Annotated in this window: 109 protein-coding genes, 2 tRNA genes and 2 pseudogenes (1 of these 113 only partly in view); 57 read left to right on the top strand and 56 right to left on the bottom strand. The window is 69.6% G+C overall.

Annotation, left to right across the window (positions count from 1 at the left end; all coding sequences use genetic code 11):
* Positions 1-13: 13 nt before the first annotated feature.
* Both H036_RS0109835 and H036_RS0109820 read left to right on the top strand, forming a co-directional pair.
* A tRNA-Lys gene (locus H036_RS0109835) sits at positions 14-87 on the top strand.
* 75 nt (positions 88-162) lie between these two features.
* Entirely contained in the window at positions 163-942 is a 780-nt protein-coding gene (locus tag H036_RS0109820) for a hypothetical protein (protein WP_017934617.1), read from the top strand.
* A 53-nt stretch (positions 943-995) separates the two neighbouring features.
* On the opposite strand, the gene H036_RS0109815 is transcribed toward H036_RS0109820, so the two are convergent.
* The gene (locus tag H036_RS0109815; protein ID WP_017934616.1) at positions 996-2,450 is read right to left on the bottom strand and encodes an NAD(P)/FAD-dependent oxidoreductase; all 1,455 of its coding nucleotides are present in this window, start codon (positions 2,448-2,450) and stop codon (positions 996-998) included.
* Positions 2,451-2,644: 194 nt separating this feature from the next.
* On the opposite strand from H036_RS0109815, the gene H036_RS0109810 reads away from it, so the two are divergent.
* The 3 genes from H036_RS0109810 to crcB all read left to right on the top strand — a co-directional run bounded on the left by H036_RS0109810 (position 2,645) and on the right by crcB (position 4,562).
* Positions 2,645-3,583, top strand: a complete 939-nt coding sequence (locus H036_RS0109810) for an ATP-binding protein (protein WP_017934615.1) — start codon at positions 2,645-2,647, stop codon at positions 3,581-3,583.
* A gap of 104 nt (positions 3,584-3,687) precedes the next feature.
* On the top strand, positions 3,688-4,203 hold the full coding sequence (locus H036_RS0109805; RefSeq protein ID WP_017934614.1) for a fluoride efflux transporter FluC: 516 nt from the start codon (positions 3,688-3,690) through the stop codon (positions 4,201-4,203).
* Positions 4,200-4,562, top strand: a complete 363-nt coding sequence (gene crcB / locus H036_RS0109800) for a fluoride efflux transporter CrcB (RefSeq protein ID WP_017934613.1) — start codon at positions 4,200-4,202, stop codon at positions 4,560-4,562. The genes H036_RS0109805 and crcB overlap by 4 nt, the downstream gene beginning before the upstream one ends.
* Before the next feature lie 9 nt (positions 4,563-4,571).
* Here crcB and H036_RS0109795 read toward each other — a convergent pair whose 3' ends face one another.
* Entirely contained in the window at positions 4,572-4,916 is a 345-nt protein-coding gene (locus H036_RS0109795; protein ID WP_017934612.1) for a metallopeptidase family protein, read from the bottom strand.
* A 307-nt stretch (positions 4,917-5,223) separates the two neighbouring features.
* Between H036_RS0109795 and H036_RS0109790 the strand changes: the two genes are divergently transcribed.
* A complete protein-coding gene (locus H036_RS0109790) occupies positions 5,224-6,441 on the top strand; it encodes a tyrosine-type recombinase/integrase (protein WP_017934611.1) in 1,218 nt (405 codons plus the stop codon).
* Between the two features lie 684 nt (positions 6,442-7,125).
* Here the strand turns inward: H036_RS0109790 and dmpG are convergent.
* From dmpG to H036_RS0109770, 3 genes are all read right to left on the bottom strand, one after another.
* A complete protein-coding gene (dmpG, locus tag H036_RS0109780) occupies positions 7,126-8,139 on the bottom strand; it encodes a 4-hydroxy-2-oxovalerate aldolase (protein ID WP_017934609.1) in 1,014 nt (337 codons plus the stop codon).
* Positions 8,136-9,095, bottom strand: a complete 960-nt coding sequence (locus H036_RS0109775; protein WP_017934608.1) for an acetaldehyde dehydrogenase (acetylating) — start codon at positions 9,093-9,095, stop codon at positions 8,136-8,138. The genes dmpG and H036_RS0109775 overlap by 4 nt, the downstream gene beginning before the upstream one ends.
* A 72-nt stretch (positions 9,096-9,167) precedes the next feature.
* The gene (locus H036_RS0109770; RefSeq protein WP_017934607.1) at positions 9,168-9,971 is read right to left on the bottom strand and encodes a 2-keto-4-pentenoate hydratase; all 804 of its coding nucleotides are present in this window, start codon (positions 9,969-9,971) and stop codon (positions 9,168-9,170) included.
* Between the two features lie 147 nt (positions 9,972-10,118).
* On the opposite strand from H036_RS0109770, the gene H036_RS0109765 reads away from it, so the two are divergent.
* The gene (locus H036_RS0109765) at positions 10,119-10,865 is read left to right on the top strand and encodes an IclR family transcriptional regulator (RefSeq protein ID WP_232421839.1); all 747 of its coding nucleotides are present in this window, start codon (positions 10,119-10,121) and stop codon (positions 10,863-10,865) included.
* Between the two features lie 278 nt (positions 10,866-11,143).
* Here the strand turns inward: H036_RS0109765 and H036_RS26160 are convergent, their stop codons facing one another.
* The 7 genes from H036_RS26160 to H036_RS22385 all read right to left on the bottom strand — a co-directional run bounded on the left by H036_RS26160 (position 11,144) and on the right by H036_RS22385 (position 17,205).
* The gene (locus H036_RS26160; protein ID WP_442852440.1) at positions 11,144-11,227 is read right to left on the bottom strand and encodes a hypothetical protein; all 84 of its coding nucleotides are present in this window, start codon (positions 11,225-11,227) and stop codon (positions 11,144-11,146) included.
* 90 nt (positions 11,228-11,317) lie between these two features.
* Positions 11,318-12,799: an aldehyde dehydrogenase family protein gene (locus H036_RS0109755; protein ID WP_036488014.1), complete on the bottom strand. Its 1,482-nt coding sequence runs from the start codon at positions 12,797-12,799 to the stop codon at positions 11,318-11,320.
* Positions 12,800-12,808: 9 nt separating this feature from the next.
* Positions 12,809-13,621 carry an ABC transporter ATP-binding protein gene (locus tag H036_RS0109750; RefSeq protein ID WP_017934604.1) on the bottom strand — a complete coding sequence of 271 codons (813 nt, stop codon included), beginning with the start codon at positions 13,619-13,621 and terminating at the stop codon, positions 12,809-12,811.
* Between the two features lie 8 nt (positions 13,622-13,629).
* A complete protein-coding gene (locus H036_RS0109745) occupies positions 13,630-14,388 on the bottom strand; it encodes an ABC transporter permease (protein WP_026145927.1) in 759 nt (252 codons plus the stop codon).
* A gap of 1 nt (position 14,389) precedes the next feature.
* Positions 14,390-15,208, bottom strand: a complete 819-nt coding sequence (locus H036_RS0109740) for an ABC transporter permease (RefSeq protein WP_017934602.1) — start codon at positions 15,206-15,208, stop codon at positions 14,390-14,392.
* 8 nt (positions 15,209-15,216) lie between these two features.
* The gene (locus H036_RS0109735; protein ID WP_017934601.1) at positions 15,217-16,212 is read right to left on the bottom strand and encodes an ABC transporter substrate-binding protein; all 996 of its coding nucleotides are present in this window, start codon (positions 16,210-16,212) and stop codon (positions 15,217-15,219) included.
* A gap of 183 nt (positions 16,213-16,395) precedes the next feature.
* Positions 16,396-17,205: an IclR family transcriptional regulator gene (locus H036_RS22385; protein WP_017934600.1), complete on the bottom strand. Its 810-nt coding sequence runs from the start codon at positions 17,203-17,205 to the stop codon at positions 16,396-16,398.
* Between the two features lie 167 nt (positions 17,206-17,372).
* On the opposite strand from H036_RS22385, the gene H036_RS24365 reads away from it, so the two are divergent.
* Positions 17,373-18,656 (top strand): TetR/AcrR family transcriptional regulator, encoded by a 1,284-nt coding sequence (locus tag H036_RS24365; protein ID WP_017934599.1) that lies wholly within the window; start codon positions 17,373-17,375, stop codon positions 18,654-18,656.
* Between the two features lie 77 nt (positions 18,657-18,733).
* Here the strand turns inward: H036_RS24365 and H036_RS22375 are convergent, their stop codons facing one another.
* Genes H036_RS22375 through H036_RS0109695 form a run of 6 tightly spaced genes read right to left on the bottom strand, consistent with a single transcriptional unit; the run spans position 18,734 to position 23,880 of the window.
* Positions 18,734-19,282: a carboxymuconolactone decarboxylase family protein gene (locus H036_RS22375; protein WP_017934598.1), complete on the bottom strand. Its 549-nt coding sequence runs from the start codon at positions 19,280-19,282 to the stop codon at positions 18,734-18,736.
* Positions 19,283-19,323: 41 nt separating this feature from the next.
* On the bottom strand, positions 19,324-20,157 hold the full coding sequence (locus H036_RS0109715; RefSeq protein WP_232421838.1) for an HpcH/HpaI aldolase family protein: 834 nt from the start codon (positions 20,155-20,157) through the stop codon (positions 19,324-19,326).
* 16 nt (positions 20,158-20,173) lie between these two features.
* The gene (hpaH, locus tag H036_RS0109710) at positions 20,174-20,995 is read right to left on the bottom strand and encodes a 2-oxo-hept-4-ene-1,7-dioate hydratase (protein ID WP_017934596.1); all 822 of its coding nucleotides are present in this window, start codon (positions 20,993-20,995) and stop codon (positions 20,174-20,176) included.
* Positions 20,992-21,891 (bottom strand): alpha/beta fold hydrolase, encoded by a 900-nt coding sequence (locus tag H036_RS0109705; RefSeq protein ID WP_017934595.1) that lies wholly within the window; start codon positions 21,889-21,891, stop codon positions 20,992-20,994. The genes hpaH and H036_RS0109705 overlap by 4 nt, the downstream gene beginning before the upstream one ends.
* On the bottom strand, positions 21,884-22,462 hold the full coding sequence (locus H036_RS0109700; RefSeq protein ID WP_017934594.1) for a VOC family protein: 579 nt from the start codon (positions 22,460-22,462) through the stop codon (positions 21,884-21,886). The genes H036_RS0109705 and H036_RS0109700 overlap by 8 nt, the downstream gene beginning before the upstream one ends.
* Before the next feature lie 26 nt (positions 22,463-22,488).
* Positions 22,489-23,880 (bottom strand): MmgE/PrpD family protein, encoded by a 1,392-nt coding sequence (locus H036_RS0109695; protein WP_017934593.1) that lies wholly within the window; start codon positions 23,878-23,880, stop codon positions 22,489-22,491.
* A gap of 195 nt (positions 23,881-24,075) precedes the next feature.
* Here H036_RS0109695 and H036_RS0109690 point away from each other — a divergent pair, with 195 nt between their 5' ends.
* The 5 genes from H036_RS0109690 to H036_RS0109670 all read left to right on the top strand — a co-directional run bounded on the left by H036_RS0109690 (position 24,076) and on the right by H036_RS0109670 (position 29,922).
* Positions 24,076-25,332: a hypothetical protein gene (locus tag H036_RS0109690; protein WP_017934592.1), complete on the top strand. Its 1,257-nt coding sequence runs from the start codon at positions 24,076-24,078 to the stop codon at positions 25,330-25,332.
* Positions 25,333-25,354: 22 nt separating this feature from the next.
* Complete coding sequence (locus H036_RS22370; protein WP_081615502.1) at positions 25,355-26,290, top strand: flavin reductase; 936 nt, start codon at positions 25,355-25,357, stop codon at positions 26,288-26,290.
* A 102-nt stretch (positions 26,291-26,392) separates the two neighbouring features.
* On the top strand, positions 26,393-27,253 hold the full coding sequence (locus tag H036_RS0109680) for an alpha/beta fold hydrolase (RefSeq protein ID WP_017934590.1): 861 nt from the start codon (positions 26,393-26,395) through the stop codon (positions 27,251-27,253).
* A 9-nt stretch (positions 27,254-27,262) separates the two neighbouring features.
* Complete coding sequence (gene mhpA / locus H036_RS0109675; RefSeq protein WP_017934589.1) at positions 27,263-28,978, top strand: bifunctional 3-(3-hydroxy-phenyl)propionate/3-hydroxycinnamic acid hydroxylase MhpA; 1,716 nt, start codon at positions 27,263-27,265, stop codon at positions 28,976-28,978.
* Positions 28,975-29,922, top strand: a complete 948-nt coding sequence (locus H036_RS0109670) for a 3-carboxyethylcatechol 2,3-dioxygenase (protein WP_017934588.1) — start codon at positions 28,975-28,977, stop codon at positions 29,920-29,922. Before mhpA ends, H036_RS0109670 begins: the two co-directional genes overlap by 4 nt.
* A 45-nt stretch (positions 29,923-29,967) precedes the next feature.
* On the opposite strand, the gene H036_RS0109665 is transcribed toward H036_RS0109670, so the two are convergent.
* The 6 genes from H036_RS0109665 to H036_RS0109640 are packed head-to-tail and all read right to left on the bottom strand — an operon-like array spanning position 29,968 to position 37,391.
* Positions 29,968-30,744, bottom strand: coding sequence for an enoyl-CoA hydratase/isomerase family protein (locus tag H036_RS0109665; RefSeq protein WP_017934587.1), 777 nt, complete (start codon positions 30,742-30,744; stop codon positions 29,968-29,970).
* Positions 30,741-32,222 (bottom strand): aldehyde dehydrogenase family protein, encoded by a 1,482-nt coding sequence (locus tag H036_RS0109660; RefSeq protein ID WP_017934586.1) that lies wholly within the window; start codon positions 32,220-32,222, stop codon positions 30,741-30,743. Before H036_RS0109660 ends, H036_RS0109665 begins: the two co-directional genes overlap by 4 nt.
* On the bottom strand, positions 32,222-33,466 hold the full coding sequence (locus tag H036_RS0109655) for a CaiB/BaiF CoA transferase family protein (protein WP_017934585.1): 1,245 nt from the start codon (positions 33,464-33,466) through the stop codon (positions 32,222-32,224). Before H036_RS0109655 ends, H036_RS0109660 begins: the two co-directional genes overlap by 1 nt.
* Complete coding sequence (locus H036_RS22365) at positions 33,467-34,600, bottom strand: citramalate synthase (RefSeq protein ID WP_036487843.1); 1,134 nt, start codon at positions 34,598-34,600, stop codon at positions 33,467-33,469.
* 1 nt (position 34,601) lies between these two features.
* Complete coding sequence (locus H036_RS0109645; protein WP_017934583.1) at positions 34,602-35,783, bottom strand: acyl-CoA dehydrogenase family protein; 1,182 nt, start codon at positions 35,781-35,783, stop codon at positions 34,602-34,604.
* Between the two features lie 21 nt (positions 35,784-35,804).
* Positions 35,805-37,391, bottom strand: coding sequence for a thiamine pyrophosphate-dependent enzyme (locus H036_RS0109640; protein ID WP_017934582.1), 1,587 nt, complete (start codon positions 37,389-37,391; stop codon positions 35,805-35,807).
* Positions 37,392-37,490: 99 nt separating this feature from the next.
* On the opposite strand from H036_RS0109640, the gene H036_RS0109635 reads away from it, so the two are divergent.
* Positions 37,491-37,808, top strand: a complete 318-nt coding sequence (locus tag H036_RS0109635; RefSeq protein WP_017934581.1) for a hypothetical protein — start codon at positions 37,491-37,493, stop codon at positions 37,806-37,808.
* A 38-nt stretch (positions 37,809-37,846) separates the two neighbouring features.
* On the opposite strand, the gene H036_RS0109630 is transcribed toward H036_RS0109635, so the two are convergent.
* From H036_RS0109630 to H036_RS22360, 9 genes are all read right to left on the bottom strand, one after another.
* Positions 37,847-38,893 (bottom strand): PDR/VanB family oxidoreductase, encoded by a 1,047-nt coding sequence (locus tag H036_RS0109630; protein WP_017934580.1) that lies wholly within the window; start codon positions 38,891-38,893, stop codon positions 37,847-37,849.
* Complete coding sequence (locus H036_RS0109625; protein WP_017934579.1) at positions 38,890-39,528, bottom strand: 4-carboxy-4-hydroxy-2-oxoadipate aldolase/oxaloacetate decarboxylase; 639 nt, start codon at positions 39,526-39,528, stop codon at positions 38,890-38,892. Before H036_RS0109625 ends, H036_RS0109630 begins: the two co-directional genes overlap by 4 nt.
* Positions 39,528-40,175, bottom strand: a complete 648-nt coding sequence (locus tag H036_RS0109620) for an RraA family protein (protein WP_017934578.1) — start codon at positions 40,173-40,175, stop codon at positions 39,528-39,530. Before H036_RS0109620 ends, H036_RS0109625 begins: the two co-directional genes overlap by 1 nt.
* Before the next feature lie 6 nt (positions 40,176-40,181).
* Entirely contained in the window at positions 40,182-40,835 is a 654-nt protein-coding gene (locus H036_RS0109615; protein ID WP_017934577.1) for an RraA family protein, read from the bottom strand.
* Positions 40,832-42,094, bottom strand: coding sequence for a Rieske 2Fe-2S domain-containing protein (locus H036_RS0109610; protein WP_026145923.1), 1,263 nt, complete (start codon positions 42,092-42,094; stop codon positions 40,832-40,834). Before H036_RS0109610 ends, H036_RS0109615 begins: the two co-directional genes overlap by 4 nt.
* A gap of 1 nt (position 42,095) precedes the next feature.
* A complete protein-coding gene (locus H036_RS0109605; RefSeq protein WP_017934575.1) occupies positions 42,096-43,124 on the bottom strand; it encodes an amidohydrolase family protein in 1,029 nt (342 codons plus the stop codon).
* Positions 43,125-43,130: 6 nt separating this feature from the next.
* Positions 43,131-44,120: a hypothetical protein gene (locus tag H036_RS0109600; RefSeq protein ID WP_017934574.1), complete on the bottom strand. Its 990-nt coding sequence runs from the start codon at positions 44,118-44,120 to the stop codon at positions 43,131-43,133.
* An 88-nt stretch (positions 44,121-44,208) separates the two neighbouring features.
* The gene (locus tag H036_RS0109595) at positions 44,209-44,589 is read right to left on the bottom strand and encodes a RidA family protein (protein WP_026145922.1); all 381 of its coding nucleotides are present in this window, start codon (positions 44,587-44,589) and stop codon (positions 44,209-44,211) included.
* A 10-nt stretch (positions 44,590-44,599) separates the two neighbouring features.
* Positions 44,600-45,370: an IclR family transcriptional regulator gene (locus H036_RS22360; RefSeq protein ID WP_081615501.1), complete on the bottom strand. Its 771-nt coding sequence runs from the start codon at positions 45,368-45,370 to the stop codon at positions 44,600-44,602.
* 143 nt (positions 45,371-45,513) lie between these two features.
* On the opposite strand from H036_RS22360, the gene H036_RS0109585 reads away from it, so the two are divergent.
* The gene (locus H036_RS0109585; protein WP_017934571.1) at positions 45,514-46,428 is read left to right on the top strand and encodes a PaaI family thioesterase; all 915 of its coding nucleotides are present in this window, start codon (positions 45,514-45,516) and stop codon (positions 46,426-46,428) included.
* A 121-nt stretch (positions 46,429-46,549) separates the two neighbouring features.
* On the opposite strand, the gene H036_RS0109580 is transcribed toward H036_RS0109585, so the two are convergent.
* Positions 46,550-47,710 carry a sugar ABC transporter substrate-binding protein gene (locus tag H036_RS0109580; RefSeq protein ID WP_017934570.1) on the bottom strand — a complete coding sequence of 387 codons (1,161 nt, stop codon included), beginning with the start codon at positions 47,708-47,710 and terminating at the stop codon, positions 46,550-46,552.
* Positions 47,711-47,897: 187 nt separating this feature from the next.
* Between H036_RS0109580 and H036_RS24360 the strand changes: the two genes are divergently transcribed.
* The 24 genes and pseudogenes from H036_RS24360 (at position 47,898) to H036_RS22335 (ending at position 70,952) form a co-directional block, all read left to right on the top strand.
* Positions 47,898-48,461 carry a carboxymuconolactone decarboxylase family protein gene (locus tag H036_RS24360; RefSeq protein ID WP_017934569.1) on the top strand — a complete coding sequence of 188 codons (564 nt, stop codon included), beginning with the start codon at positions 47,898-47,900 and terminating at the stop codon, positions 48,459-48,461.
* Between the two features lie 19 nt (positions 48,462-48,480).
* A complete protein-coding gene (locus tag H036_RS0109570; protein WP_017934568.1) occupies positions 48,481-49,365 on the top strand; it encodes a fumarylacetoacetate hydrolase family protein in 885 nt (294 codons plus the stop codon).
* Positions 49,362-50,696 (top strand): MmgE/PrpD family protein, encoded by a 1,335-nt coding sequence (locus tag H036_RS22350; RefSeq protein ID WP_017934567.1) that lies wholly within the window; start codon positions 49,362-49,364, stop codon positions 50,694-50,696. The genes H036_RS0109570 and H036_RS22350 overlap by 4 nt, the downstream gene beginning before the upstream one ends.
* 105 nt (positions 50,697-50,801) lie before the next feature.
* Positions 50,802-51,635 (top strand): alpha/beta fold hydrolase, encoded by an 834-nt coding sequence (locus H036_RS0109560; protein ID WP_017934566.1) that lies wholly within the window; start codon positions 50,802-50,804, stop codon positions 51,633-51,635.
* Between the two features lie 19 nt (positions 51,636-51,654).
* Positions 51,655-52,860: a flavin reductase family protein gene (locus H036_RS22345; protein ID WP_017934565.1), complete on the top strand. Its 1,206-nt coding sequence runs from the start codon at positions 51,655-51,657 to the stop codon at positions 52,858-52,860.
* Positions 52,861-52,971: 111 nt separating this feature from the next.
* On the top strand, positions 52,972-53,808 hold the full coding sequence (locus H036_RS0109550) for an IclR family transcriptional regulator (RefSeq protein ID WP_017934564.1): 837 nt from the start codon (positions 52,972-52,974) through the stop codon (positions 53,806-53,808).
* A 166-nt stretch (positions 53,809-53,974) separates the two neighbouring features.
* A complete protein-coding gene (locus H036_RS0109545; RefSeq protein WP_017934563.1) occupies positions 53,975-55,141 on the top strand; it encodes an acyl-CoA dehydrogenase family protein in 1,167 nt (388 codons plus the stop codon).
* The gene (locus H036_RS0109540; RefSeq protein ID WP_017934562.1) at positions 55,141-55,578 is read left to right on the top strand and encodes a GlcG/HbpS family heme-binding protein; all 438 of its coding nucleotides are present in this window, start codon (positions 55,141-55,143) and stop codon (positions 55,576-55,578) included. Before H036_RS0109545 ends, H036_RS0109540 begins: the two co-directional genes overlap by 1 nt.
* A 180-nt stretch (positions 55,579-55,758) precedes the next feature.
* Positions 55,759-56,943 (top strand): sugar ABC transporter substrate-binding protein, encoded by a 1,185-nt coding sequence (locus H036_RS0109535; protein ID WP_017934561.1) that lies wholly within the window; start codon positions 55,759-55,761, stop codon positions 56,941-56,943.
* On the top strand, positions 56,940-58,481 hold the full coding sequence (locus tag H036_RS0109530; RefSeq protein ID WP_017934560.1) for a sugar ABC transporter ATP-binding protein: 1,542 nt from the start codon (positions 56,940-56,942) through the stop codon (positions 58,479-58,481). The genes H036_RS0109535 and H036_RS0109530 overlap by 4 nt, the downstream gene beginning before the upstream one ends.
* Positions 58,482-58,496: 15 nt before the next feature.
* Positions 58,497-59,603 carry an ABC transporter permease gene (locus tag H036_RS0109525; RefSeq protein WP_017934559.1) on the top strand — a complete coding sequence of 369 codons (1,107 nt, stop codon included), beginning with the start codon at positions 58,497-58,499 and terminating at the stop codon, positions 59,601-59,603.
* A gap of 50 nt (positions 59,604-59,653) precedes the next feature.
* Positions 59,654-60,865, top strand: coding sequence for a flavin reductase (locus H036_RS0109520; RefSeq protein WP_017934558.1), 1,212 nt, complete (start codon positions 59,654-59,656; stop codon positions 60,863-60,865).
* A gap of 97 nt (positions 60,866-60,962) precedes the next feature.
* Positions 60,963-62,408 (top strand): aldehyde dehydrogenase family protein, encoded by a 1,446-nt coding sequence (locus H036_RS0109515; RefSeq protein WP_017934557.1) that lies wholly within the window; start codon positions 60,963-60,965, stop codon positions 62,406-62,408.
* Positions 62,408-63,958, top strand: a complete 1,551-nt coding sequence (locus H036_RS0109510) for a GMC family oxidoreductase (protein ID WP_017934556.1) — start codon at positions 62,408-62,410, stop codon at positions 63,956-63,958. Before H036_RS0109515 ends, H036_RS0109510 begins: the two co-directional genes overlap by 1 nt.
* A 96-nt stretch (positions 63,959-64,054) precedes the next feature.
* On the top strand, positions 64,055-64,930 hold the full coding sequence (locus H036_RS0109505; protein ID WP_017934555.1) for a VOC family protein: 876 nt from the start codon (positions 64,055-64,057) through the stop codon (positions 64,928-64,930).
* 2 nt (positions 64,931-64,932) lie between these two features.
* Positions 64,933-66,141, top strand: a complete 1,209-nt coding sequence (locus tag H036_RS0109500) for a hydroxylase (protein WP_198289933.1) — start codon at positions 64,933-64,935, stop codon at positions 66,139-66,141.
* 19 nt (positions 66,142-66,160) lie between these two features.
* A complete protein-coding gene (locus tag H036_RS0109495) occupies positions 66,161-66,673 on the top strand; it encodes a VOC family protein (RefSeq protein WP_017934553.1) in 513 nt (170 codons plus the stop codon).
* The gene (locus H036_RS0109490; RefSeq protein WP_017934552.1) at positions 66,673-67,494 is read left to right on the top strand and encodes a fumarylacetoacetate hydrolase family protein; all 822 of its coding nucleotides are present in this window, start codon (positions 66,673-66,675) and stop codon (positions 67,492-67,494) included. The genes H036_RS0109495 and H036_RS0109490 overlap by 1 nt, the downstream gene beginning before the upstream one ends.
* Positions 67,487-68,050, top strand: coding sequence for a carboxymuconolactone decarboxylase family protein (locus tag H036_RS0109485; protein ID WP_017934551.1), 564 nt, complete (start codon positions 67,487-67,489; stop codon positions 68,048-68,050). The genes H036_RS0109490 and H036_RS0109485 overlap by 8 nt, the downstream gene beginning before the upstream one ends.
* Positions 68,047-68,874 (top strand): alpha/beta fold hydrolase, encoded by an 828-nt coding sequence (locus H036_RS0109480; RefSeq protein ID WP_036487834.1) that lies wholly within the window; start codon positions 68,047-68,049, stop codon positions 68,872-68,874. Before H036_RS0109485 ends, H036_RS0109480 begins: the two co-directional genes overlap by 4 nt.
* A gap of 266 nt (positions 68,875-69,140) precedes the next feature.
* A pseudogene (locus H036_RS24890) lies at positions 69,141-69,305 on the top strand (hypothetical protein); the annotation flags it as partial.
* Positions 69,302-69,820: a tyrosine-type recombinase/integrase gene (locus tag H036_RS25895; RefSeq protein ID WP_017934548.1), complete on the top strand. Its 519-nt coding sequence runs from the start codon at positions 69,302-69,304 to the stop codon at positions 69,818-69,820. The pseudogene H036_RS24890 and the gene H036_RS25895, both read left to right, overlap by 4 nt.
* A gap of 21 nt (positions 69,821-69,841) precedes the next feature.
* Positions 69,842-70,045, top strand: a pseudogene (locus H036_RS26155) (site-specific integrase); the annotation flags it as partial.
* A gap of 277 nt (positions 70,046-70,322) precedes the next feature.
* The gene (locus H036_RS22335) at positions 70,323-70,952 is read left to right on the top strand and encodes an IclR family transcriptional regulator (protein WP_017934547.1); all 630 of its coding nucleotides are present in this window, start codon (positions 70,323-70,325) and stop codon (positions 70,950-70,952) included.
* A 12-nt stretch (positions 70,953-70,964) separates the two neighbouring features.
* On the opposite strand, the gene H036_RS22330 is transcribed toward H036_RS22335, so the two are convergent.
* The 3 genes from H036_RS22330 to H036_RS0109450 form a co-directional block, all read right to left on the bottom strand.
* The gene (locus H036_RS22330; RefSeq protein WP_017934546.1) at positions 70,965-72,146 is read right to left on the bottom strand and encodes a flavin reductase family protein; all 1,182 of its coding nucleotides are present in this window, start codon (positions 72,144-72,146) and stop codon (positions 70,965-70,967) included.
* An 87-nt stretch (positions 72,147-72,233) separates the two neighbouring features.
* Positions 72,234-72,887 (bottom strand): TetR/AcrR family transcriptional regulator, encoded by a 654-nt coding sequence (locus H036_RS0109455; RefSeq protein WP_017934545.1) that lies wholly within the window; start codon positions 72,885-72,887, stop codon positions 72,234-72,236.
* Positions 72,884-73,636 carry a TetR/AcrR family transcriptional regulator gene (locus H036_RS0109450; protein WP_232421837.1) on the bottom strand — a complete coding sequence of 251 codons (753 nt, stop codon included), beginning with the start codon at positions 73,634-73,636 and terminating at the stop codon, positions 72,884-72,886. The genes H036_RS0109455 and H036_RS0109450 overlap by 4 nt, the downstream gene beginning before the upstream one ends.
* Positions 73,637-73,829: 193 nt before the next feature.
* Here H036_RS0109450 and H036_RS0109445 point away from each other — a divergent pair, with 193 nt between their 5' ends.
* The 3 genes from H036_RS0109445 to H036_RS0109435 are packed head-to-tail and all read left to right on the top strand — an operon-like array spanning position 73,830 to position 77,619.
* On the top strand, positions 73,830-75,011 hold the full coding sequence (locus H036_RS0109445; RefSeq protein ID WP_017934543.1) for a sugar ABC transporter substrate-binding protein: 1,182 nt from the start codon (positions 73,830-73,832) through the stop codon (positions 75,009-75,011).
* Entirely contained in the window at positions 75,008-76,537 is a 1,530-nt protein-coding gene (locus tag H036_RS0109440) for a sugar ABC transporter ATP-binding protein (protein WP_017934542.1), read from the top strand. The genes H036_RS0109445 and H036_RS0109440 overlap by 4 nt, the downstream gene beginning before the upstream one ends.
* A gap of 8 nt (positions 76,538-76,545) precedes the next feature.
* A complete protein-coding gene (locus H036_RS0109435; protein ID WP_017934541.1) occupies positions 76,546-77,619 on the top strand; it encodes an ABC transporter permease in 1,074 nt (357 codons plus the stop codon).
* A 72-nt stretch (positions 77,620-77,691) separates the two neighbouring features.
* Here H036_RS0109435 and H036_RS22325 read toward each other — a convergent pair whose 3' ends face one another.
* The 7 genes from H036_RS22325 to H036_RS0109400 form a co-directional block, all read right to left on the bottom strand.
* Positions 77,692-78,567: a hypothetical protein gene (locus H036_RS22325; protein WP_017934540.1), complete on the bottom strand. Its 876-nt coding sequence runs from the start codon at positions 78,565-78,567 to the stop codon at positions 77,692-77,694.
* A 142-nt stretch (positions 78,568-78,709) separates the two neighbouring features.
* Positions 78,710-79,579, bottom strand: a complete 870-nt coding sequence (locus H036_RS0109425) for a fumarylacetoacetate hydrolase family protein (RefSeq protein ID WP_017934539.1) — start codon at positions 79,577-79,579, stop codon at positions 78,710-78,712.
* An 8-nt stretch (positions 79,580-79,587) separates the two neighbouring features.
* Positions 79,588-80,445: an alpha/beta fold hydrolase gene (locus H036_RS0109420; RefSeq protein ID WP_017934538.1), complete on the bottom strand. Its 858-nt coding sequence runs from the start codon at positions 80,443-80,445 to the stop codon at positions 79,588-79,590.
* Positions 80,442-81,617, bottom strand: coding sequence for a hypothetical protein (locus H036_RS0109415; protein ID WP_017934537.1), 1,176 nt, complete (start codon positions 81,615-81,617; stop codon positions 80,442-80,444). Before H036_RS0109415 ends, H036_RS0109420 begins: the two co-directional genes overlap by 4 nt.
* On the bottom strand, positions 81,614-82,483 hold the full coding sequence (locus H036_RS0109410) for an alpha/beta fold hydrolase (protein ID WP_017934536.1): 870 nt from the start codon (positions 82,481-82,483) through the stop codon (positions 81,614-81,616). The genes H036_RS0109415 and H036_RS0109410 overlap by 4 nt, the downstream gene beginning before the upstream one ends.
* Entirely contained in the window at positions 82,480-83,412 is a 933-nt protein-coding gene (locus tag H036_RS0109405) for a VOC family protein (RefSeq protein WP_017934535.1), read from the bottom strand. Before H036_RS0109405 ends, H036_RS0109410 begins: the two co-directional genes overlap by 4 nt.
* Positions 83,409-84,584, bottom strand: a complete 1,176-nt coding sequence (locus H036_RS0109400; protein ID WP_017934534.1) for an acyl-CoA dehydrogenase family protein — start codon at positions 84,582-84,584, stop codon at positions 83,409-83,411. Before H036_RS0109400 ends, H036_RS0109405 begins: the two co-directional genes overlap by 4 nt.
* Before the next feature lie 210 nt (positions 84,585-84,794).
* On the opposite strand from H036_RS0109400, the gene H036_RS0109395 reads away from it, so the two are divergent.
* The 9 genes from H036_RS0109395 (at position 84,795) to H036_RS0109355 (ending at position 94,375) form a co-directional block, all read left to right on the top strand.
* Positions 84,795-85,760, top strand: a complete 966-nt coding sequence (locus tag H036_RS0109395) for an isocitrate lyase/PEP mutase family protein (RefSeq protein WP_017934533.1) — start codon at positions 84,795-84,797, stop codon at positions 85,758-85,760.
* Positions 85,757-87,190: an FAD-dependent oxidoreductase gene (locus H036_RS0109390; RefSeq protein WP_017934532.1), complete on the top strand. Its 1,434-nt coding sequence runs from the start codon at positions 85,757-85,759 to the stop codon at positions 87,188-87,190. The genes H036_RS0109395 and H036_RS0109390 overlap by 4 nt, the downstream gene beginning before the upstream one ends.
* Positions 87,184-87,984: an SDR family NAD(P)-dependent oxidoreductase gene (locus H036_RS0109385; RefSeq protein ID WP_017934531.1), complete on the top strand. Its 801-nt coding sequence runs from the start codon at positions 87,184-87,186 to the stop codon at positions 87,982-87,984. The genes H036_RS0109390 and H036_RS0109385 overlap by 7 nt, the downstream gene beginning before the upstream one ends.
* 139 nt (positions 87,985-88,123) lie before the next feature.
* A complete protein-coding gene (locus H036_RS0109380) occupies positions 88,124-88,708 on the top strand; it encodes a cysteine hydrolase family protein (protein ID WP_017934530.1) in 585 nt (194 codons plus the stop codon).
* 23 nt (positions 88,709-88,731) lie between these two features.
* Positions 88,732-90,198 carry an FAD-dependent oxidoreductase gene (locus tag H036_RS0109375; RefSeq protein ID WP_017934529.1) on the top strand — a complete coding sequence of 489 codons (1,467 nt, stop codon included), beginning with the start codon at positions 88,732-88,734 and terminating at the stop codon, positions 90,196-90,198.
* Complete coding sequence (locus H036_RS0109370) at positions 90,195-90,998, top strand: aspartate/glutamate racemase family protein (protein WP_017934528.1); 804 nt, start codon at positions 90,195-90,197, stop codon at positions 90,996-90,998. Before H036_RS0109375 ends, H036_RS0109370 begins: the two co-directional genes overlap by 4 nt.
* A complete protein-coding gene (locus H036_RS0109365; protein ID WP_017934527.1) occupies positions 90,995-92,341 on the top strand; it encodes an FAD-dependent oxidoreductase in 1,347 nt (448 codons plus the stop codon). The genes H036_RS0109370 and H036_RS0109365 overlap by 4 nt, the downstream gene beginning before the upstream one ends.
* Positions 92,342-92,447: 106 nt before the next feature.
* A complete protein-coding gene (locus H036_RS0109360) occupies positions 92,448-93,065 on the top strand; it encodes a trimeric intracellular cation channel family protein (protein WP_017934526.1) in 618 nt (205 codons plus the stop codon).
* A 38-nt stretch (positions 93,066-93,103) separates the two neighbouring features.
* Positions 93,104-94,375, top strand: coding sequence for an amidohydrolase (locus tag H036_RS0109355; protein WP_017934525.1), 1,272 nt, complete (start codon positions 93,104-93,106; stop codon positions 94,373-94,375).
* A gap of 64 nt (positions 94,376-94,439) precedes the next feature.
* Here the strand turns inward: H036_RS0109355 and H036_RS0109350 are convergent, their stop codons facing one another.
* The 7 genes from H036_RS0109350 to H036_RS22310 form a co-directional block, all read right to left on the bottom strand.
* On the bottom strand, positions 94,440-96,176 hold the full coding sequence (locus tag H036_RS0109350) for a CocE/NonD family hydrolase (protein ID WP_017934524.1): 1,737 nt from the start codon (positions 96,174-96,176) through the stop codon (positions 94,440-94,442).
* Positions 96,176-97,105, bottom strand: a complete 930-nt coding sequence (locus tag H036_RS0109345) for an MBL fold metallo-hydrolase (protein ID WP_017934523.1) — start codon at positions 97,103-97,105, stop codon at positions 96,176-96,178. Before H036_RS0109345 ends, H036_RS0109350 begins: the two co-directional genes overlap by 1 nt.
* Positions 97,102-98,016, bottom strand: a complete 915-nt coding sequence (locus H036_RS0109340) for an alpha/beta hydrolase (protein ID WP_017934522.1) — start codon at positions 98,014-98,016, stop codon at positions 97,102-97,104. The genes H036_RS0109345 and H036_RS0109340 overlap by 4 nt, the downstream gene beginning before the upstream one ends.
* Positions 98,017-98,019: 3 nt before the next feature.
* Positions 98,020-99,147: an FAD-dependent monooxygenase gene (locus H036_RS22320; protein WP_017934521.1), complete on the bottom strand. Its 1,128-nt coding sequence runs from the start codon at positions 99,145-99,147 to the stop codon at positions 98,020-98,022.
* An 11-nt stretch (positions 99,148-99,158) separates the two neighbouring features.
* Positions 99,159-100,145 carry a phosphotriesterase gene (locus H036_RS0109330; protein WP_017934520.1) on the bottom strand — a complete coding sequence of 329 codons (987 nt, stop codon included), beginning with the start codon at positions 100,143-100,145 and terminating at the stop codon, positions 99,159-99,161.
* 4 nt (positions 100,146-100,149) lie between these two features.
* Complete coding sequence (locus H036_RS22315; protein ID WP_017934519.1) at positions 100,150-101,034, bottom strand: hypothetical protein; 885 nt, start codon at positions 101,032-101,034, stop codon at positions 100,150-100,152.
* A gap of 147 nt (positions 101,035-101,181) precedes the next feature.
* Positions 101,182-102,894 (bottom strand): MFS transporter, encoded by a 1,713-nt coding sequence (locus H036_RS22310; RefSeq protein ID WP_017934518.1) that lies wholly within the window; start codon positions 102,892-102,894, stop codon positions 101,182-101,184.
* 206 nt (positions 102,895-103,100) lie between these two features.
* Here H036_RS22310 and H036_RS0109315 point away from each other — a divergent pair, with 206 nt between their 5' ends.
* Complete coding sequence (locus tag H036_RS0109315; RefSeq protein ID WP_017934517.1) at positions 103,101-103,709, top strand: TetR/AcrR family transcriptional regulator; 609 nt, start codon at positions 103,101-103,103, stop codon at positions 103,707-103,709.
* Between the two features lie 6 nt (positions 103,710-103,715).
* Here the strand turns inward: H036_RS0109315 and H036_RS0109310 are convergent, their stop codons facing one another.
* The 4 genes from H036_RS0109310 to H036_RS0109295 are packed head-to-tail and all read right to left on the bottom strand — an operon-like array spanning position 103,716 to position 107,141.
* Positions 103,716-104,642 carry a LysR family transcriptional regulator gene (locus H036_RS0109310; protein ID WP_051068645.1) on the bottom strand — a complete coding sequence of 309 codons (927 nt, stop codon included), beginning with the start codon at positions 104,640-104,642 and terminating at the stop codon, positions 103,716-103,718.
* Between the two features lie 11 nt (positions 104,643-104,653).
* Positions 104,654-105,745, bottom strand: a complete 1,092-nt coding sequence (locus H036_RS0109305; protein WP_198289932.1) for an NAD(P)/FAD-dependent oxidoreductase — start codon at positions 105,743-105,745, stop codon at positions 104,654-104,656.
* A gap of 35 nt (positions 105,746-105,780) precedes the next feature.
* A complete protein-coding gene (locus H036_RS0109300) occupies positions 105,781-105,969 on the bottom strand; it encodes a ferredoxin (RefSeq protein ID WP_017934514.1) in 189 nt (62 codons plus the stop codon).
* Positions 105,966-107,141 (bottom strand): cytochrome P450, encoded by a 1,176-nt coding sequence (locus tag H036_RS0109295; RefSeq protein ID WP_017934513.1) that lies wholly within the window; start codon positions 107,139-107,141, stop codon positions 105,966-105,968. The genes H036_RS0109300 and H036_RS0109295 overlap by 4 nt, the downstream gene beginning before the upstream one ends.
* A gap of 155 nt (positions 107,142-107,296) precedes the next feature.
* Here H036_RS0109295 and H036_RS0109290 point away from each other — a divergent pair, with 155 nt between their 5' ends.
* From H036_RS0109290 to H036_RS24880, 4 genes are all read left to right on the top strand, one after another.
* Complete coding sequence (locus tag H036_RS0109290; RefSeq protein ID WP_017934512.1) at positions 107,297-109,210, top strand: FAD-dependent monooxygenase; 1,914 nt, start codon at positions 107,297-107,299, stop codon at positions 109,208-109,210.
* A 17-nt stretch (positions 109,211-109,227) separates the two neighbouring features.
* On the top strand, positions 109,228-109,659 hold the full coding sequence (locus H036_RS0109285) for a MarR family winged helix-turn-helix transcriptional regulator (RefSeq protein ID WP_017934511.1): 432 nt from the start codon (positions 109,228-109,230) through the stop codon (positions 109,657-109,659).
* 407 nt (positions 109,660-110,066) lie between these two features.
* Complete coding sequence (gene mobF / locus H036_RS0109275) at positions 110,067-112,754, top strand: MobF family relaxase (protein WP_017934509.1); 2,688 nt, start codon at positions 110,067-110,069, stop codon at positions 112,752-112,754.
* Between the two features lie 372 nt (positions 112,755-113,126).
* Positions 113,127-113,339, top strand: a complete 213-nt coding sequence (locus tag H036_RS24880) for a helix-turn-helix domain-containing protein (RefSeq protein WP_081615499.1) — start codon at positions 113,127-113,129, stop codon at positions 113,337-113,339.
* A 123-nt stretch (positions 113,340-113,462) separates the two neighbouring features.
* Here H036_RS24880 and H036_RS0109270 read toward each other — a convergent pair.
* Positions 113,463-113,539, bottom strand: a tRNA-Asp gene (locus H036_RS0109270).
* A 105-nt stretch (positions 113,540-113,644) separates the two neighbouring features.
* Between H036_RS0109270 and H036_RS0109265 the strand changes: the two genes are divergently transcribed.
* A protein-coding gene (locus H036_RS0109265) for a PfkB family carbohydrate kinase (RefSeq protein ID WP_017934508.1) crosses the window boundary here: on the top strand, positions 113,645-113,940 show its start. It continues 571 nt past the right edge of the window; only the first 296 of its 867 coding nucleotides appear in the window; the start codon lies at positions 113,645-113,647; the stop codon falls past the right edge of the window.

Here is a 113,940-nt window from a genome sequence, read left to right as displayed (position 1 = left end):
ATTGTCTACCCCCGCCCCGTTAGCTCAGTTGGTTAGAGCAGCGGACTTTTAATCCGCGGGTCGTCGGTTCGAGCCCGACACGGGGTACTACCAGGCGCGACAGCCGTGCAGGCGTGCGGGTGTCGTGGCCGATCCGAGGGGGTGCGGCCTACCCTGGTCGGTATGGCTGACCTGGGGGGATCCGAGCCGGCGACCGACCTCTTCGACCAGTGGCTCGCCCACCACGAGGGACGTCCCGTCGAGCCCGCCGAGCCCGAAGAACCCGCGCCGGAGCAGCCGGGGCAGCCTGAGCCGGTGCAACCACCGCTCTCGCCGGAACCTGGCTTCCCGCCACTGCCGACGCCTGGCCAGCACGCTGCCGAAGCGAGCGTGCCGGAGGCGCCGGCCGCCGAGGCGCGGCCGCGGCACCGCCCGACCCACCTCGCAGCGACCCACCTCGCAACCACCCACCTCGCAACCACGACCGCATCACAGCCGCCCGTGTCCCCCGGCGTACGGGAGCGGTCGGCGAGCCTGCCGCACACCGTCTTCTTCCGGCCACGGCGCGGCACCGGGCGGCTGCTCGGCGGGCTGCTGCTGGGGTTCGCGGCGCTGACGATCGCCGCGGCCGTGTGGGCGTGGGCCGACAGGACCTTCCTGAGCTACGGCATCACCGCGGCGGTCGCTGCGGTCACCGCGATCGTGTGGGCGACGCGTGCCAGCGCGAGCCCGACCCGTCTGACGCTGCGTGGCAGCGAGCTGGAGATCGTGCGCGACGGCAGCCGAGCGCTCTTCGACCTGGCGGCCCCGCAGACGTCGATCGAGATGCGCGGCGAGCCCGGTGACCGGCGCTGGAAGGTGCTCGTCGTACGCCGTTCGATGAGCCCCTACGTGATCGACGGCTCGATGGTCGACCCCGGGGAGTTCACCCAGGTGCTGCGCTACTTCCACCCCGAGGTCTAGAGAAGCCGACGCCCCGGCTGCCGAAGGCAACGGGGCGTGGGACATCGCGTGGATCAGCCGGCCGCTACGCCGCGCTCGTGCTCGTCGGTGAGCCGGGACTCCTCCGCGGCCTGGGCCTCCAGCTCGGCACGACGCTGCTCGAGCTGGGCGTCCATCTCGCCGGGGTCGGAGACCAGCCCGCTGGCGCCGCCGTCGACCTGCTCCAGCGCTCTGCGGGCGAAGACCTGCTGCATCGTGGTGGTCCGCTCGCTGCGGTCACGCCCGACGAACGAAGTGAACCAGGCCAGCGTCGTCGTCACGCGGTTGGCGAACCCGGTGAGGTAGGCCAAGTGGACGAAGAGCCACATCATCCAGGCGATGATGCCGGTGAAGTGCAGCTTGCCGACGGTCGCGACCGCCTTGAACCGGCTGATGGTGGCCATCGAGCCCTTGTCGAAGTACTTGAACTCCGGCTTCCGAGGCTGGCCGGCGAGGTCGGCCTTGATCGCCTTGGCGGCGAACTTGCCACCCTGCATCGCGACCTGCGCGACGCCGGGCAGGTGCTTGAGGTTGATCATGTCGCCGAGGACGAAGACCTCCGGGTGTCCCGGAAGCGTCAGGTCGTCGTTGACCGAGATCCTGCCGGCCCGGTCCAGCTCGGCGCCGGTCTGCTCGGAGAGCGTCTTGCCCAGCTCGGAGGCCTGCACGCCCGCGGCCCAGATCTTGGCGACCGCCTCGATCCGCTGGACCGAGCCGTCCTTGAACTTCATCTCGAGCCCGCGCTCGTCGACGGCGGTGACCATGCCACCGAGGACCACCTCGACGCCGGTCTTCTCCAACGCCTTCTCGGTCCAGGCGCCGAGCTTCTCGCCGAACGGCGGCAGCACCTGCGGTGCGGCGTCGACCAGGACGACGCGGGCCTTGCGGCTGTTGATGTAGCGGAAGTCTGACTTGAGCGTACGGCGGGCGAGCTCGGCGATCTGGCCGGCCATCTCGACGCCGGTCGGGCCGGCCCCGACGACCACGAAGGTCAGAAGGTGGTCGACGTTCTCCCCACGAGAAGCGCCGATCTCGGCGAGCTCGAAGGCACCGAAGATGCGACCGCGCAGCTCGAGCGCGTCGTCGATCGACTTCATGCCGGGGGCGAACTCGGCGAAGTGGTCGTTGCCGAAGTAGGACTGACCGGCGCCTGCGGCCACGATCAGCGAGTCGTAGGGGGTGACGGTCCTGCGGCCGAGCACCTCGCTGCTCACCGTCTTGGCCGTCAGGTCGATGTCGGTGACCTCACCGAGGAGGACCGAGGTGTTCTTCTGCCGGTGCAGCACATCGCGCGTCGCCGGTGCGATCTCGCCCTGGGACAGGATGCCGGTGGCGACCTGGTAGAGCAGCGGCTGGAAGAGGTGGTGGGTCGTCTTGGCGATCAGGGTGATCTCGACGTCAGCGTGCTTGAGCGTCTTCGCACTGAAGAGGCCGCCGAAGCCCGAGCCGATGATGACGACCTTGTGCTTGCCTGCCTGGCTGGCGGTCATGCCAATCCTCTCCTCAGAAGATGACCGATTGGATCGTTCAAGCCCTATTCTCGCGCGATCGTCGCTGGGCTTCCACTCGGGGTACCCATCTAGATCCTCACACCCCTTTGTGGAATAAATAACTCGTTTGACCCGCGCGCGGCAGGGGTATGAGGCGGCAAGATCGCTCTTGACCCCCTCCAGGAGAACGAATCGTGCCTCTCACCCGTCCCGCCTTGACGCTGGCCCGCGGGCCACGCGGCGTCCAGGACGCGCGGCGCTGGGTGGTGCAGGCCTGTCTGGACATCGACCGCCCCGACCTCGTCGAGTGCGCCGAGCTCGGCGTCTCCGAGCTGGTCACCAACGCCGTCCTGCACGGTGCGGATCCGATCCAGGTCCGGGTCCGCGGCACCCGCGAGCACCCGCGCGTCGAGGTCCGCGATGCCTCCGTGGAGCGTCCGATCCTGCCCGGTCCGCTCGGCCTGGACCCTGACGACGACCTGTTGCTGACCTTCGGCCGAGGCCTGTCGATCGTCGCTCGCAGCTCGGATGCCTGGGGAGCGGAGATCGAGACGGACGGCAAGGTGGTGTGGTTCGCCCCGGCCGCGGAGCTGGCCGAGGACGACGGTGTCGAAGGTGTGGTCAACGGACCTGCCAACGGCGAGATCGCCCCCGAGATCGAGGATCCGGTCGAGGTGCGCGTCCTCGGCGTGCCCCTCCGGCTCTACGTCGGATTCCAGCAGCACTTCCGCGAGCTGCGCCGCGAGGTCCGGCTGCTGGCGATCGCGCACGAGTCCGACTACCCGTTGGCCAAGAGCCTCTCCGACCTGTTCGGGACGCTCGAGCGTCAGCTGCGCGACGGCATCGGACTCAGTGACCTGGAGGGTGCCCTCGCCCAGCAGGCCGAGATCGCCGACCTCTCCGTGCGGATGCCCCGCGAGGCCGCGACCACGTTGCGCAGCTTCGTGGACCTGCTCGACGTGGCCGACGAGTTCTGCCGGCAGGAGCGGCTGCTCTCGCTGGCACGCACCGACGAGCAGCGCGAGTTCCAGCGCTGGTTCCTCGGCGAGTACATCCGGCAGGCGGCGGGTGCCCTGCCGCAGCCCTGGGTGGAGCCGGATCGGCTCCCAGCCGACCTTCGCGCCGTCCGATAGAGTCGTGCCCCGATGGCGGTGGGGCTCGCCGACAACCGTGACCGACAGGTCGCCAACAGTCCCTACCTGACGATGTTGTCTCCAGGTAGGAGGAACGTGCCCTCATGTCCCCGTCCGAACGTCTCGAGGATCCCGACCGGATCGACCCCGACGTCGACTGCGATGTCGAGCTCACCGAGCGGCCCTCGCCACACCCGTGGCAGGTGCTGAACGAGCACGTCCACCTGGTCCCGGCCATCGCCGTCGGCGGCGCCCTCGGCAGCCTGGCCCGGTTCGGCCTGGCGAAGGCCGCCCCGCACGCCGCCGGCGACTTCGCCTGGGCCACCCTGGCCACCAACCTCAGCGGCGCCTTCCTGCTCGGCCTGCTGATGGCTCTCATGCTCACGATCTGGTCCCACACTCGCTACGTCCGGCCGTTCCTCGGCGTCGGCGTGCTCGGCGGGTACACCACCTTCTCCACCTACGAGCTCGACACGAGGGGACTGCTCGCTGCGGGCCACCCCGCCGAGGCCCTCGCGTACGTCGCAGCCACCGTCGCGCTCGGCCTGGTCGCGGTGCTCGCCGGTCTCGGACTGGGGCGCGTCCTCGTCGGCCGGTCCGGGTCGGGGGCCCGCCGATGACCGTGCTGCTCGTCTTGCTCGGCGGCGCGATCGGCGCCCCTGCCCGCTACCTCACCGACGTGGTGGTGCAGTCCCGCCACGACTCGGTGCTGCCCTGGGGCACGATCAGCATCAACGTGGCCGGCTCGTTCGTGCTCGGCCTGGTCGCCGGGCTGGCCTCCGGCTCGGCCCCGGCCTGGGTGCTGACCCTCATCGGGACTGGCTTCTGCGGCGCGCTGACCACGTTCTCGACGTTCTCCTACGAGACGGTGCGGCTGGCCGAGGCCCGCCGTTGGGCTGCCGCGGTCGCGAATGTCGTCATCTCGCTGGCGCTCGGGCTGGTCGCGGTCGCGCTGGGCTGGGAGCTCGGCACCCTCTGAGCGCTCGACTCACGCCCAGCCGAGCTGGTGGAGCCGTGCGTCGTCCATCCCGAAGTGGTGCCCGAGCTCGTGCACGACCGTCACCCTGACCTCGCGCACCAGCTCCTCCTCGGAGCGGCAGTAGTCCATCAGCGGGCGGCGGTAGAGGAAGATCCGGTCCGGCAGGTGCCCGGCCGCATCGAGGCCGAGGGTGCTGCCGTCGTACAGGCCCAGCAGGTCGACCGGCTCCCCCTCCGGCGGCTCCTCCTCGATCAGCACGACGAGGTTGTGCACCAGCGCGACCAGTTCGTCCGGGATGGCGTCGAGGGCATCGTCGACGAGCTCCTCGAAACGCTCGGGGCTGACGTCGACCACTGTTGAAACCTATCGAAAGGGGCGGCGCGGGTGGGGAAATGCAAGGAGACCGCATCCTGATGGATGCGGTCTCCTTGAGCTGGCGACCCCGACGGGACTTGAACCCGCGGCCGACCGGATCGACCACTGCCCCTTCGACAAGCGCTCCGCCGGTGTAAACATGGCCCTGACCTGCAGAAACCCTCCGCCGACTCGACAACCACGAGGACTCAGACGTACCGTCGAGCGATCCCTGATTGGGCACGTATTGGGCACGATTGGGCACGTATTGGGCACGAAATCGTGCGCCTCGGGACGGGAGAAGCGGATGGCATCTCGGGCCAAGCGCGGGACGGGAAGCGTTCGCAAGCTCCCCTCCGGCAAGTACCAGGTTCGGATCACCGGGCCCGACCTGGCGCGACACACCGCGCCGATCACATTCGCGACCAAGGCCGCCGCCGAAGCCTGGATCGCCGCCGAAGCACGTCGCATGGATCAGCCAGACGAGTGGATACCGCCTCGTGCTCGTCTCGCCATCGCGAACGCTCAGCGATCGCGCGCGGCCGCCGAGCGTGTTCACTTCGGTGACTTCGCGAAGCAGGTCGTTGCCACACGCACGGTGAAGGGGAAGCCGCTCGCTGCCTCAACCAAGTTGCGCTACGAACAACTTCTCGCCAAGTACATCAACCCGACCTTCAGTCAGCTCGCCATCAACGAGGTCACTCCGGCCATCGTCACGAAGTGGTGGGGCGAGCTTCCTGACTCCCCCAAGATCCGCCGCGAGGCATACACCCTTGCCCGGTCGGTCATGCGTGAGGCGACCGCCCTGGGTGGCCCCATCCCCGGAGGCCTGAACCCGTTCCAGATCCGCGGCGCCGGCTCCGGGACCTCCCCGAAGCGCGAGACGATCGTGAACCAACCCGAGCTCGAAGTCATCCGACTCACCATCCGCGAGGAGTGGCGCCCGATGGTCTCGCTAGCCCTGTGGTGCGGAATGAGGCTGGGCGAACTTATCGAACTCCGCCGCTCCGACATTGATCTGCCCAGGAAAGAGATCCATATCCGCCGTTCCTTGGGTCTCGCGGGCGGGTCAGGGCGGCACGTCAAAGGGACCAAGTCAGATGCGGGTGCGAGGGACCAGCGGATCCCTGACTCCGTGATTCCCGAGCTGGCCGCTCATCTCAAGACGCACATGACGGGGCGGCATGGCCTCGTGTTCCCCTCCCGAAACGGCAGCCACCTGAATCCGAGCGTCTTCTACGGCAAACCCAAGTCGGCGCCCGGGGCGCGGCAGCCACCGAAGCCGGTCCCAGGCGGCTGGTTCGCTGCACGCGACGCGGCGGGGCGCTCGGAACTTCGCTTCCACGACCTCCGCGCGACAGGCGCGACGCTGCTTGCGCAGAACGGCGCGACAGTCGCCGAAATCCAGGAGTTCCTCGGCGACTCCACCCCAACGGCGGCACTCAGGTACGTGCGTTTGACGTCGGCAAGAATGGACGCCCTCACCGACCGCCTTTCCAAGCTCGCCAGCGGCGACTCCTGGTAGCGACTCGACGGCTCTTCAGTCCGCTCTTCCCCCGGGTGGCTGACTGCGGCAGCGCCCGCCACGCACACAGCACGGCTACAGGCTTCCGCCCGGCGCGATATACCTCGTGAGACCGGGGTACGGACCTGTGTCCAATTCGCCGAAGCTCCGGCCCGGAGGCCCGACTCGGGCACAATTGGGCACGGTAGCGGATGCCAAGCCTCGCCACGACCGTGGCGAGCCGGAGCGGAGCTACACCGACATCTGCGTCGACGACATCGGCAGCCACGGGGATCTGCGGCTACTAGACCATCGACGCGGTAAAAACCGGACAGCCAGCTCGGCCCGTGATCAACGACGCCCACGGCGCCCTGCCGGATGTTCCTCGTGCTGGACGACGACCTCGCGCCGGCCAGCTTGTCGGCACCCGCGGCACGCCACCGGCCGATCTCGAGGTTGGCCGAAGACTGACGCTGCCGCTCAGCAAGTCGAAAAATTGGGGAACGGGACGATCGTGGTCACCGTCGACAATCGATGAATCCGCAGGTCGCAGGCCAGCTGACAAGATGGCCAGTGTTGGACGGCGATGGCTCCGCGCGGGTGTCGTGTTGCCATTCTGTTGCCACGTCTGGCCAAGACGATGCGGGCAGGAGCGCCTTAAATGTGCCCTCGCCGGACGAGCAAGCTGATGCCGCGGCCTCGCCCTCAGTCCTGCTGTGCCATCAGAGTGAGGGCGATGTCGATGATCATGTCCTCCTGGCCGCCGACGAGTCGGCGGCGGCCGCACTCCATCAGGATGTCGCGGACGTCGACGCCGTAGCGCGCGGAGGCGTTCTCGGCGTGACGCAGGAACGAGGAGTAGACGCCGGCGTAGCCGAGGGTGAGGGTCTCGCGGTCGACGCGCACGGGGCGGTCCTGCAGGGGGCGGACGATGTCGTCGGCGGCGTCCTGCAGCTTGAACAGGTCGCAGCCGTGCTTGAAGTCCATCAGGTCGGCGACAGCGATGAACGGCTCGATCGGGCAGTTGCCGGCACCGGCGCCGTGCCCTGCCAGCGAGGCGTCGACGCGGAAGACGCCGTTCTCGACGGCGACGACCGAGTTGGCCACCGACATCGAGAGGTTCTCGTGGGCGTGGATGCCGATCTCGGTGCTCGGGTCGAGCACGTCGCGGTAGGCACGCACCCGGTCACGCACGTCGTTCATGGTCAGCCGGCCGCCGGAGTCGGTGACGTAGACGCAGTGCGCGCCGTAGGACTCCATCAGCTTGGCCTGGGCCGCCAGATCCTCGGGCGGCGCCATGTGGGAGAGCATCAGGAACCCAGAGACGTCCATCCCGATCTCGCGGGCCGCGGCGATGTGCTGGGCGGAGACGTCGGCCTCGGTGCAGTGCGTGGCCACCCGGACCGAGCGCACCCCGAGGTCGTAGGCGTGCCGCAGCTCGTGGATGGTGCCGACACCGGGAAGCAGCAAGGTGGTCAGGCGGGCGCTCGTGATGACCGAGGCGGCGGCCTCGATCCACTCCCAGTCGGTGTTCGAGCCGGGGCCGTAGTTCACCGAGCCGCCGGCGAGGCCGTCGCCGTGCGCGACCTCGATCGCGTCCACGCCGGCTTCATCGAGCGCGACGACGATGCGCTTGACGTCCTCGGGGGTGATCCGGTGACGCACGGCGTGCATGCCGTCGCGCAGGGTGACGTCCTGGACGAAGATGGGGGTGCTCACTGCACGGCCTCCTTGGCGGCGATCTTCTCGGCCATCTGCACGGCGGCCGAGGTCATGATGTCGAGGTTGCCGGCGTACGCCGGGAGGTACATGCCGGCGCCCTCGACCTTGAGGAAGACGCTGACCTGGTGCGTCGGCCGGGCACTCCGGTCCTCGGCGAGCAGCGTCTCGACCGGTTGGTCGCCGGGGATCTCGGTGATCTGCACGTCCTGGACCATCTCGTAGCCCGGGACGTAAGCCGAGACCTCGCCGACCATCTTCTGGATCGAGTCGATGATCTGCGCCTTCGCGGTCTCCCCGTCGGGGCCATCGGGCAGCGTGACGAGCGCGAAGACGGTGTCGCGCATCATCAGCGGCGGCTCGGCCGGGTTGAGGATGATGATCGCCTTGCCGCGCTCGGCACCGCCCACCTCCACGATGGCAGCCGAGGTGGTCTCGGTGAACTCGTCGATATTGGCGCGGGTGCCAGGACCGGCGGACTTCGACGCGATCGAGGCCACGATCTCGCCGTACGCGACCGGCACGACGCGACTGATCGCCGCCACGATCGGGATCGTGGCCTGGCCGCCACAGGTCACCATGTTCACGTTGGGAGCATCGAGGTGCTCCTCGAGGTTGACCGCCGGGATCACGTAGGGACCGATGGCGGCCGGCGTCAGGTCGATCATCCGGATCCCGCGCGGCCGCAGCGCTGCGTCGTTGCGGGCGTGGGCACCGGCGGAGGTGGCATCGAAGACGATGCCGATCTCGTCAATGTGCGGCGACTTCAGCAGTCCGTCGACGCCCTCGGCGGTGACCTCGAAGCCGAACTTCACCGCGCGGGCCAGTCCGTCGGAGGCGGGGTCGATGCCGACCATGACGCCCATCTCGAGGTGCTGCGCGTTGCGCATGATCTTGATCATCAGGTCGGTGCCGATGTTGCCCGACCCGATGATCGCGACCTTGGTCCTGGTCATCTGTAGGTTCCTTCGTCGAGGGAGGGATCCGGGGAACCGGATCGGAGGTCAGCCTGGGGTGGCATCCCGGGCTCAGCCGGAGAACGTGGCGGAGACGCTGCCCAGCCCGGAAATGGTCACGGTCACGGTGGCGCCCGGACGGACGGCTCGCATCGGGCCGAGGGCACCGGAGAGGATGACTTGCCCAGCGCGGAGAGGGTCGCCGAGCGCGCGGGCCTGTCGAGCAAGCCAGACCACCGCGTTGACCGGGTCGCCGAGGCAGGCGGCACCGTTGCCGGTCGAGACCTCCTCCCCATTGATCGACATCGACATGGTGACCGCGGCGGGGCTGAACTCGGCCAGCGTCTTGCGTTCGGTGCCAAGCACGTAGGCACCGGCGGAGGCGTTGTCGGCGACGGTGTCTGAGAAGCAGATGTCCCAGTCGGCGACGCGGCTGCCGCAGATCTCGATCGCGGCCACGGCGTAGTCGATCGCGGCACGGACCTGCGTGTCGTCGAGGTCGCCCTCGGCCAAGTCATCCTTGAGAACGAAGGCCACCTCGGCCTCCACCCGCGGCTGCAGGACCGAGGTGAACGCGATCACCCCATCGTCCTCGAAGGCCATATCGTCGAGCAGGACGCCGAAGTCCGGCTGGTCCACGCCCAGCTGCGCTTGGACGGCCGGCGAGGTCAGGCCGATCTTGCGGCCCACGACGACCGCGCCAGCGGCGGTTCGAGCCTCGATGTTGATCCGTTGCACCGCATAGGCCGCCTCAAGGTCGTCGCGTCCGATCAGGCCGCGCACCGGCGCACCAGGCGTGCCGCTCACGGTGGCCCGCCGGAGCTGCTGGGCTGCACCGGCGACCGCCGCGGCCGCCGACGTGGAAGGATCAGTCATGCGTCCAGCGTCCAGGAGGACCAAGGCACTCCACCATCGAAACGTTCCAGTCAGTGGAATGAGATGACGTATCTTTGCGACATGCCCCGTCCCGTTGAGGCCTACCGCGAAGACCAGACCGCCCTCGAGACCGTCCTCGGAAAAGCGGTGGCGATCCTGCGGTCGTTCACACCGGAGGACCAGATCCTTTCCCTGGCGGAGATCGTGCGCCGCACGGGCCTGCCGAAGGGATCGGCGCACCGGGTCGCCGGCGACTTGGTCGGCCATGGCCTGCTTGACAAGGCGGCCCGCGGCTACCGGCTGAGCGGTGGGATGTTCGAGCTCGGCATGCGCGCTTCGGTCGAGCGTAGTCTTCTCGAACTCGCGATGCCCTTCCTGCAGGACCTCTATGAGCGCACCCATGAGACGGTTCACCTTGGAGTCACTGACGGTCAGGCGGTCGTCTATGTCGCCAAGATCGGCGGCCATCGCCAGGCGAATGCGCCCTCACGGGTCGGCGGCCGAATGCCGTTGCACTGCACGGCGATCGGCAAGGTCCTGCTCGCGCACGCCGATCCCGTGGATCGCAACACGGTGTTGTCCGCACCGTTGCAGCGGCGCACGGCCCACACGATCGTGGCGCCCGGGCTCCTGCGACGCCAGCTCGAGTCGGTCCTGGACAGCGGCGTGGCCTTCGAGCGAGAGGAGTCCACGCTGGGCCTGTTGTGCGTGGCCTCGCCCGTCATGGGCCTCGACGGTCGCACGGCGGTCGCGGCTGTCAGCGTCACCGGCCCGGTCGGAAGGTTCAGGCCCGAACTGCACGCGACAGCTGTGCGAGCCGCAGCGCAGGGCATCTCGAGTGTCATCGCTCGCCGAGCCGATACGCGCAGCCCTTCGTCCTCCGCCGGTGCCTGAGGGCGGAGCTCGCGCCGCAGAGATCGCCGCCGGCTCGCAGTCCAGCACGTAGACGCCGGCGGAAGCGTTGTCGGCCACGGTGTTGGCGAAGTTGATGTCCCAGCCCTCGATCCGGGAGCCGCAGGTCTCCAGGCGGCCACGCCGTATTCGATGGCGGCACGGACCTGCGCGTCATCGAGGGCCGCCGAGCCAGGACGTCCGTCGCGGTTTCCTCGCACGCCAACGACTCCACAACGTGGGTCGAGGGTGACCGACTCCTTCGAGCGGTTGGCGCACTCCTAGTACGAACTCGCATTGGCGGTCCATGGCGGGCCCCACGATCGAGTGTCGTCACCTTGCGCGGACCGCTCAACCTTGATCACTCGGGCTCCAAGGTCAGCCAAGGCCGCCGTCGTGAACGGGCCGGGCGAGGACGCGGGAGAAGTCGGCGACAAGGATGCCCTCAAGGGGCCTCATCCCACATCGTCGCGCCGTTGCGGCACGCGCCACGGGTTGTCTGCGCGGCCGGCCGGTGGCAGCCAGTGGTCGGGAACACCTTGGTAGGCAACCGGTCGGACCCACCGGTCCAGGGCGGCGGCGCCGACCGAGGTTGCTTCCGGCCGAGAGGTGGCCGGCCACGGACCGCCGTGCTGCTGCGCCCAGGTCCAGGCTACGCCGGTCGGCCACTCGTTCACGGTGACGCGGCCGACTTTCCCCGCGAGAGCCAGCATGAGCCAGGCAGCGTCCGGGTCGGTGTCGGTGCCGTCGGTAAAGACCGTTCCGGTCAGGCTGCCCTGCAGCCCCGCGAGGGCTTCACGCAGGTCCTGCGGGTCGTCGTATTCGACCACCAGCGCGACCGGCCCGAAGCACTCTTGGTGGAGCCTGCCGCCCTGCGCGAGCGCCGCGGTCGAGACACGCAGCACAGCGGCGTCGGCAGACCACCCGGTACCTGGACCCGGTGCGGCCGTGACCAGCTCCGCGCCGGCCGCCATGAGCTCCTTCACGCCCATCTGAACGGCGTCGGCTATGCCCCGGGTCAGCATGGTGCTGTGCGGGGCGAGCGCTGTTAGTGCGCGCCCGACCGCCTCGGGCATGGAGCGACCGGCGGGTGCAAGGAGAAGCCCGGGCTTGGTGCAGAACTGGCCTGAGCCGAGCGTGAAGGACGCGACGAACCCCTCGGCCACCTCGGTCGCGCGCGCGACGGCGCCGCGGGCCGTAAGGACGGCCGGGTTGACGGTGCCCATCTCGGCGTATACCGGGATCACGATTTCGCGCTCATTGGCCAGGCGCCACAGCGCCAGGCCTCCCGGCTGGGAGCCGGTGAACCCCACGGCCGCGACGCCGGCAGCACGGACCAGGTCCGCGCCCGCTTGCAACCCGCGTACCATGCCGAACGCACCGTTCGGGGCACCCGCCTCCCTCAATGCCTGCAGCGCGAGCTCGGCCAGCCGCTCGGAAAGGAGAGCGTGGGCGGGGTGGGCCTTGGCGACCACCGGGCAGCCGGCCGCCAACGCCGAGGCCGTGTCGTTGCCCAACACGCCGAACGCGAACGGGAAGTTGCTGGCGCCGAAGACGGCGACGGGCCCGAGCGGCTGGTTGACGCGCACAAGCGACGGCCCAGTGTCGACGGACACCCCGAGGTACGACCCTTCGGCGGCGACATCCCCGTAGAACCGGAGCTGGGCTGCCATTCGCTCAACCTCGCCGGTCAGCCGGGGCATGCCTAGGGCCGTTTCGGCATCGGCGAGTGCGGCGAGCTCATCGCGGTGGTCGAGGAGCACCGCGGCGAGGTGATCGAGCCATGACCGCCGCTGCGCGGGTGCCGTATCGGCTAGCGGCCGGATCGCGACGCAGGCACGATCGACCGACTCGGCGGTTTGCTCGGGCGAAGAGTCAAGGATCCTGCCGACCATCACGCCGTCACGTGCCCGGTAAGAGGTGGTGACGCCGCTCATCACCGCGGGTCAGCCCTCGACGGCGTCAGCCGCCGTAGGCGCCTCGCCGCGAATGCCGCGGTAAACGCGACTACGCAGAGAGGAGAACTTCGGGTCAGCCTTGGTGGAAATCTGGTCGCGCTGCGCGCCCAGTTCGACCTCAACGATGTCCACGACCTGAGTGGGACGGTTGCCGAGCACGACCACGCGGTCCGCGAGGTAGACGGCCTCGTCGATGTCGTGGGTGACCAACACGACGGTGATACCGAGGTGGTTCTTCAGTGCCAGGGTCAGGTCTTCCAGGTCGGCGCGCGTCTGAGCGTCGACCGAGGCAAACGGCTCGTCCATTAGCACGATCTCCGGCTGGTACGCCAGCGCCCGGGCGATTGCAGCACGCTGCTGCATGCCACCCGACATCTGCCAGGGATAGAGCGCCAGGTGGTCGCCCAGTCCGACCTCGGTCAGCGCGGCGACGGCCCGCTCATGACGAGCTTGCTTGTTCAACTTCGTGGACCGGAGGGCCACAGTCACATTGTCGAGCACCGAGAGCCAGGGCATCAGCGAGCGCGAGTAGTCCTGGAAGACGATTGCCATCTCCGGTGGCGTCTCGTGGATCTCGCGGCCATTTAGCACGACTCGTCCCGCTGTGGGGGCCGAGAGCCCGGACAGGCACTGCAGCAACGTGGTTTTGCCAGCACCGGAGGGACCCACGATGCACACGAACTCGCCGCTTTCGACAATCAGGTCCAACTCGCGCAGGATCTCCCGGTCGCCGTACTTCTTCGACAATCCTTGGACGTTCAGGAGCACACCCGGGTGCCCTGCGTTGACGGAAGGGTTCATGTCTCTCCTTAACCGTTCTTCATGTGGTGCCAAGCGAGGACTCGTGATTCGACGAGCCGCAGAGCGAGGTTGAGTGCGTAGCCGACCAGACCCAGGACGACGATCCCCGACCACATCTGGACGATGTTGAAGCTGCGCTGGGAGTCGAGGATGAACCACCCGATGCCGCCCGGGGAGCCGACCATCTCTGTCACCACCATGACGACGGTGGCGATCGCGAGCGCGAGCCGGCAGCCGGCGAAGACTCCAGGAGCCGCGTTGGGGATGTAGATGAAGCGAATCTTTCCCGCTGTGGAGAACCGGTAGCTCCGTGCCATCTGCAAGAGCACTGGCTCGGCCGAGCGCACACCATCGATGGTGTTGAGCAGGATCGGCCACACCGAGGCGAGGGCGATCAGGAAGATCTTCATCTCGTCGCCGATGCCGAGGAACAGCGTGGCGATGGGAAGCAGCGCGACCCCTGGCGTCGCGCGGAGGAACTCCAGCAGCGGACGGAGGGCTTCCTCCAGGGGACGGAGAAGGCCAAGGAGCACGCCGCCGACAACACCCACGACGACCGCGATGCAAAACCCGACGCCGATACGTCCCAGGCTGGGCAGAAGGTCATCGCGGGTGGCGTCGAAGATCCACAGTTCGCGGACCTCGTGGAGGATGTCCGCTAAAGGCGGGAAGTAGAGCGACCCGCTACCGGCCGAAGCGACGAGCCACACCGTAACCAGCACGATCGGCAGCCAGGCCTCAATAGCGAGGAGCTTGACCCTTTTCAAGTCAGTGTCCTTCCCTGATGCTGGGATGCCAGCACAGCACGCGGCGCTGCAGGCGTCCGATGACGACGTTGATTGCCACACCGAGCAGTCCGGCCGTGACGGCGTACGCGTAGACCTCCGGCCGCTGGAGCGTCGTCTGCATGCGGACGAGCTCAGACCCCAGCCCCGGGGCGCCACCGATGTATTCGGCGCTGATCGCCATGAGCAGCGCCATGGTGGCCGACAGGCGCAGGCCGGTCGACACCATCAGAGCGATGCTGGGCACCCACAGGAACCGCGCCCGGTCCAGCACGCTGAACCGGAACACGCGGACGACCCACTTCAGCAGCGGCTCGATCTGGGAGACGGAGTAGATCGACTGGATGATGATCGGCCAGATGGCCGCCAGCACGATCATGGTGATCTCCATCCGAGCGGTGGCCCCGAACAGCAGAAGCAGCAGGGGCAGCAGGGCCACCGTCGGGATGGTGCGAAAGAAGTCGATGACCCACCGGGTGCTGGCCATGGCGACCCGCGAGCTGCCCAATGCCAGGCCGACGGGGACCCCGACGACGCTGCAGATCAGCAGTCCGATCGCCCACGCGCGCAGGGTGGTCAGCAGCGCTGACCAGTAGGCTGCCGTGCCCCACAGGCCGACGAGCGCGCGGCCCACCGACCACGGGGTCGGCAGTGTGCCCTCACTCGTCAGCGTCGTCGCCACCAGTTGCCAGAGGAGAAGCGCGCCGACGATCGCTACGATCTGCGACACGATGCGGTTGAGGCGCCACCGGCGCCCTCCCCCCTCCGCGCGCACGCCGCGCAGCCCCACCAGGGAGGCCATCGTTCCGCTCACTTCGTGACCAGCAGCGAGTTGATGTCAGGGGCCTTGTCGAGCACGCCGTACTTGACTGCGAGGTCGGCGACCTTGGTGATGTCCGCGGCGGTGAGCGGTTCGCTGGAGAACTGTGGGATGACGGCGTTCTTCAGCTCTTCAGACTTGAAGCCGAGCTCGTCCTGCGCCACCTTGAGCTCAAGCGCGCGGTCAGAGTTCCCCGTCGCTGCCGCATTGTCGATCGCCATTGCGAACTTCTTCACCGCCGCACCGTTCTTGGCGAGGAAGGACGCGCTGGTCACGTACATACTGGCCGAGGAGCCCTTCGCGCCCGGAGCGTCGGCATTGTTCAGCAGACGCGCCTTTCCGGAGGCGATCGCAGCCGAACCAAGGGGCTCGTTAACGTCAACGGCGTCGACCGTTCCCTTGGCGAGCAGATCGAGCATCTGGTCCGGGGGGACCTCGACGAACTGGACCTTGGTGGAGTCGCCGCCAGCAGCGTCCACCAGCGCCGAAATGTTCATCCACGTCTGGGTCTTGATCGCAGGGACCGCAACCTTGCGGCCGACCAGGTCCTTCGGCGTCTTGATGTCGCTGTCGGGCCGTACCAGCAAACTGGCCTGCGTCATCGTGCCCGCCTCTCCGTTCGAGGCCTGCTCTGAGGCGCCGGCAACGATGCGGATCGGCAAGCCCTTAGCGGCCGCGAGAAGCATGGTCAGGGTATCGACCTGGGCGATTTGGATCTGACCATTGAGCAGGGCGGGGATCGCGGCGTTGGCAGTCTGGTTAGGGACCGGATCGACCTTCAGGCCGGCCTTATCGAACTGACCGTTCTCCATGGCCAGACGGAGACCGAGGCCAGACAGCGACGGGGTAGCGCCGACCTTGAGGGTGGTCGTGTTGCCCGTGGCGGCGTCGGACGACGAGCCGCATGCGCTTAGCATCAGAGCACCGGCAGCAAGGGCGGCGACCATCGAGAGATTGGAGCGGCGCCGGGAAGCGGACGAGATCATGAGTTCTCCAGGTGAGTGGTTAAGACGGTCGAGGCAACCGAGACGGGGGCGGCTTCAGGGCCGCCTCGTTGTGGCGAGAACCACAACAGGATCGACGCTAGGTACGCGTTGATCGCCTGACAACGCGGTCTTTCCGCATGCCGCAATACCGCGACGAACGACCGCATTGCTTCCTGCACAAGGTCATGCGGCGGCACTCATGACGCGCTCGATCCGGCCCGCCGTACGCAGAAGTGCGTCGACCGAACTGCGATAATCGACACGCTGGGCGGCATAGGAGACGCTGATCGCCGCACGGGCCTTGCCTCCGATGAAGAGTGGCGTCGCCACGCACACTTGGCCCACCACGGCCTCCTCACGGTCGAAGGCGATACGCGTGCTTCGGATCTGCTCAAGCTGCTTATTGAGCAGGGCGGCGGAGGTAAGCGAGTGGCGGGTCTGTCGCGGCAGCGGGGTGCCTTGCAGCAGCAACTCGACCTGACGGGGGTCGCTGAAGGCGAGCTGGGCCTTCCCCAATGCCGTGCACAGGGCGCTAACCCGACCACCGACCGCCGTGGGCGCCGGTACCGTCTGGGACCCGACGACCTTGTCGACGATGATCACCTCGGATCCGTCGAGGACGCCGAGGCGCGTCGTGGTGCCGCAGATGGAGTACAGGTCGCCCAGATGCGGCGCGACCAGCTCGCGCAGCGCTTGTGTCCGGTGTTCCAGCACGCGTGTGCCGAGCTCGACGAGCTTGTCGCCCGGACGATAACGGGTGCCGTCCTTGTGCACGTAGCCGCCCTCGACGAGGTGGGCGAGCAGTCGGTAGGCGGTGGAAACCGGCATGCCGGCGTGGCGCGCAAGCTCACTCACGCCGAGGCCGGCATTGGCTTCACGAAAGACGTCGAGCAGATGCAGGGCCTTCACTACCGAGGCCGGCCCGTTGTTCTCGGATCCTCGGCGCTCGAAGTTCTCCATGAGCGTGTCGCGCTCTGGGGTGCTTGCGACCATCTGATGCCTCCTGCTTACCTGCGTCGACCGGGCCCCCTCGATTCGGTGGATCGACCGGTGGCGGTACGTGTCCTACGCCACTAATGTAGTGTACGGTACAGGAACTGTAGTGAACGGTCCAGAACGTCAGAAGTGCCGGCTCATGCCGCAGACGCAGGAGTTAGCCGATGACTGAAGTGCGCCGCAACGCGAGGGGCGAGGCGAGTCTGCGCCGGATCATGGAAGCGACAGTGGATCTGTTGGGTCGGTACGGGTACGACAACACGACCATCGCGCGTATTACGAAGGCGACCGGCCGGCCTGCAAGCTCCATCTATTGGCATTTCGACAACAAGGACGAGCTGATCGCCGCTTCGCTCGAGGCGATGTACCGGTCGCCATCCGCGTCGTCCCCCACCCCTCACTGGCCGGCCTACGTCCGCGGGACGGGGCTGCGCGAGCAACTCGAGGACCAGTTGGCGGACGAGCTGCAGAGTTCACCCGGTGAGGCTCCGCTACGGCTCGCCATCATGCTCGCCCTCGAGGGCGCGGCGGCGAAGACACGGATCCAGGAACCCTTCCAAAGCCGCCGTGCGGCGGTGCGGCGCAGTCTCGCGTCCTGGTGGCAGGAAGCCTTCGAAGATTTGGCGGAAAGCCGGTCGACCGTCTCCGCGGAGCAGATGGCCTCACTACTGTTGGTCTTCTTGGATAGCCACTACCTCTCCGACAGTGACACGGATGCCGACCTGGCCCGCCAGCGCGGCACCCTTCTCGCCACGTCGATCGTCGGCCTTGTGCTGCGGGAGGACACGGCGACAGCGCACGGCGGCTCGATGACCGTCGAGGACGTTGACGCCAACGAGCCACCACTCGCGGCCAGCGCACAGGTGGGCGTGGAGTTGCTGCGGGTCACCCGCGACCTCGTGGCCGAGTACGGCTATGAAGGCGCAACCATGGGGCGAATCTGCGAGGCGGCTGGAGTCCGCAAGAGCTCGGTCTACTGGCGGTTCAAGGACAAGGAAGCGCTGGTCGAGGCGGCCGTCTCGCAGCCGTATGTCGATGTGTTCGGCCACTTCGAGAGGTTGCCGTCTCTCGACGCGGCCAGGGGGACCACGTGGACCGACGCGGTCACCGGCGCGGTCACCGTCGCCGTCGCCCGAATCCTCGCGGCGTTCGAGAACGAGCCCGCCCTCGTCAAGGCGGGACTGCTCCTCAAAGCGCACCAGAGGGGCGCGCCGAGCACTGCGATTCTCGAGGGCTCGGCACAGGTGCAGTCCCAGTTGACCGGCTGGCTTGAGCAGGCGCTGGCCGCCGATGGTCGCTCGCCGGCGTTGGCACCTCGCGTCGGGTGGATGGTTTGGCGCCTCACCGAGGGCTCCCTCCTCGGCGCCGCACTAGGCCCGTCCCTACGACCAAACGAGGTCGTGCGGCTCGCACGACCGTTGTTGATCTCGGCGTTGAAGGCGGAGTAGGGCCGGATGTCGGTTCTCGCCCCGGGAGCCCAGAAGCAGGTCCTGGGCCCGGGGCGGCGTTCGCAACGATTTGTTGCTCAGCCGGCGGTCGGTTCGAAGGTGCCGGGATCCCCCGACTCGAGCTCGATCTCGAAGGTGTTCATCACGCGACCGACCATGCCGTAGAAGCCGATGATCAGCACCAGCTCGACGAGCTGGGAGTCGGTGTAGCCGGCCCTGACCGCGTCGAATAGCTCCTGCGGCGCTGTGGTCGTGGTGACGACAGCGTCGGTGAAGTCGAGCAGCGCGACCTGCCGATCGGTCAGTGCCCCGGCGCCGATGTCGGGATAGACCGCGATCGCATCGACGGTCGACGTCGGCAGGCCCACACGGGCTGCCACGGCCTGGTGCTCGTGCCACTGGTACGACGCGCCGAGCAGGTGCGCGACCCGGAGGATGACGACCTCGCGCTCCAGCGGCGGGAGGGTGCTGCCGCGGCTCATCCGGTGGCCGAGCGCGAGCACCTCGGGTGCGCAGTTCTCGGCTTTCGCGATCATCTTGAAAATGTTGATACGCCGCCGCCCGGCGAGCGCGTCGCGCACGCGGTCGGCGACCTCGTCGAACTGCGCGTACGGGATCCGTGGCATGTGGTTCCTCCTGGTGCTCGGGGCATGTTGCGCCGCCGGGGTCAGTAGCCGGCGTCGGTTACGGTGAGGTCGTCCTGGAACTGTGCGAGCAAGGTCTCTGCGGCGGTCACCAGCAGGGAGGAGTCGACCCCCACTCCGGCGAAAGTGATGCCGCGCCCGAGCCAGTCCTTGGCCTGAGCGACGTCACTCAGCATGATGCCCGCAGGCTTGCCGGCGGCGGTGACGGCCGCGATTCCTCGGGTGATTGCCGCGACCACATCCGGGTGGTTCCGCTGCCCGGGGTGCCCGAGGTCAGCGGCGAGGTCGGCCGGCCCGAACAGAACACCGTCTACGCCGTCCACCGCCGTGATCTGGGCCAACGCATCAACGGCCCTACGGGTCTCGGCCTGCACAATCACGCAGACGTCGTCGTCAGCCGCCGCGAGGTAGTCGGTGAGCCGGCCCCACCCGGACGAGCGGGCGAGGCCGCTACCCATACCGCGGACCCCGCGGGGCGGATATCGCACCGCGGCGGCGACGGCTTCGGCTTCCTCGACGGAGTTGACCATCGGGACAAGCAGGTTCCGTACGCCGATCTCGAGGTACTGCTTGATGAGCGTCGCGGAGGCCTCAGGAAGCCGTACGACCGCCTGGGACAACTCGCCGAAGCCGACGCCGAGGAAGCGCTCCCCCGCCGCCAGGGCCCGGACCTGCGCGAGCACGCTGCGCAGGTCATTTGGCCCGTGTTCAGCATCGATCAGCACCCAGTCGTAGCCGCAGCCGGAGAGCAGCTCGGCGACGGTCGCGTCCCCGAGAGTGCTCCACAGGCCTATAAGTCGGTCGCCGGCTTGGAGTCGTTGCTTGAACCGATTCAGCGGGGTCGTTTGCTGCACCACGATCGACAGCTCCTGCCTAGGTGAGGGTGAAGGTGACCGCGCCGCACTGACCGTAGTCGGCATGCACGGTGTCGCCGCGCTCGAGCGGGACGGGCCGCGTGAACGAGCCAGCGAGGACCAGCTGTCCGGCTTCCAGCCCCTCCTCAAAGCGCGATAGCCGCCGGGCCAACCAGGCGATGCCGTTCGCGGGGTGACCCAGGACGGCCCCGGCCAGACCGGACTCCTCCACGACTCCGTTGAGGAACAACAGCGCTCCGGTGCGGCACAGATCGAGGTCGTCCGGCCGCATCGGCCGCCCTCCGACCACGATGCCCGCGTTCGCCGCGTTGTCGGAGATGGTGTCGACCACCTTGCGAGGCGTGCCTTCCGCGCGGTCGTGCTGCTCGATGCGGGCGTCGATGATCTCGAGCGCCGGTACGACGTACTCGGTGGCGCGCAGGACGTCCGCAATGGTCACGTGCGGTCCCTCGAGCGGCGTGCCCAACATGAAGGCGAGCTCCACCTCGATGCGCGGCCTGATGAAGCGCTCGCGCGGGATCGGATGACCGGACTCGTAGAGCATCTCGTCGAAGAGTGTCCCGAAGTCCGGCTCGTCGATCTGGCTGCTCACCTGCATCGCACGGGAGGTGAGGCCGATCTTGTGGCCGATCACCCGCTGGCCCTCGTCGCGTTTGAGCTGCGCCCAGGCCCGTGAGACGCGGTAGCCGTCCTCGAGCGTCATCTGCGGGTAGCGCAGCGAGAACTGCCGCACCTGGGTACGGGAGCGCTCGGCCTCGTGCAGCTCGGCGGCGAGCACGTCGGTGGCGGGCATGTCAGTGGCGCGCATGTCGACGGTCATGCGACCGGCGCTTCGGCCACGGAGCGCAGGAACTCCGAAGCGAGGGCATTGAACGCGTCGGCGCGCTCGAACTGAGCCCAGTGGTCACAGCCCTCGAGCTCCACGACGGTCCCGTTGGGCAGCACCCTGCCCAGTGCCCGGGCGTTGTCCAGGAACATGTTCGAAGCGCTCACGGCGGCAATGACCAGCGTGGGCTGGGCGATCTCTCGCCACTCGTCGTGTGACAGCTCCTGGCCGGCGCCGATGAAGGCCAACAGGTGGCCCATCGCCGCGACCATCTCGGGCTGCTGGTAGATCCGCAACCGCGTCGCGACCAGGTCGTCGATCAGATCGGCGGGGTCCAGCATCAGCCGCCCCATCGCCTCGCTGACCGACTCCCACGTAGGCGTCTGCGCGGCGTTGGTGCGCCGCCTTCGTACGTCGGCCCCGAACTGCTTCTCCGCCTCGGCGTCGACGATGATCCCGGCCGGCGCAATCATGGTGAGGGCCGCCACGCGATCCGGGGCGTCGTGCGCGAGTCGTGCCGCCACCCAGGACCCGAGCGAGACGCCGACCAAGGCTGCCCGGTCGACAGCGAGCACATCCAGCACGTCCAGCACGTGTGCGGCGTAGTCGCCGATCAGGTAGGGGCGGTCGGGCTTGTCGGTATAGCCGCAGCCGAGCATGTCGATCCCGATGACCCGGTGCTCCTCGCCGAGCGGCCCGTAGTTGGCGCAGAAGTTCTCCAAGCTCCCGGCGGTGCCGTGCAGCAGGACCACGACTGGGCCGTCGGGCCGGCCGGACTCCAAGTAGCGGGTGGAGACACCGCCGGCATCGACCCAGCCGACCTTGTGCGGAACCGTGTCGAGGTAACCCCAGATGCTCCGGAACGGCTGCGCCTCGCTGCGCTCAGACATCGAACCGGAAGGAGACCTGGGCGGCTGCCAGCTTCTCCTCCATCTCCTTAATCCACTGCTCCCGCGGACGGGCGGCCGGGTCGGTCTTGGCCAACTCCTCGGTCTGCCGCATGATCTGGTCCTCGTCGAGGGTGAGGTCGAGCGGCTCGCCCAGCGGCTGCTGCACGTACCACGGCGAGTGGGCGTAGACCTCGATCATGTTGCCGTCGGGGTCGTCGATGTAGACACTCCAGGCGTTGCCGTGGTTCTTGACGACCTCGACCGGGATACCGGTCTCCTCGACGTGGCGCCAGAATGCGCGCAACTCCGCCAGGCTCGGAACCCGGAAGGAGATCTGGGCAGTGGTCGGGGGTGTCCCGGGCTCGCGGCCCGAGATCAGCGCGAGCTGGTGGTGCTCGGTGGGGTCGGCCGTGAGGAAGGCACCCGGACGCTTCGTGCCAGCCTTTCCGGACTTGCCGAGCCCGGAGTCCGAGACGACCATGCCGAACTCGCGGCAGTAGAAGTCGATCATCGCGTCGAGGTCGATGCAGAAGATGCCGAGGTGGGCGAGCTGGGGGTGGAATGCAGACATGTGGTTCTCCTCCGGGAGATTGGGGGTCAGGCGTCGGACGCGACGAGCAGTCGCACGACCGGGGTGACGGAGTCGATGTTCTCGAGGTCGCGCAGCGCCTCGAGCGCTGCGGTCGCCTTGTCGTCGGGGATGCAGCCGGCGAAGGTCATGTTGCGCCAGTACTTGTCCTCGACCGCCTCCAGCGAGATCGGGTTGCGCAACCAGCCGTTGGGCACCTCGCGCTCGGCCTCGAGCACCCGTCCGTCGGCGAGATAGATTCGCATCCGGCTGGCCTGGTTGTTGCCGAGCGGCAGGTTGGGCACCAGCTTCACCCGGCCGGCAAGGTTGAGGACGGCCGGGTCGTAGATGGCGGGCGCGATGTAGTGCTCAAGCTCGGGCCGACCGCGATACACGGCGTTCGCGACGCCGTACGGGATCGTGAACAGCGACTTCGGCTGCTGGTCGGTCGCCGTGGGGACCTGGTTGAGGAAGTGGTCGATCCGGTTCGGCGGTACGTCCAGCTCGATCAGCGTGACGTCTCCGGGTGCGAACTCGTGCTCGTCGCGGAGCTGCAGGACGCAGTCGATCGGGTTGTGGTTGCCGTAGCACGACGGGTGCAGCTTGTGCTGGCCGTGGACGTAGAAGACCTCGCCGAGGCCAGCGACCATGCTTTCGGGGGAACGCTCCTGCGTGTAGAGCGTGAAGTACCCGAGCCGGCTCTCGATCGCGTCGTGGACACCCCCGAACCCTCGCTGAGCGAGCTGGCAGGCCATGATCCCGTTGAACGCGGCCATGGCGCCGGGCAGCTTGAACGAATGGACGCCATCCCAGATCCCCTGGAACGAGCCGGCCATCAAGTTGAGCAGGATCCCGAAAGCGTTCTTCAACGTGGCAGCGTCCAGCCGCATCAGCCGTGCCGCGACGGCGGTCGCCCCGAACGCGTTCGACGTGCCACACACCTCGAAGTTCTTATCGAAGTCAAAGCGGTTCGACACCGAGATGCGGGCTGCGACGTCACCTCCCAGGATCAGTGCGGCGAGCAACTCCTCGCCGGACGAGCCGAGGTGCTCGCCGACAGCGAGCGCCACCGGGTCGATGCTGCTAGCGACGTGGCCCACCATCTTCCCCTCGTTGACACCCTCTGGCTCGGGCCCGCACACCTCGAAGTCGAAGGACCGTGTCTGCAGCGAGTTGATGGCCGCAGCGTGGGCCATCGGAAGGCGGTCGATGCCAGCAAGGACCGAGGATTCCGGCGTTCCGCCCCAACTGCGCAGCAGTTCCAGGAACGGCTCATTGCCCTCCCCGCGCACGCCGGAGACACCGCAACTGACGGCGTCGATCAGGCGCTTCTTGGCCGCCAGGAGGTGGGTCTCGTCGAACGCACTGAACGGCGTCTCGACCACATGCCGCGCCAAGCGGTCCACGAGCGGTTCGGTCACAGGTCGTCTCCTCCGGCAGTCACGATCGCGGTCCAGCGGGCCGCTCGGACTGCACGTTAGGGCGGCGCCGCGCGGCTGAGAACCAGAGCATTCCGCAGTCCGGAAAGGCCCTCTGGGAGCCGCACTTCTCCAAACGTAGGCTCCGTCCGACAGACCCGGAGACGTGGCATCGTGACTAGAGGAGGAGGCCGCCCCATGGCAGCCGAGATGATGACCGAGAAGCACGGCACGAGCGACCCCGGGGCGCGTACACGGGACTGGAGCGACTACCGCGCCCGGGCACTGGCTGAGGGGGAACGGTTCCTCGCCTCCATCGACGCTGCCCTCGACACGATCCGCGAGGGACGGGCCGAGTCCGAGGCCGAGGGCCGCGTCCCGCAGCGCACCGTGGACGCGATGATCGCCACCGGCCTGTTCCGTGCCCTGACCCCGCAGCGCTACGGCGGCCTCGAGATGGCCCCAGCTGCCTTCTTCGAGGGCGTCATGCGTATTGCCACGGCGGACGCCGCGGCCGCTTGGATCGCGGGCCAGATCAACATCCACGCGTTCGAGATCGCGTTGATGGATGAGCGGATGCAGGATGAGTTTTGGGGCTCCGACCCGAACGCCCGAGCCTCGAGCTCCTACGCCCCCATCGGCCACTGGGAGCAGGTGACCGACGGCTACGTCCTGAACGGCACCTGGACCTTCTCCAGCGGAGTGGACCACGCCCAGTGGGTGATCCTGGGTGGTCGTGACCGCAACTTCGTCGTCCCGTCGACCGACGTCACCGTCGACCACTCCAGCTGGCAGGTGGAGGGCCTGAAGGGCACCGGCAGCAAGTCCCTCACGCTCGTCAACGTGTTCGTCCCGGACCACCGCACCCACCTGCTCGCTGACACCTACAACGACGTCAATCCCGGGTGGCTTGTCAACGACCGCCCGCTCTACTGGATGTCTTGGCTCGGCCTGTTCAACGCCACGCCCGCCAATACCGCTATCGGCACGGCTCTGTCAGGCATCGAGACCTTCGTCGAGCAGTCCCGCGTCCGGCTGACCCGCCAGGGCACCGGCGCCCCCGCGGCGCAGAACCCGTTCCTCCACCTCAAGGTCGCCGAGGCGCTGACCCGGGTGCACGACGTCCAGCGGCGCCAGCTCGCGAATTGGTCGGAGATGTTCGACCGCGCCTGCCGCGGCGGCGAGAGCACCCCGCTGGAGCGGATGCGGATGCGCTTCGACTCGGCAGACGCCATCGCCACCTCGTTCGAGGCCTTCTCGCTGCTCTGGCCGATCGCTGGTGCGGCCGCGTCCGCGTCCAGCAACCCTCTTCAGCAGGTCATGCGCGATCTGATGGCCGCCCGCAACCACGGGTCCGCAGGCAAGGAGCTTGCGGCCGGCCAGTGGGTGAAAACGATGTTCGGCATCGAGCCGGCGCCATTCAGCGACTTCGGCACGCTTGCCTACTACAAGTGACCCGCGTCGCCACCATGGGGAAATGATGAGCGGTATGCAGACGCCCGCTGAGCACGGGGCACCCGCCGACGGCCGCGCCTTCCGGCGCGCGCTCGGCCAGTTCGCCACCGGCGTCACCGTAATCGGGACCGTGCACGAGGGTCGCGGCTACGCGATGGCGGCCAACTCGTTCTCGGCCGTCTCCCTGGAGCCGCCATTGGTCCTGTGGTCGATCCGCAAGGAATCCAAGAGCGCCCCGGCGTTCACGTCGTCGGGCCACTTCTCGATCAACGTGCTGGAGGAGGCCCAGACGGCGGTCTCGAACGCCCTGGGCCGCTCCCACGAGGACCCGCTCAGCCAGGTCGACTGGTCGGCCGGTGTCCACGGCGACCCACTCCTGAGCGGCTGCCTCGCACAGTTCGAGTGCACCACCGAATCGGTCGTCGATGGCGGCGACCACCACATCCTCGTCGGACGGGTCGAGCGCTTCGCACGCTTCGAGGGCAAGCCTCTTCTCTTCGCGCAGGGCGAGTACGGCTGGCTGGGCCGGCGATCTGACACCGGATCTTCCCAGCTCGCGGCAGCGCCCAGCGAAGAGATGCTTTTCATGTCGCTCCTGCGCGACGCCGAGCAGCACATGTCCACACTCTTCGACTCCTATCGGCGTCAGCTGGGGCTCACTCCCACCGCGACGCGCATCCTCAATCACCTCGCACACAGCAGCGACACGGTGGAGGGCCTCCAGCGATCCACACCGATCGCGCCACAGGCCATCGACGATAGCCTCGCCGAACTCATGCAGGCGGGCCTCGTCAACCGCGCAGCGACCGGCACATGGAGCCTCACCGAGCAGGGCCTCGCACGACGCGCGTCACTCCGGAAAGGCGCGGAGGAGTTCACAGCCAGACAGCTCGACAACATCCCCGCAAACGACCTTGCAGCCGCCGAACGCGTGCTCGCCGCGCTGTGCGGACGCTGAAAGACAGCGACTGAGACTCCACCGTCCGGACCGCAGCCTTCCTGCCTTTCAGGTAGAAGTCCGCGCACGGAGCGGCCCGTCGAGACAGGAATCGGATTGATCATGACCGTCACTAAAGAAGCCGCCACCCGGCACCTCACGCTGCCTTCAGGAACGGCGGCGTGCTACTACGAGGCCGGCGATCCCGCCGACGCGACCGTCGTGCTGCTGCACGGTTCCGGCCCCGGTGCCACCGGCTGGTCGAACTTCTCTGGCAACATCGGCGTCATCGCCGACGCCGGCTTCCACGTCCTCGCGCCGGACATGCCCGGCTGGGGCGACTCCGATGCCGTGGCCACCGCCGACATGGACCACGACGCCGATCTCGTCGGCTTCCTCGACGCCCTGGGCATCGAGAAGGCAGCCCTGGTGGGCAACTCGATGGGTGCGCACACCGCCATCCGGTTCGCCACCCTGCACCCGGAGCGGATCACCCACCTCGTCACCATGGGCGCCTCGCTCGGCCGCGGCCCGGCGAGCCTGTTCAGCGCCGGCGACGGGCCCTCCGAAGGCCTCAAGGTGCTGGTCAAGGCCTACAAGGACGCCAACCCGGAGAACATGAAGGCGCTGGTCGAGATCATGACCTACGACAAGGAGCGCTTCGCCACCCCCGAGCTCACCGCCGCCCGATCCGAGGCCGCCCTGGCGCGCCCCGACCACCTGCAAAACTACGTGGAGGGCCTGGCCCACGGCGCCCCGATCCCGATCAAGGTCGACCGTGGCCTCATCCCGAACATCGCCGTCCCGACACTGCTCATCCACGGCAAGGACGACCGGGTGCTGCACTACGAGGTCAGCCTGTGGCTGTGCGCGAACATCCCCAACGCCCGGCTGCTGCTGCTCAACCACTGCGGGCACTGGGCGATGATCGAGCACGCGGACGAGTTCAACCGTGTCGTGGTCGACTTCCTGCGGCACAGCTGAGGCACGGCGATGAGCACCCTGGACACCGACGTCATCGTCATCGGCGCAGGACCCGTCGGCCTGACGCTGGCCAATCTGCTCGGCAGCCGCGGCCAACGCGCCATCGTGCTCGAGGCCCGCTCCGAGCTGATCGAGTACCCCCGCGGCGTCGGCCTCGACGACGAGTCCATCCGCACCCTCGCGGCCACCGGGCTGTGGCCGCAGATCCAGCCCTACACGGTGCCCAACCACGTCGTGCGGTTCGTCAACGGCAAGGGCCAGGTGCTGGCCACCAACGCACCGAGGACCGACGAGTTCGGCTTCGCACGCAAGCACGGCTTCATCCAGCCACTGGTGGACAAGGAGCTCGCCGCCGGACTCGACCGCTTCGCCGGCACCGAACTGCGCTTCAACCACCGCGTCGTCGGCCTCGAGGACCGCGGTGACCACGTGGTGGTGACCGCCGAACGCCTCGATGCCGAGGGCCAGGTCACGGACACCGCCACGATCACCGGCACGTACGCCGTCGGCTGCGAGGGCGGATCCTCGTTGACCCGCAAGTGGATGGGCGTGGAGTTCGAGGGCAAGTCACCCTCGACCCGGTGGGTGGTCGTCGACGTCGACGACGACCCGATCGGCACGCCCTCGGTCTACCTCGGCGCCGATCCGCGTCGGCCCTACGTCTCCATCGGGTTGCCACACGGCATCCGTCGCTGGGAGTTCATGCTCTTCGACCACGAGCCGACCGAGGTGGTCGACGACCCGACCTGGATGGGCCGGCTGATCGGGCACTTCCTGCCCTCGCCGGAGTCCATCACGATCATCAACAAGCGGGTCTTCACCCACCACGGCCGCATCGCCACCTCCTTCCGCAAGGGCCGCGTCTTCATCGCCGGCGACGCCGCCCACCTGATGCCGGTGTGGCTGGGCCAGGGCTGGAACTCCGGCATCCGGGACGCCACCAACCTGGCCTGGAAGCTCAGCTCGGTGCTGTCCGGGCATGCGGACGACGCGCTGCTCGACACCTACACCGCCGAGCGCCACCCGCACGCCGCAGACATGATCGACATCAACATGTACGTCGGCGCGCTGATGAAGTGCGGGCCCCTCACCGGCAAGCTGCGCGACGTCACCATGGGGGCGCTCAACGTCGTACCGCGGATCAAGAGCTACTTCACCGAGCTCAGGTTCAAGCCGATGCCGCGCTATACCGCCGGTGTCGTGGTCGACCAGGCGACCCTGGCCGTGGGCAGCTCGCAGCCGACGTACCGCAGCGCCAAGCTGCTGCCGTTCGTCGACGCCGCCCACGACCTCTCGCCGGTCGGGCTGCAGTTCATCCAGCCGAGGGTCAACACCTCGACCCAGACCGACACCCTCCTCGACGAGGTCACCGGCCACTGGTGGACGATCGCGGCCTGGGGCAACAACCCGGCGCGGTTCCTCGGCCCCGAGGAGCTGGCGGCGGTGGAGAGACACGGCATCAGGCTGGTCGCGTTCATGCCCGAGACACAGCGCCCCTGGGCGGAGAAGCGGTTCGCCGACTCCCCGGTGCCCGTCACCGTCGTCGGTGACCCCACCGGCCGGCTGAAGGACTGGTTCGACACCCGTGCCTGCGGCACCGTCATCCTGCGGCCCGACCACTTCGTGGCCGCCGCCTGCCTGGCGCAACAGACCTCCCAGGCCCTCGGCGCCGTCCTGGCCGCCGCGGCCTACCGCACCACCACGACGGAAGGAGGCGGCGCATGAGCCTGGCGCTCGTGACCATGTCACACAGTCCCCTGCTGGAGTTCAACGACCCGCCGGCGGAGGTCAAGGCCGAGGTCGAGGACGCCTTCGCCACGGCGCGGAGTTTCGTGCGCGACTACGACCCGACCCTGGTGGTCTCGTTCGCACCCGACCACTACAACGGCTTCTTCTACGACCTGATGCCGCCGTTCTGCATCGGCTACGAGGCGCTCGGCGTGGGCGACTACGGCACCGCCGAGGGACCCCTCACCGTGCCGACCGAGCTCTCCGAACGACTCGCCGAGTGGGTGGCCGACAGCGACCTCGACATCGCGATCTCGCGCAAGATGGAGATCGACCACGGTGCCATCCAGCCGTTGGAGATCCTCTTCGGTGGCATCGACACCGTGCCCACCATCCCCGTCTTCGTCAACAGCGTCGCCAAGCCGTTCGTGAGGATGAGCCGGGTGCGCCGGCTCGGCGAGGCGATCGGGTCGTTCCTCGCCACGCTCCAGGACGAACGCGTCCTGGTGATCGGCTCGGGCGGCCTCTCCCACGACCCGCCGGTTCCGCAGTGGGCCTCCGCCAACGAGCAGCAGCGCGCCTTGCTGCTCAACGGTCGCCATCCCACCGCCGCGGCCCGCGACGCCCGCCAGCAGAACGTCATCAACGCGGGAAAGGCGTTCGCCGCCGGCACCGCCACTATCCAGGACCTCAACCCCGAGTGGGACCGGGCCCTGATGGCCAAGCTGGCGTCCGGCGACCTGACCTCGATCGACGCGATGACGCCGGGCCAGATGGCCGCGGACGCCGGCAACTCCGCCCACGAGGTCCGTACGTGGGTCGCCGCGTTCGCGGCGCTCAGCTCGGCGGGTGGCGCCTATGAGGTGACCTCTTCGTACTACCGCCCGATCCGCGAGTACATCGCCGGCTTCGGCGTGATGACCGCGCGCAGCGTCCGCTGAGGTCACGGCTTCGCGGGCTCCGTGCCGGGGCCCCGCGAAGCCGTGCTAACGGCCCCGCCACACCGGCTCGCGCTTCTCCAGGAAGGCGCGGGCGCCCTCCTTCTGGTCCTCGGACAGGTAGACGTCCGGGCCGGCGTCAAGCCGGATCGCGGCATGCGGCGCCATCCCGGCCGTCTTGCGGTAGGTCAGCTTGAGTCGCTGCAGCGAGAGGGGCGCCGACGAGACGACGTCTGCGAGCCAGGTCAGCGCCTCGGCCAACAGATCCTCACCCGGTAGCGCCGCGTTGACCAGGCCCCAGCGCTCCGCCTCGTCGAGCGGGATGCGACGGCCGGTGTAGAGCCACTCCATCGCGATGCCCGGCGGCACCGTCACCGGCAGCATCACCGAGGCGAAGTGGGCGCCACGGGCACGCTTGGCCTCCGGTACGCCGAAGAACGCCGTCGGCGCACACAGTCGCAGGTCGCAGGAGAGCGCGAGCTCCATGCCGCCGGCCAGCGCCGGGCCGTTGATGATGCCGACCGTCGGCTTGCGGGTGTCGATCATCACCTCCATCAGGCTGCGGCGGTTGTTGTGCAGCGGGCCGTAGAACGGCTTGCCCTGATCGGCCATGTCGCGGGCGCTCTTCAGGTCCGCGCCGGCGCAGAACGCGGTGCCCTCCCCGGTGATCGCGACGACCCACACCGACGGGTCGTGGTCGGCCTCCACCAGCGCGTCGACCAGGGCATCGTTGAGCTCGCCGCTCAGCGCGTTGCGTGCCTCGGGACGGTTGAGCCGCAGGACGCGGATGTGGTCGTGGTCCTCGATCTGGAGCGTCTCGCTCATGCCTGTGCCTTCTTCTTCGTCGGATTCGGATAGAGCGGCACGTCGCCACGGACGGTGACCCACTGCTGCTCGGTGAACGCCTCGAGGTTGGCCGCGTGGCCACCGTGCCGGGCACCGTTGCCGGAGTCGCCGAGGCCGCCGAACGGGATCACCGGCTCGTCGTTGATGGTCTGGTCGTTGATGTGCACCAGGCCCGTCGGCACGCGCTCGGCGAGCGCCAGTCCCCTCATCACGTCGCGGGTCAGGATGCCCAGCGACAGCCCGTAGGGCGAGTCTGCGGCGAGCCGCACGGCCTCGTCGAGGTCGTGGAAGGCTCGTACCGGCGCCACCGGCCCGAAGACCTCCTGCGCATAGGCCGGGGTGGCGTCATCGACCCCGGTCAGGACGGTCGGCCGGTAGAAGAGGCCCTCGAAGCTGCCACCGGTCGCCAGCCTGGCGCCCGCGTCGACGCTGGCGGTGACGAGGGCGTGTACCCGGTCGCGCTGCCGCTCGTCGATGAGCGGCCCGAGCGCCGAACGCGCAGACATCGGATCACCGACCGGCATCGCCGCGGCGAGCTCGCTGAGGCCGGCGGCGTACTCGTCGGCGACGGAGGCGTGCACGAGGTGCCGCCCCGTCGCCATGCAGATCTGGCCCTGGTGGCGGAACGTGGCAGCCGCACCGGCGGCCACCGCGGCGGACACGTCGACGTCGTCGAGGACGATCAGGGCGGAGTTACCGCCGAGCTCGAGGTGCACCCGCTTGAGCCGGCGGGCGGCCTCGACCCCGATGGCCCGGCCGGCCTCGGTCGAGCCGGTGAACGCCAGCACCGGCACCCGTGGGTGGGTGACCAGCGCCTCCCCCACCTCGGCGCCGCCGGGCAGGACGTGCAGCAGGCCGGCGGGCAGGCCGGCCTCCTCGAAGATCCGGGCGAAGACCACGCCACCGGCCACCGCGGTGCGCGGGTCGGGCTTGAGGATCACCGCGTTGCCGAGCGCGAGGGCCGGCGCGAGCGAGCGGACCGCCAGGGTGATGGGCGAGTTGAACGGCGCGATCACGCCGACGACGCCCACCGGGAGCCGGCGCGAGAGCGAGAGACGGGGCTGCGCGGAACGGAGGATCTCGCCGTACGGCATGCTCGCCAGTTCCGCGGCCTGGAAGCACTCCTCGGCAGCGTTCGGGCCCTGATTCCGAGCCGCGGTGATGACCTGGCCGGCATCGCGGGCGACCCACTCGCCGATCTCGTCGGCGTACTCGACGAAGAGCTGGGCGGCGCGGCGCAGGACCCGGCTGCGCTCGAGGTACGGCGCAGCGGCCCATGCCCGCTGCACCTCCACCGCGACCGCCACCGATGTCTCGACATCGGCGGCGGTCGCGGCTCCGGCCCGGGCCAGCGTGTGTCCCGTGGCCGGCTCGACGACCGCCAGGGTGGTCGAGGCATCGCGCCAGGCGCCGGCATAGAGCCTGCCCTCCCAGCGGGACTGCTCCAGGAGTGACATCAGCCGGCCACCGACGCCGGGACCTCAGTGGCTCCCACGACGCCCTCGGCGAGCAGCCGGTCGACCTCGTCCTCCCCGTAGCCGAGGGAGGCCAGGATCGCGGCGCTGTCCGCGCCGAGGAGCGGAGGTGCGCCTTGGAGGGGCAACAGCGCCCCGTCGATCTGGATCGGGAGGGCCACCGTCGCGAACTCCGGGATCTGGGGGTGGGGCATCGCCCGGATGCCGCCGATCGCCTGGACCTGCGGGTCGGACGGCAGCTCGGCGGCAGCACGGATCGCAGCGTTCGGGACCCGTGCTGCGGTGAGCAGCTCGCTGAGCTCGTCACGGCCGAAGCGCGAGGTGACCCCAGCGACCGCCGCCTCGACCTCGGCGCGGTTGGCCGAGCGGTCGCCGTTGCTGCCGAAGCCGGCGCGGTCGTTGAGCTCGGGCGCGCCGACCGCCGCGACGAGCTGCAGCCACAGCTTCTGGTTGCCGGCGGAGATGAAGACGTGGCCGTCGCGTGCCGGGAACGCGCCGTACGGGACCATCCCCGGGAAGCCGGAGCCGAGCTTCTCGCGCTTGTTGCCGGCGCTGGCGTTCATGATCGAGCCGCCCACCCAGTCGAGCGCGGTGTTGAGGAGCGAGACGTTGACCAGGCTCCCGGTGCCGGTCTGCTCCCGGCGGCGCAGTGCATCGAGGGCTCCGATCGCCGCCCACATGCCGGTGCCCTTGTCGAGGATGGAGAGCGGCACCCGCGTCGGGCCGTCCTCGCCCTGCGGCATCATCGCGACGATGCCGGAGTAGGCCTGCACGACCGGGTCGTACGCCGGCTCGTCCGCCATCGGGCCGAGGGGACCGAACCCGGTCATCTCGACGTAGACGAGTCGCGAGTTGAGCTCCTGCAGCCGCTCCCAGCCGAAGCCGGCCGCCTCGATCGCACCGGGACGCAGGTTCTGGATCAGGACGTCGGCGCTGCGCACCAGCTCCTCGAGGATCTGCTTGCCCTGCGGCGTCTTGTAGTCGAGCTCGAGGCTGCGCTTGTTGCGGTTGAGCCCGAGGAACGCGGTACTGACGCCGTTCCAGGCCGGCGGGTTCCAGCTGCGAGTGTCGTCGCCGGCGCCGACGCGCTCGACCTTGACCACCTCCGCACCGAGGTCGCCGAGGATCATCGCGGCCATCGGACCGGCCACGCTGGTGCTGATCTCGATGACGCGGAGCCCGTGCAGCGAGCCTGGCCGGTCGCCGGTGGGGATCAGGGGGTCCATTCAGTTCTCCTGGATCGTGTCGCGGATCGGGTCGCGGATCTTGTCGCGGGCCGCGGAGGTGATCGGGGCACGCCACGGGCTCGGGCAGCCGTCGTAGACCGAAGGTCCGAGGCGGAAGTGCTGCGCCTGCTCGATGGTCTCCACGAGTGGCATGTCCATCGGGTAGAGCTCTTCTGGTCCCGGGCGCGGGCCGGCCTTGCTGACGTGGCCGTAGAGCTCGTGGCCGACGACCTCCTCGGCCAGGTGTGCGGCCCCGATCAGGGCGGCCAGGTCGACACCGGTCTGCACGCCCTCGGCCTCGAGCAGGTGCACGAGGTCCTCGGTCGGGATCATCTCCGTGGCGCGGCCGTTGCCGCAGTACGGGCAGCCGCCCATCCCGCCGATGCTCGCGTCGAGGACCAGCGTGTGCCGCTCGTCCAGCGTCCGGAAGGCCTGGTACGCCGACAGGAGCGCCATGCCGCGTCCGTCGTGGAGGTGCAGGTGGAAGGTCGTGATCGAGGGCCAGCGCTCGACGATCGCCGCGAGGGTCTCCTCGACGGCCCGCGGCGTGTTCCAGCTCATCGGGTCGCCGATCCAGGTGTGGGTGACCGGGATGCCGGCCTCGTCCCACGCCTCGACCTGGCGCTGGATCATGGCCAACCGGTCGTTGAGCGAGAACCCGCCGAGCCAGTTGGAGCCCCAGGCGGCGTTGATCCGCACCGACGCCTCACCGACCCCGTCCTGGACCGCGCGGGCGACCCGGGCCGGAATCGTGGCCAGCTCGTCGGCCTGGGTCTTGGCGGTGTTGCGCTGCACGAAGACGTCGCAGAGGTGGACGCTGGTGACGCCGATCTGCGGCTCGGCGGCCAGCTTGGTCCCGACGTACTCCTGGCGGCGCTCGACCCCGCGCTGGTTCAGCGCCAGCGCGAAGTAGTGCACGCCCGGGACAGGCTCGAACCGCGCGAGCAGCTCGTCCATCTGCGCCATCTGCGGCACCCACTTCGGGCTGACGAAGGAGCCGACGTTGATGCTCGCCAGCCCGGTGCGTCCCAGCGCGTCGAGGAGGCGCAGCTTGTCGTCGAGCGCGATCGAGGCACTCTCGATCTGCATGCCCTCGCGCATGCCCTCCTCGACGATCTCCACATCGGGCCGCATGTCAGTACGAGCGCGGCATGCCGAGGTCGCGCTGGGCGATGCCGGCCAGGATCAGGTTGCGGCTGATCGGGGCGATGAGCGCGCCTCGGGCACCTTGGAACTTGCGCGCGATGCCGAACTCCTCGGTCAGGCCCATGCCCCCGAAGGTGTCCATCGCGGCGTTGCCGGCGGCCCACTGCGCATCGGCGGAGAGCAGCTTGCACGTGTTGGCGTAGAAGCCGTCGCGACTGCCTTCGGCGAAGAGCTTCGCGGCCTGCCAGCGCATCACGCTGGCCGCCTTGAGCTGGGTGTACGCCTGCGCGATCGGGAACTGGATGCCCTGGTTCGAGCCGATCAGCCGGCCGAAGACCTCGCGCTCCTTGGAGTACTGCACGGCGCGGTCGATGAAATAGAGACCCGAGCCGATGTACTCCGAAGCGGCGCTGATCCGCTCGGAGTTCATCCCCGACAGGATGACCTTGAAGCCCTCGCCCTCCTCGCCGATCAGGTTCTCCACCGGCACCTTGAGGTTGGTGAAGGTGAGCTGGTTGGTGTGGTGACCGCCCAGGATGGGGATCGGCCTGGCGTCGATCTGGCCGTTCTCGCGGGCCTCGCGGGTGTCGACGAGCAGGACCGAGATGCCGTCGGTCTTCTTCGCGACGTCCTCGTAGCGGGTGGTGCGCACCAGCAGCAGCATCAGGTCGGTGCGCTGGAACCGGGAGGTGAAGATCTTCCCCCCGTTGACGACGTAGTGGTCGCCCTGGCGCTCGGCGAAGGTGCGGATGCGGGTGGTGTCGGTGCCGGCGTCCGGCTCGGTCACACCGAAGGACTGCAGCCGCAACCCGTCGGCGATCTGCGGGAGCCACTTCTGCTTCTGCTCGTCGCTGCCGTGCCGCAGGACTGCGCCCATCTGGTACATCTGTGCGTGGATCGCGTTGGCGTTGTTGCCCCAGCGGTTGAGGGTCTCCAGCACCACACACGACTCGTTGATGCTTGCGCCTCCGCCGCCGTACTCCTCGGGGATGAGCATGGTCAGCCAGCCGGCGTCCGACAGCTCCTTGACCCACTCGTCGGGATAGCGACCCTCGCGGCCGACCTCGTTCCAGTAGTCGTTGCCGTACTTCTGCGCGAGGTCGGAGACCGCGTCGCGGATCGCATCCTGGTCCTCGTTCAGCTGGTCGTCGGCAAGCCAGTCCGTGGCCATGTCGGTGTCCTTTCGGTCGGGTCAGGCCTCGACGTACACGTCGAGGAGCAGGGGCTCGGTGCGCGTGCCCAGCGTGGGGATGACCTCGTCGAGTACGGCGAGGAGCTCCTCGTGGCTGGTGATGGTGCGGCTCGGGCAGCCGAGACCCTGCGCGAGCATCGCCGGGTCGATCTCCGGGAAGCCGGGCCACGGGCCGGTGCCGCCCTGGACCGCGGCGAGCCGATCCATCACGGCGTAGCCGCCGTTGTGCAGGATCACGAAGAGGGCTCCGATGCGGTACTGGGCGGCGCTCCACAGCGCCTGGATGCCGTAGAGGCTGGCGCCGTCGCCGACCATCGCCACCACCGGGCGTTCGGGGAGCGCCATCTTGATGCCGGTCGCGGCCGGCAGCGCGAAGCCGAGGCCGCCCTGGGCGATGGTGACGAACCCGAACGGCGCACGGGCCGGCATGAGGTCGAGCAGCTGAGCGCGCGTCGAGGGGCTCTCCTCGAGCACGGTCGACTCCGCGGGGAGTCTCGCCGCCACCTCGGCGTACACGTGTGCGGCACGCAGCGGGCTGGTCACCTCGGGAGCCGTCGTGTGTACCGCGCGCGGCGGCACGGCCGGGGCGCGGCGTGGTTGCTCGGGGACACGGGCGGCGAGATCGACCGCGACAGCGCGGACGTCACCGAGCACCGCCAGGTCGGCCGAGCTGTAGCCCGCCTCGTCGGGGTCGTCGGTGACGACCAGGACCGTGGTGCCGTGCTCGACGAAGGCGCCGCTGCGGAACGTGCCCTGGCGGAACGCGGGCGCACCGACGACGAGGATGACGTCGTGGCCGGCCATGGTCTTGCGGAGCTCGTCGCGCAGCTGCGGCAGGTGCCCCTGGAAGCGCGGGTGATCGCCGGGGAAGCCGGCCTGGCTGGCCGAGCACGACTGCCAGACGGGTACGTCGAGGTTCTCGGCGAGGGTGGTCAGTGCGGCCCAGGTCTGGGCGTCGTCGGCCGTCGGGCCCGCGACGAGGACCGGACTCTTCGCTGCGAGGAGGGTGTCGGCGAGGCGCTGGCCGATGACCGGATCGGCGGCGGCACTGCGGCGCAGCTCGACGGGCGCCGCGGGGAGCGCCTCGGTCTCGGCCTGCTCGAACCAGTCGCCCATCGGCACGATGACGACCGCGGGACCGCGGTGGAGCGCGGCGTCGTGATAGGCGCGGATGATCGCGGCGGGGACCGCCTGGGCGTTGTCGGGGGTCCGGACGGACACCGGGTAGTCGCCCGCCAGCCCCGCCAGGTGACCGGCCAGGAACGGTTCGGAGGCGAGGTGGCGGCGATCCTGCTGGCCCACGAGCACCACCATCGGCGCCTTGTTGGTGCGAGCCGTGGCGATCGCGCCGACGCCGTTGCCGAAGCCGGCAGTGGTGTGGAGGAGCACCAGGCTCGGTGTGCGCGTGGCCAGGGCGTGACCGGCGGCCATCGCGACGACGGAGCTCTCATGCAGCGCCAGGATGAAGTCGATGTCCTCCGGCAGGTCGGTGAGGAGCGCCACCTCGGTAGAGCCGGGGTTGGCGAAGATGGTGGTCAGCTCGAGCTGCCGGAGGGCCTCGAAGACCGCGTCGCGCACCGTTGCCATGTCGATCATCGTCGGCGTTGACGCGGCCGCCCGCGGGCCTGGTCGCACCCAGTGGAAGTTGCGCTGCCACAGGTGCGCGCCGCGCCTAGGTTGACTGGCATGGACACCGAGATCGGCTCCGCCCGCAACCGGATCTACCAGGTCACCGAGCTCGCGCCGGCGACGCTGCTGGAGATCGCCGAGCGACTCGATGAGGCCACGTCGTTCGAGGACCAGATCTATCGCGAGAGCGAGATCGACGCGCTGTGGACGCTCGTCGACATCCAGGTCCGTCAGGCCGAGCTGGCCGGTGACCCGTCCGGTCTCGCGCGCTGGCGCTCCCTGCACTCCCGGCTCTGGGAGGCCCACGACCTCATCCCCGACGGCCGCTGCCCCGAGGCCGCTGCCATCCTGCGGGAGCTCGCGGCCGGGCTCTGAGTCCTCGCCCGACGGGACGAGGCGGCTCGACCGGGGCCCTAGAGGTCGAGGACCAGACGCGGGGTGCAGGAGCGGCCGACACAGATCATCATGGTCTCGTTGCTCTCCCGCTCGACGGGGTCCAGGACCTGGTCGCGGTGCTCGGGGATGCCCTCGATGACCCGCGTTTCGCATGCGCCACAGAAGCCCTCCTCGCACGAGGAGATGACCTCGGGCAGGTGCTCGCGCACCGCCTCGAGGATGGTGCGGTCAGGGTCGACATCGACGGTGATGCCCGTGCGCCGCAGCTCGACCTCGAACGCTCCGGCCCGAGCGGCGACCGAGCCTGTCGACTCTCCGGACGCATCACCCCGCTCGGCGACCGCAGCAGCCGGCTCGGCGACGACGGCCGCGGGCCCGGCGGTACCGAACCGCTCGACGTGCACGGGGATCGCGCGGGCGGCCCCCGCTGCCTCGACGGCCCGCAGCAGTCCCTCGGGACCGCAGCAGTAGACCTCGGTGCCCGGGGAGGCGGAGTCCAGGACCGCGTCGAGGTCGGGCAGCCCCGCCTCGTCCTGCGGCACGACCCGCACCGCACCGCCGAACGCGGCCAGCTCGCCCAGGAAGGCCATCGAGGCGCGCGAGCGTCCGCCGTACACGAGTCGCCAGGCCTCACCCTGCGCATCGAGGTGGCGAGCCATGGCCAACAGCGGAGTGACACCGATGCCACCGGCGATGAGCAGGTACTCATCGGCCGCGCGGAGCTTGAAGTGGTTGCGCGGGCCGCGTACGCCGACGGTGCGGCCGACCAGCTGGGTCTCGTGGATCTCGCGCGAGCCGCCGCGGCCGTTGCGCTCGTGCAGCACTGCCACGGTGAGCGACGTCCTGTCCGCTGGATCACCACACAGCGAGTACTGCCGCACCAGGCCGGAGGGCAGCACCACGTCGATGTGGGCGCCGGGACTCCACACGGGGACCGGTGAGCCGTCCGGCGAGGCCAGTTGCATCGAGATGACGCCCTCGGCCTCCCAGCGCACCTGCCGCACGACCATCGTGCGCAGCGCGAACCGGTCGTTCTCGCTTGCCGCGACGGCGAAGGCGGTCATCGCCGGAACCCGTAGAGGTCGAGCGTCAGCTCACCGCCGCGGAGCCGCTCCATGAACGCGGCCTCCTTCTCGATGCGGGCGCGCGAGGCCACCAGCGTCGAGCCGACCGCCTCGGCGGGGAGGACGACGATGCCGTCGGCGTCGGCCACGACCGCATCGCCGGGCTGTACGTGCACGCCGGCCACGGTGATGGCCTCACCGACGATGCCGGGGAAGTTCTTGCCGGTGCGGCGCATGCAGATGCCCCGGGAGAAGACCGGAAAGCCCAGCTGCTGCTGCTCGAGGATGTCGCGCACCCCGCCGTCCATCACCAGGCCGGCGACGCCGCGGGCCTGCGCGGCCACGGCCAGGACCTCGCCCCAGTAGCCGCACAGCTCCTCGCGGCCGTCGACGACCAGCACGTCGCCGGGCCGAACGTGCTCGAGGGCGAGGTGCAGCGGGAGGTTGTCGGCCGGATGGGTCCGCACCGGCAGAGCCCGCCCGACGAGGCGGGCGCCGGTGTAGATGGGCCGCAGCGCGGGGTCGAGGGCGCAGTCGAGGCCGGAGGCCTCGTAGATCGTCGACGTACCGAAGGCGGCGAGCTCCCGGAGCTGGTCGTCCGTGACAGCCGGCGATGAGGCGACCAGAGCGGTCATCACGCCTCCTTGCGCTGCAGCGTGTGGTACCCGTACTTGGCGCGGGCGTCGCTGATCGACATGCCCTCGACCACGGCCGCCGCGATCGCATCCTCGGTCACGCCGATGTCCTCGGCGATCCTGCCGACCTCGTCGAGCCGGTGGGCAGGGATCACGACCACGCCGTCATCGTCGCCGACCACGATGTCGCCGGGCCTCACCTGTACGTCACCGAGCGCGACCGGCACCTGCTGATCGGCGACCTCGACGCGGTCCTTGCCGGTGCGCATGAACTTCCCGTGCGTGTAGAGCGGGTACTTCAGGCTTAGCGCGACGCGCACGTCGCGGCACACTCCCCAGATGCAGGTCGCCGCGATGCCCTGCTTGTCGGCGTACGTGGTCAGAATGTCGCCCCACACCGTGGCATCGGTGCGACCCTGGTTGTCGATGACGACGACACCACCCTCGGGTACCTCGTCGACGAAGTCACCGACGGTGCCCTTGGGGTCGCCGGCGGGCACGTAGCGGACGGTGAACGCCGGGCCGGCGAACGACGTGCCGGTCCGCAGCGGCGCGATGCCGTGCGCCGAACCCGGCAGGCCGAGGCGATCGAGTGCGTCGGAGATGGTGGCGGTGCCGAGCTCGGCAAGCCGCGCCAGGTCAGTCATGGGTCCTCACTTCAGTGCGTTCTCATAGGTGCCGTCGAGCACCTCGACGGCGGGCACGCCCGCCTGCAGCGCGGCGAGCATCGTGCGCTCCCGGGCGAGCAGCTCCTCGGCCTTCTCGGCCACCCGCTCGGCGTCCGCGGCCGGGATGATGACGATGCCGCTGCCGTCCGCGGCGACCACGTCGCCCGCATGCACGGTGACGCCGGCGAGCGAGACCGGCGCTCCCGTGTTGACCTCGTGGACGCGGCCACGGGCCGTGCGCACCGCCCCGCGGCGGGCGAAGACGGGGAAGCGCAGCTCGCGTGCCTCGTCGACGTCGCGACACGCGCCGTCGGTGACCACGCCACTGACGCCCTGGGCGACGGCTGCCGACGACAGCAGGCCGCCCCAGGAGCCCATGGAGTCGCGCCCGCCGTTGTCGACGACGATGACCCGGCCCGGGCCGGCCAGGCCGACCGCGCGTGCGCCGAGGTGGACCGGGGTGGCGGTCGCCGGAGTGGGCCCCTCGGCCAGCTTCATCGTGACGGCGTGTCCGACGACCCGCGCCCCCTCCCAGAGGGGGCCGAGGCCGTCGACGGCGCCGTCGAGGCCGAGCGCGTCCATCGCATCCGAGAGCGAGCAGACGTCGAGCGCGGCAAGCCGGTCGAGGAGCTCACTCATGCGTGCACCACGGGGGCGGCCTCGGACTGGACCTGGTCGAAGAGCACGTTCCACGCGACGTCGCCGGCGCCCTCGCCGGCGAAGGAGCGTTGCCGGTACGCCGCAGCCGCGGTCGGCTGGGTCGGCTCGACACCCTTGGCGAGAGCCTTCGCCGTGCGCAGCATCAGCCGGCGGGCGGCGACGATCGCGCGGTCGGTGGTGCCGAGGTGCTCGCCCTGGCGCTCGCAGATGGGACCGTCCTGGTCCTCCTGGACGGGCAGGTCCTGGGAGCGGATGCCCATGATCCCGGTGAAGTTCTCCGTGGCCATCGCCTCGAAGTCGCGAAGGTAGTCGTTGTCCATGTTGGCCACCGGCGTGAAGTCGGGCTCGGTCAGGACGTGCAGGCGCATCCCGGACCGGTCCTGTTCCAGCTCGGTGTCGGTGAGCGGACGCGGCGCCCACGTGACGGTGAAGCCCCACATGGACGTGTCGTCGATCGGGACCGCGGCGGTGAACGTGAACCGGTTGCCGGGCGCGGTCGGGACGGTGGTGAAGGACGGCATGCAGAACGGCGTGATCCGCCAGTAGTTGTTGCCGTCGGGCAGGGCGCGCTGGGCGATCGCGAGCATGCCGACCGGCGTCTCGGCGATCGTGTACTCGGGGTTCTCGGCCTCGTCGAAGACCTTCTGCGGGGTAAAGGTGTGGTTCTTGTTCAGCTCGCGGTGCAGGAACTGCACGTGTGCGGTGTCCAGCTCGCCCTCGACGTTCTGGAAGTAGTTGCAGCGCTGGTGGCGCTTGGTCACGTAGAGGTGGTCCTCGGGCAGCGTGGTCCACTCCAGGTCCGGGAAGTCGGGCTGGTGCTCGGCCGGTCCCAGGTAGGCCCACACGATGCCACCGGCCTCGTGGGTCGGGTAGGCGACGGCCTTGACCCGGTCCTTGTACGCGGAGTCGCTCGGCTCGGCCGGCATGTCCATGCACGCACCGTCGAAGCCGAACTTCCAGCCGTGGTAGACGCAACGCAGGCCGTCGTCCTCGTTGCGCCCCCAGTAGAGGTTCGCGTGCCGGTGCGGGCAACGCGACTCGAGCAGCCCGATGCGCCCGCCGGCGCCGCGGAAGGCGATCAGCTTCTCGCCGAGGAGCTGCACCTTCACCGCGGGGGCGCCGCCTTGGGGCAGCTCCGAGGAGAGCAGGGCCGGGATCCAGAACCGGCGGAAGAGCTCGCCCATGGGCGTGCCCCGACCGGTGCGAGTGAGCAGTTCGTTGTCCTCGACGCTAAGCACGTCAGGCCTCCTTCATCGCGGTCTTGAAGCCGGGAACGACCTTGAGCGGGTTGTCGTGGAAGATCGCGCGGCGGTCGGCGTCGGTGAGCCACGCGAACGAGTCGAGCACCGGCACGAGATCGTCCGACGTACGCCCTGTCTCCGGTCGCACGGCGCCACCGGAGCCGGGAGCCTCGGTGCCGAAGACGACCCGGTTGACGCCGCGCTGCTTGAGCGCGGCCTCGAGGAAGTCGAGGTCATAGCCGCAGGAGTCGTAGAAGAGGTTCTCCGACAGGTCCTTCTGCGCGATGTGCTTGTCGGTGGGGATGAAGCGGTCGAGTGCCCCACCGCAGTGGCAGATGATCACGCGCAGCTTGGGGAAGCGCTCGAAGACATCGCCGTGGGAGAGGAACTGTCCGGCGAGGTACTGCTCGGTGAGGAAGGCGAGCTGGTAGTTCATCGGTACGCCGCGGAAGCGCGGGTCGAGCGTGTTCGTGCCGTGCACGATCAGCGGGATGTCGTAGCCCTCGCAGGCCTCGTAGAGGTCGTCGAACCAGTGGTCGTCGAGACCCGGCTGGAGTCGCGTGCCGGAGACGTCGGGCGAGAGGTACGCCGCAGCGAAGCCCAGCTCGTTGACGCAGCGATCGAGCTCCTTGAGCACGTGCTTGGTGTCAGCGTGCTCGACGTGCATCGGCAGCTGCGCAGCCCCCACGAAGCGGTCGGGGAAGAAGCTCACCTGCTGGGCGATCATGTCGTTGACGTACGCCGCCCAGCCGGGGGTGATGTGCGGCTCCATCCAGCCGAACTGCAGGAACGGCCGCGGGCCGATCACCTGGACGTCGATGTTGCGGGCGTCGAGGTAGTCGACGTGGCCCTGCGCGGTGGCACGGAAGTCGGCCTCGGTCGGGCCCTTTCCGGGCGTGACGCTCTGGCCGACGTTGCTCGGCATCGGCTGGTTCGAGCCGAGCATCTGCACCACCATGTTGTTGGCGGCAGGCGGCACCGAGACGTGCCCGTGCACGTCGAGGACGAGGTAGTCCTGATAGGTCATCTCAGTTCACTTCCAGTAGGCGAAGGCCATACCCGTGCCGGTGCCGGCCGGGCTGCGGTAGCCGGGGACGTAGTCGACGAGGGTGGCGGTCTGCTTCTCGAGGATCCCGGCGGCGGCGATCCAGTTGAGGATCTCGGCGCTGCCGGAGCGCATGTGCTTGCGCTCGATGTCGCCGAAGGAGTCCCAGTCGCCGGCGAGCAGACCGCCGATGACCTGCTGGTCCAACGCTTCGTTGACGACGAAGTGCGACAGTCCGCCCGAGGTGATCACGGCGACCCGCACGTCGGCGTCCCAGGACTCGATGGCCTCACGGACGGCCTGGCCGAAGGCGAAGCAGCGTGCGGGGTTGGGGTTGTTCGGCGGGAAGTAGCAGTTGATGAACAACGGCACGATCGGGATCGAGGTGTCGAGACCGAGGCGATAGCGGGGGAACGTGAACGCGTGCCCGAGGGTGCGGTCCTCGCGCTGCTCCTTGAACCAGTGCACGTCGAAGTCGTTCTCGGACAGCGTCTTGGTGATGTGCGCGCCGAGCTTGCCGTCGGTCGTGTGCCAGGAGCGCTCGTCGCCGACGTGGGCCGCCCACGCCGCCGCCTGGATGCCGGCGGGCAGGTTGGAGAGGTCGCGCTGGTTCTCGTCGAAGAGCCCGTCGCCGTGGTAGAGCGCGAAGGCGGGGATGCCCTCGTCCTTGAACATCTCCCACTGGTCGTCACCGATGACGACGACGACGTCCGGCTTGGCCTCGGCGAGCTTCTCGGTGAGGACCGCAATGGCCCTCTGGGTCCGCTCGTACTTGTCCTGGAAGATCTCCGGTGTCAGCTCGTCGAGCACCTTGGCATCCGACGTGGCGAGGAGCTCGTCGTAGGTGTGCCACTCACCGTCGCGCCCCAGGAGCTTGGGATTGTTCCGGTCCCGCTCACCGTGGTTCTCCCACCACTCGACTCCCGAGCTCAGCTGCGGCGAGTGCGACGCCGCGACGCCGACCACGATCTCTGCCATGGTGCTTCCTTCCGTTCGCGATGACCTCAGGATCCGGCGGCCGGCCGGCTCGGCGTACGCGTCCTCGCATCCACCGGAAGAGCGGTTCTCAGGCGAGCACGGCGAGGGCCTCGAGCTGCAGGCGCATGCCCACGAGCGGCACCTCGAGGGTGTGCCGCGCCGGCCGGCTCTCCGGGTCGGGGAAGCACTCCTCCCAGACCGGGTTGAGGTGCTCGCGGATCGAGCGGTCGGGCACGAAGACCGTCACCTTCACGACCTGGTCGAGGCTGCCCCCGGCGGCCTCGACGATCGCCCGCATGTTGGCGAACGCCTGGGCGACCTCGGCGGCGGCGTCCTCCGGGAACGTGCCCGTAGCCGGGTCCTTGCCCGAGATGCCGCCGGAGGCCATCAGGTTGCCGACCACCGAGGCGAGCGGGATCGGTTGGGCGCCGTGGCCGAGGCCGGGGACGTGGATGCTGCGCCGGGTCATCGGGTTCACCTCACTGCTGAGAACGGCGCGCACCGAGGCCGGCGGAGACCTCGTGGGCGGCATGGCCGATGAGCTGGGAGTGCCGTGAGAGCTGGACGCGCTCCTCGGGAATGAGCATGGAGAGCGTCGAGCGCAGCTCACCCTGAGCGTTGAACACCGCCGCCGACAGCCAGCGGCTGCTGCCGTCGGGAGTAGCCGCTATGCCGGTGCGACGGATCTCCCCGAGCACCTGTCGCAACCGGAACTCGTCGCTCCGCAGCGTCTCGGGCAGGCCGAGGCCGGACTCGCCCAGCCGGACGCTCAGTTCCGCGGGCGACATGTGGGCCAGGTAGAGGAGGCCGGCCGCGCAGCTGCCCAGGGGCCGGCGACGGGCCGAGCGGGTCTGGATCGGAGCGGAGGTCGAGCCGGAGATCTGGTCGACGAGCAACAGGTCGTCGCCGTCGCGCGAACCCAGGACGACGACCTCACGGGTGGCGGCGTACAGATCCACCATGTGAGGGCGGGCGACGTCGCGGACCTGTCGGGCCTCGGGGACGCCCCAGCCGAGCCGCCACAGCCGCATGCCGAGGCGGTACTGCCCGCGGCCGGATCGCTCGACGGCGCCCCACTCGACCAGCGTGGCGAGGAGCCGGTGGACGGTGGCGGCCGGGAGGCCGGTCTGGTCGCAGAGGCTGGTGATCGACTGGTCGGGCTCGGTGCCGCTGAAGCAGTCCAGGATGTCGAAGACCCGCCCGAGCACGGACCGCCTCCCCGCGTCGAGATCCTCCATCGTTCGCGTCATTGCGATCTCCCGTTCAGTCCGCGACCGTTGTGGTCGCCGTTACAGGACATTCAGGGCCGGATGCCGCCGGAGCGCCGCAACCTCGTTCCATAAAGCGGCACAGGCGCCCCCAGCACCCTTCCCCGGATCTCTAGCCTCGGCCGGTGACCACCTCCCGTGCCGACACCCTCCATCCGGACGCCCTCGCCGCGATCGCCCGCACCCGGGCCGACGGGCTGCACTTCTGGGGGCGCATGCTCGGCGTCTCCACGGTGCCCGTCACCGAAGGCACCACGCTGCTGCGCGCCACGGGCGGCACCGACGTCACCACGCTCGCGACGCTGGCCGACGTCTGCCTCGGTTACGCCGTTCGGGCCTCGCTCGGCAACGGCCACCGCCTCGCCACGTCGTCGCTCTCGCTGCAGCGCGTCGCCCTCCCAGCGGCCGGGGCGATCACCTGCGGCAGCCGACTGGTCTGGACCGGATCACACGGCCGGCGGGCCCTGGTGGAGGCGTACGCCGAGGACGCCGCCGGCACGCTCGTCGCCACGGCACGGGCCTGGATGGTCGTGCTCCCCGTCGCGCCGGGATCCACCGTCGTACCGATGCCCTGGGAGCGTGACGGGGCCGCCGAGCCGGTCGAGGTGCTCCAGGATTCCCTCACCGACATCGAGCTCGAGGTGACCACGACCGCCACCGCCGCCATCGAGCGCGCGGCGATCTCCGGCCTCCCGCTCGCGGAGGAGCTCCTCGAGGTCACCTGGACCGCCGACGGCACTGGCCGCGTCGTCGGCACCCTCACCGCCGGGGCTCACCTCGGCAACCGGGTCGGCAACATGCAGGGCGGTGCCACCTACGGCCTCGCCGCGATCGCCGCCACCCGTGCCGCCGCCCTCGGGGACGGCCCCGAGCAGCATCTTGCCGACGGCTCACTGCAGTTCCTGCGCGCCATTGCGGGTGGTGAGCTGCGCGTCACCGCGACCGTGCTGCGCCGCGGCCGCAGCGTCACCTTCGTCGACGTCGTCATCGAGCGCGACGACGCGACCGTCGCCTCGGCCCACTTCTCGTTCATGGCGTGAGCGCGGCGCCACCGCCTGAGCCACCGCCCGAACCGTCGCTCCCTCGCGCCCGCAAGCAACCGGGCCGGTCACACCCGGAGGTGCGACCGGCCCGACCAGGGCTCCTCTGCTCAGGGACGGGTCACTTGCCGCCCCAGGCCTGCCAGTACTCCTTCTTGAACGAGTCACTGCCGAACCAGTTGGGGGTGTCGTACTCGTCGGCCGAGATCTTCAGGCTCCCGATGTTGTTCTTGGTGAAGTCGCGGGTCACGCTCACCGCCGGGGTGACGGCCTCACCGGCGAGCGCCTGCTCGAGGGCGTTGGCGAGCGCGAAGCCGTCGTACGACGCCGATGCGCCGAAGTCGTCGGACTCCTGACCCGAGGCGACCCGCTGGAGGCCGGCGACGTCGGAGCCGTTGGCGATCAGCTTCACCTTGCCGCTGAAGCCGGCGCTCTGGATGCCCTGCAGGACCTGGGCGGCGATGCTGTCGACGGACAGTACGATCTCGTTGGTCTTCGGGTGCGAGACCAGCGCGGCGCTGACCTGCGAGGGCAGCTTGTCCTCGTCCGCCGTCGCGTACTTGATCCGGTCGAAGCCGCAGCTCGGGCAGAGCTCCTTGAAGTGGGCCTCGCCGGCGTCACCCTGGGCGATCGTGTTGGTGTTGTCGGTCTGGCTGAGCCAGATGACGTTGGCGTCCGCGCCCTTGTCGGCGACCGCGGCGTCGGCCTCATCGGTGCCGATCTGCTTCAGGCTCGCACTGCTGTCGAAGAACTGGATGTTCTTCGGGTAGGTCGTGCCGGCGATCTGGGAGTCGCCCGCGATCAGGATCTTGGTGCCCGAGTCCGCCAGAGCGGTGAACCCGTTCGGGTCCATCGGGAACGCGACGAAGTTGGTGATGACGGCGGCGTACTTCTGGGCCTGGGCCTGCTTGAGGCAGGAGTCGACCCCGGTGGGGCTCGCCTTGCCGTCGCAGATCGTCACCTTGGCGCCCATGTGCTCGAGCGCCTCCTTCGCGCCGGTCGCCATGCCGTTGAGGATCGGGACCGCCGCGATCAGCGGGACGACCATGACGTTCTTGCCGTTCAGGTCGACCGGGTTCTTGATCGGCGTGATGCCGGGCCAGTCCTCGATCGGCTGCTCGAGCTTCTTGATGTTGGCTGCGGCCGCGGCGGTGTCCACCGTGGAGGCGGACTTCGCGCTGCCGGTGCTCGAGCCACCGCTGCCGCACGCGGCCAGGGCGAACGCGGCGACCACGACGACGGCGCCGGTGCCGAGGCGACGGGGGTGGATGAACGTGTGCATCACGTGGTCCCTTCGACGTGGCCGCCGGATCCGACCGGCGACCAGGAGTTGCCACTGCGCAATAGCAGTGATCTGCGTCGCACGCTAGAAATGCGTGCGTCCCCGCGTGCGGCTGCTCTCGCCCAGTGAGAGCAAAGCCTCGCCACGACGCTGCGCTGGTTAGCGTCGCGGTGACGAAAGGACACCCATGCCCCGCATCGAGCTCATCATCGCCAAGGAGCAGCTCAGCCCGGACCGCTTCGAGGAGTACGACAGCATCATGGGCGTGCTCGGCCGCGTCGGCGGGCCCTTCGGCGTCCTGCTCCACAGCCCCGGCCTGGCCGAGAAGGTCTGCAAGGCCGGCGCCCAGGTGCGGCTCGGCTCCGAGCTGACGATGGCCGAGCGCGAGCTCGCGCTGCTCTCGACGTCGCGGGAGAAGGACGCGTCCTACGAGTGGGCCACCCACACCTCGATCGCCCGCGACCACGGCGTGCGCGAGGAGGCGATCACCGCGATCCGCGACGGCCTGTCAACCGACGACCTCGAGGAGGACGAGCGTCACATCATCGAGTTCGTCCGTGAGCTGCTGCGCACCAACCGGGTCTCGCAGGCCCGTTTCGACGCGCTGACCGAGCGCCATGGCGAGCGCTGGGTCGTCGAGCTGACGGGCACCGTCGGGCAGTACCAGTACATCGCCGCCATCAACAACGTGTTCGAGATCGAGCCCAAGCCGGGCGGCGACGTGCTGCCGATCCCCATGCCCTCCCACTGAGTCCAGCAAGGAACAGACCATGCGTCTCGCAAACCACGACGGCCGCGCCGTACTCGTCCTCTCCGGCGGTCCCGACGGCGGCAAGGCTGCCGACATCGCCACCGCTTCTCAGGGCCGCTTCGGCCCCGACCTCGCCAGCCTCTACGCCGACTGGGACGGCTTCACGACGTGGGTCCGCACTGCCCTGACCGGTCTCTCGCCGGACGTCGTCCTCGACCGCGCCCTGCTCGGCTCGCCCTCGCCGTACCCCTCCCAGGTCGCGGCCATCGGCCTCAACTACGCCGACCACGCCGCCGAGACCGGCTACGAGGTCCCCACGACCCTGCCGCCGGTGTTCACCAAGTTCCCCTCCGCGATCACCGGCCCCTACGGCGAGGTGACTCTGCCACCGGGCGGCAACACCGACTGGGAGGTCGAGGTCGTCGCGATCATCGCCCGCGAGTGCCACCAGGTCAGCGAGGACTCCGCCTGGGACTACGTCGCCGGCCTCGCCGTCGGTCAGGACCTCTCCGAGCGCGTCTCGCAGATGGCCGGCCCCGCACCCCAGTTCGGACTGGCCAAGTCGTTCCCCAAGTTCGCCCCGATCGGACCATGGCTGGTCACGGTGGACGAGCTCGAGACGGCCGGGCACGACCGCGACGACCTCGCCCTCGGCTGCGCCATCGGCTCGGGCCAGGAGTGGGACACCGTCCAGGACGGCCGTACCTCCAAGCTGATCTTCTCCATCCCGCGCACCATCGCCAAGCTCTCCGAGGTCATCACCCTGAGGCCGGGCGACGTAGTCTTCACCGGCACCCCGGACGGTGTCGGCCTCGGCATGAACCCACCGCGCTTCCTGCGGTCCGGCGAGACGCTGCGCACCTGGGTCAAGGGCATCGGCGAGCTCGAACACACCTTCCGATGAGCGGTGCCACCCAGGACCTCGCCGACTTCATCGTGGCCCGGCGTACCGGCGTCTCGCCGACAGCCGGCGCCGTGGCGCGGGTGCTGCTCGACACCTGCGCCGTGGCCATCGCGGGGGTCTCGGAGGACGCCAGCCGCATCCTGCTCGACTGGGTCGCCTCCGAGCAGACGTCCGGGCCGGCGCGGATCTGGGGCACGTCGCTGCGCGTCGGCCCCTCGCAGGCGGCGCTGGTCAACGGCACCACCGCCCACGCCCTCGACTGGGACGACGCGGTGCCCTCGATCCCGATGCACCCGGGCGCCGTACTCCTGCCCGCGATCCTGGCCGGGCTGGCGACCACGTCGGCCTCCGGGGACGACCTCGTCCACGCCTACGACGTCGGCTCAGCCGTCTTCCGCGCGGTCTCCGAGGTCCTCCCGATCGACGTCCACTACGGTCGCGGCTGGCACAACACCTCCACCAGCGGCCGGCTCGCGGCGGTCGCCGCGCTGGCCCACCTGCACCGGCTCGACGAGCAGCAGACCCGCTTCGCGCTGGGCATCGTGTCCTCCTCGGTGGCCGGCGCGTTGTCGAACTTCGGCACCATGACCAAGCCCCTGCACGCCGGCGAGGCCGCCCGTGATGCGGTGATCGCCGTGAAGCTGGCGCGGCGCGGCTTCACGTCCCACGCCCACCAGCTCGAGGCGCCGAAGGGCTTCTTCGCGCTCTACGGCTCAGCGTCGGACCTGTCGGTGCTGCCTGCGCGGCTCGCGCACTGGGAGCACGCGTGGGTCGAGGACTGGGCCCTCAAGCGCTATCCGTCCTGCTTCGCGACGCATCGGTCGATCGACGCGGCGCTGCGGCTCGGCGTAGACCCGGCCGAGGTGGCCTCGGTGACGGTGTCGGTGCCGGGGACGTCGACGAGCCCGTTGCAGCTGCACCCGCCGGCGACGGGGCTCGAGGGGAAGTTCAACCTCGACTACACCGTCGTGCGGGCGCTCGTCTCCGGCGCTCCGACGCTGGCCGACTTCACCGACGAGGCCGTGCACGATCCGGAGGTCCGCCGTCTCATGGGCGCCTTCACCCTCGACCGCCGACAGCCGGCCGGCCCCGGCCCGCACACCTGGGTCGAGGTCACGCTCACCGACGGCACCGTCCGACGCGAGACGACGACGGTGACGTACGGCGACGCCGGTGACCCGCTGTCGGACGCCCACCTCGACGTCAAGTTCGCCGCCGCGCTCACCTTCGCCGGCTGGGCGTCCTCGGAGTCCTCGACCCTGCTCGGTCGGCTGAAGGCCGCGCCGTACGACTCCGACCTCGGCTGGCTCCAGGACGTCCTCGCCCACTGAGCCCGGCGGTTGTGCCGGTCCGTGGAACCAGCGGCTATCCGTGTGTCCCTCGCCACAGCAAGGTGGGAGGACACCCACTTCCAGCACCGACGAGAGGACGTCTTCATGGCGCTCGAACTCACCGACGAGGGCACGACGGAGTACGTCAGCCTGCCTTCGGGCAAGGTCAAGTACAACGTCGCCGGCTCCGGCCACCCCGTCATCCTGCTGCACGGCAGCGGCCCCGGCGCGACGGGGTGGAGCAACTTCGGCCCCAACATCGTCGAGCTGGCGGAGCAGTTCACCTGCTACGCCCCCGACATGCCCGGCTGGGGTGACTCCGACCCGGTCAAGGCGGAGGATCGCAACCACGTCCAGTCCGCCCTGGAGTTCATGGACGAGCTGGGCCTGGAGAAGGCCGCGTTCGTCGGCAACTCGATGGGCGGCGCCACCACGATCCGCTTCGCGGTGGAGCACCCGGAGCGCCAGTCGCACCTGATCACCATGGGCGCCGGCGCCAGCGGCGTGAAGCTCTTCGGGGCCGGCGACGGCCCGACCGAGGGGATCAAGATCCTGCTCAAGGGCTACCGCGAACCAAGCATGGAGACCATGCGTGAGCTCGTCGACGTGATGAGCTACGACTCCGGCGACCAGCGCGACGCTCGCGCTCAGGCACGGCTGGACGCCGTCCTGCGCCACCCGGAGCACGCCACCAACTTCCTGGCCGGACCGCGCCCCGCCCGCGACTTCCCGACCGAGGACCTGCTTGCGGGGATCCCCGTCCCAGCACTGCTGATCCACGGTCGCGACGACCGGGTGGTGCATCTGGAGAACGGGCTCAAGCTGAACGCGCTGATCCCCGACAGCCGGCTGTACGTGATCAACAGGTGTGGTCACTGGGCGCAGGTCGAGCACGCGGCTGAGTTCAACCGCGTCGTCGCTGACTTCATCAACAACTGACGCGGACGGAGGTACGGCGATGAGTCAGCTGCTGCTCGACGACGGCCGGTTCCGAGAAGTGCTCGGGCACTACCCCACCGGCGTCGTGGTGATCACCGCGGCCGATGCCGCCGGGCAGCCGATCGGCATGACGATCGGCTCCTTCAGCTCGGTCTCGCTCGACCCGCCGCTCATCGCCTACCTCCCGATGCGCTCCTCGCGCACCTTCGAGCGGATCCGCACCGCGGAGTCGTTCTGCGTCAACATCCTGGCCGGCGACCAGGAGGACCTGTGCCGACGGTTCGCTTCCGGGCCCCGTGACTTCCATGGCGTGGCCTGGTCCCGCTCCCCCGGCGGCGCACCGCTCCTCGAGGGCACGGTCGGCTGGATCGAGTGCACGACGTACGACATCAGCGAGGCTGGTGACCACTACCTCGTCCTCGGCCGCATCACCGACCTGGCGGTGGACCGGCCCGTCCAGCCGCTGCTGTTCTTCCAGGGCGGCTACGGCCGGTTCACGCCGAAGTCCCTGGTGGCGCTGCCCGAGCGCGACCTGATCACCGGCGTACGCCTCGCGGAGGCGGCACGCGGCGAGCTCGAGCAGCTCGCCCACCGTCTCGACGCCCAGGCATCGGCGCTGGCGGCGGCCGGCGGCGACCTCGTGGTCGTCGGTGCCACCGGCGCACCCGGTCGACCGGTCGATCCCCCGCCGGGCGCCCGGGTGCCGCTCCGGCCGCCGCTGGGCGAGCTCCATGTCGCATGGCAGAGCCAGGAGGCGGTCCATGCCTGGCTCGACCAGATCCGGCCCGCCGACGAGGACCTCAAGGCGGCCTACCGGCGTCGGCTCGAGGTCGCGCGCGCGCGCGGCTGGGCGATGGCGATGACCGGCAGTCGCCCCGAGGGCGACTTCTACGCCGATCTGCGCGCCTACGCCTCCGCCGACCTCACCCCGGAGCGCGCCCGCCGGATCGAGGCGCGGATCACCGAGGCCGCCCAGCAGTACGAGCCCGTCGACCTCGTGCCGGGACAGCGGTACGACGTCCAGTCCATCGTGGCGCCGGTCTTCGGACCCGAGGGCGACGTCCAGCTCGTGCTGCGCGTCTGCCAGCTGCCGCAGCAGGCCGAGGCGACCGAGGTGCTCGGCTGGATCGAGGAGCTGACCGCCGCCGCCCGCCGGGTGTCTGCGGCCGAGGGCGTCAGTCGCATCTTCCGGGCGATCGACACCGGCCTGGAGCAGGCCGGCTGAGCGGCACCCGTGCCACATACCGGCACAACCTTGGCCGATCCCCTTCCCGGATCAGGTGATGGTGGTCACACTGACGTGGAAAGTTGGACGGCGTCCACGAAGGAGCACGGCGTGACGGCAGTCGAGATGTCGATGGATCAGCACGAGGTGTCTATGCCGCGGGAGGGTCGCGACAGCGCGGCCACCTCGGTGACGAAGGCGCTCACCCTTCTCGACGCGTTCCGCCGCATCGGCCCGGTAGCTGGCGTGAGCGATCTGGCGCGCGCGACCGGGTTGCCGAAGTCGACCGCGTTCCGACTGCTCAACCAGCTCGCCGCCAGCGGCTTCCTTAACCGGCGCGGCACCGACTACCGCCTCGATCAACACGTGTTCGAGCTCGGCAACTGCGTGTCGATGTGCACGCCAGGTGACCTGCGCAGCATCGCTGCGCCGTTCCTCTCCGACCTCTTCGCGAGCAGCCGGACCGTGGTGCACCTGGCCGTGCTCGACGACACGGACGTCATGTACGTCGACAAGATCCAGGGCAACACCGCGGTGCGGGTCCCGACCGTCGTCGGCGGCCGGATCCCGGCATCCTGCTCGGCGCTCGGTAAGGCGATGCTGCCGTTCGGGCACAAGGCGGTGATCGAGAAGATCCTGCAGCAGGGCCTCCAACGGCGCACACGGCACTCCATCGCCGCCCCGGGACTCTTCGTCCAGGAGCTCGCTCAGGTGCGCCAGCACGGCGTGGCCTTCGACCGCGAGGAGTCCGCGCTCGGGCTGACGTGCGTCGCGGCGCCGATCATCTGGCGTGGCCGGGCGATCGCGGCGATCTCCACGTCGGGCTCCACCGGCCGGTTCGACCCGGCCGTCCTCGCGGCGAGGGTCCACGGGGCCGCCAACGAGATCTCGGCCCTCTACGCCGCGCACGTCCGGGACCTCGACACCGCGCGCACCGCCGACCGTTGAGTCGTCACTCCTCCACATCCGCGCCCGGACCCACGCACCCCGATTCCGGAGGGCGTTTCACTCCCCGGCACGACTCCATCGCCGCCGATGTGACGCACGTCGCACCATCAGGGTGGCCGAGCGTCGGCCCGGCCCCGTACGGGCCGTGGATGAACGGGAGTACAACGTGACCGAGGTTCGCGAGCGCATCGCCAAGATCAGCGACTTCCTGGACGACAACGGCCCCGCGTGCGAATCTCTCGGCCGGCTCACCGACGAGGCCGCGGAGAAGCTCCGCTGGTCCGGCGTCGTCAAGATGCTCCAGCCCCGCGAGTACGGCGGCGACGAGGCCCACCCGGTCGAGTTCTTCGAGGCCGTCCTCGACATCGGCACGCGCGCCGGCTCGATCGGCTGGGTCGCCGGCGTGGTCGGCGTACACCCCTGGGAGATGGCGCAGGTCGCCCCGTCGGTGCAGGAGCAGGTGTGGGGCGAGGACCCCGACACCTGGATCGCTTCACCGTACGCGCCGATGGGCCGGCTCAAGCCGGTCGACGGCGGCTACGTCTGCAACGGCCGCTGGTCCTTCTCGTCGGGCACCGACCACTGCTCGTGGATCATCCTCGGCGCCCTGATCACCGACGCCGACGGCAGGGTCGCCGGCCCGACGGCCGGTCGCCACATCATCCTGCCGCGCAGCGACTACGAGATCGTCGAGGACTCCTGGCAGGTCATCGGCCTCGAGGGCACCGGCAGCAAGGACGTGGTCATCACCGACATGTTCATCCCCGCCGAGCGAGTGATCTCGCCTGAGGAGCTCCCGCTCAACCTGGCCGAGCGCGGCCGCGACACCGCCCTCTACCGGATGCCGTTCGCGATCATGTTCTCCGGCATCATCGCCTGTGGCAGCCTCGCGATCGCGCACGGCGCACTGCGGACCTTCGTCGACTATGCCGGCAGTCGCGTCGACTCCAAGGGATCGGCCGCGTCCAGCAACCCCCACCAGCTGGTCACCCTGGGCGAGGCGAGCGCCGACATCGCTGCCAGCCGGGTGCAGTTCCTCAACGGCATCAACGAGATCTACAAGCTCGCCGAGAAGGGCCTCGACATCCCCGCCTCGGCCCGGCTCCAGACCCGGCGTGACCAGGTCCGCTCGGTACGACGCGCGACGAACGCCGTCGACCAGCTCTTCCTCCACGCCGGCGGCGCCGCCCTGCGGCGCGACCAGCCGTTCCAGCGGTTCTTCCGCGACATGCACGCCGCCCAGAACCACGCCAACAACGCCGCCGAGCTGACGTACGAGGGCTACGGGCGCAACCTGTTCGGCCTCGACGTCCCTCCCGGCGTCCGCTACTAATGCGCCTGGCACAGGCCGAGTCCCTCCTGGCCGCCGTGCAGGCGTACGGCGACGAGCATGCGCTGCGGCTCTCGGCGGCCGTCGTCGACGCGCGTGGTCACGAGGTGGCCGCGGCGCGGATGGACGGCGCCACCTGGCTCACGATCGGCGTCGCCCACGTCAAGGCGAGGACGGCCGCATGGTTCGGCCGGCCCTCCGGCGACCTCGCCGCGATGCGTGCCGCCCACCCGGAGGTCCTGCGCCTGGCCGGCGCCCAGCTCCCGGAGCCGCCGACCGACCTCCCCGGCGGCCTCCCCCTCTACGACGAGGGCGGGCTGCTCGGCGCGCTCGGCGTCAGCGGCGCGACCCCGGAGGAGGACGTGGCGGCAGCACGCGCGGCGATCGCATCCTGCGAGCGGCGCGCGGACGGAGAAACTCGTGCGCGGGGCAGCACGTGAGGCTCCACCTCGCACCTGCTCCCGAACCGGGTGTGCCGTTCTATGGGACGCCCTGGTGGAAGGGAGCCACCATCCTTCCTAGCGTGACCTGCACCACATATACCGATGTGACCTGAGTCATATCGTCCAGCGTCAGGTGACGGCCGCAAGCAAGGCGGCCACGAAACAGAGGACAGAAGAATGTCGAAGCCAGTTCAGCGCGCACGCCGCGCACGGCTGCTCGGGACCGCCGCCGTTGTATCCGTCGCCGCCATCGCCCTCGCGGCGTGCGGAAGCGGCTCCAGCGACAGCGCCACCGGCGGTGGCGGCGCCGGCGTCTCCGACTCCGCGATCCAGCAGGCGAAGGACACGATCGCGCAGCTCGAGAAGCCGATCACCAACTGGCCCGCCGTCGCACCGGTCACCAAGCCGGTCGACTTCACCGGCAAGACGGTGATGGTCATCCCGCTCGGCGACACCATTCCGGTCATGCACGGCATGGCCCTCGGCGCCAAGCAGGCCCTCGAGCACCAGGGCGCCACGGTCACGATGTGCGACGGCAAGATCAACCCGACGCAGGTCGCCTCCTGCCTCCAGCAGGCGGCCTCGCAGAAGGACTTCGCCGTCATCAGCATGTTCGTCGCCTACCCGATGGACGGCACCGGCTTCGACGCCGCGGCCAAGGCCGGCGTGAAGGTCCTGATCGCGGGCGACACCCCGGAGAAGGGCAAGACCTACCCCGCGGGTATCGACTTCTTCTCGTTCGGCACGAGCCTGCAGACGCTCTCGCAGCACGAGGCGGACGCGGCCATCGCCGAGAAGGGCAAGGACACCAACGTCATCTGGCTCGGCCAGACCGACAGCGCCGACACGATCGCCCAGGCGGACGCCGGCGAGAAGCGCTTCAAGGAGGTCTGCCCGAGCTGCGGCTTCCAGCTGGCCCGCTACAGCACCGCCAACTCCGACAAGGTGCCGTCCACGCTGAGCTCGCTCCTGGTCCGCAACCCGAAGACCAACGTCGTCGTCCTCCCGGTCGACACGCTCGCCCCCCAGGCGCTCCAGGGGATCCAGAGCGCCGGCTACGCCCAGAAGGTCACGATCATCTCCACCGGTGGTGACCTCTCGGGTCTGCAGCGGATCGCCTCGGGCACCGGACAGTCGCACGACTTCGCCGCCCCGGTCCTCTACAACGGCTATGCGATGGTCAACGGTCTCATGCAGCTCGCCGGCGGCCAGAAGGTCGACCCGCTGGTCAACGTGACCCGCGACATCTCCAAGAACAACGTCAAGAACATCAAGCTCAGCGAGGACGAGTACTTCACCAACCACTGGTTCGGCGACGACTCCTTCGAGCAGGCGTTCTACACGGCCTGGGGCTCGAAGTGACCTCGCCGCGGCTCGAGGCACGCCACGCGAGCAAGACGTACGGCGCCGCCACGGTGCTGGACGACGCTCACCTCGTGGTGGAGCCGGGTGAGATCCACGCTCTCGTCGGACAGAACGGCTCCGGGAAGTCCACGCTGGTGAAGATCCTGACCGGCTATCACGCCCCGGACCGCGGCATGGAGCTCGCCGTGGACGGGAAGCCGCTCTCGCTTCCCGTCCAGTGGCGGGCTGCCCAGGCAGCCGGCCTCGCGGTCGTCCACCAGGACATGGGGCTGATCGGGCACCTGACCGTGAGCGAGAACATCGGGGTGGGCAACTTCGTCTGCAACCGGTGGACCGGCAGGATCAACTGGAAGCGCCAGGCGCAGGCCGCTCGGGAGACCCTCGAGCGGCTGCAGCTGGACATCGACCCGCTCGCCCTGGTGGACACGCTGCCCGCATCCCACCGGGCGGCGGTCGCCATCGCCCGTGCGCTGCGCGGCGTCGTACCCGGCGAGGGCCTGCTCCTGCTGGACGAGGCCACCCGTTCACTGCCCCGCAGCGAGCTCGCGCACGTGCACGACCTGATGAAGCGCGTCGCCGCGAGCGGCACCTCCATCCTGATGGTGAGCCACAGCCTCGAGGAGGTGCTCGGCGTCAGCGACAAGGTGACGGTCCTGCGCGACGGCAAGGTCGCAGGCGCCGGTGTGCCGACGACGTCGCTCACCGAGGCCGACCTGGCCCGGCTGATGCTCGGCAAGACCGTCAACGCGGTCTCACGCGACCGCGAGTGCGAGACCAAGGCCAAGGTCGTCGCCCAAATCAACCAGCTCCAGCTCATGGGCGGCCACGAGCCGCTCGACATCGTCATCCGTGAGGGCGAGATCGTGGGCATCACCGGCCTGCCGGGCACGGGCTTCGAGCAGCTGCCGTACTTCCTCGGCGGCAGCCGGCGCTGCTCGGGCACGCTGGTGACCGACGCAGGTCGCGTCGACCTCAGGAGGACCAGCGTCGAGCAGTGCATGGGCATCGGCGTCGCCGTCGTGCCCGAGCGCCGCATCGACGAGGGCCTGGCGGTCGACCTGAGCATCCGCGACAACCTCGCTCTGCCCAGCATCAACCGACTGGGCAAGCCGTGGTTCGTGGCCAAGGGCTGGCAGGACTCGCTGACCGAGGACTCGATCAAGCGCTTCGACATCAAGGCCCGTGGCGGCGAGGACCTGGTCCGCGAGCTCAGCGGCGGCAACCAGCAGAAGGTGCTGTTCGCCAAGTGGCTCTCGACCGAGCCGTCCCTCCTGATCCTTCACGAGCCCACCCAGGCCGTCGACGTCGGTGCCCGCGCCGACCTGCTCGGCGCGATCTGCACGACCGCCGCCACCGGCAGGGGCGTACTGCTGATCAGCACCGAGCCCACCGACCTGGTGGAGACCTGCGACCGCATCCTCGTGATCCACCCGGGCCGCAAGCCCGTCGAGCTGCGGACCGACAACCCCGACGACGTACTCGACGCGGTCTACTCCGTCGCCGAGTCCGCCCCCATCCCGGCCACCGCGTCCTAGGCAACGGAGCACCCCATGTCTGACCAGTCCACCGTCCACACCGGAAACGACGGCTTTCAGGGGCTCGTCTCCGACGAGCAGACCTCGAGCCACCTCGTCGAGGACGTACCGGCCGACCGGCAGGGCGCGGGCGGCGGCGCCACCTCCGAGAAGATGAAGCGCGCGACCCCCGCGTGGCTCCGGGTCGGGATGGCTCGCTACGCGCTCGTCCTCGTCTGGGTGCTCATGGCCGGCTACTACTGGATACGCGAGCCGAGCCTGTTCGCCAGCCACGCGACGTTCTCGTCGATCTTCGGCTCCCAGCAGGTCCAGGTCTTCCTCGCGATGTCGGTGCTCGTCACCTCCGTCGCCGGTGAGATCGACCTCTCGGTCGCCTCCGTCATGGGCATCACGGCCACGGCGATCCCGGTGCTTGCCACCCAGCACGGCGTTCCGCTGCCTTTGGCTTGCATCATCGGTGTCGCCATCGCCGCCGTGGCCGGCCTGGTGAACGCGTTCTTCGTGGTGATCATGAACGTGTCGTCCTTCGTGGTGACCCTCGGCATGGGGACGCTCCTCATCGGCGTGGCGCAGGCGATCTCGCACACGCAGGTCGTCTCGGTGCAGAGCACCGGGCTGGCCAAGCTGTCGATCCAGCCGATCTTCGGCATGCCGATCTCGTTCTACTACGGCATCGTCCTGGCGCTGCTCATCGCCTACGTCATCGCCTGGACCCCGATCGGGCGCGCCATCGTCTTCGTCGGCGCGAACCGCGAGGTCGCCCGGCTGGCAGGCATCCGAGTCAACCGGATCCGCTTCGCGTCGTACGTCGTCGGCTCGCTGTTGGCCGGCCTCGCCGGCCTGATCCTGGTCGCGACCGTCGGCGGGTTCGACAGCTCCACCTCGATGACGTTCCTGCTGCCCGCGCTGGCCGCGGTCTTCCTCGGCACCGCTGTCATCCAGCCCGGCTCCTTCAACGCCATTGGCACCATGGTCGCGATCTACTTCCTGGAGACGGGCATCTTCGGCCTCCAGCTGCTCGGATACTCGGGCTGGATACAGAATGTGTTCTACGGCGCAGGTCTGGTCGTCGCGGTCGCCCTCGCGAAGGTGATCCGGGACCGTTCCACGAAGGTCGCTTGACCGGGAACATCTCTCCGGTACGAATGGACCCTCCAAGCGAAGGAAGCGCGATGACTGAGACAACTCCGGAGACCTCGGGTCCGGTGATCGAGCCGCGTCACTTCCGCGAGACCCTCGGGCACTATCCCACCGGGGTCGCCGCCATCACGGCGGTCACCGAGGAGCACGGGCCGATCGGCATGATCGTCGGCTCGTTCACCTCGGTCTCCCTGAACCCGCCGCTGGTGGCGTTCATGCCGCAGAAGACGTCCGGGACCTTCGAGCTGCTGCGCGCGGCCGACTCGTTCTGCGTCAACGTGCTCTCCGCCGACCAGGAGCAGCTGTGCCGCCGCTTCGCCGCCGGGGGCGTCGACAAGTTCGCCGGTATCGGCTGGCAGGCGGCGCCCAGCGGCGCGCCCGTGCTCGATGACGTCGTCGCCTGGATCGACTGCACCTACGAGTCGATCGTGGAGGCCGGGGACCACTACATCGTGCTCGGCCGCGTCGGCGCCGTCGACGTGGTCAAGCCCGCTCTGCCGCTGCTCTTCTTCCAGGGCGGCTACGGCCGGTTCTCGCTTCCCTCGCTGGTCGCCGGGGCGGATCCCGACCTCATCCACAGCATCCGGCTGGCCGAATTCGCCCGCGACCAGATCGAGGCGGTCGCCGACGAGCTCGGTGCCGAGTGCAGCGTCATGGCGCCGGTCGGGGAGGACTCCGTCTTCGTCGCGTTGGCGAGCCGGGCCGCCGTGCCCAGCAATGTCTCGCTCGGCTTCCACGTCCCCCTCGTCCCGCCGCTGGGCTCCGTGTTCATCTCCAATCTCGGCTCAGTGGCGATCAACGCCTGGCTCTCGCGGATCCCGCAGGCCGACGAGGAGACCCAAGCGACGTATGTCGCCCAGCTCGAGCGGGTCCGGGAGCGCGGGTACTCGCTCTCCCTGCGCGGCCCGCACTCCGACTGGGAGATGTTCACCGCCGCGCGCGACTACTCATCGCCGGATCGGCTGCCCGAGCATGAGCGCCGGTTCCGCACCCTCATCCGGGAGCAGGCACATCTCTACGAGCCCGACATCAACCCCGACGGCACCTACGACCTGCACTCCGTCGTCGTGCCCGTCCAGGGACCGATGGGCATCGTCCAGATCGCGCTGCGCTTGGCCAACACGCCCCGGCAGGCCAGCGGCCACGACGTGCTGCAGTGGATCGAGCGTCTCCAGGAAGCCGCCCGGGTCGTAGCCGAGCGGCTCTCCGTACCGCAGCCCACTGCGCTCCTCGCCGACGCCTGAACCTCGCATGCCGCTCCGCGGCACGAATGACTGGTCAAGCCGCCGGCTCACTTCGACTGTGGTCGCGATCACACTCCCACCTGCAAGGAGCATGGCCATGGCAGACCGTTCCACGATTCCCGCGCGTGCCCTCATCGACGGCCAGATGGTCGGTGCGGCGGCGACGTTCGACGTCGTTGCCCCGGCCACCGGCGAGGTGATCGCCTCCCTCCCCGACTGCGGCCCGGCCGAGCTCGACCGCGCTGTCGAGGCAGCCCGCCGAGCACAGCCGGTCTGGGCGGGCGACGAGGAGGCGAGGCGTACGGCGCTGCGCCGCCTCGCCGACCTGATCGAGGCCCACGAGAAGGAGCTCGCCGAGATCGTCGCCGTCGAGACGGGCCACCCTGCGATGGCCGGGGGCTTCGAGGCCAGAGGTGCCGCACACCACGTGCGCTGGGTGGCCGACGCCGAGGTGCCGACCTACGAGCTGCCCGACGCGAGCGGAGCGCGCACCGTCGCCGAGCACGTGCCGGTCGGTGTCGCCGCCGCCATCGTGCCGTGGAACGCCCCGCTCGTGATGGCCGCGCACAAGCTCGCAGCGGCGGTCCGGGTCGGCAACACCATCGTGCTCAAGCCCAGCCCGTTCACCCCGCTGGCGACGCTGCGCCTCGGCGAGCTCGTCGCCGAGGCGCTGCCGGCCGGTGTGGTCAACATCCTGCCCGGCGGTGACGAGCTCGGTCGCGCGATCACCAGCCACCCCGGCATCGACCTGATCTCGTTCACCGGCTCGGTGGAGACCGGCAAGGCGATCATGGCCGCGGCCGCACCCACCCTGAAGCGGGTCACCCTCGAGCTCGGTGGCAATGACGCGGCGATCGTGCTCGACGACGCGGATCCCGACGTCGTGGCCGAACCGCTGTTCCGCTCGGCGTTCATGCTCAGCGGCCAGGTGTGTCAGGCGATCAAGCGCCTCTACGTCCACCGGAGCAAGTACGACGCCGTGGTCGAGCGACTCGCGGCGATCGCCTCGGCCGTCGTGGTCGGAGCGCCCTTCGAGCCCGACGTCGCCGTCGGCCCGCTCACCACCGCGGCCCAGCGCGATCGGGTCGAGGAGCTCGTCGAGGACGCCCGCGCCCACGGCGGCCAGATCCGGGCCGGCGGCCACCGCCTCGACCGGCCGGGCTGCTTCTACGCCCCCACCATCGTCACCGGCCTTTCCGACTCCGACCGGCTCGTCGCCGAGGAGCAGTTCGGTCCGGCGCTCCCCGTCCTGGTGTACGACGACCTCGAGGACGCGATCACCCGCGCCAACGGCACGCCGTACGGCCTGTCGGCATCGGTGTGGACCAGCGATCCGGCGCGCGGCGAGGAGGTGGGCCGTCGCCTTGTCGGCGGCTCGGTGTGGATCAACAAGCATGCCGGCGTCGATCCCGGAATACCGTTCGGCGGCATGCGGCAGAGCGGCATCGGTCGCGAGAGCGGCCTGGCGGGCCTGCTCGGGTTCACCGAGCTGCGCACCGTCACCGTCCCCGCCGCCGAGTCGACGACCGAGTCGGTGGCCTGATGAGCACGCAGGACTTCGACGCGCTGCACGACTTCGACTACATCATCGTCGGCGCCGGTGCCGGCGGCTCCGTCCTGGCCAACCGGCTCAGCGCCGACCCGGCCGTGCGGGTGCTGCTGCTCGAGGCGGGCCTGGAGTACCCCGGCTCCCAGACGCCCGAGTTCTTCCGGCGCCGGGTCCTGGAGACCGGGCTCGAGCAGACCATGGGCGCGATGCGCCTGCCGGAGTACTACTGGACGGGCGTGACCGCTCGTCGTACGCCCGACCGTCAGGCCCTGCCCTACATCCGCGGCAAGGGTGCCGGTGGCAGCTCGACGGTCAACGGCATGGTCGCCGTCCGCCCGGAGCCGGCCGACATCGACGGCTGGGCCGCGATGGGCGCCACCGGGTGGGGCTGGGACGACTTCCTGCCGTCGCTGTGCAAGCTCGAGTCGGACCTCACGTACGGCGACAAGCCGTGGCACGGGGGTGACGGGCCCATCCCGATCTGGCGCGAGCCGGAGCAGGGCTGGGGCGACGTCGACCGCGCGCTGTACGAGTGCGGCAAGCAGGACGGCTGCGCGGAGCACGACGACTACAACGAGCCGGGTAGCACCGGCCTGTCGCGCTATCCGAGCAACAACACCGCCGACGGCTTGCGGGTCTCGACGAACATCGGCTACCTGGACCCCGCTCGCGGCCGTGCCAACCTCACCATCCGGGGCAACAGCCAGGTCGACTTGGTGGTGATCAGGGACGGGCGAGCCGTCGGCGTACGCCTGGTCGACGGCACGACCGTGGACGCCGCTCCCGGCGGGGAGGTCATCCTCTCGGCCGGTGCGGTGCACACCCCGCCGATCCTGCTGCGCAGCGGCATCGGCCCGAGCGCCGAACTCGCCCGGCTCGGGGTCACCACCGTCGCCGACCTGCCCGTGGGTGAGGGCATGCAGGACCACGCGATCTGCGCGATCGACTTCGTCCCGACCGAGGACCGCTTCTATGCCGAGGACCTGCGCGCGACCAACACCACGATCCGGTTCTCGTCCGCCCTGCCCGGCACGCAGCCCAACGACGTGGTCATCCTCGGCACGAACCACAACTACTGGTTCGGCAACCAGAACTCCGGACTGGCGGTCCAGCTCAACGAGGCCTGGACCCGGGGCCGGCTCACCCTGCCCTCGGCCGACCCGAGCGTCGACCCGGTCCTGGAGCACGACCTGCTCTCCGACCCGACCGACTACGCCCGGATGAAGGAGGGCCTCGACCGGGCCTGGGACTTCCTGGGCCGCCCGGAGTTCCGCAAGCTCATGGTCGGCGACCCCTGGGGTCCGCGCACCCGCGCCGAGATCATGGCCCAGGTCAAGGACGTCGTCCACGCCTGCTCGACCGCCCGGATGGGCCAGCCCGACGACCCGGCCGCCGTGGTCGACCCGCGCTGCCGCCTCCTCGGACTCGACGGCCTGCGCGTCGTCGACGCCTCGATCATCCCGAAGGTGGTCAGCGCCAACCTGCATCTGACCGTGATCGCGATCGCCGAGAGGGCCAGCGAGCTGATCCTGGCCGACCGCTGAGCGACCCATGCCACATCGCGGCACAGCCGGCGTGCGCCTCGGGCGCCCGGCGGCGAATGTACGGACGAGACCCCCGTCACACCTCCAGGAGAAGACATGAGCGCGACCGTCCGCAGCCTCGGCTACGTGATCCTCGGGTGCACCGATCTCAACGCGTGGCGCACGTTCGCCCCCCACGTGCTCGGCATGGAGCTGGTCGAGCGCGCCGAGACCTCGCTCCGGTTCCGGATGGACGAGTTCGGCTACCGTTTCCAGGTCGAGGAGGGCGCCCCCGAGGGCGTGCACACCCTCGGCTGGGCCGTCAAGGGCGCCGACGAGCTCACCGAGGTCATCTCCCGCGTCGAGAAGTACGGCTACACCGTCACCCACCACGGCGTGGGCTCGGCGCTGGCGAACGCCCGCAACGTCGTCGACATCGCCACGTTCACCGACCCCGAGGGCATCAACCTCGAGCTGATGTACGGCCTCGAACAGGCGCTCACGCCCTTCGTCTCGCCGGTCGGCACCACCTTCGTCGCCAACCGGGAGCTCGGCCTCGGCCACGTCTTCCAGCTGGTCGGTGACGTGGAGAAGTACAACGAGCTCTACCGCGACGTGCTCGGCTTCGCGCTCAGCGACTACATCGGCCCGGCGACGTTCTACCACTGCAACCCGCGGCACCACTCCTTCGCCTTCGTGCCGGTCATGGACGACGACCGCAAGCGCCTGCAGGGCATCGGCCACATCATGTTGGAGACCACCGACATCGACGGTGTCGGTCGCGCGATCGACAACATGTACGCCCACGGCGCCAAGGAGAAGGCGACGCTGGGCAAGCACACCAACGACAAGATGATCTCGTTCTACGTCGAGACGCCCTCACGGACCCAGATCGAGTACGGCACCGGCGGCATCTTCATCGATGACGCCACCTGGGTCCCGACCCAGTACCCGTCCGCGCACTACTGGGGCCACGATCGCGAAGGGCTGTGACGATGACGAAGATGCAGCCCGGCGCGCCGCGCCACACCGGCGTCCTCGATCGCATCGCCGCCGTCGCCGGCGTCCTCAAGAAGGACGCGCCGGCGTGTGACGAGCTCGGCCACCTCACCCCGGTCAGCGAGGATGCGCTCCGTTCCACCGGCGTCGTCAAGCTGCTCCATCCGGCGGACTTCGGCGGCCTCGAGGGGCACCCCACCGAGTTCCTGGAGGGCTGCGTCGAGCTCGCCGCCCTGAACTCCTCGGTCGGCTGGGTCGCCGGCGTCGTCGGCGTCCACCCGCACGAGGTGGCGCTGGCCGACCGCAGGCTGCAGGAGGAGATCTGGGATGCCTCGCCGCTCGGGCCCGAGACGTGGATCGCCTCGCCTTACGCGCCCGGCGGGGTGCTCGTCCCGACCGAGGGCGGCTACATCTTCAACGGCCGCTGGGGTTACTCGTCCGGCACCGACCTGTGCCAGTGGGTCACCATCGGCGCCTGGATCGCCGACGCGGACGGCGAGCTCCGCGACCGGACGGTCTGTCACGTCGCCGTGCCCCGCTCCGACTACGAGATCGTCGCGGACTCGTGGGACGTCGTCGGCCTCAAGGGCACCGGCTCGAAGGACCTCGTCATCAGGGACGCCTTCGTGCCGGCCCATCGGGTGATCCGCATCGAGGCGGTGACCGAGGGCTCCGCCGCACCCGCGGCCGGACGCGGTGACGCACCGGTCTTCTACCTGCCGCGCAACATCACGTTCGCCGGTGCGGTCACCGCCGCTACCGTCGGCATCGCCAAGGGCGTCGTCGACACTTTCATCGAGATCACCCGCGACCGCCAGGCCCGTCACGGCAAGGCCTCCAAGGACCCGTTCCAGCTGGCCACCCTCGGCCGCGCCGCCGCCGACGTCGACTCGGCGGTCGTGCAGATCCTGCACGACATGGACCGGGCCTATGCCTACTGCCTGCGCGGCGAGCTCGTGCCGATGTCGCTGCGTGCGGAGCTCCGGCGCAACCAGGCCGCGGCAGCGCAGCGTGCGGCCGACGCGGCCGACGCCGTGTTCCGCATCAGCGGAGGCGCCGGTGTCTACGCCTCCGCCGGGCTCGAGCGCCGCTGGCGCGACAGCCAGGCCGCGCTGCACCACATCCACAACCTCGCCGAGCCGGTCTGGCAGTCCTGGGGACTGCTGTTCTTCGGCCACGAGGGTCTGCCCACCGTCAAGTTCTGATCGTCCCAAAGGAGCAACCATGCCCATCGCAGAGCTCGGTCACACCGGCGTCTGGGTCAACGACCTGGAGAACATGCGGAAGTTCTACTCCACCATGCTCGGCCTGACCATCACCGACGAGGACCTCGACCACGGCATCGTCTTCATGAGCGCCCGTCCCGAGGTCGAGCACCACGAGTTCGTGATCGCCCGCGGCCGTCAGGCGCCCGACGACGTGAAGCTGATCCAGCAGATCTCCTTCCGCGTCGACGACATCGAGACGCTGCTGGAGTTCCACAACAAGTTCAAGGCCGCCGGCGTACCGGTCCAGCAGGAGGTCACCCACGGCAACGCCTACGGGATCTACTTCTGGGACCCCGAGGGCAACCGCGTCGAGGTCTACGTCCGGGTGCCGCTCGACGTGCGCCAGCCGTTCCGCAAGGACCTCGACCTCGACCAGAGCGCCGACGAGGTCATCGCCCAGGCCGAGCGTCTGCTCACCGACGGTGGCCCGGCCACGTCGGGCACGCCCGGTGGAAGGACGCGGGGCTGATGCGTCTGGCCTCGGTGCACGTCGACGGGGTCCCGCACGCCGCCCGCCTCGAGGGCGACCGGCTCGTCCTCCTCCCCCAGTCCGACGTGCGCGAGCTGCTGGAACAGGACGACTGGCGCAGCCTCGCCGCGGCCGACGGGGATGTGGTGCCGGTGGACGCCGCCGAGTTGCGTCCGGTCGTGCCCGACCCCCCGAAGATCATCTGCATGGGGCGCAACTACGCCGAGCACGTCGCCGAGGGTGGCCACGAGCTGCCCGAGGCCCCGGTGCTCTTCGCCAAGCACAGCGCCTCCCTGTGCGCGCCGTACGCGGATATCCCGATGCCCACCGTGAGCGAGCAGCTCGACTGGGAGGTGGAGCTGGCCTTCGTCATCGGCAAGGCCGGCCGCGCCGTCCCCCGTGAGGACGCGCTCGACCACGTCGCGGGCTACACCGTCAGCAACGACTTCAGCGTCCGCGACTGGCAGAACCGCACCAAGCAGTGGCACGCCGGCAAGGCGTGGGACGGGCTCACCCCCCTCGGGCCCGTCCTGGTCACCGACGACGAGCTGCCGCCCGGCGCAACCGGGCTGGACGTGACCTGCGAGGTCGACGGGGTGGTGATGCAGAAGGGCAACACGGCGCAGTTCATCTTCGACGTGCCCACCATGATCACCGACATCTCGACGTTCACCCGGCTCGAGCCCGGCGACGTGATCCTCACCGGCACCCCCTCAGGCGTCGGGAACGCCCGCGACCCGAAGGTCTTCCTGCGCCCCGGCCAGACGGTCGTCACCCGGGTGGACGGGGTGGGCGAGCTGAGGAACACGGTCGTTGGCTAGGGGACCGCTCCTGGCGCCCGCCGCCCTCACCGCCGAGCAGCGAGCGCTGTACGACGAGATCTGCGGCGGTCCGCGCGCCTCCGCCGAGCGTCCCGCGGGGCCGGTGGACGCCTCCGGTGCGCTCACCGGACCGTTCAACGCGATGCTCTACAGCCCGGCGGTCGGCGCTCCCCTGCAGCGGCTCGGCGCCGCGCTGCGCTACTCCTCGCTGTTGCCCGACGTCACCCGCGAGCTGGTGATCCTGGCGGTCGCCGCCCACCACGACTCCGTCTACGAGCGGGCGGCGCACCAGAGGGTCGCCGCCCGGCTCGGGGTCGACGAGGAGGCGTTCGTGGCGATCGAGGCCGGCGAGACGCCCGCGGCGTACCCGGAGGCGGCCGGCGCGCTCGAGCTCGCCCGCGCCATCCTGGCCGGCACCCTGCCCGACGACGACGAGTTCGAGCAGCTCCAGGAGGGCCTCGGCGACGCCGCGATCTTCGAGCTCAGCACGCTCGTCGGCTACTACTCCACGCTGGCCACCCAGCTGACGCTCTTCGACGTGAGGCCCCTGTCATGACCGAGCCGCTCACTCCTGAATCAACGTCCCGGCACGTCGTGGCTGACGGCGTACGCCTCCACCTGCACGAGGCCGGCGCAGGACCGCTGCTGCTGTTGATCCACGGCGGCGCGCCCGGCGCCTACGGCTGGGGGAACTTCGGCCAGAACATGGCCGCCTTCGCCAAGCGGTTCCGCACCGTCATCGTCGACCTGCCGGGGTACGGCCAGTCCGAGCTGCCGAGCCAGGAGCTCGACGGGCCCGAGGGCGGTCGCTACGCGTTCTACGCCCGCGTCTTCGCCGCACTCATCCGGGAGCTCGGGGCGAGCTCGGCGCATGTCGTCGGCCTGGCGACGGGCGGCGCCGCAGCCATGGCGATGGCACTCGACCATCCCGAGGTCGTGGACCGGCTGGTGCTGGTGAGCTCGGCGGGCGGGCTGCCGCTGTTCACGCCGACGCCGAGTGAGGGCCAGAAGGCGATCCGCTCCTACTACGGCGGCCGCGGGCCCTCCCGCGAGAAGATGGTCAGCTACCTCGAGCTCATGCTGCACGACCAGGAGCTCGTCACCGACGAGCTGGTCGAGGACCGTTACCAGGCCAGCCTCCTCGCGCGCCCGCAGGACGTCGGCAGCCCGGAGCAGCTGTGGACCCGGCTTCACCAGATCACCGCGCCGACCCTGGTGGTCTGGGGCCGTGACAACCGCGTCCAGGGCTACGACAACGCGCTCTTCCTGCTCCAGCGCATCCCGGATGTCGAGGTGCACATCTTCGGCAGGACCGGCTTGTGGGTGCCGTACGAACGCGCTGCCCGTTTCGAGGCGCTAATCGGCGACTTCCTGCCCTGAGCGGACCGGGCGCCGGTCGGGGCGAGCACCTGCAGCAGTGCTGCCTGCCGGCTCACTTCCGCGGCTGAGCCGGATTGGGGGGACGCCCTGCGACGGCGGGTTCTGCGGCGGGCCCTCGGTCTGCGGCGACGCCGCTTCCGGGGCGGGGGCGCTGCCCGCGTCGGCCCCGCCGACCGTAGGGTCGCCGGTGCCCGGCTCGGCGCCGTTCTCCAGCTGGCTCAGCCGGTGCTCGAGCAGCTGGAGGATCGCGGGCGCTCGCGCAGTCGACGCTACGCATGTACCGCTCCTACCTGCGGCTGCACATCCTCCCGACGTTCGGCGAGCTGCGCCTCGACGAGATCACCCCAGGCATGGTGAACAACTGGCACGACGATCTTCTGAACAAGGGGAAGACCAGCGGGAGTGCTACTCGCTGGCGCACTCGATCATGACCGAGGCGACGGGTGCCCACGGACCGCTCGTCGGCCGGATCAATCCGTTCGCGATCCGCGGCGCCGGCAGCGGCTCGAGCCGGCAGCGCACCGAGCTCATCACCGCCACCGAGCTCGAGGTCATCCGCGCCGCGATCCGCCCGGAATGGGAAGCAATGATCCTGATGGCGCTGCGGTGCGGCCTGCGCTTCGGCGAGCTGACCGCCCTGCGCCGCTCCGACATCGACCTCGACCGGAAGGTGATCCGAGTGCGCCGCGCGGTCGGCGTCGCAGGTCAGGGTGGTGCCCGCTACGAGAAGGCACCGAAGTCGGCCGCCGGTATCCGGCACCAACGCATCCCGGACGCCGTCGCGCCGGCGGCCAGAAGTCACCTGCGGACCTACTTCACCGGACGCGACGGACTGCTCTTCCCCGGGCCGCAGGGCGGCTTCCTCTATTCAAGCGTCTTCAACGGAGCAGCCCAGCAGACCGACAACAGCGGGAAGTTGATCCGCAGGGCGCGCCCCGGCACCTGATACGCCGCCCGGCAGGTCGCCGGCCGAGACGACCTCCACTTCCACGACCTCCGCGCGACCGGCGCAACGCTCCTCGCGCAGAGCGGTGCCAACATCGCCGAGGTCCAGGCCTTCCTCGGCGACTCCACCCCGGCCGCGGCGCTGCGGTACGTCTGCGCTGCCGGGTCGAGGATGGACGTCCTCACTGACAAGCTCTCTCAACTCGCCGCGCGCGGGCACTGGTGAACGCTGCGGCTCCGTGCGATGTCGGCCACTACCAGCGGATACGCCGCAACGGGGCGCCTCGCGCGCGACTCGGCTGCTACCGCCGTGATAGTCCGGAACTGGCACGGGGAGGTCATGGTGACCGTTGATAATTGATGAATTCCCCGGTCCGACACGGCACGATAGAACCGTCGTCGGCGGTCGGTGACGGCAGTTCGCGGGCGTCGTGTTGCCGTGTCTAGCCAAGATGACACAGGCTGGCGCGCCTCCGATGTGCTCTCGTTAAACGGGCACACGCATGGCGCGGCGTCGCTTCTCCGTCCTGCTGTGCCATCAGGGCGATATCGATGCGGAGCCCGCAACGAGCCACCAGGCCGCTGCTCGAGCTGCAGCTGCGCATCGGCGCACCCTGCTCGAGCTGGCGATGCCCTTCCTCCGGGACCTGCACGAGCGCTCGCACGAGACGGTGCACCTGGGCGTCGCCGAGGGCGGCGAGGTGGTCTACGTCGCCAAGATCGGCGGCCGTCGACAGGCCTCGAGCCCTTCTCGCCCGGGCGGACGGATGCCGCTGCACTGCACCGCCATCGGCAAGGTCCTGCTCGCGCACGGCGGTGCGGAGCTCCAGCAGCAGATCCTCACCGGACCACTCGAACGCCGTACGCCCCACACCGTCATCGCCCCCGGCCTGCTGCGGCGTCAGCTCGAGGCGGTCCTCGAGAAGGGCGTCGCCTTCGAGCGCCAGGAGTCGACACCCGGCCTGCTCTGCGTGGCCGCGCCGGTGCTCGATGCCACCGGGAGTGCTGCGGTCGCAGCCATCAGCGTCACAGGCCCGGCCGCACGCTTCCGCCGGGAGCTCCACGTCGACGCCGTCCGTGCCGCCGCAACCGGGATGAGCAGCCTCGTCGCGCGTCGGCGTACCTCGACGTGACGAAACGCTAGGTCAGCCGGCAGCGGACTGCGGACAGCCGGCCGTGCTGCGCGCGAGCGAGGCACTCGCCTGGCTGGTGGTCGCCCGGAGCGCCTCGACGCGCTCGGCGATCTCCTCGGGCTCGAGGAGCCCGGGTGCGCCCCACAGCGTCAACGTGAAGGCAACGCCGCCCGCGGCGTCGAAGACCGGTGCGGTCAGCAGGCGCAGCTCGGCCGGTCCGGTGATCTCGTCCGGGTTGTAGCCGTCCGCGGCGTGCCACATCGCCTCCCGCAGGGCGGAGCCCGGCAGCTGTGGATCACCCTCGTTGACCCGGATGGTGATCGCCTCGAGGTGCTCACCGAGTTGATGGCCGACCGCGATGGCGAACCCGCGGCGGCGCACAAGCTCAGGCGTACAACGCACGGACTCGGCGAACTCCTCCCCGACCTGACCAGCGACGGCGTCGGTCCAGGCACGCTGCAGGGCGGCGTCGCCCCAGGCGGCGAAGCAGCTGCCGAGCGGAGGCAGGAACGGCAGTCGTTGACCGACCCGGGTGGGAGCGACAGCCAATTCGGTACGCCCGACGGCCGCGGCCAGCACCAGCTCGTCGCGCACCCTGACGATCGCGGTGACCTCGGTGTCGAATCGAGCCGCCAGCGACTCGATCTGGTCGCGCACAAGGTCGATGCGGCGCAGGTGGTCGAGCAGATCGGAGCCCCCTGCCGCCAGCGAGAGCGGGGTGAACGAGCCGTAGCCACCACGGAAGAAGAGCAACGGCTGGGTGCCCTCGCCGAGCTGGAGGTCGTTTACCCGCCCAACGACGATGTGGTGGTCGCCCGCCTCGTGCACCTGCTCGGTGACGCAGTCCATCCACGCGACGGCGCCTTCGATGACCGGCAGCCCCGACGGCGCTGGACGCCACGCGATGTCGGCGAACTTGTCCTGCTTGCGGACCGCGACCGCTCGACAGACGTCCTCCTGGCTGGCGTCGAGCACGTTGATGCAGAACCGGTGACCGGACTCACGCAGTGCCCGCCAGGAACGCGAGCCCTGGTCGGGGAGGAAGGCCACGAGAGGCGGGTCGAGCGAGACGGAGGTGAACGAGCCGACGGTCATGCCGAGCGCAGCGCCCTCAGCATCCAGGGCGGTGACGACGACGACGCCGGTCGGGTACTGCCCCAGCACCTGCCGGAAATGGGTCGGATCGAAGGACATGGGAAACTCACTCTCTGTAACGATCACTACAGAGAGCATGGCACGGCCTCCCGGGTTGTGACAACCACCACTTCGCCGCCAGCCGGCTCAGACGACCTCGACCGCCGCCTCCACGATCGTGACCACCATGTCCACGAAATCCCGCGGATCTCCGGCCTGGTCGATCTGGTGCGCCAGGAACAGGCCGTCGGTCGCAGCGATCACGATGCGGGCGAGGTCGCGCGGGAGGTCGGACCGCTCCGCCCGCGCATCACCGGCGAGGAACACCCCGAACCAAGCAGTAAGGGCCTTCTCGACGTCACGCCGGGCCTGCATGAAGATCCCTCGGCCCGCCGGCTCCTCGGCCCGCTTCTCGAGCAGCAGCATGTGGCCGATCCGCAGGAAGTCGGGCGCCGACGCCAAGCTGGCGGTGGAGCGGGACAGGATCGTGCGCAGCGCCTCCCCAATCGAGCGCGCGCCGGGTCGGGGGCGGTCCCAGGTCGGCTGCACCGCGATCCACTCATCGAAGGAGTGCCGCACGACCTCGGCGAGCAGGTGATCCTTGTCGCGGAAGAACCAATAGACCGAGCTGACCGGCAAGCCGGAGCGCTTCGTCACCTTGGAGATCGTGGTGCCCTCATAGCCGCACTCGGCGGCGATCTGGGCGGCGGCGCGCAGGATGCGGGTGCGGGACGCCTCGCTCTGCTCGCCAAGCACCCCCTTGCCTGCCTGGTCCGCGCGGTCGCTCGCCTGGGTCGTCATGCCGCCTCCTGCGCGAGCCAGACCAGCGCTTGTCGACGCATGCCCGAAGCCGCCAGATTCGCGATCCGGTCCCGCTCCCATCCGTTGCCACTGCGGACCCCGAGGAACAGCCCGTCCATGAACGCCAGGTGGAAGCGCGCCAGCCGATCCGGGACGGTCGATTCCGCGGCCAGGCCGGCCGGCGCGAGCACGCTCGCCCACCAGGTGCGGATCGCCACGCGGGTCTCCTCCCGAAGCTGCAGGTACCGCGTCCGTGCGAGCGGCTCCACGGGTCTGTTCTCCAGTGCGAGCATCAGACCGAGCCGCCAGAATTCGGGTGAGTCGACGATCGCCTTGGCGGCGCGCCGGATTCGGTCCTTGATTTCCGCATTCGTCGCGTCCAGATCCGGGCCGCCGCTGGAGCAGTCGGATACATCGGATCCGGCTGTGCGCTCCAGCGTGTCGGGCCGCTCATCCCAGGTCGGAGTGGCGGCACGCCACCGCCGGTAGCTGTACTCCAACGTCTCGGCGAGCAGCTCGTTCTTGTTGTGGAAGTGCCAGTAGATCGAGCTCGCCGGGAGACCGGTCGCCTCGGTGACCAAGCCGATCGAGGTGCCCTCGTATCCACGCTCGGCAGCGATAACCAGGGTGGCTTCGAGGATGCGCTGGCGCGACTCGTCGCCCTGCTGGTGGCGACGCGCTGTCTTACGTGGCACGAAGGTCCCTTCCGTTGAACCGCTGCGGCAACTGCTACGCACAGTCTGCGGCACGCGCCGCCGACTCTGGTGCGGGGTCGAATCAGAAAACTTTGCCAAGACCGCTTGTGGTCCCAGTCACATCTTAGTAGCGTCTCGCATGCTCCCTGTAGTGATCGCTCTATGGACCGTAGTGATCGTTACGGAACGTGAAACCTCCCTCCGTGCAGCGTTCACACGCCGGCGGCCCCTACGAAAGGACTCCCCCGTGAAGAAGTCGGTGCGCTCCCAGGCCGCTGCAGCGGTCGCCGCCGTGCTAGCCACGGTCTCGCTCGCGGCCTGCTCCGCCACTGCCGAGTCGTCCAACGACGCCGACAGCTCCGGCGGTTCCAACTCGGGCGACGCCTCTGGCGTTGCGTACGCCAAGGCGCAGCTCGAGAAGTACTCCGCCACCCAGGACCACTACGGCGACATCGCCGCCGTGCCGAACGTGCCCGACCTCAACGGCAAGGCCGTCTGGTACATCCCGATCGGCACCAGCGTGCCGGTGCTCGCGAGCATGGGCGACGCCATCTCCGAGGCGCTCGGCAACCTCGGCGCGAAGGTCCACACCTGCGACGGCAAGTTCACTCCCACCACCATCTCGGAGTGCATGTCGACCGCCGCCACGCAGAAGGCGGCCGCCGTCATCACAGGATTCGTCGACTACAACATGGTCCCCGCCGCCTTCCAGGACCTGGCGTCCAAGGGCATCCCGACCCTCGTCGGGGGCCAGGCCGCCCCGTCGGGCGTCTCGGCCAGCAAGACCCTCGGCTTCTTCGACGCCTCGCCGCTCACCCAGCAGGCGTACAAGCTGATGGCCGACGCTGCGATCGCGGACAGCAACGGCAACGCCCAGGTCCTCGAGGTCTCCCTCACCGACTCGAGCACGACCAAGGCCAACACCGAGGCCACCGACGCGGAGTTCAAGCAGTACTGCCCCGCGTGCGAGGTCACCACCACCGAGACCACCACGGCCGCGATCGCGCAGCTCGGCTCCGCGCTGGCCGCCAAGCTGTCGGCGAACCCGAACATCAAATACGTCATCATCCCGCAGGACGCCTTCTACCAGGCCGCCCTCCCAGGTCTACAGAGCGCCGGCTTCGCCAACAAGGTCAAGATCATCACCGCGGGCGGCTCCACCGCCGGCATGCAGTCGGTCAAAGCCGGCCAGATCGCGTACGACATGGGCCAGGGCGTCTGGAACCAGGGCTGGTCGATGGCCGACGGCGCGGTCCGTCTCCTCGCCGGCGCCGAGGTCCAGCCCGAGACCCAGGGCCCGATCCGGGTGTTCACCAAGGACAACGCCGCGAGCCTCGACCTGACGGACGCCAACTACGCCAGCTCCGCCTGGTACGGCAGCGACGCCTGGAAGCAGGACTACCTGACCGCTTGGGGAGCCCAGAAGTGACGAACCCGGCTGCACCGCGACTCGCGGTCTCGAACATCTCCAAGACCTTCGGTCCCACCTGTGTCCTGCACCAGGCGGAGCTCGTGGTGCAGCCGGGAGAGCTTCACGCGCTCGTGGGGCAGAACGGTTCGGGCAAGTCCACCCTCGTCAAGGTCCTCACCGGCTACCACACCCCCGGCAGCGGCGGCTCGGTCGCCGTGGACGGGGAGCACCTGAGCCTGCCGGTCGAGTGGGCAGCCGCCCACCGCGCCGGCATCGCCGTCGTCCACCAGGACTTCGGCCTCCTCGACCACCTGAGCGTGGCCGAGAACATCGGGGTCGGCGGGTACGAACGCACCCGCTTCCTGCGACGCGTCGACTGGCGGCGCCAGCGTGAGGTCGCCGCTCGCGTCCTCGGCGAGCTCCAGCTCGACATCGAGCCGACGGCACTGGTCGGTAACCTCTCCGCCTCACACCGGGCGGGAGTCGCCATCGCGCGAGCGATGCGCGACCTCGTCCCCGGCGGCGGCCTCGTCATCCTCGACGAGTCGACGCGCTCCTTGGGCCGGCAGGAGCTCTCGCAGTTCCACGAGATGCTCCGCCGGATCCGCTCCACCGGTACGTCGATGCTGCTGGTGAGCCACAGCCTCGACGAGGTCCTCACCCAGACCGACCGCGTCACGGTCCTGCGCGATGGCCGCGTGGTGGGTGCCGGCCTCGCGACGGCGGAGCAGAGCGAGCAGTCCGTCGCGAAGCTGATGCTCGGTCGCGACGTCGACGACGTCGACACCCGCCCGGCCGGCGAGTCCCACTACGCACCCGGCGTGACGATCACGGGCCTGTCCGGCCCGGGCGCGGCCAGCCTCGACATCGCCATCGGGGCGGGCGAGATCGTCGGCCTCACCGGGCTGCCCGGCAGCGGCTTCGAACAGCTGCCCTACCTGCTCTCCGGCGCCACACCTGCGTCCGGCGAGCTGACCATCGACTCCACCGCGCTGTCCCTCGCTCGCGCGAGCGTCGCCGCCTGCATCCGCGCCGGCGTCGTACTCGTCCCCGAGCGGCGCGACCGCGACGGGTTGGCCATGAGCCTGAGCATCCGCGACAACATCAGCCTGCCGACGCTGACGCGGCACGGGCGACCGTGGTGGGCGGGACGGGGCTGGCAGGCGACGCAGACCGACGATGCGATCGCGACCCTCGGCATCCGCCCGAACGCTCCGATGCGCCTGATCCAGGAGCTCTCCGGCGGCAACCAGCAGAAGGTGCTGCTCGCCAAGTGGATGTCTGTCGGGCCCCGCTTCATGATCCTGCACGAGCCGACCCAGGCCGTCGACGTCGGCGCCCGCTCCGACATCCTCAACGCGGTCCAGCGTGCTGCCGCCTCCGGCGTCGCGGTCCTCCTCGTCAGCGTCGAGGCCTCCGACCTCGCCGCCGCCTGCGACCGGGTCCTGGTCTACGACGGCCCCGATCACCTCACGGAGATCCGCTCCACCGATCCCGACACGATCCTCGACGCCGTCTACGCCACGGCCGCCGCCGCTTCCTAGGAGACCTGATGAAGATCGAGACCCCGAGCCCGCAGGGCATCGAGGAGACGCAGTACGCGACACCCGCCGCCGACGCCGCGGGCGCCACGACGGCACTGCTCACCGAGGCCCGCAAGTCCGCCGATCGCTGGGCCTGGGCCCGCGCACTGAGCAGCCGCTACGCCCTCGTACTCGTGTGGGCGGTCATGGCGATCGCCTATCTCGTGATCATGCCGGACAAGTTCGGGCACATGACCTCGGTCCAGGCGATCTTCGGCTCGCAGCAGCTGCTCGTCTTCCTCGCGATGGCGGCGCTGTCCACGCTCATCGTCGGCGAGTTCGACCTGTCGGTCGCCTCCGTGATGGGCCTCGGCGCGACCATCATCCCCGTGCTCGACGGCACGCACGGCGTCAAAATCTGGCTCGCCTGCCTGGTCGCGCTCGCGGCGTGCACGCTGTGCGGTGTCGTCAACGCCTTCTTCATCGTGAAGCTGAACGTGCCCTCGCTCGTCGTGACTCTCGGCAGCGGCACCCTCTTCATCGGGATCGCCAAGCTGCTCGCCGGCGCTGGCGCCGTCTCGATAATCCCTAACAACGCGTTCCGCGACCTCACCCAGCTCGTGGTGCTCGGCATGCCGATCTCGTTCTGGTACGGCCTGGTCCTCTGCGGCGCCTTCGCATACGTCTGCGCCTGCACCCCGCTGGGCCGCCACCTGATGTTCGTCGGCGCCAATCGCGAGGTCGCCCGGCTGGCCGGGATCCGGGTCAACCGGATCCGCTCCGGGTCCTACGTCACCGCCGGCTTCCTGGCCGGCCTGGCCGCGATCGTCGTGGTCTCCTCGGTCGGCGGCTTCGACCCGACCTCGGCGGCGACGTACCTCCTGCCCACCCTGGCCGCGGTCTTCCTCTCCACCGCGGTCGTGCAGCCCGGTCAGTTCAACGCCATCGGCGCCGTCATCGGGATCTACTTCCTCGAGACCGGCATCTTCGGCCTGCAGCTGCTCGGCCTGACCGGCTGGATCCAGGACGTGTTCTACGGCGGCGGCCTGGTCTTCGCAGTGGCGCTGGCCACCATCGTGCGCCAGCACTCGAAGAGCGCCTAGCGGTCGGCTCCCGCACCAGCGACGGCTCCGTGATCCCAGTGATCACGGAGCCATCGTCGCGTGTGCGCCTTCTCAGACGCCGATGACCATGTCGTCGACACCGGCGATGACGGTCGTCCTCACGCCTCGGCCGATCCGGTCGGCGACGCGACGCCAGGCCCGATCGCCGATGTCGCCGGGCACCACGTGGTGCAGGGCGAGCGTGCGGACCAGGATGTCTCGGACCAGCTGGCGCAGCTGGGCCTCGGTGGTGTGCGCTCCGAACATGTGGTTGCGGAACGCTTCCTTGACCTCGTCACCGACCGGTAGCGCGTCGATGCTGGCGTTGACCGAGTCGTAGTCGATCACCTCGTTGAGCAGCAGGTCGCAGCCGTCGGCGAGCTCCAGCAGGTTGGGCGTGAGCGTGGTGTCGCCGGAGATCACGATCGAGCCGTGGTCGGACTCGAAGCGGAACGCGTAGGCGGGCACCACCTGGCCGTGCGAGACCAGGGTCGCGAGCACGCGTACCCGGTCATCCTCGTAGATCCGGAACGGACGCATCCGTGGCGGGGTCCCGTCGTAGCAGAGGTGCACGCCGGGTGGCAGCGCGATGTTGTGCCCGGTAACGACGTCGCCGATCTTCCCGGCGGCGGCATCGAACATCCGGTCGTTGATGTCGGCTCCGAACGCGTCGAAGAGGCTGCGCAGCATGCCGACTGTTACGGGTGTGGGATCAGCCGGGTTGAACGGCGCACTGGCTGAGCGACCCGGCGGGAACACGTGCGGGAGCCGCCCACGGTTGCCCGGTCCGTAGAGCTGGAATTGCACACCGACACCGAGGCCTCCGCCAACGAAGCCCTGGACGAAGAAGGTGAACAAGTCGGTGACGTGGTCCGAGTGCAGACGGGTCAGGAAGCCCGCTCGATAGGCGCTCAGATCGTTGCGACCGCAAGTGAGCGCGTCACCCACACAAGGTCCACGCCACCTGTCGAGACCCTCCGCCGGGACCGATCGGGCCCGGCGGAGGCCGGGCCCGTGTCCCAGGGCAACAACGTGTCGACCCGACGCATCCGGGGTATGGATGCGCCGGGTCGGCGTGGGAGTGGGTCGGTCAGCGGAAGGTGTGCTCCAGTGCGCCGAGACCCTCGACCCAGGTCCGCAGGGTCTCCCCGGACCTGAGGAAGCGCTGCGGTGACATGCCCAGGCCGACCCCGTCCGGGGTGCCGGTGAAGATGACGTCGCCGGGCATGAGCGTGATGACCTCGGAGAGCTTCGCGATCGTTGCGGGGATCGAGAAGATCAGCTTCGAGGTACGGCCGTCCTGAACGGACTCACCGTCGATGGCACAGCCGAGAGCGAGATCGTCCGGGTCCAAGCCGTCGGCCCGCAGCTCGTCGATCGTGGTGAGCCACGGACCGATCGGCGCGAAGCGGGGCCACGACTTGCCGAAGGAGAACTGCGCCGGCTGCACGGCGAACTGCAGCGCCCGGTCGGACAGGTCCTGCCCGACCGCCAGGCCGGCGACGTACGACCACGCCTCGTCCTCGGAGATCCGGTGGGCCGTCCTGGACATCACCGCGACGACCTCGACCTCCCAGTCGGTGTCGCCGTGGATGTCGATCTCGCCGAAGCCGCCGGTGATGGCGGACTGGTACTTGGTGAAGATCGGCGGCAGGTCGGTCGGGACCTCCATGCCGGCCTCCGCCGCGTGATCGGCGTAGTTGAGGCCGATCGCGACGACCTGCGGCGGGCGGGGTGCCGGCGAGCCTGAGGAGCTCCGGTCCAGGACGGCGTCGGCCGCCAGGGTCGGCAGCGCCGAGGTCGCCCAGGCGGTGAAGTCGTCCCAGACCCCGTAGAGCGACTGCGGGTCCGGGCCGAAGCGCCCCTCGGAGGCAGTGGCGATGTCGGCGCCCTTGGCACCGTCGGGATCGGTCCCGTGGAGGACGAGGACGGCGCGCCCGTCGTGGTTGGCGATGCGCACGGTGGCTCCTAGAGACGTCCGTCGATGAGGCCGTCGAGCAGCGCCTCGAAGGTTTGCGGGTGCTCGATCTGCGTCCAGTGGCCGCAGCCGCCGAGCACGTACAGGTTCGCCCCCGGGATTGATTCGGCGAAATACCTCGACGCGGCCACCGGGATGATGCGGTCGTCGCGGCCGTGCACGCACAGAACGTGGTGGGGCAGCGTGGCGAGCTCCTCGCGGGTGAAGAAGCGGCGCGCGCCGTGCGGGTCGAAGCTGGCCTCGTGCGAGCGTCGCACGTCCTCGCGCGTCACGTACTCCATCCGCTCCTTGACCACCCGGTCGATGGTCCCGCGCAGCGGCTCGAGGTCGTGGACGAACTCGGTGAGCAGCCCCTCCAGGGACTCCGCCGACGGGTCGGCGTAGAACTCCCGCAGATGCGACAGGCCCGGGCTCACCGGCATGTCGGGCGCGCCACCGCTGCCCATCAGCAGCACCTTGTCGATCCGCTCGGGGTGGTCCAGCGCCAGGATCAGGGCGAGCTGGCCGCCCATCGAGTTGCCCACGACGTGCACCTTCTCCAGGCCGAGCTCGTCGAGCAGAGCCAGCACGGCCCGCGCCCGCAGCTCATTGAACGGGCCCATGCCGCGGGGCGGATCCAGCGGGTGGCTGGAGTCGCCGAAGCCGACCATGTCGGGGGCGATGCAATGGAAGCGTCCGGCGAGGTCCTCGAGGATCCGCTCCCAGTTGGACAGGCCGGTGGCACCCGGCCCGGAGCCGTGCAGGAACAACACGGTCTCCAGGCCTGGGTCGCCGGAGGCATACACGCGCAGATCGAGGTCGAGGCCGTCGACGGTGACGGCGACGTCGGAGGTCCGGATGTGGCTCACAGGTGCACCGCCACGAGTTTCTCGGCGCCGAGGTGGCGACCGCCCCAGGCCCGCGCGAGCGGGTCGTCGTAGAGGAACGCGTGCGAGCTGGCGGCGACCACGTCCTGGAACTTGGCCTGCAGCGGGTGGTCGAGGAACGCCGAGCGCCCGGACGCCACCCGCATCAGCGCATGAGCGGCGTCGGTGGCGGAGTTGGCGGCCTTGGCGACGTCCCAGCGGTACCAGGCACGCTCCTCCAGGGACGGGATCCGCCCGGCCTCGGCGTGCTCCATCAGCTCGCGCCCGGCCCGCAGGATCTTGAGTCGTGCCGCGTCGAGCTGCCACTGCGCCTCGGCCAGGTGGTTCTGTACCAGGCCCTCCTCGCGCAGCATCACGCCGTAGTTCGTACGGCGCGTGCGCGTCTCGGCGACCCAGGAGTCGACGAACCCGGTGACCGCCCCGACCGCGCCGGCCGCGATGATCAGGTTGAAGACGACCGCCCACGGGGTGCGGTAGAGGGGGCCGTCGTTCTTCTCCTGGCCGGGCAGCGGTGTGCCGAGGCCGTGGGTGTAGAAGAGGTGGGACTGCCCGCGGTGCTCGGGCACGAACACGTCGTCGACGACTACGTCGTTGGACCCGCTGCCGCGCAGGCCGGCGACGCTCCAGGTCTGCTCGACGCGGTAGTCGCCCTCGTCGAGGATGACGGCGGTGAAGTCGGGGTGCTCGACGCCGTCGATCTCGCGCGTGCCGGCGATCCCGCCGAGGATGACGCCGCTGGAGATCCCGATGCCGGAGGAGAAGGACCATCGCCCGGAGACCCGGTAGCCGCCGGCGACCTTCTCGATCTTTCCGGTGGGCGTGTACGAGGAGGCGATCCGGCGGTCGGGGTCCGTGCCCCAGATCTCCTCCTGGGTCTGCTCGGGGAAGAGCGCGATCTGCCACGGGTGGACGCCCGCCACGGAGCTGACCCAGCCGGCCGACGCCGAGTGGCGGCCGACCTCGATGATCGCCTCGGCGTACTCGTCGAGGGCGACCTCGCCCCCGCCCCAGCGGGCGGGCTGCAGGGCACGCAGGATGCCGGAGTCGGTGAGGGCGGCGAGGGCCACGTGCGAGAGTCGGCCCTGGGCGGAGCTGACCGCGTCGCTGGCGGCCAGCGTCGGGCCGGCGGCCCTGACCTTGTCGACCAGGCTCATGACAGGCCTCCCTCGGCGAACGTGCGCAGCAGCGCGGCGAACTTGTCCGCCTGCTCGATCTGCGTCCAGTGGCCGCACTCGTTGATGACGAACAGGTCGGCGTGTGGCAGGTGCTCCGCCAGGTAGTAGCTGGACTCGATCGGGACGATCGCGTCCTGGCGACCGTGCACGACCAGTGCCGGCACGTCCATCCGGGCCAGGTCCTCGGCGGTGAAGGACAGCATCTCGGGGGCGAACATCGCGCGGTGACCGGCCTCGATCCAGGGCCGCTGCACGATCGGCATCCGCTCGGCTGCGACCTCCTCAACCTTGTCGCCGAAGGCCTGCTTGTCGTGCACGAACTGGATGAGAAGATCGGCCATCGCCTCGACGCTCGGATCGTCGAAGTAGGTGACCAGCTTGATCAGGCCCGGCGTCGGCTCGAGGCCGGGCATGCCGCCGGAGCCCATCAGCGCCAGGCCGGCGACGAGTTCGGGGCGCAGCTGCGTCATGCGCAGGGAGTACATCCCGCCCATCGAGTTGCCGACCAGGATGACCTTCTCGATGCGGAGTGTGTCGAGGAGCGCGAAGAGCGCGTCGATGCGGACCTCGGCCTGGGCCTTGAAGCCCTGCGGCTGCGGGTCGGGGTAGGAGGAGTCGCCGAAGCCGAGGATGTCGGGGGCGATGCAGTGGAAGCCCTCACCAAGGGCGTCCAGGACGCCGCGCCAGTTGCTGCCGGCGGTGACGCCGGGGCCGGAGCCGTGCAGGAAGAGCAGGGCCGGCTGCCCGTACTCCCCGGTTTGCAGGACGCGCAGGTGACGGCCGTCGCTGATCGCGATGTCGTCCTCGCGGATCCGGCTGGCGGTCTCGATCGTGGTGCTCGTCACCGGCCCGCCTCCGCACCATCGGCCGGCTCCAGCATGCGGAAGATTCCCGGCGGGCCGTCGAGGTACGCCTGCGAGCGGTGGTGCCCCCAGATCGAGGGCACGTCGTGGTAGCCGGCGACCCAGGCGAGGTCGTCGACGCTGATGCCGCCGTGGCCGTACTCGATCTGCAGCGAGCTCGGGGTCTGGACGTAGATCGACGTCATCAGGTCGTTGGTGTGCCGCCCCAGGGAGAGCAGGATCTCCCGCTCCGGGTCCTCGCTGAACAGATCCACCGCCGTGCCGAGATCGTCGAAGTTCTCCACCTCGAGCATCAGGTGGTTGATGCCGGTCATGCCCGGGATCTCCGCGACCGCGAGCGAGTGGTGGCGGCCGTTGCAGTGGTAGAAGCGCAGGTTGAAGATGTCGCTCTTGACCTTGTCCGAGAGCCGGAATCCGAGCGTCTTGGCGAAGAAGTCGTCGGCCTGCTCGAGGTTCGGCACGATCAGCACGATGTGGCCCAGACCGAGGTCGCCGGTGACGAAGCGGCCGCGCATCGGGCGAGCGGGGAAGAAGGAGTTCGGGTCGGAGTACTGGCCCCAGATCAGCTCGTGCCGGTTGCCGAACGGGTCGGTGAACCAGTAGAGCTCCGCGACCCGGCGCTCCTTGAGCTCCTCCTCGGTGCCGTCGTGGATCTCCAGGCCCTTGCCGCGCAGCTCGGCGACGTAGGAGCGCAGCTCCACCTCGTTGTGGCAGGCCCAGCCGGCGTAGCGGAGCTCGTCCTGCTCGGCCGGGTGGATGGCGATGCGGTAGCCGGCGTCGTCGACCTTGACCCGAACGGCGCCGTCGGGACCGTCCTCGGCGATGACAGCACCGAGCAGGCGGGTCGCGTAGTCGCGCCACTCCTCGGATTTGGGGGACGCGATGCCCAGGTAGGCGAGTTGGGTGATCACAGCATGACCTCCGGTGCGGTGGAGTTGAGGAGATGAGCGCCGTAGTACTGACCCACGGCGTCGGAGACGAGGAAGGCGTGGCCGAGCTCGGCGGTCACGTCCTGGTAGATCCGGTGGAGCGGGTGGTCGACGAACACCGTGCGGCCCGAGGCGACGCGGTGCAGCTGGTTGATCGCCAGGCCGACCTGCTGGCAGCCGCGAGTGATGTTCCACCGCATCCGGGCGCGCTCGCCGCGGTCGAGGAAGACGACGGCCTCTGCGGCGGCGGTGATCGTGTCGATGGCGTCGTACATCTTCAGGACGGCGGCCTCGTGCACCCACTCGGCCTCGGCGAGGTGCATCTGCATGAGCGGGTCATCCTTGAGCGAACCGCCCCAGTTGGCCTTACGGCCCTCAGTCTCGGCGCGCCACTCGTCGAGGTATCGCCGACCCAGGCCGAGCATCGGCGCGACCAGCACGAGGTTGAACATCACCGCCCACGGCACTTGGTAGAGGGCGCCGGTGTTGACCGCCAAACCGGGCGCCGGGCGCTCGGGGTTGTACTCGTAGAGCGGGCTGGAGAGGAACCGGCTCACGGGGATGAAGGCGTCGTCGACGACGATATCCTTCGAGCCGGTGCCCCGGGAGCCCTGAACGTGCCAGGTGTCCTCGATGACGTACTGGTCGCGGTAGAGCAGCGCCGAGCCGTAGTTGGGCACCTCGACGCCGGGAGCGACCTCGACCTTGCCGGCGAAGCCGCCCAGGATCACCCCCTGCGCGTGATCGGAGCCGGAGGAGAAGGACCAGCGTCCGCTGACCCGGTAGCCGCCCTCGACGGGCTCGATCTTCCCGGTCGGGGCGTAGGAGGAGGAGGCGTTCCAGTTCGGGTCTGTGCCCCAGATCTCCTGCTGCACCTCCTCGGGGAACAGCGCCAGCTGCCACGGGTGCGACCCGACGACGCCGGCGACCCAGCCCGCAGAGGGGGCGATGCGGCCGAGCTCGTAGACGGCCGCGAGGTGCTCGCGCAGGGAGAGCTCGCCACCGCCCCAGCGCTTCGGCTGCAGCCCGCGCATGAGCCCGGACTCCAGCATGTACTTGTAGGTCCGGTCGGTCAGCGAACGCTGCTCGGCCGACAGGTCCTCTTCGGCACGGAACTCGGGTTCCAGCCGGCGGATCTCGTCGAGGACGGACATCCGTGAGCCCTCCATCAGGGTCGGACGCGGCCAATGCGAAGTGACCCACGTCTCTGTAGTGGTCGTTACGGGGACGTTATCCCCGTAGTGATCGCTCTAGCAAGGCCTCGCGGCACAATTTAGTGACCGCAATCACGAGATCCCCTTGCGTCAAACGTGAGCCGAGTGTCACAGTCTCTGTAACGACCACTACAGAGAGTGAGGATCGGCGTGTCCACCTCCGCCTCCCCCAACGCCCTCGGCGACCTCTCCGCGCTCACCGGCGTCGGCCCGATGCCGTCCGCGCAGGAGCGTCGCGCCGACCTCCGCACAGCCCTGTCCGCATCGACGACCGGCTCGCCGCTCGTACTCCCCGGCGTCACCGACGCTCTGGGTGCCCGACTCGTCGAGGAGGCCGGCTTCGCCGCCGCGTACGCCACCGGCGCCGGCCTGGCCAACGCCGGCTACGGCATCCCGGACCTCGGTCTTGTCTCGCTCGGCGAGGTCGTCGACCACGCTGGTCGGCTCAACGAGGCGACCCGGCTGCCGCTGGTCGTCGACGCCGACACCGGTTACGGCGGCCCGCTGGCGGCGATGCGGACCGTACGCCTGCTCGAACGCGCTGGCGCCGCAGCGATCCAGCTCGAGGACCAGGAGATGCCCAAGCGATGCGGTCACTTCGACGACCACGCGCTCATCCCCGCGGGCCACATGCAGACCAAGATCGCCGCGGCCTGCGAGGCCCGGACCGACGCAGACCTGGTGATCATCGCACGCACCGACGCCCGATCCGTGCATGGCATCGACGAGGCCATCGCGCGAGCCACGGCGTACGTCGAGGCCGGCGCCGACGTGATCTTCGTCGAAGCGCCACGCACCGTCGAGGAACTGGAGCTCGTCGGACGCGAGCTGGCCGGCGTGCCGCTCGTGGTCAACGTGGTCGAGGGAGGCAGGACACCGCAGCTGGAACTGAAGGAGTACGTCGACCTCGGCTTCGGGGTCGTGCTCTTCGCCAACTACCTGATGCGCTCCATGCATCTCGCCGGGCGGGAGGCGCTGGCCCACCTGCGCGAGCACGGCGAGACCGGTTCGCGCGCCGATCGGATGGCGACCTGGTCACAGCGTCAGGAGCTCTTCGGCCTACCCGCGTTCACCGCCGCGCAGACGAGCCTCGACCGCTCCTGGGAGGAGCTGTGAGTGCACCGGTCACCGGCCTGCCGGTCCAGGACGAGCTGCCGGATCGGGTCGGCGTCCTGGTCCTCGGCGCGGGACTCGCGGGGTGTGCCGCCCTGCTGGCCGCCGCCGAGGCCGGGCAGTACGCCCTGTTGTTGGAGAAGACCTCGCAGATCGGCGGCTCGACGGTGAAGTCCGCCGGACTGTCCGCCTTCGCGGGCACCGACGAGCAGCGCGAGCAGGGCATCGCCGACGACGTCGAGCTGCTCCGCAAGGACCTCCTCGAGGTCGGCCGGCACCGCAACGACGAGGCACTGGTCGACCTCTACTGCGAGCACCAGCTCGAGACGTACCGGTGGCTGAAGGCACACGGCGTGCGCTACGGCGAGATCCACGCGGCTTCGGGGCAGTCCGTTGCGCGCAGCCATCCGACCGACACCACCGCGATGCTGGTCAGCCTGTTGCGCGCGGCCGGCGAGCTGGGCGCCCGGATCGTCTTCGATACCCCGGCCCGACGGCTGCTCACCGGCCCCGACAGCAACGGCGCCATCCGTGTGATCGGTGTCGAGGTCGACACTCCTGACGGCCCCCGCGAGGTGCTGGCCGACGCGGTCGTCCTCGCCACCGGCGGCTTCTCCATGGACGCCGACCTGCTCACGACCTTCGCCCCGCAGCTGGAGCACGCCCTGCGCCAGGGTGGCGCCGGCAACACCGGGGACGGCCTGAAGATGGCCATGTCCATCGGGGCGGGGCTGCGCGACACCCCGTACATCAAGGGCACGTACGGGCACTACGCCGCCGAGCACCCCGACGAGGACGGCACCGGCATCCTCGCCGTCTACAAAGGCGCGATCGCGGTCAACCGCGAGGGCCGTCGCTTCGTCGACGAGTCGCGCAACTACAAGGACCTCGGCGACGTGGCCCTCGCCCAGCCCGGTGTCACCACCTGGCAGATCTTCGACGGCCGGGTGATGGCGCACAGCAACGACGAGGTGCCGATCTATGAGTTCGCCGGACGCGAGCGTGCGGGAATGCTGGTCCGGGCCGACTCGATCGCCGGGCTCGAGGAGCGGCTCGCGCTGCCCGAGGGCTCGCTGCAGCGCACTGTCCGCGACTACAACGCCGCGGCTCGTGGCGAGCGGCCCGACGAGTTCGGCCGAGCGCATCTCTCCGGCGGCGTCGGGACGGCCTTCCCTCTGGAGCAGGCGCCGTTCTACGCCCATCCCAGCGGCACCGTCGTGCTCGCGACGTACTGCGGCCTGACCGTCGACACGCGGCTGCGCGTCCTCGACTGGGACGGCGAGCCCATCCCCCGTCTCTATGCCGCCGGCGAGCTGGTCGGCGGCTTCCACGGTGCCGGCTACATGACCGGCACCTCGATCGGCAAGGCCGGCATCTTCGGCCGCCTCGTCGGCACCCATGCAGCAGCAGAGGAGAGTGAGCTCGAGTGGTGACACCGTTGTTCGACCTGACCGGCCAGGTGGCGCTCGTCATCGGCGCCGGCGCGGGCGGCCTGGGAGCCGAAGGCGCCGAGGCGCTGTCCCGGCACGGCGCCACCGTCGCGATCGCGGACCTCGCCACGCGCAAGGACGACGTCGAGGCCACCGCGGCCGCCCTCCGCGGCGCAGACGAGGTCGTGAGCACGCACGAGGTCGACGTCACCGATGAGGCATCGGTCGCCGCACTCTTCGAGCAGGTGCTCGAGATACACGGCCGCATCGACGTGGTCGCCAACTGCGCCGGCGTCATGCTCCGTCGCGAGTACGACCAGACCTCGCTGGCGGAGTTCGAGCGGGTGGTCCGGGTCAACATGACCGGCTGCTGGCTGGTCGCGCGCCAGGCCGGCATCGCGATGACCCGCAACGAGCCGCGCCTGGACGGATCTCGCGGGCGGATCGTCAACCTCACCACCGTGTACGCCGAGCGCGTCGGCCCCGTGCCCGAGTCGGCGTACTACGCCTCCAAGGCTGGCGTCGTCAACGTCACCCGGGCGCTGGCGAGCGAGCTCGGACCCGAGGGAATCACGGTTAACTGCCTGGCACCGGGGGTCTTCTACCCGACCAAGATGACAGCGGCGCTCGCCGACCAGCCGGACCGCCTCGAGTGGTTCGCTCAACGCACCATGCTCGGTCGCCTCGGCGATCCGGCCGCCGACTTCACCGGCCCGCTGCTCTTCCTCGCCAGCCCCGCCTCCTCGTACGTCACCGGCCAGGTGCTGTACGTCGACGGCGGCTGGTCCGCCTGGTGACGCGCCGACTCGCGCGCAACGTCGCTCCCCCATCACGCCGAGTCGGCGCGACTTCGCGCAAGAGATACACCGACTCGGCGCTCATTCCGACACAACATGCGCCGACTCGGCGACCGGACCCACGAAGGACTGACTGACCATGACCTCCACCAAGGCCCTGCTGATGCTCGACTACCAGGTCGCGCTGTGCGAGGAGGGGCCGCATCTGAAGGCGCCGCCGCTGCAGGCCCAGATCGCCGAGCGTGATGTCCTTGCCACCGCCGAGCGGGTGCTGGAAGCGGCCCGTGCGGCCAGGGCTCTGGTCGTGCACGTGCGACTCGCGTTCGACCCCTCCTACAAGCTGCGCACCAACCGGCTCGCCCGGTTCGACCCGTACGAGAACAACCGCGTCATGCTCGCCGACTCACCGGAGGCCCAGATCGTCAAGGCACTGGCTCCGATCGAGGGCGAGCCGGTCGTCGACAAGGGTTGCGTCAACCCGTTCATCGGCACCGCGCTGCGCGAGATGCTCGCGGCCGAGGGCATCACCGAGGTGGTCCTGGGCGGGGTCGCGACCAACCTCGTCGTCGAGTCCGCCGCACGGCACGCCTCCGACTCCGGCCTGCAGGTGACCATCGTCGAGGACATGTGCGCCTCCTTCGCCCCCGAGCTCCACTCGTTCGCGATGGAGAAGGTGCTGCCGCTGTTCGGCACCGTCACCACCGCCGCCGAGCTCACCTTCTGACCGGATCCGAGAGAGGACCCCCCATGACCACGATCCACAGCTACGACGTCGTCGTCGTCGGCGGCGGTGTCGCCGGACTGTCGGCAGCCTGCTCGGCTGCCGAGGCCGGCGCCCGGGTGGTGCTGCTCGAGCGCTCGACCGAGGCGGAGACCGGCGGCAACACCCGTTACACCGAGGCCTTCTTGCGGATGAAGTCGCTCGACCAGGTCGCCGACGGCTTCGAGGACGTCCTCGTCGACGACTTCCAGGGCCACCCCGACCCGTACCTCGTCGCCGACGCCGTCCACCCGTTCGCGAAGCAGAGCGCGCTCTACCGCGCCACACACACGGTCAACCCCGACTACGTGGCCGCCCTGTCCGAGAACGCCCCGCACGCCCTGGCCTGGCTGGCCTCCCACGGCGTCCGGTTCGACTTCGTCCCGACACCGTTCCTGACGCAGTCGACCACCCGGATGGCACCCGTCGGTGGCGGCCTCGCGATCGTGGAGACGATGGGCAAGGCCGCCCGCGGCCTCGGTGTCGACTTCTCGTTCGAGACCACCGCCCGCCGGCTGCTCTTCAACGAGCACGGCATCGACGGAGTCTTCGCCCACACCCCGGCAGGAGCCGCCGAGTTCCGCGGCCGGGCCGTGCTGGCCAGCGGCGGCTACCAGGGCAACAGCGAGCTGATGGCCCGCTACCACGGCGACAAGGCGATGACATGTCGCCCGGTGGCCCGCGGAGGCAACTACAACAAGGGTGAGGGCCTGGAGATGGCGCTCGCCCTCGGGGCCGCCACGGCCGGCAACTTCTCGCTCTTCCACGCCGAGCCGGTCGACCCGCGCTCCGGCGAGGCTGAGGCGGCGATCTTCTGCTTCCCCTACGGCCTGCTGGTGAACAAGGAGGGTGAGCGCTTCGTCGACGAGGCTCGCGGCACCGTCGACGCCTGGTACGAGCGCACCACCCGCACCATCCAGGCCCAGACCGAGGGCATCGCGTGGGTGTTCCTCGACCAGCAGGGCCTCGCCGTACCCAACATCATGGCCGGCGTCCGCACCGACATCGCTCCGGTCACCGGTGCCACCGTCGGCGAGCTCGCGGCGAAGCTGGGGCTCCCGGTCGGTGCGGTCGAGGCGACCGTCGCGGCGTACAACGCCGCCTGCCCGCCCCGCGACGGCTACGACCCGCTGGTGCCCGACGGCCTGGCCACCACTGGCGTGACTCCGGCCAAGTCGAACTGGTCGCTGCCGCTCGGGCAGGGGCCGTTCGTCGCCTACCCGATCATGGCCGCGAACGTGTTCACCTTCGGCGGGCTGAAGACCACCGCCGACGGCGAGGTGGTCGACCGGGACGGCAACCCCATGACGGGCCTGTACGCCGCCGGCGAGATCACCGGCCTCTACTACTCCAACTACACCGGCTCCACGTCGGTGCTGCGCGGGGCGACCTTCGGCCGGATCTGCGGCACCAACGCCGCCCGCGCCGAAGGCCCGAAGGCGGCGGCCCGATGAGGATCTGGCACCAGAGCTTCACCGTCCTCGACGACGTCCCGCACTACCGTGATGCGCTCGCCCGCCACCTGCAGTCTCAAGCTCAGCCGGGCACCACGATCGACCTTCACGGGATGCGGCCCGGGACCTATCCCTCCGACTACCCGGGCACGCATATCGGGTACGCCTACCTCTCCGGGCTGCACCGCGAGCAGTTCGTCGAGGGGGCGCTGCGCGCGCAGGACCAGGGCTACGACGCGTACTTCATCGCGACGATCCCCGACACCGGCTACGAGGAGATCAAGACGCTGGTCGACATCCCGGTCGTCACCGTCGGGCACACCTCGCTGCTCGCCGCCGCCGCGCTCGGCGACCGCGTCGGCATCGTCAACTTCATCGCCGCCCTGGAGCCACAGCTGCGCCACAACGCTCGGAGTTACCGACTCGATGCGCTGCTCGGCCCCATCGTGCAGGTGGAGGCCGCCTTCCACGACGTGATGGCTGCCTACGCCGACCCGGTACCGCTGATCGAGGCCTTCGAGCGGGCCGCGCGCACCGCGATCGCCGCCGGGGCCAACGTCATCGTGCCCGGGGAGGGGCCGCTCAACGTGTTCCTGGCCGACCGGGGCATCGCGCGAGTCGATGACGTACCGGTCCTCGACTCGCTCGGCACCTGTATCCGCACCGCCGAGATGCGGGCGGCGCAATATGCCGGCTCCGGGCTGCGGCCACACCGCGCGGGCTTCTTCGGCGCAACCCCGCCGCGCGCGCTCGTCGACGCGGCTCGCGCGTTCTACGGCGTCTCGGCGGCGCTGGCATGAGCGCCGGGCTGCCCTGGGACGGTGAGGTCGACGTCGCAATCGTCGGCGGCGGTGCCTGCGGCATCATGACCGCGCTGCGGGCTGCCGAGCGCGACGACCTGGTGATCGCGGTCTTCGAGAAGTCGACGCGAGAGGGCTGCAACGCCGCCATCTCATCGGGATCGCTGGGTGCCGGAGGCACCCGATTCCAACGGGCGGTGGGCATCGACGACTCGCCGCAGCGGTACGCCGACGACATCCTGCGGGCCAGCGGCGACGAGGAGTGGCGACCGGTCGTGGAGGCGCTGTGCGCGGTGGCCCCGGCGTTGGTCGAGTGGGTCGCCGACTCCGGGTATCCGATCGAACTCGGCACCGACATGCCGCGCGCCGGGATGTCGGTGCCCCGGCTCCACACCGACGTAGGCCGTCAAGGCGGGGGTCGGCTGATGCGGCACCTGCATGGGCTGCTCGACCAACGCCCAGGCGTGGTGTTCGTGGACGAGGCACCCGTGGTCGGACTGGTGTCCGAGCCCGACCGTTCCGCAGCCGGCTGCCGCGTCGTCGGAGTCGAGGTGGCCCAGAACGGCGCCGTCCAGCGGATCCGCGCCACGCACGTGGTGCTCGCCTCGGACGGCTTCGCGGCCCACTCCGCACTGACCGAAGAACACTTGGCACATCTCGGCCAGCCGTTCTACGGCGGCGTCGCCACCTCCACGGGCGACGCCCTCGCCTGGGCGACCGGCTTGGGTGCGCAGCTGCGCAACATGGGCGCCGGGCTGCGGTCGGGACTCGTCGTGGTGGACCGCGGCACCCGGGTCTCTCCGGCCCTGCCGTTCAACGGGGCTGTGCTGGTCAACACTGCCGGCGAGCGGTTCGTGGACGAGGAGTCCAAGGGCTATTCCGGCATGGCCGGAGTCCTCCAGCAACAGCCCGGCGAGCGGGCCGCGATGATCTGGGACGACACCGCGATGGCAGCCACCCGCGAGTCGGAGATGATGCGCGAGACTCTCGCGTCCGGCGGAGTCCGCGACCTGGCGACGCCCGAGGAGCTCGCCTCGGCGCTCAGCCTCGACGTCGAGGCCACCGGTCGGGCCCTGACCCCGATGCCCGGCCGGCGGCAACTGATGGCGCCGTATCACCTCGCCTGGGTGACCCACGGCCTCCTCACCACCCAGGGCGGACTGGTCATCGATCCGGCCGGGCACGTGCTCGATTCGCATGCCGCACCGATCGCGGGGCTGTACGCCGGCGGTGGCACCGCCTGCGGCCTCGCAGGCCCGACCTCCGACGGCTATCTGTCGGGCAATGGGCTGCTCTCCGCGCTGGGCATGGGCTGGATCATCGGCACCTCGCTAGGAAGTTAGCCACACCCGCGGGTCGGGCTCCTCCACAAGACCCGGCACGGTAGTGCACGGTCCGCGTCCGCCGGCGGCAGCGGGAACGGCTCACTGCGAGGTAGACAGGTTGTTCATGGACACCTCGTCACCGACCTACTTGGTCCTGGACCTGACCGGCACGTTCGCGTTCGCGCTCAACGGCGCACTGACCGCGACCCGGATCGCGCGCCTCGACATCGTCGGCGTGATCACACTGGGCATGTTCACAGCACTCGGTGGCGGGATCGTGCGTGACACCCTGCTGGGAGCACTGCCACCGGCCACGTTCCAAGATTGGCGCTACCTGGCCATCGCGGCCGGCGGCAGCCTGGTGGCCTTCGTGGCCGGCCGAAGGCTGGACCGGCTCGCGATCCCCATCCTGGTGCTGGACGCGGCCGGTCTCAGCCTGTTCGCCGTCAGCGGCGCCCTCAAGGGCCTCGAACTCGGCTCCGGGTTCGGCCAGGCGGTCATCCTCGGAGCGATCACCGCCGTGGGAGGCGGAACACTGCGCGACGTGCTGATTCGCGAGATCCCCTCGGTGCTGACCAGCGGGCTGTACGCGATCCCAGCACTGGCGGGCGCCCTGATCGCGGTCGCGGGTGACCGCATCGGCGTCGCCGACCTCCCCTCCGCGGTCGCCGGTGCGGTGCTCTGCTTCCTCATCCGCATGTACGGCGTGCACTTCGACGTAGACGCCCCGAAACCCCGCTAGCCGAGGCCGATCAGCCAGACCGGGAGCATGATGGCGTCATGGCCCACGAAGCAGCCACCAACGTCCTCGACGGCCCAGACGGCCTCGCATCCGTCCGCGGCTGGCAGGAGGAGTTCTACCGCGACCTGCACGCCCATCCCGAGCTTCCCCACCAGGAAAATCGCACGGCGAGCAACGTCGCTGCACGCTTGCGGGAGGCCGGTCTCGAGGTCCACGAAGGCATCGGTGGCACCGGCGTCGTCGGGATCCTGCGCCACGGCGAGGGCCCCACGATCCTGCTGCGTGCCGACATGGACGCACTCCCCGTGCGCGAACAGACCGGCCTTCCCTACGCCAGCAACCAGACCACGTCAGACGGCACGCCGGTGATGCACGCGTGTGGCCACGACGTGCACGTCACCTGCCTACTCGGAGCCACCACCCTCCTCGCCCGCGCCCCAGCGGCCTGGTCAGGCACACTGGTCGCGCTGTTCCAACCCGCCGAGGAGACCGCGGACGGCGCACGGGGAATGCTCGACGACGGCCTGGCCGACCTGGTGGGCAAGGTTGATGTGGGGATGGCCCAGCACGTGCTGCCCCTCCCCGCGGGCACCGTCGGCACCCGCACCGGACCGGTCCTATCGGCCGCGGACAGCATGAAGGTCACTCTCCACGGCCGCGGCGCCCACGGCTCGATGCCGCAGGCGTCCGTCGACCCGGTCGTGCTGGCCGCGAGCATCGTCATGCGACTGCAGACCATCGTCGCCCGCGAAGTAGCGCCAGGCGACACCGCCGTCCTCACCGTCGGCAGCATCCAAGCCGGCACCAAGAGCAACGTCATCCCCGACCAAGCGGTCCTCCAGCTCAACGTCCGCACCTACGACGAGCAGACCCGCACCGCCGTGCTGGCCGCGATCGAACGGATCGTCCGCGCCGAATGCATCGCGTCCGGCTCACCCCAGGAGCCCGAGTTCGAGCTGTTCGACCGCTACCCGCTCACGGACAACGACCCCACTGTCACCGACCGGGTCGCGGCCGCCTTCGCCGCCCACTTCGGCGAGCATGCCGTCGAACTCGCCCAGCAAAGCGCAAGCGAGGACTTCAGCGACATCCCGCGCGCACTCGGCACCCCCTACACCTATTGGGGCATCGGCGGCATCGACCCCGACCTGTACCGGACCGCCGAGCAGGCGGGGTGCATCTCCCAGGACATCCCCGTCAACCACTCCGCCACCTTCGCGCCCGTCCTCCAACCCACCCTCGACACCGGCACCCGAGCCCTGGTCGCGGGCGCCTTGGCCTGGCTGCACCGCAGCAGCGCCACGCACTGACGCGCACCAAGTCGCCCGGCAGGAGGCGGTCCACCCGGATCGTCGTTGACGAGGCGAGTCTGTATCAGGCGCGTACCTCAGTGGCGAACGGCAGCACCAGACGCGAGGGGTGCTGGGCGTCGCGGTAGATCGTGTGCGTGACCGGGCGACCGACTGGAACGTGGAAGGCATCAGGCGGGAGGAGCGAGTTGTGGTCATCGACCAGCGGCTCGTCGCAGCTCACCTCCACGGTCACCTTGTGACCCGGCAGGATCGTGGCGGCCATCGGGTAGATCCGCAGCACATACTCTTCGATCGCGCCCGGGGTCACCGGCACCTTGCGGGTCAAAGGGTGGACCGGTGAACCGAGTGTCGACTCCTCGAGGTCCAACTCCCGCATGGACGCCTTCAGGTACGCGGTCGTCACAAGCCGTCGCTTCCCCGAGGGAGCCACATCCCACATCCGCATGATCCAGTTGGTGTCGTCCTGATCGATGCTGGCGAACAGGTGGAACGCACCGGTGCCCATCAGGGTCGTCGGCCGCTCGAACACCTCGGTCGACCACGACAAGATCTCGACCCGGTCGGTGACCGTGAGCGGCGCCTGGAAGAAGCCGTCGGGTGCGGCGTACTCCGTGCCCATCGTCTCGGGTTCAAAGGAGAGCTTCCGGCGCGGGCGGAGGTAGAGCTCGCGGTACTCGGCCGGCTTGGGCGGGAAGGCATCGCCTTCGACGTAGGTCCGGGTGCCCTCGACGAAGACGGAGACGGCCGGCTCCTCGTCGACGCCGTTGTCGATGCCCTTGATCCACTTGTCGTACCAGCGGAACATCTTGTCGTGCTCCTCGATGAAGGGGCGCGACTGCATCGGCGGGTAGGGGCCGATGGTGAGCTTCTTGTTGGCCGCCGGGATGCGGTTGAAGCACTCGATGGTGCCGTCCATCGTCCACCCGCGGCCCTGGTCGATCTGCAACCACACCGGGATGTCGATGTTGGTGGCCAGATTGACCGGGTTGCGCTCCTCGTACCACGCGCCGTCGACGTCGTTCATCACGATGTCGAACCAGGCCTCGTGGTTCTTCGGGTAGTGCAGCGTGTGGAAGAGGTTCGGCCAGGCCTGGATGTCGGGGTCCGTCAGCCGCTCGGCGACGAGCTTCTCGATCTCCTCGGGCGCATGGCTCTCGAGCATGCGGGACTTCACGCCGTCGGTGAACGCCCAGCCGGAGTCGCCGCCGCGGCCCTCGCGCGCGGCACGCGGCATCAGCCACATCACGCCGCCGTGGTACGTGGTCTCGTAGAAGTCGTAGTGACCGCCGGAGACGAAGATGGCCCTGAGCGACGGGGGCCGCTCAGCGGCAGCCAGCACCTGCATCGAGCCGAAGTAGGAGATGCCGATCATGCCGACGTTGCCGTCGCACCACGGCTGGGCCGCAACCCACTCGATGAAGTCGTAGGCGTCCTGGCCCAGCGGCACCCCGCCGGCGTTGTAGTTGCCGATGTGCTCGCCCTCGGAGTAGCCCGATCCGCGCAGGTCGCCGATGACGTGGACGTAGCCTTCGGCGACGACGCGGGCGATGTCGCCGGCTTCGATGCAGCCGTCCCACATCGGCGAGGGGCGCTTCTGCGGCGGCATCGTCAACGCGAGCGCCTGCAGCTCCTTGCCATAGGGGCTCAGCGCGACCAGCGCCGGGCGAGGTGTGGTGAAGTCCTCGGCGTAGGCGTCGCCAGCGAGGCCCACGCCGTCACGCATCGGGACGACCAAGTCCTTCAGGGCAAGGATCCTCCGGCCGCCCACGTCGATGGCTTGCTGGGTGGTCTCCCGCATCAGGAGGGCTCCTTCTCGGTCGCGGTGTAGCCGTTGAGCGTGGTGAAGAACGGGGAGGGCTCGAGCGTCGGATCGCCGGTGTAGCCGAGCTCGGCCGCGTGCGCCTCGAAGGGCGAGTACGGCGACCGGCTCGTCCGGCGTGCGGCGCGGGAGGCGCCGGCGCGCACCTGGGCCTCGCGCTCGAGGCTGGCGTCCAGCGCGGCACGAGCATCGCCCGCGGCCAGCGCCACGTGGTACGGCGTGCCGTCCATACGGCGGTAGGGGTGCCCGAGGTAGAGATGCTGCGGTTCCAGGGCAACGAGCCGCACCAGGGACGCACGGTAGGCGTCGGGGTCCTCGTACCCGGGGAACCCGCTGGCCGCGCCGTAGCACTGCGCCGCGTCGCCAACGAAGACGTGCTCGCTGGCACCGGCGGCGTCCTGGACCACGTAGGTGACGGCGCCGGGGGTGTGTCCCGGGGTTGCGACCACGCGCACGCGGACACCACCGAGATCCAGGAGGTCGCCGTCGCGGACGGTGCGCGAGGGCTGCATCTCACCGGAGACGGCCTCGAGCACCTCGGCCGACTTGGTGGCCTCGAGCGCTTCGGTGTCGACGTACGACCCTCGCAAGGCGAGGGCCTCCTCGACGTGGGCACGGCGCGAGGCGAGGAAGTGCGCGTCGGTCTCGGAGATGACCACCTGCGCTCGACGCCCGGTCGCCTCCCACAGCGCGTACGCGCCGCCGACGTGGTCGATGTGACCGTGCGTCAGCAGGATCCAGCGGACGTCCTGGATGCGCCTGCCCAGCCTCTCCAGCTCCGCGGGCAGGTTCGCCGCGGAGGCGGTGACGCCGGTGTCGACGAGCGCGAGCTCGGGTCCGTCGATCAGGAAGCTGTAGAGCGCGAAGCGGCCCCAGGGCGCCGCGATGGGATGGATCGCCACGCTCATGCGAGGAACTCCGCGGTCTCGGCGAAGGCCCGGTAGTAGTCGGGGATCCAGTAGAAGTGCTGCACGAAGCCGTGGCCGGCGCCCTGGTAGCGGCTGACCTTCGCCTCCACACCAGCGGCCAGCAACCGTTCGCCGTAGCGTTCGCCCTCGTCGCGGAGCGGGTCGAACTCACCGGTGATGATGAGGGCTGGGGGCAGGCCCGTGAGATCCTCGCGCTTGATCGGCGAAACCCGAGGATCGGCAGGATCGGCACCGCTGTTGATGTAGAACGCGTTGAACGGCTTGAGGCCGGCGGTCTCCAGCCCGTAGCCGACGGCGTTCTCGCGAAGCGAGGCATACCGGTCGATGTCGAAGTCCAGGTCGAGCGAGGGGTAGAACAGCACCTGCTGCGTAATGACGTCGAACCCGTCGTCCTTGGCCATCCCCGCGACGACGGCGACGAAGGTGCCCCCCGAGGAGTCGCCGGCGAGCGCGAGGGTCTCGCCGTTCCAGGCGAGCGCCTCGGGCCGCTCCGCGACCCAGCGGACGACGCCGTAGCAGTCGTCGAGGCCAGCGGGGAAGACGTTCTCCGGAGCGAGCCGGTAGTCGACGGCGACGACCCGCAGCCCCGTCTCCCGGGCCAGCGCACGTGCGACGTGGTCGTGGGTCTCGAGGCTGCCGAGGAAGAACGCGCCGCCGTGCAAGTACACGAGCACGCCGTAGGAGTCGGCCACGGCAGGCGTGTAGACACGGACCGGTACGTCGCCGTTCGGCGTGGCCGCCGTCAGGTCCTCCACCGCGTGCAACGCAAGACGCTCCTGGGGTGCCGCGACCTGGTCCTCCTCCTGGGCGCGCATCACCTTCGGGTCGAGGGGGCCTTCGGGGTGCGGCAGGGAGGCCAGCACCTTGGCGATCTCAGGATGCAGCGGCATCGCTCAGGCCCCTGCCGTCGTCGCCGTCGTCGCACCGACCTGGCCGGGCTTCTGGCCCGGGAAGACGTCGTCGATCTCCTCGTCGGTCCAGCCGTTGCGCGAGATGCGCTGCAACTCATCGGTGACCGGCTTGCGGATGGCCTGGAAGCCGGCGAGCGCCTCCGCGACCGATGTCGCCCGCTCAAGGGCATCGGCGAGGGCGCCGGCGTCCAGGATGGCGGAGTTGGCGCCCTGGCCCTGGTGGTGGCACATGGCGTGGGCCGCGTCGCCGATCAGCACGACAGCTCCCGAGTGCCATACCGGCACCGGGTCGATGTCGTAGACCGCCCGGGCGTTGACCGTGTCCATGTCGAGGTTGCGGGTCATCTCGACGAGCCGCTCGTCAAAGCCCTCGACGGTCTTGAGGATTTCTTCCTTGGTGACCACCGGCGCCCAGCTGCTGTCGGGGTTGAGCGCCGTGATGTCGAAGGAGACCTGCCCACGGTGCAGCAGGGGCAGCAGGTAGATCTTGGTGCCGCGGCCGATGTACATCCGCAGGTTGCCGTCGGCGACCATGCCGAAGGTGCCGGCCGCGTCGATGACCGCCCGGTAGGCGTGCTCGCCGGCGAAGACCGGCCGTTGGTCGCTGAAGAGCTGCTCGCGCACGATCGACTTGATGCCGTCGGCGCCGACGACGAGGTCGAAGGTGGCGCTCTCCCCATTGGCGAAGTGCAGGGTCGCGCCGGCGCCCTCGTCGACGACCTTCTCCAGCCGGTGACCCAGCTTGACCATGCCCGCAGGCAGCACGCTGACCAGCGCATCGATGAAGTCGCCGCGATGGATGAAGCGAGTCGTCTCGCCGTAGGCCGCCTTCTCCGGCCACTCCTCCTGGGCGATGCGGTGGGCATCGGCGGTCAGGATCTCGAAAGCGTCGCTCGGCGAGCTGACCGACATGATCGCCTCGGCGCTGCCGCGCTTGTTGAACTGGTGCATCGAGGAAGGACGCAGGCCGATGCCGGCGCCCACCTCGCGGATCTCGGTGGCCTGCTCGAAGACGGTGACGTTCGCACCGAGGTTGCTCAGCGCCTTCGCCGCTGCCGCGCCGGCGTAGCCGGCACCGACGACGGCGATGTTCAGGTTCGTGATGTCCATGGTGGGGGCTCTCAGTTCTGTGGCTGGAGGGTCAGGAAGTCGGCCGGGAGCTCGACGAAGATCCGGTTGATCGTGGCGTCGTCCACCCCGTTGTCCCGCAGCGCAGGGAAGAGGGTGTCGAACAGGTAGTTGATGGTGTGCCCCTTGACTCCCGGCCAGCCGAGCGGACTGCAGTTGGCGTCGGCCGAGGCGAGGACGCTGTCGGTCAGCCCGTCGCGCAGGTAACCAAGGAAGTGCTCGAGGCGCTCCTGGCGCGGACGACCCCAAAACGGCGGGTCGGGCAGCTCGAGGTCGTAACCGAAGGTGTCGAAGCCGATCCGGCCGCCCTGCTCCGCGATCCACCGGTCGCGCACCTTGCCCTGACTGACGCCGTCGTCGGCATGACCGAAAAGGACGCGGTGCAGCGGCAAACCCTCCTCGGCGAAGATCTCGACGGCCGGCTCGGCGTCGACGGCGAGGTGGGTGAAGATCGGCACGCCGGTCTCCAGGGCCGCGCGAGCAGCAGCCCGGTAGATGCGCAGGTCGAGCTCTTTCATCTTGAAGCCGCGGCTGACGCCGACCTTGATGATCCCCGCCTTGCCGCCGGTGCGGCCGATGCCGACGGTGATCTCGTGGACGAACTGGCGGTAGAGGTAGTCGACGCTGGCACGCTCGAAGAACGCGAGGGCGGTGTCGCCGCCCACGAAGCCGGTCGAGGCGACGATGTGGACGCCCGTCTTCGCCGAGAGCGACTGGTAGTAGTCGATGTCACGGCCGTTGCAGATGCCGGTCGCGTCGACGAAGGTGGCGCCACCCCACGGGAGCGTGTTCTCGTGGAACGTCCGCAGCTTGGGGACGGTCTCCTCGTAGCGCTGCTCGGGCGTCTTCCACCACTGGGTGTCGAGCTCGGAGCCGGGCATGCCGTAGCCGATGTGCTCGTGGATGGCGACGAACCCGAGCTCTTCGGGCGCAATCGGACCCAGGACGGTGTTCACACGATCGATGTGAGCGGCGGTCATATGCTCATGCCTCCTTCGCGGCGAGCAGGGCAGCGGGGTTAGCCACGAGCAGCTGGTGGCGGAGCTCGGCCGGCACGGCTTCGATCAAGCCGGCATACGACGCGGGCGCGGCCTCGTGGCCGAACGTGAGCGCGGCACCTCCTGTGGCCAGCAGGGTCCTGGTCGCGTTGCCGTCATAGGCGAAAGCGACGGCAGCATGGACGTCGGTGAAGACCACGAACGCACCGGCAGCGGCGATGTCGGCGGCACTCTCCCCCACGTTCGAGACGGCGACCCGGTCGGCTGCCAGCTGCTCCTCGACCGCGACGGCGAGCTCGGCCATCGGGTCGTTGCCGGCGCGGAGGGCGAGAGCGACACCGGTGTCGAGCGCGGCCCGTGCGCACCCGCGCAGCTGACTCTCATCGGTCGCGGTCATGCCGTCGGGCGTCGTGGCGGTCGAGATCAACCCGGCCGCGCCCCGGCGCTCGACGCGCGGCACGACCATGCCCTCGGTGACCTCGGCGGCGTAGAGCGCGGCGAACTTGGCGGTCGGCCAGGGCGTCGGCGGGTTGGTCTGGGGGGTGAGGAAGTAGCCGCCGAGCATTCCCTCCTCCATCTGGCCGGAGGAGGCGACGATATGCACCCCCGTGGCCCGGGAGACCGCCTCGTAGAGCGGCACGTCGCGCCCGGCGAACATGCCGCCCGCGTCGACGACGGTCCCGCCGCCGGCAGCTCGGAAGGCGTTGAGCTTCTCGGCGATGGCGCGGAAGACCCGTGCCCGGTCGATGTCGATGTCGTAGCCGTACTGGGCGCCGGGAAGCACGGAGAGCAGCGTCTCGCGCACGGCGACGATGCCGAGCTCGGCGCCGGACACCGGGCCCAGCACGGTGTTGACGGTGGTGGCTGTCATGGGGGCCTCACGGTCGGATGGTGGTGCAACGCACCCTGTGGCGCTTGTCACGGTAGCCGTTTGCTTAACACCATGTCAAGGACGTAAACGCCATGAAAACAAAGGGGCCGCGCACCGCGATCGGCGGTGCGCGGCTCCTCCACAGCATCAGACGGGCTGGACATCCTCAGCCACGCCAGCGACCTGGTGGATCACGTCGGTGCCCAGCTCGACGGCCTGCTCCGAGGCGCTCTTGGCACCCGCCAGCCCCACGGCCGCGAGGACCGCCGAGACCAGGGCGCAGATCGCGGCGACCAGGAACGTGACGTTGAAGGCGTGCGACAGCGAGCTGAAGGCCAGCTCGTGCAGGGCGGCCGGCATGTCGACGAACGGCTTGCCGGTCTTCGGGTCGCTCAGCACTGGCACCGAGTTGACCGCCACCGCGCCGCCGCCCTCGGCGATGCCGTGCAGGGCTCCCATCACGGCGCCCGTCGGCACGTGTGCGTCCAGCGGCCTTCCGAGGACGGTGAAGCCCTGGTGCGCGGCCTTGGCCAGAGCGGCGTCGAGGCCGCTGTGGAGCCTGCGGTTGGCGATCGAGTTGTAGATCGCCCCTCCCAGCACCGGTCCGAGAGCGAACCCGAAGTCGCGCAGCAGGTTGGTCGTTGCCGAGGCCATGCCGGCGAGCCGGAGCGGAACGGCGTTGATCGCCACCGCGGTGATGGAGCCCACCGTCAGCGCGAAGCCCACGCCGTTGAGGACCATCGGCGCGATGAACACGACGAAGTCCGCATCGTGCGGAGCCCCGTGGGCATCGAGGAAGGAGTGCGCGTCGAAGCGCGAGGCCCAGAACGCGGCGACGGCGATGCAGGCGAAGCCGGCGGTCAGCACCCACTGCGGGCTGACCGAGTGGATGAGCTTGGCGACCAGTGGGACGAGCAGGAGAGCAGGGATCTGGATGACGAGGAAGAGGATGCCGATGTAGACGGCGCCGATGTGGATCACGGTGCCCAGGAACATCGTCATCGAGAAACAGATCGCGAGGTAGGCGAACATCCCCAGCACTGCCACGATGCCGGTGATCGCGAAGGCGCGGTTGGCGAACAGATCGAGATGGATCAGCGGCGACGGCGTCCTGATCTCGTTCACAACGAAGGCGACCAGGAAGACCGCGGCGATCACGAAGCCTGCGACGATCTCACCACGCCCGTAGCCGTCCTCCGAGCCTTGGGTGAGCGCCCACACCAGCGCGAGGAGGCCGATGATCAGCGCGAACTGGCCGGGCAGATCCAGCTTGCGTCCTTCCGGAGCCGAGGAGTTCTTCGCCCCGAGTGAGGCGAGTAGCGCGAGGACCGCCAAGCCGATCGGAATCCAGAACGACGACTTCCAGTGACCACTCTCCGCGAGCGAGCCGGCGGCGATGGGCGAGACAGCGGCCCCGATGGAGAGGAAGCCGGCCCACAGCGCGATGGAACGCGCGCGCGTCACCGAGTCGGGCGCAAGCGCCGCGATCATGGTCAGGGAGATCGGGTAGAGCGCGCCGGCGCCGATGCCGGCGATCGCCTGACCGACCCAGAGCGCGTGGACGTTGCTGGCCCCGAGGAGGGTCACCACCTCCCCGACGATCAACACCGCGAGGCCGCCCAGCAGCAGCTGCTTGCGGCCGAACATGTCACCGAACACGCCGAAGGTGAGCTCGAAGAGCACCATCGCGGCGGCGAAGGCGGCGCTCACCCAGGTGAGCTGGGCGCCGGAGATGCCGAGATCCTGCTGGATCGTTCCGAGGACGGAGGCCGGCAGCGAATACGCCACCTGGGCCACGAACACGCCGAGACAACCGGCGATCAGTGTCGGGACGTAGCCCCGCAGCTGAGTGTCACTCATCGAGTGCTCCTTAGGCATGGAAGCGGGTCGTCTCGCGCCTGCCTCGCATCGGAGTACAGCGAAGAACCAACCCGGACGTGATGGGCATCACGCCTTGATGCGTGCACCGTGCCATGCAAATTTACATGATGTCAAGTAAAAGCTCATTGCGTATTAGCGCAAGCCGAGGCGGCCGTTCGGCGTACTCCCTGGGCTAAGGTGCGAGCATGGCGAACCTCCGCGCGGCCCAGAAGCAGCTGACCCGGCGACTCCTCCTGGACGCGGGCCTCGACCTCTTCCGGACCAAGGGGTACGCCGCCACCACCGTGGACGACGTCGCGAAGGCCGCGGGCACCACGCGCGTGACGTTCTACGCCTACTTCTCCTCGCGCACCGAACTCATGAGGGCGCTCATCGACGAGAACCTCAACGAGGTGCTGGAGCGCGGCCGGTCCGCCGAGCACGGGTCCACCGCCCAGGACCTGGTCGCGACCGTCGCCGACGGCAGTCGCGAGGCGATCGAGGGTTGGCTGCGGCATGTGGCGCAGAGCTGGCCGCTGATCCACCCGATCATCCGGATCGCACGCGACGCCGCCGCCGTCGATCCGGAGCTGGTCAACCTGGTCGAGCGCTGGCTGGAGGAGCCGATCAGCGACATCGAGGACGGCCTGACCAGATCCGGTCGCCTCGCGCGCCACCAGCGCCACTTCCGCGGGGTGCTGGCCATGGCCCAGCTCGACTACGTCGCCCAGAACTGGGAGACCTCAGACTGGAAGCTCGATCGCGACCAGATGATCGACGAGCTCGCCCACGCGTGGACGCAGCTGCTCAACTAACCGCGATCACAGCGCTCCGGCGACCTCGAACAGCAGCCCACGCAGCCACTCGACGAAGTACTGGTCCGACAGACGCGGATTCCAGACCATGTCGATACCGACGCCGTGCAGCGGCAACGGGAACTCCTCGATCCTCAGCTCCCCCACCGCCTGCATGGCGGTCGCGACGCGCCGCCGCTGGAAGCCGACCACACCGCCGGAGCGCGCGACCAGGTGCGCGACCATCAGGTTGTCCGAGACGAGTTGTCCGATGCGGTACGCGATCCGATGCTCGTCGAGGACCGAGTAGGGCACCACCCGGCGCTCGGCATCGAACACGACATGCGGGTACGCCGAGATGAGCTCCAGGGCGCCGACCTCGGGCGGCGTGTCCGGCGAAGCGATGACGGCCCACCGGTCGTCGTAGAGCCGCTCGCGCGGGTACGGCGAGGCGAACGCATCCGACATCAGCACGACGTCGACGCCCTCCTCGGTGAAGGCAGAGTCCGTCGGCATGGTGATCGTCCGGATACGCAGGGTCGCCCGGGGAGCTCGCTCGGCGATCAGCCTGGCCAGCGGGGGGCCCACGACGAAGGCGGTCGGCGTCATCATCGCCACCGTGATGACTCGCGCGTCGGTGGCAGGGTCGAAGCCGGGGAAGTTGACCACATCGGCGGCCTGCCGCAGGACGACCCGCAGCGGCCCGATCAACTCCAAGGCTCGCGGCGTCAACCTGTTGCCGTTGGCCTGCCGCACGATGAGGTCGTCCCCCAGCAGTCGGCGCATACGCCCCAGGGCGTGGCTCATCGCCGGCTGGGTCAGACCGACCCGCTCGGCGGCCCGGGTGACCGAGCGCTCCTCCAACAAGGCGAGGAGGGGCACCAGCAGGTTGAGGTTGACCGAGGCAAGCCGGTCCAGCCCCGACCTGCCGGCGTCCCGCTCCACAGCGCTCACAGCGCCGAACCCTACGCCGCTGCGACGCTCAGCCGGCGCAGTCGCGGGATGGGAATGCGGTAGTTGAGGGCGACCGCGGCCTCCGGCCAGCGCATGAGTCCCGCGCCCGGCCCGCCCTCGACGTACTCCGGATCCCCGCTCACCGGGAGCCGGCCGGCCGCTTTGAGCGTGAGTCCGAACTGCTCGGTCCAGAAGTAGGGCCGCAGCTCGAGCGGTGACGCGGCCTCGCCGAGGAGCAACGCGGCGGCCGCGGTCTTGGCCTGCTCGATCGCGCTGGTCCACAACGGGATCCGGCGCCTTCCGTACGGCGTCGGCATCACGGCGACATCTCCCACGGCAGCGACGTCGGGACGTGCCAGACCACGAGTGTCGACATGGATCCCGTCAGGAGCGCTCAGGCCCGTACTCGCGAGCCACTCGGTGTTGGCGACATCGCCCACGGCGGAGACGACGAGATCCGCCTCGAGCGCCCCACCCTCGGCCACGACCACGCGGACCATGCCATCGGCCGACGCCTCGAGCACCGCTCCGGCGCTCTCAACGATCGCGAGCCCGCGGTCGAGCGCGGCTCGCGTGAGGATGCCGGCGAGGTGGACGCCGAGCTGCTGCACCAGCGGCATGCCCTGGGAGACCAGGGTCACCTCGCACCCACCGGCACGACAGGCCGAGGCGATCTCCATGCCGAGCGGTCCCCCGCCTACGACGATCACCGAGCTCACCGAGGCGAGGCGTTCGCGCAGGTACAGGGCATCGTCGAGGCCTCGCAGGGTGACCTCGCCCGGCAGCGTCGAGAGCCGCCTCGCCCGGGAGCCACTAGCGACCACCAGGCGGTCGTAGGGCAGGCCCTCGCCGCCGTCCAGGAGGACGCAGCGGGTGTCGAGGTCGAGTCCGCTGACGGTGAGGCCCATCAGCTCGGTCGCGCCGTGAGTGGGAGCAGGCAGGTGGTGGGAGGTGAGGCCCGCCTCCTCCAGCAGCAGCGCCTTCGACAGCGCCGGTCGACTGTAGGCGGGGTGCGGCTCGTCGCCGACGATGGTGAGCTCACCGTCGAAACCCGCCTCGCGCAGCGTGTGTGCGGCGGTGACGCCGGCGATGCCGTTACCCACCACGACGATGCGCCGGCAAACCGATCCAGCGGTGTTCATGCGATCCGCAGGGCAGCGACCGGGCACACCCGCACGGCCGCGTGGGCCAGGGCGGCCTCCGACTCGCCGACGTCGGCACGGTCGATCACGAGCTCGCCCTCGTCGTCGAGGTGCATCAGGGACGGCGCGGCCTCCTCGCACAGTCCGTGGCCCTCGCAGCGGGGACGGTCGAGTTCGATCCTCATGCGGTGACCACTTCCAGGACGGGGAGCGCGTGGACGCTCCGGGTGACGTTGTGCGGGATCCGGGTCGGGGTGCCGACGACCAGCCGCTCGACGCGGCGAGCCAGAGCGTCGATGACGGCGTGGGCCTCGAGCCGCGCCAGGCCCTGACCGGCGCAGCCGTGCACGCCGTACCCGAGCGAGAGGTGGTCCACGGGGTTGCGCTCGACACGGAACGTGTCGGGATCGTCGTAGTGCAGCGGGTCGCGGTTGCCGGAGCCGAAGAGGATCGCCACCCGAGCCCCCGCCGGGATCACCACGCCCTCGATCTCGACGTCCCTCGTCGTCTCGCGGCCCCAGGCGTTGATCGGCGCCCAGAAGCGGAGCACCTCGTTGAAGGCGGCTGGCACGAGCGATGGGTCCTTGCGCACCAGGGCGAGCTGGTCGGGGTGGGAGGCAAAGAGCGCCACGATGTTTCCGATCGCGCTGACAGTGTTCTCCACCCCGGCCGCGAGGTACTGGTGGATGATGGGTCCTGCCGCGCCTGGCGGAATCGCGCCGCGCTCCTCCGCCTCGAAGATTCCCCGTCCGATCGACCCCTCGGCGAGGTCCGCCTTCGAGACCGTCGAGCACCACTGGTAGAGCTCACCTGCGATCGGGAAGCTCTCGGCGGTGCGCTGGTTGAGCGGCCCGATGACCTGGTTGGCGGCCTTCCCCCAGGCCAGCATGCGGCCGCGAACCTCGCCGGTGAAGCCGACCAGGTCGGCGACGATCTCCAGAGGGAGCGCCCGAGCGAGCGCGTCGATCGCCTCGAACGAGCCGGACGCGACCAGATCGGCGACGAGGGCGTCGGCCTTGGCGTCGATCTGGCTCTTCAGTCCGCGCAACGCGCGCGGTGAGAGGTTCTCGGTCAAGGCCGCGCGCAGCGCGGTGTGCTGTGGCGGATCCGATGCGAGCGAGGTGCCCATGAGCGCTTCGTTGACCGTCGGGTTGAAGCCGACGCCGTGGGCGGAGGAGAAGGTCTCCCAGCCGCCGAGTGCGGCTCTGATGGCGTCGTAGCGCGTGAGTGCGTAGACCTCGTTGGCAGGCAGGTGGACGACCGGTCCGAGAGCCCTGAGGTCGGCATAGCTCGGATAGGGGTCGGTGAGGACCTCGTCCGAGAAGAGATCGAGGTCCGATGTCGGCGGATGGGTCATGCCCTCCAGTGAACGTGAGCGTCGCCACATCAGTCCAACTCATAGTTTCTATAGGAACCTATGCACAAGATGCATGAGGTCACGAGTTAAATTCGTTGGGGTACTGACGATATGGTGGTGACGGCCACCACAATTTCCTGAAGGAGACCCCCGACGTGCAGTTCTATCGCGACGGCTACCGACCCGGCGATCCCAGCGTGCTCCCCGCCTCGCCGCAAGCGCTCGCCCGCAGCTCCGAACTGCCCGATCGCGTCGACGTCCTGATCGTTGGGACCGGTCCGGCGGGCACGGTCCTCGGCGCTCAGCTGGCTGCCTTCCCCGACATCCGAACCGCCGTCGTAGAGCGACGCGGCGGTCCCCTCCAGGTGGGCCAGGCCGACGGAGTGGCCTGCCGGACGGTCGAGATGTTCCAGGCCTTCGGCTTGGCCGAGGCCCTGTTGCACGAGGCCTACTGGGTCAACGAGGTGCGCTTCTGGGGCCCCTCGGCAAACGACCGCTCGAGGATCGAGCGCACCGGCTGGGTCCAGGACACCCCCGAGGGCCTGAGCGAGTTCCCCCACGTCATCGTCAACCAGGCAAGGATGCAGCAGTTCCTCCTCGACCACATGGCCAAGTCCCCGAGCCGCCTGGAGCCGCACTACGGCGTCGAATTCGCCGGGCTCGAGATCGGCACTGGCGAGTACCCGGTCGCGGTCACCCTCCGGCGTACCGACGCGGTGGGCGTGGTCGAGGAGCTCACCATGCACACGAAGTACGTCGTGGGCTGCGACGGCGCACGCAGCGCCGTCCGCCGCGCAATCGGCCGGGAGCTGCACGGCGACGCCGCCAACCACGCCTGGGGGGTCATGGACGTGCTGGCCACCACGGACTTCCCCGACTGGCGGACGAAGAACGTCGTCCAGTCCGCGGGAAAGGGCAGCCTGCTGATGATCCCGCGCGAGGGCGGCAACATGGTGCGCTGCTACGTGGACCTCAGCGAGGTCCCCGCCGACGACGCAGGCCGGATCCGCGGCACGACGGTGGAGCGGATCACCGAGGTGGCCAACGACATCCTGCACCCCTACTCGATCGACGTGCGGTCGGTGGCGTGGTCGTCGGTCTACGAGGTGGGCCAGCGCATCGCGGACAAGTTCGACGAGGTGCCGGCCGATGACACCAGCGGCCGCACGCCCCGGGTGTTCATCGCCGGCGACGCCTGCCACACCCACTCGGCCAAGGCCGGGCAGGGGATGAACGTCTCCATGCAGGACGCGTTCAACCTCGGTTGGAAGCTCGCGGCCGTGCTCGAGGGCCGCTCGGAGGAAGCGCTGCTGCACACCTACTCCGCGGAGCGGCAGGCCGTGGCCCAGGACCTCATCGACTTCGACCGGTTCTGGTCGGCCTTCATCGCCCAGCCCACCCTCGACCCGGCTCACCCCGAGCTCGGCGGCGTGACCGCAGCCGAGATGACGGCCGAGTTCGCTCGTCAAGGCCGTTACACCGCCGGCCTCGCGACGACGTACGCGTCTTCCGTGCTCACGTCCGGCACCGAACACCAGGCCCTCGCCACCGGATTCCAGGTCGGGAGCCGCTTCCACTCCGCCCGCGTCATCCGGCTCGCCGACGGGCGGCCGACGCAGCTCGGGCACGCCCACCGGGCGGACGGCCGGTGGCGCCTCTTCGCCTTCGCCGACTGTGACGGCGCCGCGCTGCGCGACCTCGCCGAGTGGCTCGCCGGCTCCGCGGACTCGCCAGTGCGCCGATTCACTCCTACCGGCGGTGACATCGACAGCGTTATCGACATCCACGGGATCTACCGCTGCGGCCACCACGACCTGGACATCTCCACCGTGCCGGCACTCCTGCTGCCGACGACGGGGCCGCTCGGGCTGCAGGACTGGGAGAAGGCTTGGGCCATCGACCCACGCGCCGACATCTTCACCGAGCGAGGCATCGATCCCGCCGGAGCCATCGTGGTCGTGCGCCCCGACCAGTACGTCGCCGCGGTCCTGCCACTCACCGCCCGTGCCGAGCTCACCGAGTTCTTCGCCGGCTTCCTCCTCGAGCCGCAAGCGCCGGTCGCTCGGTGAGCGCGTCGACATCCGCCGTGCCCGAGGATCTTGAGCCGGAGCCGCAGCGCTACACCGGATACCTCATCCGACGGGCGCAGCAGCTGCATGTCGCCGCTTGGATGCGGACCGTCTCGACCGAGATCTCCACGGTGCAGTACTCCGCGCTCGTCGTGCTCGACCAGCGGGGCACGATGAGCCAGCGGGAGTTGTGCGACGCCATCGACCTGGACCGCTCGACGATCGCGGACATGGTCGCTCGGATGGAGCGTCGCGGGTTGGTCGTCCGCACAACGGATCCCGACGACGGCCGACGCAAGGCTGTCGAGCTGAGCGAGCACGGCCGTGCCGAGCGCCGGCGGCTCCGGCCCCTCGTCGAACAGGTCGAGGGCATCCTCACCGACGCTCTCAGCGTCCACACCCGCAACGCCCTGCGCGACGGCCTGCGCCGGATGCTTGCCGATAGCTGAGCCTGTTTGGTCGCGATGCTTCAGCACGCCGAGAAGACCGCGGACGGGGCCCAAGGGATGCTCGACGACGGGTCGTCGGCCTTGGCTTGCGCCCCACGGTGCCTCGATCTGGTGAATCTCGTCGATATGCGCGAGGGCCGTGGCTCTCACTGACAGCCCAAGCGAGTGTTGACGGCGGGTCCGTACGTTCGCCCCGGAAACCATCATCCCCTCTGCTCACTACTCCTACTCCCCGTCAAGGCCTCACAGCACCGTGCGCTACTGAAAACCGTCGACTCTTCACGGCCCTCATGTTTTCGTCCCCATCCGGCCTTTAAGCCCCTCCCTCCACAGCGGCACGCATGCTACGGAGCTCCGTAGGGGCCGCCGGTGCACCTCGAGATCGAGGGTTCTCGAAGGTGTGCGGGGTGGTCGGGGTGCATGGCGGGGTGAAGTTCTATCGCGGCGCAGCCAAGGCCGCCCGCTCGTATCTGGAGCGGGATCACTCGCGTGCCGATGACTACTACCTGCGCGAGGGCCACGGCCTGGCGCTGCGCCTGACCGCGCCGCCGGAAGGCGTCGTGCGTACCGGCTCGATGGACGGCGACGCCTACGAGAAGTGGGTCGCCGGCATCGACCTCGATACCAACGAGCCGAAGGGCCGGGTGCGAGACGACGAGCACGCCCTTCGGTTCCTCGAGGTCACCGTCAACGGCCCCAAGACCTGGTCCCTGGCCGCAGCACTACTTCCGGAGATCTCCGTCGCGCTCGATGCCGCACAGGATCGCGCTGCGGCCGAGATCGTCGGGTGGGTTGCATCGCACGCCACCACCCGGATCGGCCCGAAGGGCCGGCAGGTGCAGATCGGAGTCGAACAGGTAGAAGCTGCGGTGATCCGGCACTACACCTCCCGCGCCGGGGATCCGCACCGCCATCTTCACCTGCAGATCAACGCCCGTGTCTTCGCCGCGGGCGCCTGGCGCGGCATCCATTCGGTCGGCGTCCGAGACAGCATCGCAGCCATCAACGGCATCGGACACGCCGCCGTCGCCACCGACCCCGCCTTCCGGGCGGTCCTGGCAGCGCACGGATTCACCCTGGACCCGCAGACCTCCGAGATCCGTGAGCTCATGCCGTACGCAGGCAGGTTCTCCGCGAGAGCGCAGCAGATCCGCCGCAACATCGACCGCTACGAAGCCGGGTGGCGCCGCGCCCACCCCGGGCAGGAGCCGGGGCCGCGGCTACGAGCCGGATGGGATCAGCGAGCATGGGCCGAGGCCAGACCCGACAAGCCCCACCAGACCGGCCACGGCGATGCGGCTGACAAGCCTGTCGCGGTCGACGGCGCCGAGCTTGTCGCTCGGTGGAACCAAGAACTCAGGGACCTCGGCTACCGCGACCTCACCGCGCCGGCGCCGCCGGAGCCTGTGGGTCCGGGAGCGCGGCCGGGGTGGATCGACCGCGACGCCGCTGCCGAGCTCGTCCTGGCCCAGCTCGGCGCCAAGCGCTCGGCATGGAACGCCGCGGACATCCGCGGGCGCGTCGAAGTCCTCCTCGCCCGCACCGGCCTGATCACCGATACCTCGGTACGCGCGGAACTGGCCGAGGACGTCACCCACCGTGCCGTCGACCGTTGCGTGCAACTGCTGGCCTGCCCCGACGTTCCCGAACACGTACGGGCACTCACGTCGCAGCGTGTCCTCGTCATCGAGAACGACATGATCGATCGGCTCGCCACCCGGGGCCGTGCACCGGCACGGCGCACCCGAATTGGTGGACGTGGCCTGGTGCGCATCGACCCGACCCAAGCCGCCGTGGTCGGTGCCCTGGCCGGCGACGGAACCCTGGTCGTGGTCGAGGGTGCCGCCGGCGCGGGGAAGACCACCGCCCTGGCCGCCGCCCAAGCCATGCTCGCTCGGCAAGGACATCGGATGCTGGTCGTGACACCGACGTTGAAGGCCGCCCAGGTCGCCGCCTCGGAGACCGGCGCCGATGGACACTCCGCGGCCTGGCTCATCCACCAGCACGGCTGGCGCTGGGACGACGACGGTCACTGGACCCGCCAGCCCGACGCCCTTCCCGACACTGCCCTGCGTCCGGCGGCGCGGCTGCGGACCGGGGATCTGCTGCTCGTCGACGAAGCGGGAATGCTGGATCAAGACACCGCGCAAGCCTTGATGACGATCGCGGACGAGACCGGCGCCAGGCTCGCGCTCGTGGGAGACCGCCACCAACTGCCCGCCGTGGGTCGTGGTGGCGTCCTCGACCACGCCCACCACTGGGCCCACCCCGCCGCCGTCGTCACCCTCGAGAGCGTGCACCGGTTCACCGACCCCAACTACGCGGCCCTGACATTGAAGATGCGCACTGGTAGGGACTCTGCGGCCGTGTTCGACGAACTGTGCCGGCGCGGTCTGATCCAGGTCTACCGCAGCGAGGTCGAGCGCACCGCCGCCCTCGCGCAGCTCGGCGCCGACGGAGCCCTCGTCCTGGCCGAGCGCCGTGAGCTCGTCAGCGATCTCAACGCCGCCATCCACGACCAGCGAAACGTCAGCGATGGTGCCGACCCGGCTGCGCGCGTGGTCGCCACCGCGGGCGGCGAGCACATCGGCCTCGGCGACAAAGTCGCCACCCGACGCAACGACACCAGTCTCCACGTCGCGAACCGGCAGACCTGGACCGTCACCGGTATCCGCACGGATGGATCACTCGTTCTGCACGGCCACGGCCGGGACCGCGAGATCCCGGCCGCCTACGCGACCCGGTTCGTCGAGCTCGCCTTCGCCACCACCATTCACGGCGCCCAGGGCGAGACCGTCGACCACGCCCTCGTCGCGATCGAGGACACCACCACCGCGGCCGGCGCCTACGTCGCTATGACCCGCGGACGCCACGACAACACCGCCCATCTGGTCGCCGACAACCTCGACCAGGCACGCGAGCAATGGATCAACGTATTCAGTCGCGACCGCGCCGACCTCGGGCCTGCCCACGCCCGCGCCCTCGCCGCCGCAGCCATCGACACCTACGGACCCAACGCACCCCGACACCGCAGCGCGCCGCCGGTCGCACCGCCGATCATCCCGCAGGCGCACAGCACCGGCATCGGGCTCTGAACCCGCTCGGCGACGGTGCCGGAGGGCCTCCGGCACCAACGCGCGCGACTACCGCGGCCGACTAAAGCCGCAGGTCACACGGTCCCGCACCCGGTACGGGGCCGGTGGAGTGAATGGCGTCCGGACCCCTGGCTATTGCTACCACAGACGGTCCCGGGGACTCACCGGCACCACTCGCCCCACGGTCTCAGCAGCTCGCCGAAGCCGCCGCAGCCACCTGAGGTGCAAAGCCGTGCCTCCAAGGTGCGCCTCTAGCACCAAGCCGTCAACCCCTCGGGCCGGGTTCTACCTGGCGGTCGACGACGCCGGCGAGGAACCGGCGCGGTCAGTGCACCTCTCGGATAACCACACGTCATCAGGGAGGACATCGCCATGCCCCATCTGCCGCAGGACACCAGGGACAATCCGTACCTATCGCTGACCGACGCAGCAGACCTCGTAGGCCAGTCGGTCAACACGCTGCGCCGCAGGATCTCGTCTGGCAGCCTGCCTGCCTACCGCTTCGGCCCCCGGTCCATTCGCATTCGGCTGGCCGACCTCGAAGCTCTGGGACACCGGATTCCCAGTGCTCGTGGCGACTCTTGAAGAGCCGCCCACTTCGCCCCAGAGCGACCCGCGAGCCCATCTACATTGGGCACGCATTGGGCATGAAACCAAATGCGAAACGGCCTCTGATCAGCGTTTCCGCTGGTCAGAGGCCGTTTCGACTGGCGACCCCGACGGGACTTGAACCCGCGGCCTCCGCCGTGACAGGGCGGCGCGCTAACCAACTGCGCTACGGGGCCTTGGCGCTCCGGGCCGCGAGGCCTCGCGACCGGAACGAGAGAAACATATCCCACGCCTCGCGGAGATACCCAATCGGGGCCATCCCGCCCTGTCAGGATCGCTCCATGCAGGTTCCGGACGCCCTCGTCGTGGGCGAGGCACTGGTCGACATCGTGACCGATCTCGACGGTACGACGACACCACACGCGGGCGGCAGTGCCGCCAACGTGGCGGTCGCGCTGGCCCGGCTGGGCAGGCCGGTCCGCTTCGCCACCGCGTTCGCCGACGACGCGCACGGCCGGCTGCTGGCCGAGCACCTCGCCGCCGACGGGGTCCGCCTGGAGGGCGACCCGCGGATCCTGCGCAGGACCTCGACAGCGCACGCGACGCTGGGCCGGGACGGCTCCGCGAGCTACGTCTT

It is taken from the genome of Nocardioides sp. Iso805N, assembly GCF_000364605.1.
Classification (GTDB): Bacteria; Actinomycetota; Actinomycetes; order Propionibacteriales; family Nocardioidaceae; genus Nocardioides.
This window is presented reverse-complemented; position numbering and strand designations above follow the sequence as displayed.

Coding starts and splice junctions, on each gene's coding strand:
- H036_RS0109435 (WP_017934541.1), top strand. CDS start 76,546: ATGAAGATCGAGACCCCGAGCCCGCAGGGCATCGAGGAGACGCAGTAC.
- H036_RS22315 (WP_017934519.1), bottom strand. CDS start 101,034: ATGACAGCCACCACCGTCAACACCGTGCTGGGCCCGGTGTCCGGCGCC.
- H036_RS0109620 (WP_017934578.1), bottom strand. CDS start 40,175: ATGACTGACCTGGCGCGGCTTGCCGAGCTCGGCACCGCCACCATCTCC.
- H036_RS22330 (WP_017934546.1), bottom strand. CDS start 72,146: ATGTCCTTCGATCCGACCCATTTCCGGCAGGTGCTGGGGCAGTACCCG.
- H036_RS22345 (WP_017934565.1), top strand. CDS start 51,655: ATGAGTCAGCTGCTGCTCGACGACGGCCGGTTCCGAGAAGTGCTCGGG.
- mhpA (WP_017934589.1), top strand. CDS start 27,263: ATGAGCACCCTGGACACCGACGTCATCGTCATCGGCGCAGGACCCGTC.
- H036_RS22365 (WP_036487843.1), bottom strand. CDS start 34,600: ATGCGGCCCGATGTGGAGATCGTCGAGGAGGGCATGCGCGAGGGCATG.
- H036_RS0109495 (WP_017934553.1), top strand. CDS start 66,161: ATGCCCATCGCAGAGCTCGGTCACACCGGCGTCTGGGTCAACGACCTG.
- H036_RS22335 (WP_017934547.1), top strand. CDS start 70,323: ATGGCGCGGCGTCGCTTCTCCGTCCTGCTGTGCCATCAGGGCGATATC.
- H036_RS0109625 (WP_017934579.1), bottom strand. CDS start 39,528: ATGACCGCTCTGGTCGCCTCATCGCCGGCTGTCACGGACGACCAGCTC.
- H036_RS24360 (WP_017934569.1), top strand. CDS start 47,898: ATGCCCCGCATCGAGCTCATCATCGCCAAGGAGCAGCTCAGCCCGGAC.
- H036_RS25895 (WP_017934548.1), top strand. CDS start 69,302: ATGACCGAGGCGACGGGTGCCCACGGACCGCTCGTCGGCCGGATCAAT.
- H036_RS24365 (WP_017934599.1), top strand. CDS start 17,373: ATGACTGAAGTGCGCCGCAACGCGAGGGGCGAGGCGAGTCTGCGCCGG.
- H036_RS0109370 (WP_017934528.1), top strand. CDS start 90,195: ATGAGGATCTGGCACCAGAGCTTCACCGTCCTCGACGACGTCCCGCAC.
- H036_RS22360 (WP_081615501.1), bottom strand. CDS start 45,370: ATGACGCGAACGATGGAGGATCTCGACGCGGGGAGGCGGTCCGTGCTC.
- H036_RS0109805 (WP_017934614.1), top strand. CDS start 3,688: ATGTCCCCGTCCGAACGTCTCGAGGATCCCGACCGGATCGACCCCGAC.
- H036_RS0109820 (WP_017934617.1), top strand. CDS start 163: ATGGCTGACCTGGGGGGATCCGAGCCGGCGACCGACCTCTTCGACCAG.
- H036_RS0109775 (WP_017934608.1), bottom strand. CDS start 9,095: ATGACCAGGACCAAGGTCGCGATCATCGGGTCGGGCAACATCGGCACC.
- H036_RS0109295 (WP_017934513.1), bottom strand. CDS start 107,141: ATGACCCATCCGCCGACATCGGACCTCGATCTCTTCTCGGACGAGGTC.
- H036_RS0109345 (WP_017934523.1), bottom strand. CDS start 97,105: ATGAGCGTGGCGATCCATCCCATCGCGGCGCCCTGGGGCCGCTTCGCG.
- H036_RS0109300 (WP_017934514.1), bottom strand. CDS start 105,969: ATGAGGATCGAACTCGACCGTCCCCGCTGCGAGGGCCACGGACTGTGC.
- H036_RS0109660 (WP_017934586.1), bottom strand. CDS start 32,222: ATGTCACTCCTGGAGCAGTCCCGCTGGGAGGGCAGGCTCTATGCCGGC.
- H036_RS0109665 (WP_017934587.1), bottom strand. CDS start 30,744: ATGAGCGAGACGCTCCAGATCGAGGACCACGACCACATCCGCGTCCTG.
- H036_RS0109480 (WP_036487834.1), top strand. CDS start 68,047: ATGACCGAGCCGCTCACTCCTGAATCAACGTCCCGGCACGTCGTGGCT.
- H036_RS0109815 (WP_017934616.1), bottom strand. CDS start 2,450: ATGACCGCCAGCCAGGCAGGCAAGCACAAGGTCGTCATCATCGGCTCG.
- H036_RS0109330 (WP_017934520.1), bottom strand. CDS start 100,145: ATGACCGCCGCTCACATCGATCGTGTGAACACCGTCCTGGGTCCGATT.
- H036_RS24880 (WP_081615499.1), top strand. CDS start 113,127: ATGCCCCATCTGCCGCAGGACACCAGGGACAATCCGTACCTATCGCTG.
- H036_RS0109455 (WP_017934545.1), bottom strand. CDS start 72,887: ATGACGACCCAGGCGAGCGACCGCGCGGACCAGGCAGGCAAGGGGGTG.
- H036_RS0109535 (WP_017934561.1), top strand. CDS start 55,759: ATGTCGAAGCCAGTTCAGCGCGCACGCCGCGCACGGCTGCTCGGGACC.
- H036_RS0109490 (WP_017934552.1), top strand. CDS start 66,673: ATGCGTCTGGCCTCGGTGCACGTCGACGGGGTCCCGCACGCCGCCCGC.
- H036_RS22310 (WP_017934518.1), bottom strand. CDS start 102,894: ATGAGTGACACTCAGCTGCGGGGCTACGTCCCGACACTGATCGCCGGT.
- H036_RS0109605 (WP_017934575.1), bottom strand. CDS start 43,124: ATGACCTATCAGGACTACCTCGTCCTCGACGTGCACGGGCACGTCTCG.
- H036_RS0109415 (WP_017934537.1), bottom strand. CDS start 81,617: ATGAGCCTGGTCGACAAGGTCAGGGCCGCCGGCCCGACGCTGGCCGCC.
- H036_RS22375 (WP_017934598.1), bottom strand. CDS start 19,282: ATGCCACGGATCCCGTACGCGCAGTTCGACGAGGTCGCCGACCGCGTG.
- H036_RS0109350 (WP_017934524.1), bottom strand. CDS start 96,176: ATGCGGGAGACCACCCAGCAAGCCATCGACGTGGGCGGCCGGAGGATC.
- H036_RS0109340 (WP_017934522.1), bottom strand. CDS start 98,016: ATGCCGCTGCATCCTGAGATCGCCAAGGTGCTGGCCTCCCTGCCGCAC.
- H036_RS0109500 (WP_198289933.1), top strand. CDS start 64,933: ATGACGAAGATGCAGCCCGGCGCGCCGCGCCACACCGGCGTCCTCGAT.
- H036_RS0109670 (WP_017934588.1), top strand. CDS start 28,975: ATGAGCCTGGCGCTCGTGACCATGTCACACAGTCCCCTGCTGGAGTTC.
- H036_RS0109690 (WP_017934592.1), top strand. CDS start 24,076: ATGGCAGCCGAGATGATGACCGAGAAGCACGGCACGAGCGACCCCGGG.
- H036_RS0109525 (WP_017934559.1), top strand. CDS start 58,497: ATGTCTGACCAGTCCACCGTCCACACCGGAAACGACGGCTTTCAGGGG.
- H036_RS0109635 (WP_017934581.1), top strand. CDS start 37,491: ATGGACACCGAGATCGGCTCCGCCCGCAACCGGATCTACCAGGTCACC.
- H036_RS0109570 (WP_017934568.1), top strand. CDS start 48,481: ATGCGTCTCGCAAACCACGACGGCCGCGCCGTACTCGTCCTCTCCGGC.
- H036_RS0109505 (WP_017934555.1), top strand. CDS start 64,055: ATGAGCGCGACCGTCCGCAGCCTCGGCTACGTGATCCTCGGGTGCACC.
- H036_RS0109315 (WP_017934517.1), top strand. CDS start 103,101: ATGGCGAACCTCCGCGCGGCCCAGAAGCAGCTGACCCGGCGACTCCTC.
- H036_RS0109705 (WP_017934595.1), bottom strand. CDS start 21,891: ATGTCTGAGCGCAGCGAGGCGCAGCCGTTCCGGAGCATCTGGGGTTAC.
- H036_RS0109595 (WP_026145922.1), bottom strand. CDS start 44,589: ATGACCCGGCGCAGCATCCACGTCCCCGGCCTCGGCCACGGCGCCCAA.
- H036_RS22370 (WP_081615502.1), top strand. CDS start 25,355: ATGATGAGCGGTATGCAGACGCCCGCTGAGCACGGGGCACCCGCCGAC.
- H036_RS22320 (WP_017934521.1), bottom strand. CDS start 99,147: ATGGACATCACGAACCTGAACATCGCCGTCGTCGGTGCCGGCTACGCC.
- H036_RS0109640 (WP_017934582.1), bottom strand. CDS start 37,391: ATGGCAACGGTGCGCGACGCGGTCTTCGAGGCCCTCCGGCAGCTCGAG.
- hpaH (WP_017934596.1), bottom strand. CDS start 20,995: ATGACCGTCGACATGCGCGCCACTGACATGCCCGCCACCGACGTGCTC.
- H036_RS0109750 (WP_017934604.1), bottom strand. CDS start 13,621: ATGAACCCTTCCGTCAACGCAGGGCACCCGGGTGTGCTCCTGAACGTC.
- H036_RS0109700 (WP_017934594.1), bottom strand. CDS start 22,462: ATGTCTGCATTCCACCCCCAGCTCGCCCACCTCGGCATCTTCTGCATC.
- H036_RS0109400 (WP_017934534.1), bottom strand. CDS start 84,584: ATGTCCGTCCTCGACGAGATCCGCCGGCTGGAACCCGAGTTCCGTGCC.
- H036_RS0109515 (WP_017934557.1), top strand. CDS start 60,963: ATGGCAGACCGTTCCACGATTCCCGCGCGTGCCCTCATCGACGGCCAG.
- H036_RS0109540 (WP_017934562.1), top strand. CDS start 55,141: ATGCGCCTGGCACAGGCCGAGTCCCTCCTGGCCGCCGTGCAGGCGTAC.
- H036_RS0109600 (WP_017934574.1), bottom strand. CDS start 44,120: ATGGCAGAGATCGTGGTCGGCGTCGCGGCGTCGCACTCGCCGCAGCTG.
- H036_RS0109770 (WP_017934607.1), bottom strand. CDS start 9,971: ATGACTGATCCTTCCACGTCGGCGGCCGCGGCGGTCGCCGGTGCAGCC.
- H036_RS0109735 (WP_017934601.1), bottom strand. CDS start 16,212: ATGATCTCGTCCGCTTCCCGGCGCCGCTCCAATCTCTCGATGGTCGCC.
- H036_RS0109580 (WP_017934570.1), bottom strand. CDS start 47,710: ATGCACACGTTCATCCACCCCCGTCGCCTCGGCACCGGCGCCGTCGTC.
- H036_RS0109790 (WP_017934611.1), top strand. CDS start 5,224: ATGGCATCTCGGGCCAAGCGCGGGACGGGAAGCGTTCGCAAGCTCCCC.
- H036_RS0109680 (WP_017934590.1), top strand. CDS start 26,393: ATGACCGTCACTAAAGAAGCCGCCACCCGGCACCTCACGCTGCCTTCA.
- H036_RS0109615 (WP_017934577.1), bottom strand. CDS start 40,835: ATGAGTGAGCTCCTCGACCGGCTTGCCGCGCTCGACGTCTGCTCGCTC.
- H036_RS0109510 (WP_017934556.1), top strand. CDS start 62,408: ATGAGCACGCAGGACTTCGACGCGCTGCACGACTTCGACTACATCATC.
- H036_RS0109630 (WP_017934580.1), bottom strand. CDS start 38,893: ATGACCGCCTTCGCCGTCGCGGCAAGCGAGAACGACCGGTTCGCGCTG.
- H036_RS0109520 (WP_017934558.1), top strand. CDS start 59,654: ATGACTGAGACAACTCCGGAGACCTCGGGTCCGGTGATCGAGCCGCGT.
- H036_RS0109655 (WP_017934585.1), bottom strand. CDS start 33,466: ATGGACCCCCTGATCCCCACCGGCGACCGGCCAGGCTCGCTGCACGGG.
- H036_RS0109645 (WP_017934583.1), bottom strand. CDS start 35,783: ATGGCCACGGACTGGCTTGCCGACGACCAGCTGAACGAGGACCAGGAT.
- H036_RS0109365 (WP_017934527.1), top strand. CDS start 90,995: ATGAGCGCCGGGCTGCCCTGGGACGGTGAGGTCGACGTCGCAATCGTC.
- H036_RS22350 (WP_017934567.1), top strand. CDS start 49,362: ATGAGCGGTGCCACCCAGGACCTCGCCGACTTCATCGTGGCCCGGCGT.
- H036_RS0109360 (WP_017934526.1), top strand. CDS start 92,448: ATGGACACCTCGTCACCGACCTACTTGGTCCTGGACCTGACCGGCACG.
- H036_RS0109380 (WP_017934530.1), top strand. CDS start 88,124: ATGACCTCCACCAAGGCCCTGCTGATGCTCGACTACCAGGTCGCGCTG.
- crcB (WP_017934613.1), top strand. CDS start 4,200: ATGACCGTGCTGCTCGTCTTGCTCGGCGGCGCGATCGGCGCCCCTGCC.
- H036_RS0109560 (WP_017934566.1), top strand. CDS start 50,802: ATGGCGCTCGAACTCACCGACGAGGGCACGACGGAGTACGTCAGCCTG.
- H036_RS0109375 (WP_017934529.1), top strand. CDS start 88,732: ATGACCACGATCCACAGCTACGACGTCGTCGTCGTCGGCGGCGGTGTC.
- H036_RS0109355 (WP_017934525.1), top strand. CDS start 93,104: ATGGCCCACGAAGCAGCCACCAACGTCCTCGACGGCCCAGACGGCCTC.
- H036_RS0109755 (WP_036488014.1), bottom strand. CDS start 12,799: ATGAGCGGCGTCACCACCTCTTACCGGGCACGTGACGGCGTGATGGTC.
- H036_RS22385 (WP_017934600.1), bottom strand. CDS start 17,205: ATGGTCGCAAGCACCCCAGAGCGCGACACGCTCATGGAGAACTTCGAG.
- H036_RS0109740 (WP_017934602.1), bottom strand. CDS start 15,208: ATGGCCTCCCTGGTGGGGCTGCGCGGCGTGCGCGCGGAGGGGGGAGGG.